Source organism: Microbacterium sp. Marseille-Q6648 (assembly GCF_943181415.1).
Lineage (GTDB): Bacteria > Actinomycetota > Actinomycetes > Actinomycetales > Microbacteriaceae > Microbacterium.
Genome location: NZ_CALPBZ010000002.1, coordinates 170,697 through 286,039 on the forward strand (window position 1 = coordinate 170,697; position 115,343 = coordinate 286,039).

94 protein-coding genes (2 of these 94 cut by a window edge) are annotated in these 115,343 nt (G+C 70.8%); 50 read left to right on the top strand and 44 right to left on the bottom strand.

The features are described 5' to 3' along the window. Positions 1-155, bottom strand: the beginning of a protein-coding gene (locus NFR93_RS08420; RefSeq protein WP_251452993.1) for a carbohydrate ABC transporter permease. The gene continues 757 nt to the left of window position 1, outside the view; 155 of the gene's 912 nt are visible here — the first part of the coding sequence; it begins with the start codon at positions 153-155; its stop codon lies off the left edge, out of view. A gap of 41 nt (positions 156-196) precedes the next feature. Continuing rightward, complete coding sequence (locus NFR93_RS08425) at positions 197-1,207, bottom strand: ABC transporter permease (RefSeq protein ID WP_251451950.1); 1,011 nt, start codon at positions 1,205-1,207, stop codon at positions 197-199. Between the two features lie 182 nt (positions 1,208-1,389). On the opposite strand from NFR93_RS08425, the gene NFR93_RS08430 reads away from it, so the two are divergent. The 4 genes from NFR93_RS08430 to NFR93_RS08445 all read left to right on the top strand — a co-directional run bounded on the left by NFR93_RS08430 (position 1,390) and on the right by NFR93_RS08445 (position 6,138). Further along, on the top strand, positions 1,390-2,394 hold the full coding sequence (locus NFR93_RS08430; protein ID WP_251451953.1) for an acetylxylan esterase: 1,005 nt from the start codon (positions 1,390-1,392) through the stop codon (positions 2,392-2,394). Then, the gene (locus tag NFR93_RS08435; protein WP_251451956.1) at positions 2,391-3,395 is read left to right on the top strand and encodes a LacI family DNA-binding transcriptional regulator; all 1,005 of its coding nucleotides are present in this window, start codon (positions 2,391-2,393) and stop codon (positions 3,393-3,395) included. The genes NFR93_RS08430 and NFR93_RS08435 overlap by 4 nt, the downstream gene beginning before the upstream one ends. A gap of 106 nt (positions 3,396-3,501) precedes the next feature. Then, on the top strand, positions 3,502-4,863 hold the full coding sequence (locus NFR93_RS08440) for a cryptochrome/photolyase family protein (protein WP_251451959.1): 1,362 nt from the start codon (positions 3,502-3,504) through the stop codon (positions 4,861-4,863). Positions 4,864-5,106: 243 nt separating this feature from the next. Further along, a complete protein-coding gene (locus tag NFR93_RS08445) occupies positions 5,107-6,138 on the top strand; it encodes an LLM class flavin-dependent oxidoreductase (RefSeq protein ID WP_251451961.1) in 1,032 nt (343 codons plus the stop codon). Positions 6,139-6,264: 126 nt separating this feature from the next. Here the strand turns inward: NFR93_RS08445 and pheA are convergent, their stop codons facing one another. After that, the gene (gene pheA / locus NFR93_RS08450) at positions 6,265-7,224 is read right to left on the bottom strand and encodes a prephenate dehydratase (RefSeq protein ID WP_251451963.1); all 960 of its coding nucleotides are present in this window, start codon (positions 7,222-7,224) and stop codon (positions 6,265-6,267) included. 82 nt (positions 7,225-7,306) lie between these two features. Here pheA and pgm point away from each other — a divergent pair, with 82 nt between their 5' ends. Continuing rightward, positions 7,307-8,950, top strand: coding sequence for a phosphoglucomutase (alpha-D-glucose-1,6-bisphosphate-dependent) (gene pgm, locus NFR93_RS08455; RefSeq protein WP_251451966.1), 1,644 nt, complete (start codon positions 7,307-7,309; stop codon positions 8,948-8,950). Between the two features lie 48 nt (positions 8,951-8,998). Here pgm and NFR93_RS08460 read toward each other — a convergent pair whose 3' ends face one another. Then, on the bottom strand, positions 8,999-10,057 hold the full coding sequence (locus NFR93_RS08460) for a LacI family DNA-binding transcriptional regulator (RefSeq protein WP_285814571.1): 1,059 nt from the start codon (positions 10,055-10,057) through the stop codon (positions 8,999-9,001). A 155-nt stretch (positions 10,058-10,212) separates the two neighbouring features. Here NFR93_RS08460 and NFR93_RS08465 point away from each other — a divergent pair, with 155 nt between their 5' ends. The 3 genes from NFR93_RS08465 to NFR93_RS08475 are packed head-to-tail and all read left to right on the top strand — an operon-like array spanning position 10,213 to position 12,990. Continuing rightward, on the top strand, positions 10,213-11,334 hold the full coding sequence (locus NFR93_RS08465) for a Gfo/Idh/MocA family protein (protein WP_251451971.1): 1,122 nt from the start codon (positions 10,213-10,215) through the stop codon (positions 11,332-11,334). After that, positions 11,327-12,256, top strand: coding sequence for a DUF6807 domain-containing protein (locus NFR93_RS08470; RefSeq protein ID WP_251451974.1), 930 nt, complete (start codon positions 11,327-11,329; stop codon positions 12,254-12,256). The genes NFR93_RS08465 and NFR93_RS08470 overlap by 8 nt, the downstream gene beginning before the upstream one ends. After that, positions 12,253-12,990, top strand: coding sequence for a cupin domain-containing protein (locus tag NFR93_RS08475; RefSeq protein ID WP_251451977.1), 738 nt, complete (start codon positions 12,253-12,255; stop codon positions 12,988-12,990). The genes NFR93_RS08470 and NFR93_RS08475 overlap by 4 nt, the downstream gene beginning before the upstream one ends. Before the next feature lie 25 nt (positions 12,991-13,015). Here the strand turns inward: NFR93_RS08475 and NFR93_RS08480 are convergent, their stop codons facing one another. The 4 genes from NFR93_RS08480 to NFR93_RS08495 are packed head-to-tail and all read right to left on the bottom strand — an operon-like array spanning position 13,016 to position 18,297. Continuing rightward, positions 13,016-14,356, bottom strand: a complete 1,341-nt coding sequence (locus NFR93_RS08480; RefSeq protein ID WP_251451980.1) for an ABC transporter substrate-binding protein — start codon at positions 14,354-14,356, stop codon at positions 13,016-13,018. Positions 14,357-14,403: 47 nt separating this feature from the next. Beyond that, positions 14,404-15,321: a carbohydrate ABC transporter permease gene (locus tag NFR93_RS08485; RefSeq protein WP_502846279.1), complete on the bottom strand. Its 918-nt coding sequence runs from the start codon at positions 15,319-15,321 to the stop codon at positions 14,404-14,406. A 2-nt stretch (positions 15,322-15,323) separates the two neighbouring features. After that, positions 15,324-16,250: a carbohydrate ABC transporter permease gene (locus NFR93_RS08490; protein WP_251451983.1), complete on the bottom strand. Its 927-nt coding sequence runs from the start codon at positions 16,248-16,250 to the stop codon at positions 15,324-15,326. Beyond that, positions 16,240-18,297: a beta-galactosidase gene (locus NFR93_RS08495; protein WP_251452999.1), complete on the bottom strand. Its 2,058-nt coding sequence runs from the start codon at positions 18,295-18,297 to the stop codon at positions 16,240-16,242. Before NFR93_RS08495 ends, NFR93_RS08490 begins: the two co-directional genes overlap by 11 nt. 157 nt (positions 18,298-18,454) lie before the next feature. Between NFR93_RS08495 and NFR93_RS08500 the strand changes: the two genes are divergently transcribed. After that, positions 18,455-19,477 (top strand): LacI family DNA-binding transcriptional regulator, encoded by a 1,023-nt coding sequence (locus NFR93_RS08500; protein ID WP_251451986.1) that lies wholly within the window; start codon positions 18,455-18,457, stop codon positions 19,475-19,477. Between the two features lie 7 nt (positions 19,478-19,484). Here NFR93_RS08500 and NFR93_RS08505 read toward each other — a convergent pair whose 3' ends face one another. From NFR93_RS08505 to NFR93_RS08520, 4 genes are read right to left on the bottom strand one after another with little or no spacing between them, the layout of a single operon-like run. Continuing rightward, positions 19,485-20,384 (bottom strand): carbohydrate ABC transporter permease, encoded by a 900-nt coding sequence (locus NFR93_RS08505; protein ID WP_251451989.1) that lies wholly within the window; start codon positions 20,382-20,384, stop codon positions 19,485-19,487. Next, positions 20,381-21,502 (bottom strand): carbohydrate ABC transporter permease, encoded by a 1,122-nt coding sequence (locus NFR93_RS08510; protein ID WP_251451992.1) that lies wholly within the window; start codon positions 21,500-21,502, stop codon positions 20,381-20,383. Before NFR93_RS08510 ends, NFR93_RS08505 begins: the two co-directional genes overlap by 4 nt. Positions 21,503-21,506: 4 nt before the next feature. After that, positions 21,507-22,748, bottom strand: coding sequence for a sugar ABC transporter substrate-binding protein (locus tag NFR93_RS08515; RefSeq protein ID WP_251451995.1), 1,242 nt, complete (start codon positions 22,746-22,748; stop codon positions 21,507-21,509). Next, the gene (locus NFR93_RS08520; protein ID WP_251451998.1) at positions 22,745-23,896 is read right to left on the bottom strand and encodes a LacI family DNA-binding transcriptional regulator; all 1,152 of its coding nucleotides are present in this window, start codon (positions 23,894-23,896) and stop codon (positions 22,745-22,747) included. The genes NFR93_RS08515 and NFR93_RS08520 overlap by 4 nt, the downstream gene beginning before the upstream one ends. A gap of 73 nt (positions 23,897-23,969) precedes the next feature. Between NFR93_RS08520 and NFR93_RS08525 the strand changes: the two genes are divergently transcribed. After that, entirely contained in the window at positions 23,970-25,937 is a 1,968-nt protein-coding gene (locus tag NFR93_RS08525) for an MGH1-like glycoside hydrolase domain-containing protein (RefSeq protein WP_251452001.1), read from the top strand. Between the two features lie 93 nt (positions 25,938-26,030). On the opposite strand, the gene NFR93_RS16060 is transcribed toward NFR93_RS08525, so the two are convergent. Further along, complete coding sequence (locus tag NFR93_RS16060) at positions 26,031-32,063, bottom strand: rhamnogalacturonan lyase family protein (protein WP_353049906.1); 6,033 nt, start codon at positions 32,061-32,063, stop codon at positions 26,031-26,033. A gap of 422 nt (positions 32,064-32,485) precedes the next feature. Here NFR93_RS16060 and NFR93_RS08540 point away from each other — a divergent pair, with 422 nt between their 5' ends. Then, positions 32,486-33,526 carry a LacI family DNA-binding transcriptional regulator gene (locus NFR93_RS08540; protein WP_251452004.1) on the top strand — a complete coding sequence of 347 codons (1,041 nt, stop codon included), beginning with the start codon at positions 32,486-32,488 and terminating at the stop codon, positions 33,524-33,526. Here NFR93_RS08540 and NFR93_RS08545 read toward each other — a convergent pair whose 3' ends face one another. Continuing rightward, positions 33,527-34,210 carry a rhamnogalacturonan acetylesterase gene (locus NFR93_RS08545; protein WP_251452006.1) on the bottom strand — a complete coding sequence of 228 codons (684 nt, stop codon included), beginning with the start codon at positions 34,208-34,210 and terminating at the stop codon, positions 33,527-33,529. 66 nt (positions 34,211-34,276) lie between these two features. Between NFR93_RS08545 and NFR93_RS08550 the strand changes: the two genes are divergently transcribed. From NFR93_RS08550 to NFR93_RS08565, 4 genes are all read left to right on the top strand, one after another. Beyond that, positions 34,277-36,052 carry an ABC transporter ATP-binding protein gene (locus NFR93_RS08550; RefSeq protein ID WP_251452008.1) on the top strand — a complete coding sequence of 592 codons (1,776 nt, stop codon included), beginning with the start codon at positions 34,277-34,279 and terminating at the stop codon, positions 36,050-36,052. 115 nt (positions 36,053-36,167) lie between these two features. Continuing rightward, positions 36,168-37,253, top strand: coding sequence for a Gfo/Idh/MocA family protein (locus tag NFR93_RS08555; RefSeq protein WP_251452010.1), 1,086 nt, complete (start codon positions 36,168-36,170; stop codon positions 37,251-37,253). A gap of 1 nt (position 37,254) precedes the next feature. Continuing rightward, complete coding sequence (locus tag NFR93_RS08560) at positions 37,255-37,833, top strand: glycoside hydrolase family protein (protein ID WP_251452012.1); 579 nt, start codon at positions 37,255-37,257, stop codon at positions 37,831-37,833. Continuing rightward, positions 37,811-38,224 carry a glycoside hydrolase family protein gene (locus tag NFR93_RS08565; protein WP_251452014.1) on the top strand — a complete coding sequence of 138 codons (414 nt, stop codon included), beginning with the start codon at positions 37,811-37,813 and terminating at the stop codon, positions 38,222-38,224. The genes NFR93_RS08560 and NFR93_RS08565 overlap by 23 nt, the downstream gene beginning before the upstream one ends. Positions 38,225-38,235: 11 nt before the next feature. Here the strand turns inward: NFR93_RS08565 and NFR93_RS08570 are convergent, their stop codons facing one another. The 6 genes from NFR93_RS08570 to NFR93_RS08595 are packed head-to-tail and all read right to left on the bottom strand — an operon-like array spanning position 38,236 to position 45,659. Next, on the bottom strand, positions 38,236-40,881 hold the full coding sequence (locus NFR93_RS08570) for an exo-rhamnogalacturonan lyase family protein (RefSeq protein WP_251452027.1): 2,646 nt from the start codon (positions 40,879-40,881) through the stop codon (positions 38,236-38,238). Further along, complete coding sequence (locus NFR93_RS08575; RefSeq protein ID WP_251452030.1) at positions 40,878-41,525, bottom strand: DUF1961 family protein; 648 nt, start codon at positions 41,523-41,525, stop codon at positions 40,878-40,880. The genes NFR93_RS08570 and NFR93_RS08575 overlap by 4 nt, the downstream gene beginning before the upstream one ends. Then, on the bottom strand, positions 41,522-42,403 hold the full coding sequence (locus NFR93_RS08580; RefSeq protein WP_251452032.1) for a carbohydrate ABC transporter permease: 882 nt from the start codon (positions 42,401-42,403) through the stop codon (positions 41,522-41,524). The genes NFR93_RS08575 and NFR93_RS08580 overlap by 4 nt, the downstream gene beginning before the upstream one ends. Continuing rightward, complete coding sequence (locus tag NFR93_RS08585) at positions 42,403-43,377, bottom strand: ABC transporter permease (protein ID WP_251452034.1); 975 nt, start codon at positions 43,375-43,377, stop codon at positions 42,403-42,405. The genes NFR93_RS08580 and NFR93_RS08585 overlap by 1 nt, the downstream gene beginning before the upstream one ends. A 58-nt stretch (positions 43,378-43,435) precedes the next feature. Then, complete coding sequence (locus tag NFR93_RS08590) at positions 43,436-44,962, bottom strand: extracellular solute-binding protein (protein WP_251452037.1); 1,527 nt, start codon at positions 44,960-44,962, stop codon at positions 43,436-43,438. A gap of 31 nt (positions 44,963-44,993) precedes the next feature. Next, on the bottom strand, positions 44,994-45,659 hold the full coding sequence (locus tag NFR93_RS08595) for a YesL family protein (RefSeq protein ID WP_251452039.1): 666 nt from the start codon (positions 45,657-45,659) through the stop codon (positions 44,994-44,996). Between the two features lie 337 nt (positions 45,660-45,996). Between NFR93_RS08595 and NFR93_RS08600 the strand changes: the two genes are divergently transcribed. From NFR93_RS08600 to NFR93_RS08625, 6 genes are all read left to right on the top strand, one after another. After that, positions 45,997-47,289: an ABC transporter substrate-binding protein gene (locus NFR93_RS08600; protein WP_251452043.1), complete on the top strand. Its 1,293-nt coding sequence runs from the start codon at positions 45,997-45,999 to the stop codon at positions 47,287-47,289. A 93-nt stretch (positions 47,290-47,382) separates the two neighbouring features. Then, positions 47,383-48,381, top strand: a complete 999-nt coding sequence (locus NFR93_RS08605; protein WP_251452046.1) for a carbohydrate ABC transporter permease — start codon at positions 47,383-47,385, stop codon at positions 48,379-48,381. After that, the gene (locus NFR93_RS08610) at positions 48,378-49,313 is read left to right on the top strand and encodes a carbohydrate ABC transporter permease (RefSeq protein WP_251452047.1); all 936 of its coding nucleotides are present in this window, start codon (positions 48,378-48,380) and stop codon (positions 49,311-49,313) included. The genes NFR93_RS08605 and NFR93_RS08610 overlap by 4 nt, the downstream gene beginning before the upstream one ends. A 24-nt stretch (positions 49,314-49,337) precedes the next feature. Further along, the gene (locus tag NFR93_RS08615; RefSeq protein ID WP_251452049.1) at positions 49,338-49,991 is read left to right on the top strand and encodes a DUF624 domain-containing protein; all 654 of its coding nucleotides are present in this window, start codon (positions 49,338-49,340) and stop codon (positions 49,989-49,991) included. Between the two features lie 57 nt (positions 49,992-50,048). Beyond that, entirely contained in the window at positions 50,049-52,136 is a 2,088-nt protein-coding gene (locus tag NFR93_RS08620; RefSeq protein ID WP_251452051.1) for a beta-galactosidase, read from the top strand. Next, positions 52,133-54,700 (top strand): glycosyl hydrolase, encoded by a 2,568-nt coding sequence (locus NFR93_RS08625; protein ID WP_251452053.1) that lies wholly within the window; start codon positions 52,133-52,135, stop codon positions 54,698-54,700. Before NFR93_RS08620 ends, NFR93_RS08625 begins: the two co-directional genes overlap by 4 nt. A 49-nt stretch (positions 54,701-54,749) precedes the next feature. Here the strand turns inward: NFR93_RS08625 and NFR93_RS08630 are convergent, their stop codons facing one another. The 10 genes from NFR93_RS08630 to NFR93_RS08675 form a co-directional block, all read right to left on the bottom strand. Continuing rightward, on the bottom strand, positions 54,750-55,742 hold the full coding sequence (locus NFR93_RS08630) for a LacI family DNA-binding transcriptional regulator (RefSeq protein WP_353049907.1): 993 nt from the start codon (positions 55,740-55,742) through the stop codon (positions 54,750-54,752). A 3-nt stretch (positions 55,743-55,745) separates the two neighbouring features. After that, complete coding sequence (locus NFR93_RS08635; protein ID WP_251452064.1) at positions 55,746-57,152, bottom strand: glycoside hydrolase family 5 protein; 1,407 nt, start codon at positions 57,150-57,152, stop codon at positions 55,746-55,748. After that, positions 57,149-58,660, bottom strand: a complete 1,512-nt coding sequence (arfA, locus tag NFR93_RS08640; RefSeq protein ID WP_251452066.1) for an arabinosylfuranosidase ArfA — start codon at positions 58,658-58,660, stop codon at positions 57,149-57,151. The genes NFR93_RS08635 and arfA (NFR93_RS08640) overlap by 4 nt, the downstream gene beginning before the upstream one ends. Positions 58,661-58,746: 86 nt before the next feature. Then, positions 58,747-59,631 (bottom strand): carbohydrate ABC transporter permease, encoded by an 885-nt coding sequence (locus NFR93_RS08645; RefSeq protein ID WP_251452068.1) that lies wholly within the window; start codon positions 59,629-59,631, stop codon positions 58,747-58,749. Continuing rightward, the gene (locus NFR93_RS08650) at positions 59,628-60,578 is read right to left on the bottom strand and encodes a carbohydrate ABC transporter permease (protein WP_251452070.1); all 951 of its coding nucleotides are present in this window, start codon (positions 60,576-60,578) and stop codon (positions 59,628-59,630) included. The genes NFR93_RS08645 and NFR93_RS08650 overlap by 4 nt, the downstream gene beginning before the upstream one ends. 107 nt (positions 60,579-60,685) lie before the next feature. Continuing rightward, positions 60,686-62,038: an ABC transporter substrate-binding protein gene (locus NFR93_RS08655; protein ID WP_251452073.1), complete on the bottom strand. Its 1,353-nt coding sequence runs from the start codon at positions 62,036-62,038 to the stop codon at positions 60,686-60,688. Positions 62,039-62,238: 200 nt separating this feature from the next. Beyond that, positions 62,239-63,192, bottom strand: coding sequence for a 3-hydroxyacyl-CoA dehydrogenase family protein (locus tag NFR93_RS08660; RefSeq protein WP_251452076.1), 954 nt, complete (start codon positions 63,190-63,192; stop codon positions 62,239-62,241). Continuing rightward, positions 63,189-64,997, bottom strand: a complete 1,809-nt coding sequence (locus NFR93_RS08665; RefSeq protein WP_251452079.1) for a dihydroxyacetone kinase family protein — start codon at positions 64,995-64,997, stop codon at positions 63,189-63,191. The genes NFR93_RS08660 and NFR93_RS08665 overlap by 4 nt, the downstream gene beginning before the upstream one ends. Then, positions 64,994-65,980 carry a sugar phosphate isomerase/epimerase family protein gene (locus NFR93_RS08670; RefSeq protein WP_251452082.1) on the bottom strand — a complete coding sequence of 329 codons (987 nt, stop codon included), beginning with the start codon at positions 65,978-65,980 and terminating at the stop codon, positions 64,994-64,996. The genes NFR93_RS08665 and NFR93_RS08670 overlap by 4 nt, the downstream gene beginning before the upstream one ends. A 138-nt stretch (positions 65,981-66,118) precedes the next feature. Continuing rightward, complete coding sequence (locus tag NFR93_RS08675) at positions 66,119-66,814, bottom strand: GntR family transcriptional regulator (RefSeq protein ID WP_251452085.1); 696 nt, start codon at positions 66,812-66,814, stop codon at positions 66,119-66,121. Positions 66,815-66,923: 109 nt separating this feature from the next. Here NFR93_RS08675 and NFR93_RS08680 point away from each other — a divergent pair, with 109 nt between their 5' ends. Both NFR93_RS08680 and arfA (NFR93_RS08685) read left to right on the top strand, forming a co-directional pair. Beyond that, positions 66,924-68,024 carry a LacI family DNA-binding transcriptional regulator gene (locus tag NFR93_RS08680; protein ID WP_251452100.1) on the top strand — a complete coding sequence of 367 codons (1,101 nt, stop codon included), beginning with the start codon at positions 66,924-66,926 and terminating at the stop codon, positions 68,022-68,024. A 56-nt stretch (positions 68,025-68,080) separates the two neighbouring features. After that, the gene (gene arfA / locus NFR93_RS08685; RefSeq protein WP_251452103.1) at positions 68,081-69,607 is read left to right on the top strand and encodes an arabinosylfuranosidase ArfA; all 1,527 of its coding nucleotides are present in this window, start codon (positions 68,081-68,083) and stop codon (positions 69,605-69,607) included. A gap of 86 nt (positions 69,608-69,693) precedes the next feature. Here the strand turns inward: arfA (NFR93_RS08685) and NFR93_RS08690 are convergent, their stop codons facing one another. Further along, positions 69,694-71,937 carry an alpha/beta hydrolase-fold protein gene (locus tag NFR93_RS08690; RefSeq protein ID WP_251452105.1) on the bottom strand — a complete coding sequence of 748 codons (2,244 nt, stop codon included), beginning with the start codon at positions 71,935-71,937 and terminating at the stop codon, positions 69,694-69,696. Between the two features lie 378 nt (positions 71,938-72,315). On the opposite strand from NFR93_RS08690, the gene NFR93_RS08695 reads away from it, so the two are divergent. The 3 genes from NFR93_RS08695 to NFR93_RS08705 are packed head-to-tail and all read left to right on the top strand — an operon-like array spanning position 72,316 to position 75,640. After that, positions 72,316-73,527 (top strand): Gfo/Idh/MocA family protein, encoded by a 1,212-nt coding sequence (locus NFR93_RS08695; RefSeq protein ID WP_502846275.1) that lies wholly within the window; start codon positions 72,316-72,318, stop codon positions 73,525-73,527. Between the two features lie 5 nt (positions 73,528-73,532). Further along, positions 73,533-74,750, top strand: a complete 1,218-nt coding sequence (locus NFR93_RS08700; RefSeq protein WP_251452107.1) for a dihydrodipicolinate synthase family protein — start codon at positions 73,533-73,535, stop codon at positions 74,748-74,750. After that, positions 74,747-75,640 (top strand): sugar phosphate isomerase/epimerase family protein, encoded by an 894-nt coding sequence (locus tag NFR93_RS08705; protein ID WP_251452108.1) that lies wholly within the window; start codon positions 74,747-74,749, stop codon positions 75,638-75,640. The genes NFR93_RS08700 and NFR93_RS08705 overlap by 4 nt, the downstream gene beginning before the upstream one ends. 66 nt (positions 75,641-75,706) lie before the next feature. Here NFR93_RS08705 and NFR93_RS08710 read toward each other — a convergent pair whose 3' ends face one another. Both NFR93_RS08710 and NFR93_RS08715 read right to left on the bottom strand, forming a co-directional pair. Next, the gene (locus NFR93_RS08710) at positions 75,707-76,744 is read right to left on the bottom strand and encodes an aldo/keto reductase (RefSeq protein ID WP_251452109.1); all 1,038 of its coding nucleotides are present in this window, start codon (positions 76,742-76,744) and stop codon (positions 75,707-75,709) included. 60 nt (positions 76,745-76,804) lie between these two features. Next, a complete protein-coding gene (locus NFR93_RS08715) occupies positions 76,805-79,141 on the bottom strand; it encodes a beta-L-arabinofuranosidase domain-containing protein (protein ID WP_251452110.1) in 2,337 nt (778 codons plus the stop codon). A gap of 71 nt (positions 79,142-79,212) precedes the next feature. Here NFR93_RS08715 and NFR93_RS08720 point away from each other — a divergent pair, with 71 nt between their 5' ends. From NFR93_RS08720 to NFR93_RS08755, 8 genes are all read left to right on the top strand, one after another. Then, entirely contained in the window at positions 79,213-80,247 is a 1,035-nt protein-coding gene (locus tag NFR93_RS08720; RefSeq protein ID WP_251452111.1) for a LacI family DNA-binding transcriptional regulator, read from the top strand. A 14-nt stretch (positions 80,248-80,261) separates the two neighbouring features. After that, complete coding sequence (locus NFR93_RS08725) at positions 80,262-81,332, top strand: LacI family DNA-binding transcriptional regulator (RefSeq protein ID WP_251452112.1); 1,071 nt, start codon at positions 80,262-80,264, stop codon at positions 81,330-81,332. 1 nt (position 81,333) lies between these two features. After that, positions 81,334-82,713 (top strand): Gfo/Idh/MocA family protein, encoded by a 1,380-nt coding sequence (locus tag NFR93_RS08730; protein WP_251452113.1) that lies wholly within the window; start codon positions 81,334-81,336, stop codon positions 82,711-82,713. Beyond that, positions 82,710-83,651, top strand: coding sequence for an NAD-dependent epimerase/dehydratase family protein (locus tag NFR93_RS08735; protein ID WP_251452114.1), 942 nt, complete (start codon positions 82,710-82,712; stop codon positions 83,649-83,651). The genes NFR93_RS08730 and NFR93_RS08735 overlap by 4 nt, the downstream gene beginning before the upstream one ends. Continuing rightward, a complete protein-coding gene (locus NFR93_RS08740) occupies positions 83,648-84,547 on the top strand; it encodes a 5-dehydro-4-deoxyglucarate dehydratase (protein WP_251452115.1) in 900 nt (299 codons plus the stop codon). Before NFR93_RS08735 ends, NFR93_RS08740 begins: the two co-directional genes overlap by 4 nt. Beyond that, complete coding sequence (locus NFR93_RS08745; protein WP_251452117.1) at positions 84,544-85,632, top strand: mandelate racemase/muconate lactonizing enzyme family protein; 1,089 nt, start codon at positions 84,544-84,546, stop codon at positions 85,630-85,632. The genes NFR93_RS08740 and NFR93_RS08745 overlap by 4 nt, the downstream gene beginning before the upstream one ends. Before the next feature lie 100 nt (positions 85,633-85,732). Continuing rightward, a complete protein-coding gene (locus NFR93_RS08750) occupies positions 85,733-87,178 on the top strand; it encodes an aldehyde dehydrogenase (NADP(+)) (RefSeq protein ID WP_251452119.1) in 1,446 nt (481 codons plus the stop codon). Between the two features lie 96 nt (positions 87,179-87,274). Then, on the top strand, positions 87,275-87,856 hold the full coding sequence (locus NFR93_RS08755; RefSeq protein ID WP_251452121.1) for a fasciclin domain-containing protein: 582 nt from the start codon (positions 87,275-87,277) through the stop codon (positions 87,854-87,856). A gap of 233 nt (positions 87,857-88,089) precedes the next feature. Here the strand turns inward: NFR93_RS08755 and NFR93_RS08760 are convergent, their stop codons facing one another. Then, on the bottom strand, positions 88,090-89,211 hold the full coding sequence (locus NFR93_RS08760; protein ID WP_251452123.1) for a glycerate kinase: 1,122 nt from the start codon (positions 89,209-89,211) through the stop codon (positions 88,090-88,092). Between the two features lie 59 nt (positions 89,212-89,270). On the opposite strand from NFR93_RS08760, the gene NFR93_RS08765 reads away from it, so the two are divergent. After that, positions 89,271-89,948 carry a ThuA domain-containing protein gene (locus tag NFR93_RS08765; RefSeq protein ID WP_251452125.1) on the top strand — a complete coding sequence of 226 codons (678 nt, stop codon included), beginning with the start codon at positions 89,271-89,273 and terminating at the stop codon, positions 89,946-89,948. Positions 89,949-89,993: 45 nt separating this feature from the next. After that, positions 89,994-90,971 (top strand): UDP-glucose 4-epimerase GalE, encoded by a 978-nt coding sequence (galE, locus tag NFR93_RS08770; protein ID WP_251452126.1) that lies wholly within the window; start codon positions 89,994-89,996, stop codon positions 90,969-90,971. 213 nt (positions 90,972-91,184) lie between these two features. Here the strand turns inward: galE and NFR93_RS08775 are convergent, their stop codons facing one another. Further along, entirely contained in the window at positions 91,185-92,171 is a 987-nt protein-coding gene (locus NFR93_RS08775; RefSeq protein ID WP_251452128.1) for a LacI family DNA-binding transcriptional regulator, read from the bottom strand. A gap of 121 nt (positions 92,172-92,292) precedes the next feature. Between NFR93_RS08775 and galT the strand changes: the two genes are divergently transcribed. The 12 genes from galT (at position 92,293) to NFR93_RS08835 (ending at position 104,686) form a co-directional block, all read left to right on the top strand. Continuing rightward, a complete protein-coding gene (gene galT, locus NFR93_RS08780) occupies positions 92,293-93,594 on the top strand; it encodes a galactose-1-phosphate uridylyltransferase (RefSeq protein WP_251452129.1) in 1,302 nt (433 codons plus the stop codon). Then, on the top strand, positions 93,591-94,802 hold the full coding sequence (gene galK / locus NFR93_RS08785) for a galactokinase (RefSeq protein WP_251452130.1): 1,212 nt from the start codon (positions 93,591-93,593) through the stop codon (positions 94,800-94,802). The genes galT and galK overlap by 4 nt, the downstream gene beginning before the upstream one ends. 132 nt (positions 94,803-94,934) lie before the next feature. Continuing rightward, positions 94,935-95,771: an alpha/beta fold hydrolase gene (locus NFR93_RS08790; protein ID WP_251452132.1), complete on the top strand. Its 837-nt coding sequence runs from the start codon at positions 94,935-94,937 to the stop codon at positions 95,769-95,771. A 65-nt stretch (positions 95,772-95,836) separates the two neighbouring features. Beyond that, complete coding sequence (locus tag NFR93_RS08795; protein ID WP_251452134.1) at positions 95,837-96,484, top strand: TetR/AcrR family transcriptional regulator; 648 nt, start codon at positions 95,837-95,839, stop codon at positions 96,482-96,484. After that, positions 96,481-97,977 (top strand): carboxylesterase/lipase family protein, encoded by a 1,497-nt coding sequence (locus NFR93_RS08800; protein WP_251452143.1) that lies wholly within the window; start codon positions 96,481-96,483, stop codon positions 97,975-97,977. Before NFR93_RS08795 ends, NFR93_RS08800 begins: the two co-directional genes overlap by 4 nt. A 181-nt stretch (positions 97,978-98,158) precedes the next feature. Further along, the gene (locus NFR93_RS08805) at positions 98,159-99,133 is read left to right on the top strand and encodes an ABC transporter permease (protein WP_285814561.1); all 975 of its coding nucleotides are present in this window, start codon (positions 98,159-98,161) and stop codon (positions 99,131-99,133) included. Then, complete coding sequence (locus NFR93_RS08810) at positions 99,133-99,792, top strand: YesL family protein (protein ID WP_251452145.1); 660 nt, start codon at positions 99,133-99,135, stop codon at positions 99,790-99,792. Before NFR93_RS08805 ends, NFR93_RS08810 begins: the two co-directional genes overlap by 1 nt. A 10-nt stretch (positions 99,793-99,802) precedes the next feature. Beyond that, a complete protein-coding gene (locus NFR93_RS08815; protein ID WP_251452150.1) occupies positions 99,803-101,302 on the top strand; it encodes an extracellular solute-binding protein in 1,500 nt (499 codons plus the stop codon). A 10-nt stretch (positions 101,303-101,312) separates the two neighbouring features. Next, positions 101,313-102,596 (top strand): glycoside hydrolase family 28 protein, encoded by a 1,284-nt coding sequence (locus tag NFR93_RS08820; RefSeq protein ID WP_251452152.1) that lies wholly within the window; start codon positions 101,313-101,315, stop codon positions 102,594-102,596. Beyond that, complete coding sequence (locus NFR93_RS08825) at positions 102,593-103,060, top strand: hypothetical protein (protein ID WP_251452154.1); 468 nt, start codon at positions 102,593-102,595, stop codon at positions 103,058-103,060. The genes NFR93_RS08820 and NFR93_RS08825 overlap by 4 nt, the downstream gene beginning before the upstream one ends. Continuing rightward, positions 103,057-103,998 (top strand): carbohydrate ABC transporter permease, encoded by a 942-nt coding sequence (locus tag NFR93_RS08830; RefSeq protein ID WP_251452156.1) that lies wholly within the window; start codon positions 103,057-103,059, stop codon positions 103,996-103,998. Before NFR93_RS08825 ends, NFR93_RS08830 begins: the two co-directional genes overlap by 4 nt. 4 nt (positions 103,999-104,002) lie before the next feature. Further along, complete coding sequence (locus NFR93_RS08835; protein WP_251452157.1) at positions 104,003-104,686, top strand: rhamnogalacturonan acetylesterase; 684 nt, start codon at positions 104,003-104,005, stop codon at positions 104,684-104,686. Here NFR93_RS08835 and NFR93_RS08840 read toward each other — a convergent pair. The 9 genes from NFR93_RS08840 to NFR93_RS08880 all read right to left on the bottom strand — a co-directional run bounded on the left by NFR93_RS08840 (position 104,619) and on the right by NFR93_RS08880 (position 114,450). After that, the gene (locus tag NFR93_RS08840; protein WP_251452158.1) at positions 104,619-105,986 is read right to left on the bottom strand and encodes a serine hydrolase domain-containing protein; all 1,368 of its coding nucleotides are present in this window, start codon (positions 105,984-105,986) and stop codon (positions 104,619-104,621) included. The genes NFR93_RS08835 and NFR93_RS08840 overlap by 68 nt on opposite strands. Then, positions 105,983-107,122, bottom strand: a complete 1,140-nt coding sequence (locus NFR93_RS08845) for a Gfo/Idh/MocA family protein (RefSeq protein WP_251452160.1) — start codon at positions 107,120-107,122, stop codon at positions 105,983-105,985. The genes NFR93_RS08840 and NFR93_RS08845 overlap by 4 nt, the downstream gene beginning before the upstream one ends. Beyond that, complete coding sequence (locus NFR93_RS08850) at positions 107,119-107,928, bottom strand: DUF6807 family protein (RefSeq protein WP_251452161.1); 810 nt, start codon at positions 107,926-107,928, stop codon at positions 107,119-107,121. Before NFR93_RS08850 ends, NFR93_RS08845 begins: the two co-directional genes overlap by 4 nt. Further along, positions 107,925-108,941, bottom strand: coding sequence for a LacI family DNA-binding transcriptional regulator (locus NFR93_RS08855; RefSeq protein WP_251452163.1), 1,017 nt, complete (start codon positions 108,939-108,941; stop codon positions 107,925-107,927). The genes NFR93_RS08850 and NFR93_RS08855 overlap by 4 nt, the downstream gene beginning before the upstream one ends. Positions 108,942-108,943: 2 nt before the next feature. Then, positions 108,944-110,476, bottom strand: coding sequence for a glycoside hydrolase family 43 protein (locus tag NFR93_RS08860; protein ID WP_251452165.1), 1,533 nt, complete (start codon positions 110,474-110,476; stop codon positions 108,944-108,946). 117 nt (positions 110,477-110,593) lie between these two features. Then, positions 110,594-111,580, bottom strand: a complete 987-nt coding sequence (locus NFR93_RS08865) for an LLM class F420-dependent oxidoreductase (protein ID WP_251452167.1) — start codon at positions 111,578-111,580, stop codon at positions 110,594-110,596. A 38-nt stretch (positions 111,581-111,618) separates the two neighbouring features. Then, positions 111,619-112,494, bottom strand: coding sequence for a DNA-methyltransferase (locus NFR93_RS08870; RefSeq protein WP_251452169.1), 876 nt, complete (start codon positions 112,492-112,494; stop codon positions 111,619-111,621). Further along, a complete protein-coding gene (gene lplAB / locus NFR93_RS08875; RefSeq protein WP_251452171.1) occupies positions 112,473-113,522 on the bottom strand; it encodes a lipoate-protein ligase LplAB in 1,050 nt (349 codons plus the stop codon). Before lplAB ends, NFR93_RS08870 begins: the two co-directional genes overlap by 22 nt. A 10-nt stretch (positions 113,523-113,532) precedes the next feature. Then, positions 113,533-114,450, bottom strand: coding sequence for an alpha/beta fold hydrolase (locus NFR93_RS08880; protein WP_251452173.1), 918 nt, complete (start codon positions 114,448-114,450; stop codon positions 113,533-113,535). Positions 114,451-114,543: 93 nt separating this feature from the next. On the opposite strand from NFR93_RS08880, the gene NFR93_RS08885 reads away from it, so the two are divergent. Further along, positions 114,544-115,008 (top strand): MarR family winged helix-turn-helix transcriptional regulator, encoded by a 465-nt coding sequence (locus NFR93_RS08885; protein ID WP_251452175.1) that lies wholly within the window; start codon positions 114,544-114,546, stop codon positions 115,006-115,008. Between the two features lie 65 nt (positions 115,009-115,073). Then, positions 115,074-115,343: the 5' portion of an MFS transporter gene (locus tag NFR93_RS08890; RefSeq protein ID WP_251452183.1), read on the top strand. 1,056 nt of this gene lie beyond the right edge of the window; the window shows 270 of its 1,326 coding nt (coding positions 1-270); its start codon is at positions 115,074-115,076; its stop codon lies beyond the right edge, outside the window.

Sequence of the window (115,343 nt, forward strand, 5' to 3'; positions counted from 1 at the left end):
GAGCTGAACGCCTGTGCGACCACGTTGAGGAACGGGTAGAGCGTGACGAAGCAGATCGCGACGATCAGGGCGGCGTTGATGTAGCGGAAGACGGTGTAGCTGCGCGAGTCCTTGATGCCGCCCTGGGTCTGAGGGCGGAACAGGCGCTCGGACATCCGGCGCGGAACGGTGCGCAGGCTCGAGGTCGCATCGGTGGTCACCACAGGCTCGTCCCCACGGTTCGGCGCGAAATGGCATTCGCGGACAGGATCAAGGTCAGGCCGATCAGCGCTTCGAACAGGCCGATGGCGGTGGCGTACGAGAAGTTGCTCGAGATGATGCCGACCCGGTACAGGTAGGTCGAGATGACGTCCGCCGTCGGGAACAGCAGGGGGTTGTACAGCAGCAGCACCTTCTCGAAGCCGACGGCCATGAAGGTCCCGATGTTCAGGATCAAGAGAACGACCATCGTGGGCCGGATGCCCGGCAGCGTGACGTGCCAGATCTGCCGCCATCGGCTGGCACCGTCGATGCGGGCCGCCTCATACAGCTGCGGGTCGATCGTGGTCAGCGCGGCCAGGTAGAGGATCGTGCCCCACCCGACGGTCTGCCAGATCTCGGAGCTGACATAGATCGTCCGGAACCACTCCGGCAGCTGCATGAACGGGATCGCCTCGCCGCCGAAGAACTCGATCCCCTGGTTGATGGAACCGCGAAGCGCCGTCAGCTGGAGGACCATGCCGGCCACGATCACGATCGACATGAAGTGCGGCAGGTACGAGATGGACTGCGCGATCCGCTTGAACCGCCGCGAGCGCAGCTCGTTGAACATCAGCGCCAGGATGATCGGGAGCGGGAAGACGATGAGCAGGGTCAGCCCGCCGAGCATCGCGGTGTTCCAGAACGCGCGCCAGAATGTGGGGTCGTTGATGAAGAGCTCGATGTAGCGGAACCCGACCCACTCGTCGCCGAACATGCTGCCGCCGGGACGGAAGCGTCGGAACGCGATGATGTTCCCGGCCATCGGCACGTAGCGGAAGATGAGGAGGAAGACGAGCGGCAGGATGAGCAGCGTATAGAGCCGCCAGTCGCGGGTCAGCGCCTTGCGCCACGTGGTGGTGTTCCGGGAGCGCGGCGGCTTCTGCCGGCGGCCCTCGGCCTTCGTGTCGTCCTTCTCGGATCGAAGCTCGACGGCTTCGGCCTCGACGACGCTGTTGTTGATCGACATCCGCTTCCTTGCGCTTGTCCGAGCTCTCCGACCCGGGTCGAAAGTTTCGGCATCACCTGCGATACGAGTCGAACTTAACCCGCACCACGACGAATGTCAACGTTTTCATTGTATTGTTATCGACAGGGAAGCCACCGTGCGAAGCTGCCGTGAAATCGCTTCTCAGAGGGGTGGATGGTGCGATGGCGCGCTTCGACATGGCGGAGCCCGATCTCCGCAAGTATCGGCCGGAGGTTCCCCGGCCCGACGATTTCGAGGCCTTCTGGACCTCGTCGATCAGCGAGGCTCGCGCGGTCGATCGACCTGCGGAGCGGCATCCTTTCGACGCGGGCCTCGCGCTCGTCGATGTCGCGGACGTCACCTTCCCGGGCTTCGCAGGCGACCCGGTGCGCGCCTGGCTGGTGATGCCCCGCCACCGCCCTGATCCGCTGCCCGCGGTCGTCGAGTTCGTCGGCTACGGCCGTGGCCGAGGGCTCCCCCACGAGCGCCTGCACTGGCCGGCGGCGGGCTTCGCGCAGCTCATCGTCGACACCCGCGGCCAGGGCAGCACGTGGGGGGCGGGCGGCGAAACCCCCGATCCGCACGGTTCGGGACCGGCAGCGGCCGGCTTCCTCACCCGCGGCATCCTCGACCCCGAGACGTACTACTACCGACGCGTCTTCGTCGACGCCGTGCGGGCCGTCGACGCCGTGCGGGGATTCGACGACGTCGACCCCGCCCGCGTGGCGGTCACCGGCAACAGCCAGGGCGGCGCCATCGCCATCGCCGCGGCAGGACTCAGCGGCGGCCTGGTGGGGGCGCTGCCGACCGCGCCGATCCTGTGCGATCTGCCGCGCGCCGTCGGCCTCACGGATGCCGATCCCCACGCCGAGATCACGCGATACCTCTCGGTGCATCGCACGCGCACCGCACAGGTCATGCAGACGCTGTCGTACTTCGACGGCGTCAACTTCGCGCGTCGGGCCGGCTCCCCCGCCCTGTTCGGCTCGGGACACATGGACACGATCTCGCCGCCGTCGACCGTCTACGCGGCGGCGAACTGGTGGCGAGGGGGCGCCGAGGTGGTGGCCTATCCGTGGAACGGCCACGAGGGCGGCGAGGGCGCGCACTGGGTCGCGCAGGCCGCGTGGCTGCGCCGCGCCCTCTCGGCCGCCCCCGCCGCGGCGGACTCTAGGATCAACGCATGACCGACACGCAGCGCGTGACGCTCGCCGAGATCGCCGCCGAAGCGGGCGTGTCTCTGGCCACGATGTCGAAGGTGCTCAACGGCCGGTCGGACGTCGCTCCGGCCACCCGAACCCGCCTCGAGGAGCATCTCGCGCGCCACGGCTACACGCGGCGTGCGGGCGCGCAGCGCAGCGACTACATCGAGCTGGTGTTCCACGAGCTCGAGTCCAGCTGGTCGATGGAGGTCATCGAAGGCGTCGAGGAGGTCGCGCACGCCGCCGGACTGTCAGTGGTCCTCACCGTGAGCGGCGACCGTCACGCTCCGTCGGCGGACTGGATCGACGGCGTGCTGCGCCGGCGTCCGCTCGGCGTCGTGCTGGTGTTCTCGGACATCGCTCCGCACCGCCGCGAGAAGCTCCGCTCGCGCGGCATCCCCTTCGTCATCGTCGATCCCGCCGGCGATCCGGCGCCCGACGTGCCGTCGGTCGGCTCGGCCAACTGGTCGGGCGGACTCATGGCCACGCGCCACCTCATCGAGCTCGGGCACCGGCGCATCGCCGCGATCTCGGGACCGGAGGACATGATGTGCTCGCTGGCGAGGCTGGACGGCTACCGTTCGGCGATGAACGCCGCGGGCATCCCGATCGACCCCGCGCTCGTGCGGTTCGGCGACTTCCACCCCGCCGGCGGCGAGGCGATCGCCCGCGAGCTGCTGTCGCTCCCCGAGCGGCCGACCGCGATCTTCGCCGGCAGCGACCTGCAGTCGCTCGGCGTCATCTCCGCCGCCTCGGCCGCGGGACTGCAGGTGCCGCGCGACCTGTCGATCGTCGGCTACGACGACATCCCGCTCTCGCAATGGCTCTCGCCGCAGCTGACGACGGTGCACCAGCCGCTGCGGCGCATGGGCGAAGAGGCGACGCGCCTGGCCCTGCGGCTCGCCGACGGCGCCCCGGTCGAGACGCTGCGGATGGACCTGGCCACCCACCTCGTGGTGCGCGAGAGCACGGCCCCGCCCGCCTGAGCGGGGCACGCGACCCGTCGGCGTCCGCTCCGCGGATGCCGCGCCCACCGGCATCCGGGATGTCAAGCCCGCCCTCGGCTCCCGCGGGGGCGACAGGATGGAGGGCATGACGAGCCCCTCGATCGTGTGGTTCCGCGACGACCTGCGACTGGCGGATCACCCCGCGCTGCGGGCGGCCCTGGACCGCGGCGAACCCGTCGTGTGCCTGTACGTGCTGGACGAGGAGTCCGACGGCGTCCGACCCCTCGGCGGCGCCGCCCGCTGGTGGCTGCACCACAGTCTCGCCTCGCTCGGCGAGCGGCTCGCCGAGCGAGGCGCGGCCCTCCTCCTCCGGCGCGGGCCGGCCGCCGAGGTCGTGCCGGCCGTCGTGGCCGAGACGGACGCCGGGGCCGTGTTCTGGAACCGCCGGTACAGCCTGCCCGAGCGTGACATCGATGCCGGGATCAAGTCCGATCTGCGCGACGCCGGCGTCGAGGTGGCGTCGTTCGCGGCATCCCTGCTCTTCGAGCCCTGGACGGTGCGGACCGGCGCCGACAAGCCGTACTCGGTGTTCACCCCCTTCTGGAAAGCGTGCCGCGACCTGCCTGCGCCCCGCGCGCCGCTGCCGGAGCCGCGCGACATCTCCGGACCGCGCTCGCAACCCGACGGCGACGACCTCGAGGACTGGGGCCTGCTGCCGACGACGCCGGACTGGGCGGGCGGGCTGCGCGAGACGTGGGAGCCCGGCGAGCCCGCCGCGCGCCGGCGGCTGCGCGCGTTCCTCGACGACGACCTCGCTGACTACGACCGCTCGCGCGACGAGCCGGCGGCCGGCGTGACGTCGGGACTGTCGCCGCGGCTGCGGTGGGGCGAGCTGAGCCCGTACCAGGTGTGGCACGAGACGATCCACTCCGCCGCGGCGGACGGTCATCCCGGGCCGACGCAGCGGTTCCTGTCCGAGCTCGGCTGGCGCGAGTTCGCCTGGCACACCCTCTTCCACTTCCCCGACCTCGCGACCCGCAACTGGCGCTCCCAGTTCGACGCCTTCGCCTGGCCCCGCCTGACGCCCTCGCACCTCGAGGCATGGCAGAAGGGGCGGACCGGCGTTCCGCTCGTGGACGCCGGAATGCGGGAGCTGTGGCACACCGGTGTCATGCACAACCGGGTGCGCATGGTGACCGCGTCGTATCTGGTGAAGAACCTGCTGATCGACTGGCGGCGCGGCGAAGAGTGGTTCTGGGACACCCTGGTGGACGCGGATGCCGCCTCCAACCCCTTCAACTGGCAGTGGGTCGCGGGGTCGGGAGCCGACGCCGCCCCGTACTTCCGCGTGTTCAACCCCGAGCTGCAGGCCGAGAAGTTCGACAAGCACGGCGAGTACGTGCGGCAGTGGGCCCCGGACAGCGCGGGTCTGGAGCAGCTGGTCGACCTCAAGCGGTCCCGCCAGGCCGCCCTCGACGCCTACGAGGCGGTGAAGCGGGCCCGGTAGGACCGGGTGCCGGCGCAGCATCCGGATTCTGCCGTCGGCGCCGCATCCGGATTCCGGAGTCCCCGGTCGGGCCGGATCCGGATTCCGGAGCCCGCGGTCGCGGCCGCATCCGGATTCCGGTGTCTCGCCGGCTCGAGAGGATCACAACTCCTGCAGCCAGCGGCCCTGAGCCGCGGGCTGCAATCCTGGATCCGCGGGATTCCGCGGCGGGGGCAGGCCCGGGCGCGGGGAGGTGCAGGAGTTATGATCCTCGACCTCGTGCCGGTGCGCACCGGCCAGTCCAGCGCACAGGCGATCGCGTCGTCGCTGGACCTGGTCGCCGCCGCCGACCGTCTGGGGTTCCGCCGGTACTGGTTCGCCGAGCACCACAACATGCCCGCGGTGGCCTCGACCACGCCGCCGGTGCTGGTCGCGGCCGCCGCCGCCCGCACCCCGCGCATCCGCGTCGGGTCGGGCGGGGTCATGCTCCCCAACCACAGCCCTCTGGTGGTGGCCGAGCAGTTCGCCGCCCTCGAGGCCCTCGCGCCGGGACGCGTCGACCTCGGTCTCGGCCGCGCTCCCGGCAGCGACCCGGTCATCACCCAGCTGCTGCGCCAGTCCGGAACGACGAGCGACGTCGAGCGGTTCCCCGACCATGTCCGCGACATCCTGTCGCTGGTCTCGCCCGAGGGCGCGACCGTGCGCTACACCTCCGGCGGAACGTACGACGTCCGCGCGACGCCGGCCGCATCGGGGGTGCCGGAGGTGTGGCTCCTCGGATCCAGCGACTACTCCGCGCAGCTGGCCGCCTCGCTGTCGTTGCCGTACGTGTTCGCGAATCACTTCTCGGGTCAGGGCCTCGAGCGCGCGCTCGAGCTGTACCGGACGCAGTTCCAGCCGAGCGAGTCCCTCCCCCGGCCGCGTACGTTCCTCACCGTGAATGCCGTCGCCGCGCCCACTCGCGAAGAAGCCGAGGCCCGGTCGCTGCCGAATCAGCGCATGATGGCGAGACTGCGCATGAACCGGCCGCTCGTGCCGTCCGAGACCGTGGAGCACGTGCTCGCCACCGCGGACGAGTTCGACGGTCTCGGCACGCAGATCATGGCCGCCGCGCGGGCAACGTGGTTCGTCGGCACGGGCGACGAGGTCGCCGCCGAGCTCACCGCCTTCGCCGCCCGCCATGGTGTCGACGAGGTCATGATCTCGCCGATCGCGGGCGCCTACGAGGGCGAGCCGATGGATGCCGCCCCCGGCCGCACCCGCACGCTCGAGCTCCTCGCGGCGGCACTCGCCTGAGCCGCGCTCAGATCTCGGGCGCCCGGCCGCGGGTCTCGGACTCGGGCCGGCCGCGGGTCTCGGACTCCGCCTGGCCGCGGGTCTCGGACTCCGGCCGCCGGTCGCGGACCGAGACCTCTGCCCGGCTCAGACCTCGGGCTCGCCGCTGATGAGTCCGCGCAGCCAGTCGCGGGCCTCGACGAACACGTCGTCGGCGTACCGTTCGGGGTAGTGCACGACGGCGCGGTCGGCCCGCGGGTACGACCCCAGGAAGATCACCTTCGGGCTGAAGCGGCGAAGTCCCAGCAGCGCATCGGCCATGCGCTCGTTCTCGATGTGCCCGTCGGCGTCGATGACGAACCGGTAGCGGCCCAGCTCGTCGCCGATCGGGCGGGACGCCAGCAGCGACAGGTTGATGCCGCGGGTGGCGAACTGCTCGAGCATCTCCAGCAGGGCACCCGGGTGGTCATCGGGCAGCTCGACGATGAGCGAGGTCTTGTCGGCCCCGGTGGGCGGCGGCGGCGTGACGGGCCGGCTCACCAGCACGAACCGGGTCACCGCGTTGGGGTTGTCGCCGATGCCCGAGGCGAGCAGTTCGAGCTCATGGTGGTCGAGGATGCCCGGGGCCGCGATGGCGGCATCCGCATCGCTCGTGCCGTCGAGGAGTCCCATCGCGCTGGCGACGTTGCTCGCGGCGGGGATGTGCGCGTGCGCGGGGAGGGTGCGCGTGAGCCACTGCAGGCACTGCGCGTAGGCCACCGGGTGCCCCGCGACCAGCGAGACGTCGGCGAGCGTGGTGCCGGGGCGGCCCACCAGGACGAAGTCGACGGGGACGAGGTACTCCCCCACGATGCGCAGACCCGGCATCGTGGCCAGGGCGTCCTGCGCGGTCGAGACACCGCCGTCGACGGAGTTCTCGATGGCGATGACGGCGGCGTGCGCGCGTCCTTCGACGACGTCGGCGAGGGCCTCGCCGACGTTGCGGACCGACCGCCACTGCTGGCCGCGCGCCTCGGGAACCTGCGCCAGAGCCGCCTCGGTGAAGGTGCCCGCCGGACCCAGATAGCTGTACGTGCGTCGGGTCGTCGCGGGGGGCACGTCTGTCACGCGGTCCAGCCTAAACGGTGCAGTTGCCGCCATCCGCGTCACAGTGGGCGCGGATCGGCGCGATCCGGGGCAGACTGGTGCCATGAGTCGCGCAGGACAGCCCGCCGAAGCCTCGGACCTCATCGACATCGATGAGCTGATCTCCGCCTACTACGACCGCAGACCCGATCCGTCGGTTCCCGAGCAGCGGGTGGCCTTCGGCACGAGCGGCCACCGCGGCTCGTCGCTGTCGACGAGCTTCAACGAGACGCACATCCTCGCCACGACGCAAGCGATCGTCGACTACCGGCGCGAGCAGGGCATCACGGGGCCGCTGTTCCTCGGCCGCGACACACACGGCCTGTCGCTGCCGGCCGAGCGCACCGCCATCGAGGTGCTGGTCGCCGGCGGCGTCGACGTCCGCGTCGACGCGCGCGACTCGTGGGTGCCCACTCCCGCGCTCAGTCACGCGATCCTGGCCTACAACAAGGGCCGGGATGCCGATGATGCCGGTCGCGCCGACGGCATCGTCGTGACGCCCAGCCACAACCCGCCGCGCGACGGCGGATTCAAGTACAACCCGCCGCACGGCGGACCGGCCGACACCGACGCGACCGGCTGGATCGCCGACCGCGCCAACGCGCTCATCGCCGCGGGGCTCGAGGGCGTCGCCCGCACCCTCTACAAGGACATCGACGCCGACGCGCTCGGCCAGTACGACTTCCGCGAGGCGTACGTCCGCGACCTCGAGAACATCATCGACGTCGACGCGATCCGCGCCGCGGGCGTGCGCATCGGCGCCGACCCGCTCGGCGGGGCCTCGGTGGATTACTGGGCGCTCATCGGCGAGATGTACGACCTCGATCTGACGGTGGTCAACCCCGAGGTCGATCCGACGTGGCGGTTCATGACGCTGGACTGGGACGAGAAGATCCGCATGGACCCGTCATCGCCGTCGGCGATGGCCTCGCTCGTCGCGCAGCGCGAGGGATACGACATCCTCACCGGTAACGACGCCGACGCCGACCGGCACGGGATCGTCACCCCCGACGCCGGGCTGATGAACCCGAACCACTACCTCGCCGTCGCGATCGACTACCTCTACTCGCATCGCGAGGGATGGCCGCAGGACGCCGCGGTCGGCAAGACGCTGGTGAGCTCGATGATCATCGACCGGGTCGTGGCCTCTCTCGGCCGGACGCTGCTGGAAGTGCCTGTCGGCTTCAAGTGGTTCGTCCCCGGGCTGCTCGACGGATCGGTCGCCTTCGGCGGCGAGGAGTCCGCGGGAGCCTCGTTCCTGCGCAAGGACGGCACCGTCTGGACGACCGACAAAGACGGCATCCTGCTCTGCCTCCTGGCAGCCGAGATCCTCGCCGTCACCGGCAAGACGCCGTCGCAGCGGTACGGCGAGCTCGAGGCCGAGTACGGCGCGTCGGCCTACCAGCGCGTGGACGCCCCGGCATCCCCCGCGCAGAAGGCGGCGCTCGGAAAGCTCTCGCCCGAAGCCGTGACGGCGACCGAGCTCGCCGGCGAGCCCATCGTCGCCAAGCTGTCGCACGCACCCGGCAACGGCGCGGCTATCGGCGGGCTGAAGGTCGTCACCGAGCACGCGTGGTTCGCCGCGCGCCCCTCCGGCACCGAGGACGTCTACAAGCTCTACGCCGAGTCGCTGCGCGGCCCCGAGCACCTCGCGCAGGTGCAGGAGGAGGCGCGCGCCGTCGTCTCGGCGGCCCTCGGCGACGCCTGACGTTGTCCGCGGCGCTGGCCCGGACCGGGGCGGTCAGCAGGGGCGCGGCTACGGGGCCGGGGCGGGGCCGGTGGACTCGCGCCAGATGACGCGGTGCACGGGGGCGCCGGCGGTGGCAGGGGGTTCGTCGCCGCGGACAGCCGCGATCAGACGGGCCACGGCGTCGGCGCCGATCCTCTCGTAGTCGGCGTCGACGGTCGTCAGCGCCGGTGAGAGCAGGGCACCCACGACGTGGTCGTCCCACCCGGTGATGCTGAGGTCGTCCGGAACGCGCCAGCCCCGCTCCGAAGCCGCCCGGATCGCCGCCGCCGCGACGACGTCATTGGCGGCGACGACAGCCGTAGCCCGCGGCGCGCGGGGCGACAGCCGCGCCAGGGCCTCGATGGCCTCCCGTCCGGATGCCGGGGTCCAATCCCCCTCGTGGACGAGAACGACCTCGAGACCGAGCCGCTCGACGGTCTGCACGAACACCTCGCGCCGGGAGCGCGCGGAGGCGTACGACAGGCGGCCGGTGACATGGGCGAAGCGCCGGTGGCCGAGCTCCGCCAGCCGCGTCACCAGCTGCTCCACCGGAGCGCCGTCGGCGAGTCCCCCGATCGTGCGCATGCGGTCGTCGTAGTCGGCCGAGGCGAAGATCTGGGTGCCCGCGTACGCGCCGAGCAGGTCGGCCGGAAGCGGGGTGAAGGCCAGGATGCCCTCGACCTGCCCCGAGGCGGCGAGCTCGCGGGCGCGGTCGGCGCGGGCGTCCTGGCCACCCTCGACGCTCAGCACCTCGACCGTGAACCCCGCCTCGTGCGCGGCGCGCACGGCTGCGCCGATGAGGCGTCCGGGGTTCCAGTCCGCCGCACCCGGCAGCAGGATGGCGAGGCGCCCGGAGCGGCGGGTGCGCATGGAGCGGGCGATGAGGTTCGGCCGGTAGTCGAGCTGCTCGATGGCGGCGGCGATGGCGGCGACGGTCGCGGGCTTCAGCCCGCCGTTGTGCCGCAGGTACCGCGACACGGTCTGGTGGGAGACACCGGCGACCCGGGCGACGTCGCGGAGGGTCGCGGCCCGCGCCCCCGACCCAGCCGCCCCGGCCCGACCGCCCCGGACCCCGCCGCGCCCGATCCCGCCGCGCCAGAACCGTTCACGCCGACACCCGTCGCGTCGGATCCGCTCGCCATGGCCCTCCGCCTTCCGCAGCGGCTTGACCCGGGCCGAGCCGCGCGACTACCGTAGCAGACAGAAAGTGAACGATCACTAAATCGAGGAGTCCCTCCCCCATGCCTTCCACCCACCTCCGCGCCGCCGTCGTCGGCACCGGCGGCATCGCCCGCGGCATCCACCTGCCGGCCCTGGCCGGTCTCGCCGACGAGATCGACATCGTCGCCGTGGTCGACATCGACGCCGCCCGTGCCCGTGAGGTCGCCGACGAGTTCGGCGTGCCCGACGTCTACACCGACGTCGACGCGATGCTGGCGGCATCCCGGCCCGACCTGGTCGTCGTCGCCACACCGCCCGGCGCGCATAAGGACGCCACGATCGCCGCACTCGATGCCGGTGCGTGGGTGTGGTGCGAGAAGCCGCCAGCGCTGTCGCTGGCCGACTACGACGAGATGGCCGCCCACGAGGGCGACGCCGGCCCGTACGCGTCGTACGTCTTCCAGCACCGATTCGGCTCAGCCGCCCGGCGCCTGCGCCGCCACGTCGAGGAAGACACCCTCGGCGCCATGCGCGTGGCCCAGTGCCACACGCTGTGGTACCGCAACGACGCCTACTTCGAGGTGCCGTGGCGCGCCAAGTGGGCCACCGAAGGCGGCGGCCCCACGATGGGTCACGGCATCCACCAGATGGACCTGGCCCTGTCGATCCTCGGCGACTGGAGCGAAGTGACCGCCATGATGGGCACGCTCGCCCGCCGCACCGAGACCGAGGACGTCTCGGCCGCCATCGTGCGGATGGCCTCGGGCGCGATGTGCGTCATGACCAACAGCCTGCTCTCGCCGCGCGAGTCCAGCCTGCTGCGCTTCGACTTCGACGACGCCACCGTCGAACTCGAGCACGTGTACGGCTACGACAACTCCCACTGGCGCTGGACGTCCGCCGACCACGTCGACCCCGCGGCCGCGGCCGACTGGCAGCCCGACACCGACGAGGCCAGCTCGCACGCCGCACAGCTGCGCGTGCTCGTGGACGCCTTCCGTCGCGGTGAGCGTCCGCCCGCGAGCGGGGCCGACGGCCGCCGCAGCCTGGAGCTCATCGCCGGCATGTACAAGTCGGCGATCCTCGGCCGACCGGTGCGCCGCGACGAACTGACGGCCGACGACCCGTTCGCCCAGGCGATGCACGGGGGTGATCCGGATGCCGCGACCCGCGCCTTCCGGAAGGGGGCGGTCCTTGTCTGAGTCCACCGCACCCGACTTCACCCTGCGGATCGGCGACACCGACGCGATCGTCACGGCCGCCGGCACCGATATCGCCCGCTACGCCTTCGACCCGGGCGGGGCGGATTCGGAGGGGCCCAAGCCCTTCCTCCACCCGCTGCGGACGCTCGCCGGAGCCCCGCTGACGGCCTTCCGCCCGTGGGACCACCGGTGGCACAAGGGCCTGCAGATGACGTGGACGCACGTGTCCGGCCAGAACTTCTGGGGCGGACCCACGTTCCGCCGCGACGAGGGGTACCGGCAGCTCGACAACGTCGGCCGCATGCGCCACGAGCGCTTCACGAGCGTGGCCGAGTCCGGCACCCAGGTGGGCTTCACCGAGGAGCTCACCTGGATCACGCAGGCGGGCCAGGAGTGGCTGCGCGAGACCCGCACGCACCGCTTCCACGGCCTCGACCTCTCGCGGGGCTTCTGGCAGCTCGACTTCAGCACGACGCTGCGGAACATCTCGGGTCGCGACCTCGAACTCGGCAGCCCCACGACCGAGGGACGCCCCGCGGCCGGGTACACCGGCTTCGTGATCCGGATGCCGCGCGCGTGGACGGGCGGTCGCGTGCTGTCCCCCCAGGGCGAAGGCGCGGAGGCGCTGATGGGCACCGAGGCGGAGTGGGTGGCGTTCTCGGGCGAGCACGACGAGTTCGACGGCGGCGGCACGATCCTCGCCTTCGCGGGGGCGTCGACCGGTGCGCCGGCCATCAAGTGGTTCGTCCGCAGCGAGCCGTTCCCGGTCCTCAGCCCCTCACCGTCCTTCGACGAGGTGATCGCGCTCGCCCCCGACGCCGAGGTCTCGCTCGCCCACCGCCACGTGTTCGGCGACCGGGTGTGGACGCCGGACGAGGTGCGGGACCGCGCTGCCGGACTCGCCCCCGCGGCTACGCCGTGACCACTCCCCTCTTCCCCGGCGGCGTGGCCGTCAGCGGGCTGAAGGTCTACGACTGGGAGGCCGCCGACGGGCGGTGCGGCGGATCGCCGCACCTGCACACCGCCTCGAGCGAGGGGTACATCGTCACCGGCGGCAGCGGGGAGGTCCACACCGTCTCGAGCGCCGGGCGCGGCATCCATCCCCTCGCCCCGGGCGAGATCGTGTGGTTCTCGCCCGGCACCGTGCATCGCTTGGTCAACCACGGCGATCTGGAGCTGGTCGTGGTGATGCAGAACGCCGGCCTGCCCGAGGCGGGCGACGCCGTCCTGACCTTCCCCGCCGCGGTTCTCGACGACCCCGTCGCGTACGCGACGGCAGCCGCGCTGCCCGAGGGCGACGACGTGACCCGCGCCGAGGCGGCCCGCGCGCGACGCGACCTGGCGATGCGCGGCTACCTGCAGCTGCTCGACGACCTCGAGGCGCGCGGCGACGCGGCACTGGCCGACCTGCACGCCCGCGCGGCACGCCTGGTGCAGCCCAAGGCGGCGCACTGGCAGCGCCTGTGGCGCGAGACGGTCGGCGCCGAGACGGACCGCACCCGCGATCAGCTGGAGCGGCTGGCCGAGGGGATGCCGGGGCTCCTCGCCGAGGCGTCCGTCGCCCGCGGCGAGCGCACCCCGGGGCCCCGCGGGTTCGGCATGTGCGGGCGCCTGCAGACATGGCGATGGCCCGAGTCCTCAGCCGAAGGGGACTGAGGACTCGAGCCGATCGGCCGGAGCGTTACTCGGCGACGGGGATGGATGCCGCCTGGAACGCCTCGATGGTGGACTGCTCACCCGACTCGAGCGCCTCGGGGATCGTGCTGCTGCCCGAGACCGCGGCCTTGAAGCCGTCCGAGACGTCGGCGTAGGTCTGCGTCATGGTCGGACCCCACACGAAGTCGGGGCTGACCTGGGTCGCCGCCTCGGCGAAGACGTCGTAGATGGCCTGGCCGCCGTAGAACTCGACGCCCTCCTTCAGCACCGGCAGCTCCAGTCCCGCCTCGGTGGCGGGGTAGATCTGGGCGGTGGTGTTCAGCGACGTGAGCGCCTCTTCGGACGTGTTGAGCCACAGGGCGAACTTCGCCGCCTCGTAGAGGTGATCGGTGCCCTTGAAGACCGCGATCGACGAGCCGCCCCAGTTGCCGGCCGCGTTGCCGCCGGCCTCCCACTGCGGGGCGAGCGCCACCGACCAGTTGCCCGACGTGTCGGGAGCACCGCTCAGGATCGAGTTCGCACCCCACACGGCGGAGTTCCAGGTCCAGACCTCACCGGAGTTGTAGGCGTTGTTCCACTCATCGGTCCATGCGGGGTACGTCGCGACCAGGTCATCCTCGATGAGGCCCTGCCAGTACTCGGCGACCTCCATCGACGCGTCCGAGGTCAGGTCGACCGTCCACTGGTCCCCGTCGTTGGCGAACCACTGGCCGCCGGCCTGCCAGACGAAACCGGCGAACTGGTTGATGTCGGTCTGCGAGAAGTTGGTGATGTAGCCGCCCAGCTCGCGGATCTCCTCCGCCGCGGTGCGGTACTCCTCCCACGTCGTCGGCACCTCGATGCCGTTCTCCTCGAAGAGGTCGGAACGGTAGAACAGGCCCATGGGACCCTGATCCTGGGGAACCCCGTAGACCTCGTCCTCGGTGCCGAGGGTGACCTGACCCCACGTCCAGTCGAGGAACTGGTCCTGGGCGGCGAGCACGTCCTCGCACGCCGCCAGGTTCTCCAGCCCGTCCTGCACACGGAAGTTCGGCAGGGCGTCGTACTCGATCTGACCGAGGTCGGGAGCGTTGCCCGCCTCGAGCTGGTTGAAGAAGTTCTGGTACGTGCCGGCGTTGCCCGACGGACCCGTCTGCACCTCGACCTGGATGTCGGGGTTCTCTTCGTTCCACATGGCCACGGCGTCCTCGATGCCGGGGATCCACGAGGTGAAGGTGAGCGTGACGTCCTCGCCGGACGGCTCGCAGGATGCCGCGTCGGCGCTTCCGCCGCCGTCGCCGCCGTTGCCTCCGGCGGCGCAGCCGGCGACGGTGAGGGCTGCGGTGGCGAGCAGGGCTGCAGTGACCGCTCTGGTGTTCTTTCGCATGTTCTCTTCCTTGGTGGGGGGTGGACCGTCCGCGGGTGCGGGCGGAGTCATTTGAGCGCGCCGGAGCCGAGGCCCGTGCGCCAGTACCGCTGCAGGAGCAGGAACGTGATGATCAGCGGGATGATCGAGATCAGCGACCCGATCAGCACGTAGGTGCGCAGTTCGGGGAACTGGTTGATGGTGGAGTTCCAGGCGTACAGGCCGTAGGTCACCGGGAACAGCTCTTCACTGCGCAGCATGATGAGCGGCAGGAAGAAGTTGTTCCAGATCGAGACGAACTGGAACAGGAACACGGTGATGAGGGCGGGGAACATCAGCCGGATCGACACCGTGAAGAAGGTGCGCACCTCGCCCGCCCCGTCCAGGCGGCTGGCCTCGAGCAGCTCTTCGGGCACGGACGCTTCGGCGAACACGCGCGCGAGGTAGACCCCGAACGGGCTCACGACGCTGGGCAGGAACACCGACCAGAACGTGTTGGTGAGCTCGACCTGGCTGAACAGCAGGAACAGGGGCAGCGCCAGCGCGGTCGCCGGCACCAGCACGCCGCCGAGGACCACGTTGAAGATCGCCTCGCGTCCGCGGAAGCGGTACTTCGCCAGGGCGTACCCGCACATTCCGGCGAGGACGGTGGCGACGACCGCGCCGAGTCCGGCGTACCCGGCGCTGTTGATCAGCCACCGGACGTAGACGCCGTCGCGATAGCTGAACAGGCCTGCCAGGTTCTCGAACAGGTTGAACTCTGCGAACCAGAGCGGGTTGGTCGAGAAGAGGTCGCCTCGCGACTTCGTCGAGGCGACCAGGAGCCACCAGATCGGCGTGAGGAAGTACAGCGTGAAGACCGTCATCACCAGGAATGCGGCGGTGCGGGGCACGACGCCCTCGCGGGGTCCTCGTGCCCGGTCGCCACGGCCACGGCCGCGGCCCGTCACGACGGCGCGGGTGTCGGCGTCGGGGCTGGTCAGGATGCTCACGATTGGGCCTTCCGTCGGGTGATCCGCAGGAATGTGAAGGACAGCACGAACGTCGCCAGCGCGAGGACCACCGACATCGCCGCCGCCAGCGGCACGTTCGGGATCGAGCTGGTGGCGTAGATGGTCATGTTCGGCGTGTAGGTGCTCGTGACCGCGCCGCTGAAGGCGCGGAAGGTCTGCGGCTCGGCCAGCAGCTGCAGGGTTCCGATGATCGACAGCACCGCCGTCAGCACGAGCGACGGACGGACGAGGGGGATCTTGATCGACCAGGCGATGCGCAACTGCCCCGCCCCGTCCAGCCGGGCCGCCTCGTACAGCTCACCCGGGATGGCCAGCAGGGTGGAGTAGATGATGAGCATGTTGTAGCCGACGAACACCCACGTGACGACGTTGGCGATCGACCACAGCACGAAGTCCGCCGACAGGAGGTCGACCTGCTGGGTGACCGCGGTGAAGGGCGACAGCCGCGGGCTGTAGAGGAACCCCCACATGATCGCGGCGATCACGCCCGGGACGGCGTACGGGACGAAGAAGGCCAGGCGGAAGAACTTCTTGCCGCGCAGGAGGGGCGAGTCCAGCAGCAGGGCGAACAACAGCGCCAGGGCCAGCATCACCGGGACCTGCACGACGCCGAACAGCAGCACGCGGCCGACGGACTCCCAGAAGACGTCGTTCTCGAAGACGCGGATGTACTGCGTCAGACCGCCGAAGACCTCACGGGCCTCACCGAAGGTGCCCTCGCGCTCGACGACGAGCATCGACTTCCAGATGGCGTAGCCGATGGGCACCAGGTAGAACGCCACGAAGAGGGCGGCGAAGGGGGCGACGAACACCGCGATCGCCCCGGCGTGGGGCGTGGGTCTGCGCCGCGGCTTCTCGCGGGTGCCGCGGGGTCCCGCGGTCACGATGGCCTCAGTTGCCATGGGTGGACTCCTCTCTGAGCACACGGACCGCTCCGGCGGGCACGGTGAGCGATCGCTCGACCACCGCTCCCGTCACGAGCTCCCGACCGTCGCCGGAGATGACGACCGGCTCGGCCGCGTGGTTGATGACGAAACGCCAGGTGGTGCGGGCGTCGGCGCTGCGACGTCGCACGATCTCCACCTGGGGCCCGGCGCCGGGCTCCGGCGTCACCCCGGCGGCGGTGGCGATCCGATCGATGAGCGCGCGGTAGCCGGCACGGTCGGGAAGGGTGGCCAGGTACCACGCGTCGCCGGATCCGTCGTCACCGCGACGCCGCGTGAGCGCGGGGCCGGTCCCGACGACGCCGCCGGCGAACCGGTCGAGGACGTCGGCGTCGTGGGCCGTCACCCGCTCGGTCCACAGGGACGCCCCCGTGCCCGACTGCAGCGTGACGACCTCGTCCGCCGCGAGCGGGGCGAACTCCTCGACGCGGATCCCGAGCAGCTCGCGCCAGGCACCGGGATATCCGCCGGGCCGCACCCGGTCGTGCTCGTCGACGATGCCGCTGTAGAAGGTGACGAGCGTGTGTGCGCCGGTGCGGACGGCGTCGTCGAGGGCGCTCGCGGCGGTGTCGTCGACGAGGTGGAGCCCCGGCACCACCACGAGGCGGTAGCCCGACAGATCCGCCCCCGGTCGCACCACGTCCGCGGTGATGCCGGCATCGCGGAGCGCACCGTGGGCCGCGTGCACCTGGGTGAGATAGTCCACCGCGGTGGACGGGCGGTTCTCCGCGTCGAAGGCCCACCACGCCTCCCAGCTGAACAGCACGGCGACCTCGGCGGTGACGGTGCTGCCCTGGACGCCGTCGAGGGCGTGGACGATCCGGCCGAGCTCCTGCACCTCGCGCCAGGCACCGCTGTCGGTGCCGGCGTGGGGAACGAGCGCGGAGTGGAACTTCTCCGCCCCCTGCAGCGACGCACGCCATTGGAAGAACGACACCCCGTCCGCTCCGCGCGCGACGTGCGTGAGGGTGTTGCGCAGCATCTCGCCCGGAGCCTTCGCGAGATTGACCGGCTGCCAGTTCACCGCGCCGGTGGAATGCTCCATCAGCAGCCACGGCGAGCCGCCGGCGAGTCCGCGGGTGAGATCCGCGGCGAACGACAGCTCGGCCGTGGGATCCGCCAGCCGCGCATCGAGGTAGTGGTCGTTGGCGACGACGTCCATCGCCGGTGCCCACGACCAGTAGTCGAGGTCGCGGATGTGGGCGGTCACCATGAAGTTGGTCGTGATCGGGACGGCGCTGTGGCGGCGGATCACCGCCGCCTCGGCGCGGTAGTGGTCCAGGAGCGCATCCGAGGAGAACCGGCGGTAGTCGAGCGTCTGCCCCGGGTTGACGGTCGAGAGCGTCGCGCGCGGGGTGAGGATCTCGGACCAGTCCGTGTAACGCTGACTCCAGAAGCTCGTACCCCACGCGGCGTTGAGCGCATCGATGTCGCCATAGCGCTCGGCGAGCCACACGCGGAAGGCCTGCGTCGAGACCCCGCAGTGGCAGTGGGCGTTGTGGCAGCCCAGCTCGTTCGACACGTGCCACAGCGCCACGGCCGGGTGATGCCCGTAGCGCTCGGCGACCGCCGCGACGAGGTCGAGTGCGGCCTCGCGGAAGACCGGAGAACTCGGGCACCAGGCCTGCCTGCCGCCGGGGTACCGGGTCGTGCCGTCGGCGACGACCGGCAGGATCTCGGGGTGCCGCGTGGTGAGCCACGGAGGGGGCGAGGACGTGCCGGTGCCGAGGTTGATGCGGATCCCCGCGTCGTGCAGCAGGCCGATGACCTCATCGAGCGCGTCGAAGCGGAATCCGCCGTCGGGACGCTGCACATCGGCCCAGCCGAAGATGTTGATCGCGACGAGGTCCACGCCGATCTCGCGCATGAGCGCGACGTCTTCGCGCCAGGTCTCAGGCGACCACTGCTCGGGGTTGTAGTCGCATCCGAAGGCCAGGCCGCGATGCACGAAGCGGGCGGAGGCGGTGTCGCGGGCAACGGCCGGGGCCGCGAACGCCTGCGTCATCGGTCGGCTCACGATTCTCCTTCGATCGGCGGTGATCAGTTGCTGTGTGCACGTGCACAGTTCTGAGCCCACGAGATGGGCTCGAACTTTCTGTGAACGTACACAGAGTGGCACGTCCATGCCGATCTGTCAACGACTCGGCCGATATGGTGGGTGCGTGCACACACCGCCCAAGCGGAAGAAGCGCGCGACCGTCCACGATGTCGCGAGCGTCGCAGGGGTGTCCCGCGGCACGGTGAGCCGCTACATCAACGGCGAGCGCTATGTCTCCTCCGCCGCGCGGGAGGCGATCGAGCAGGCCATCCGCGAGGTCGGCTACGTGCCGAACACGGCCGCCCGGAACCTGGTCATGCAGCGCAGCCAATCGGTCGGCCTCATCGTCCACGAGCCGAGCTCGCTGTTCATCGAGGATCCGAACATCGGCGAGATCCTCCTCGGTGCGAACGAGACCCTCTCCGCCGCAGATCATCAGATGGCCGTCCTCATCGTCGACTCCGAGCGCGACACCGACCGCGTCGCCCGCTATCTCTCCGGCGGGTTCGTCGAGGGGGTCGTGGTGGTGTCGGCCCGCGCCGCCGACCCGATCTCGCGCGTCATCGACCGGCTCGAGCTGCCCGCCGCGTACGTCGGGCATCCTGCAGGAGCGCCGGCCTCGGCATCCTTCGTCGTCATCGACAACCGCAGCGCCGCCCAGGCGATCACCGAGCGGCTCGTCGCCGTCGGGCGCCGCCGAATCGGCATGATCGCCGCAGCGCTGGACCGCGACTCCGGGGCCGACCGGCTCGCGGGTTTCCGCGACGCGGCCGGCGCCCTGTTCGACCCCGACCTCATCGAGCCCATCCCGCTGTACTCCTACTCGGCGGGTCGCGACGCCACGCGGCTTCTTCTCGAGCGCGCGCCGGACCTCGACGGGCTCTTCGCCGCCTCGGATGCCGTCGCCGCCGGCGCGCTGGAATCGCTGCGTGCGGCCGGGCGCCGTGTGCCCGAGGACGTGTCGGTCGTGGGGTTCGACGACAGCACGTGGGCACGGCGCACGGTGCCGGAGCTGTCCACAGTGCGCCAGCCCGCGCGCCTGCTGGGAGCGCGGGCGGCGCAGCTCGTCCTCGACCGGGTGCAGGCGGACGCCGCGCCCGAGACGGTCGAGCTCGCATGCGAGATCGTCTGGCGCGACTCCGCCTGACCGGCCGTCAGCCCTTCTCCGCTCCGGCCGTGGTGTTCATGATCCTCCGCTGGAAGATGAAGAACAGCACGGCGACGGGGATCGTCATGAGCACGGCGGCCGCCAGCTGCAACGGGAACTGGTTGCCCGAGCCCAGCTGACCCGACACGAGCGATGCCACACCCGTCGTCAGCGTGTTGAGCTCGGGGCTCTGCCGCGACACGATGAAGTGGCCGAGCTCGTTCCACGACCCCTGGAAGCTCAGGATGAAGATCGTCACGAGCGCCGGCCGGGCCATCGGGAGCACGACGCTCCAGAAGGTCCGGAACGTGCCCGCGCCGTCGATCCGCGCCGCCTCCTCGACGCTGCCGGGCAGCGAATCGAAGAACTGCTTCATGATGAACACCCCTGCCGCCGTCGACAGCAGCGGCACGATCATGCCCGCGTACGAGTCGTACATCCCGAGCTGCTGCAGGATGAGGAACCGCGGGATGAGGAGCACGACACCGGGGACGGCCAGCACGCCGATGAACGCCACGAAGACGACGGTGCGCCCGCGGAACTGGAGGCGGGACAGCGCGTAGCCGGCCATCGAGTCGAACAGCACGCGGCCGATCGTCACGCACACCGTGATGAGCAGGGTGTTGCCCGCCCACATCGTGAACGGCACGTCGGTGAACAGGCGTTCGTATGCGGCGAACGTGACCGTCTCGGGGACGAGCCCGAGGGGGTTCCGTGTCGCTTCGGCGTCGGTCTTCAACGATGCCGAGATCGAGACGATGAACGGGTAGATGTAGATCAGGGCGAGGCCGATGAGGATGAGGTAGCTCAGCCACAGCCCGCTCCTGACCTTCAGCGGCGCACGGCGGCGTCGCCGCGGGATCGCGGCCTGCGCCTCGGCTCGGGGAGCCCTGACGTCGACGCTCATGACGCGCCTCCCTTCGTCGTGGCCGAGGCCGCGACGAAGGGCTTCTCAGCGTCACCCTTGGTGGAGGGTGCCTTGAAAGCGCGCGGCTCGCGCTCCTTGAGAGCCCAGCGCTGCAACAGGGTCAGCAGGATGATGAACGCGAACAGGATGAAGGCGATCGCCGCGCCCTGTCCCCACTGCAGCTCGTTGAACGACGTCGAGTACGCCAGGAAGGCCGGGGTCGCGATCGTGCCGCCCGCGCTCGAGCCGCCGAGGACGTAGATCTGGTCGAACACCTGCCACGATCCGATGAGTCCGAGGGTCAGGACCGTGAACAGCGTCGGGCGGAGCATCGGCAGGGTGATCGAGAAGAACTTGCGCGTCGCACCCGCCCCGTCCATGAGCGCGGCTTCGTCGATCTCGGCGCCGATGTTCTGCAGGGCCGCGAGGAAGAGCAGCATGAACGTGCCCGACGTGGTGAACACGGCCAGCGTGATCAGCGACGTCATCGCCACCGACGGCCCGGCGAGCCAGTCCCACCAGCTGACGCCGAGGAGCGCCGGATCGGTCATCCCCGCCGGGGCGCCGATCCCGAGCGCGCCCGCCGCGATATGGAAGACGCCGCGCGGATCGTTGAACCAGTTGGGCCCGTTGATGCCGAAGAAGCCCAGCACCGCGTTGACCGCGCCGGACGCGGTGAACAGGAACTGGAAGACGATCACGATCGCCACCGTCGAGGTCACCGACGGGAAGTAGAACGCCGTGCGGAAGAACCCGCGTCCGCGCAGCACCGCGCGGTTGACCTGCACGGCCAGCAGCAGCGCGATCGCCGTCTGCAGCGGCACCACGAAGATCACGTAGTAGAGGTTGTTGCGCACGGCCGTGCCGAACGAGCTCTGGTCGAGCCCCGGCTCGGTCGTGATCGCGGCGTAGTTGTCGAGCCCGACGAAGTTCACGCGCGGGTTCAGGGGCGACTGGAATCCGTTCCAATCGCTCACGCTCACCCACAGCGCCAGCCCGATCGGGACGACCAGGAAGACGCTGGTGATGAGGACGGCGGGCAGGACGAAGAGCCAGCCCGCCCGGGCCTCGCCGCGACGGATGCCGCCACGGCGAGGCCTGGACAGTGCCGTACTCATCGGCTCAATCGCCCGCCTCGTCGAGCGCGGCCTGCAGGTTCTGCTGCAGCGGGCCGAGCACGGCGGAGGGGTCGGACAGTCCCGAGGTCTCGAGCGATGCGTTGAAGTCGGTGATCGCGGGCGCGCCGCCCTCGATGGCCACCGGGCTCTGCGCGTACTCCACACCCGCGACGAACGCGGCGTTGTCGGGGAACTGCTCGGCGTAGGCGGCCGATCCCGACTCGGTGGACGGGATGACCCCGAACGCCTCGGCGAACGCGATCTGCTGCTCGTCCGAGGTGAGGAACTCGATCAGGTCGATCGTGGCGTCCCGCGTCTCGGATCCGACCGGCATCCCCCAGCAGTTGCTGAAGGCGAAGGTCGCCTCGCCCGCGGGGCCCGCCGGCAGCTCGACCGTGATGTACTCGCGGTCGGGGTAGTCGTTCTCGAGCGCGCCGTTGATCCACGGTCCCTCGATGACCATCGCCGCCTTGCCGAGGCCGAAGGCCTCGCCCGCCCAGCCGGCCTCGAGGTCCTGCGGGAACTTCAGGGTGCCCGCGTCGATCATGCCCTGCACGAACTCCAGGGCCTCGGCGTTCTCGGGCGAATCGGCCACGGCCTGGTCGCCGTCCACGAGCGAGCCGCCGGCCTGCGCCATGAAGACGCCGAGCCGGGCGTACTCCCGCCCGAAGGACAGCCCGACGGTGTCGTCGTCGGTGAGCGCCTCTGCTGCCGCCGCGAGCGAGTCCCAATCGGTGGGGACGTCGGCGTCGGTGAGCCCGGCGGCCTCCCACGCCTGCGTGTCGATCTGCAGACCGAGGGTCGAGAAGTCCTTCGGCGCGCAGTAGAAGGAGCCGTCGTAGCTGAACTGCTCCTGCAGCGCGGGGAGGAACTCGCCGGTGTTGGCGAGGTCCCCGGCGTACGGCTCGATGAAGCCCTGGGCGGCATAGGTCTGGAACTGATCCCACGGCATGTAGAAGATGTCGGGCGGGTTGTTGCCCGAGAATCCCTGTCCCAGCTGCTGCACCAGGTCATTGGCGGCGATGACCTCGACGGTGTTCCCCGTCTCTTCACCCCACGCGTCCACCGCGGTCTGCACGGCCGTCGTCTCAGCGTCGCCGGACGACCCGATGAGCATGGTCAGCTCCTGACCGGACGTCTCGCCGCCGCCGCCGTCTCCTCCGCCGCCGGAGCAAGCCGATAGAGTGACCGCGAGACCGGTCGCTGCAACGACCGCGATCCATTGTGATGTCCTCACGATGTTCATCCCTTCATGTGATTGCCGGCGTCCACCGCCGGTGTCGCGTCGAACGTCAGCTGTCCCGGCGTCCGTTCGACGAGTTGGGGCACGAGGAGCCGATGCGTCGGCTCCTCGTTGCTGTCCGGGTTCGGGAGCACGTCGTCTCCCTCGGGCCCGAACAGAAGTTCCAGTGCCGCGGCGACCACGCCGTCCAGCGGCTGCTCGATGCTCGACAGGCCCACTGCGGCGGCGACGGGCGTGTCGTCGAAACCGACCACGCAGGTCTCGGGCCGTGCGGTGCCCTGCACCGCGATCAGCGCCCCGAGGGCGAGCGAGTCGCTGGCGCACACGATCGCGTCGGGCGGATCCGCCAGGCGGAGCAGCTCGGCGGCGCAGCGCGTGCCCGCGGCGACCCCGTCCTCGGCGGAGCGCGAGAGCAGCTGCGCCTCGCGATCATCCAGTCCGCTGGCGGAGCGCCAGCCGGCCGCGCGCTCGTCGCCCGTCCCTGATCCCTGCGGCCAGCCGATCCACGCGATGCGCCGCGCACCCCCCTCGCGCAGCCGCCGCACCGCCTCGGCGACTCCGCTGCGCCCGTCGACGTCGATCCAGCGATGCGGCGTGCGCCCGGCCGCGGCGCCCCATGGACGCCCGAACGCCACGAACGGCACTCCCATCTGCGACAGGGCGCCGATGCGGGGATCGTCGTGCGTGGTGGCGGTGAGCATGAAGGCGTCGACATCGGAGCCTTCGCGCAGGCGCCGGATCACCTCGACCTCGTGAGCGTGATCCTCGGCGGAGAAGACCATCACGCGCATCCCGCGGCTCTCGGCACGCTCGGTGAGCTTGTGGAGCAGGCGGTCGAGCACCGCGCCCGAGATGCCGTCGCGCCACGGGTCGATGCGCATGCCGATCGTGCCCGCCTTGCGCGTACGCAGCCGCCGCGCCGAGGCGTGGGGCCGGTAGCCCAGGTCGCGGATCGCGACCTCGACGCGGTGCCTCGTGGCCTCGCGCACGATGGCCGGCGTGTTGAGCACGTTCGAGACAGTCTGACGCGAGACGCCGGCGAGACGCGCCACGTCTTCGACCGTCGGCATCCGGCTCATCGTCGACTCCTCGTTGCCCGTCTGCGGCGACGGGTTCGGCTGATCCAGGAAGATCTTGATTTGATCGATCAAATCTGAGGTAATAGTGCCCACACATCCTCGTGGCTGTCAAGACCGCAGCCGTGGAATCCGGAAGGCGAGAACCGTGACCACCCCGCTCCAACCCCTGCTGCACGACGCGGTCGTCGTGCTGCGCGCCCCTGTCCAGGTCTGGTCGGATCGCACCGGCACCCTCGGCGACGGCGCCATCGACGGCGTCTACGCCGGTGACTGCCGCCTGGTCCGCGCGGCCCGCATCGAGGTCGGCGGACGCACCCCCGAGCACATCGCCACCGGTCTGCCCGGCAGCGATCGCGCGCGCTTCGACCACCTGCTGCGAGAGCTCGACGACGCCACCCCCGACCCCGGCGTGCGCCTGGTGGTGCATCGCGAGGTCGACGGCACGGGATGGAGCGAGAGCCTCGTCCTCGACAACCGCCGCCCCATCACCCTCACCACGACGGTGGCGGTGCGGATCACCCCCGAGCAGACACCCATGGACGTGGTCAAGCTCGGCCGGCGCGGGGTTGCGGCATCCGCTCGCATGGACGGCGACGCAGCGACGTGGTCGTCCCCCGACCTCGACGCCGCGCTGTCGGCGACGGGGCTCGAGATCGCGCTCGACGGCGGCGACATCGTCCTGCGCGCCGACGTCGCCGTCCCCGCGGACGCGTCGATCACGCTGGGCTGGCGGCTCGACGTGGTCGATCGCGCTCCCGTCGTCGGTCCCGCGACGGGAGTCGCCCCCTGGGCTCTCCCGGTCGTCGACGGTCCCGACGACCGACTCGCCCGCTGGGTCTCGCGCGCGCTCGACGACCTCGATGCACTGCGCATGACGGCGCAGGGGGGCGCCGAGCAGTTCATCGCCGCGGGCGCACCCTGGTTCTTCACGCTGTTCGGTCGCGATTCGCTCTGGACGGCCCGCTTCCTGCTGCCGCTGGGCACCGATCTCGCGCGCGACACGCTGCGGGTTCTCGCGGGCCTGCAGGGCACACGCATGGACGACCTGACCGCGCAGGAGCCGGGCAAGATCATGCACGAACTGCGCCGCGCGGGCGTCTCGCTCGACGAGGACGGGGCCGAGCTGCCCCCGCTGTACTACGGGACCGTCGACGCGACGCCGCTGTGGATCCTGCTGCTGCACGACGCGTGGGAGTGGGGCCTGGCCGACGACGACGTGCGCGCGCTGGTGCCGACCCTCCGCGGCACCCTGGCGTGGATGCGCGACCACGGCGACGCCGACGGCGACGGCCTGCTCGAGTACATCGACCGCGCCGGCACGGGCCTGGCCAACCAGGGGTGGAAGGATTCCGGCGACTCCATCCAGTGGAAGGACGGCACCCTCGCCGAGGGACCGGTCGCCCTCGCCGAGGTGCAGGGGTACGCGTACGAGGCGGCGATGGCCGGCGCGCGGCTGCTCGACGCGTTCGGTGACGACCCCGCCGAGGCCGAGACCTGGCGCGCGTGGGCGGAGGCTCTGCGCGGACGCTTCCACGAGGCCTTCTGGGTGCAGGACGAGCGCGGGGCATACCCGGCCATCGCCCTCGACGGCGGCAAGCGTCCCGTCGACACCGTCACGTCCAACATCGGGCACCTGCTGGGCACGGGACTGCTCGACGACGCACAGGTGGACGAGGTCGTCGCGCGACTCACCGACCCGACGATGGACAGCGGCTACGGTCTGCGCACCATGTCGACCGCCTCCGCGCGCTACTGGCCGCTGAGCTACCACGGCGGATCGGTGTGGACCCACGACACGGCGATCGTGATCCGCGGCATGGTGCGCGCGGGGCGCGCGGCGGCGGCCGCACCGCTCGTGCAGGGCCTGCTGCGGGCGGCGACAGCCTTCGAGTTCCGGATGCCGGAGCTGCACTCCGGGGACGGCGTGGACGACACCGCGACACCTGTCCCCTATCCCGCCGCGTGCCGCCCGCAGGCCTGGTCGGCGGCGGCCGCCGTCGAGGTGCTCGCCGCGGTCACCGGGCTGCGGCCCGGGGCCGACGGCGTGCGCACCGCCCCCATGCCCGGCTTCGAGGGCATCCGGGTGACGGGGCTGCCGCGCGCGGAGCGCTGACGCCGCAGTCCCACACGGAGTGCGTGAGGCCCGGCATCCGATGGGGATGCCGGGCCTCACGGTCTCACGGGACGTCCTATGTCACGGGACCCCTCACTTCACCTTGACCTTCACCTGGGCGGTGGTCGTCGCGGAGGTTCCCGCGGCGTTGACCAGTTCGCCCGTGTAGACGTAGGTGCCGTTGTCGCGTCCGGCGATCTCGACGGTCGCGACCTGCGCGTTCGGCGAGTCCGGCGAGAGCAGCTGCGTCGAGATGAGCTCGCCGTTCTCGTACAGACGGAACACCGACGCGTTGGTGCCGCGGTGCACGTCCATCGAGACGGTGTAGAACCCGTCCTTCCGGCCGTCGTGGATGGTGAGGACGCCGCGCGCCGGGGCCTGGTCGGCACCCTCGTCCTCGTACACCAGCAACTGCACCGTCTTGACGGCGACGAGACCGTCGTGGTTGACCGCCCGCACCGTGTAGGTGTGGGTGCCGGCGAGTCCGGCCAGGTCGATCATGTCACCGGGCGCGACGGGTTCGCCGTCGAACGCGATGTCGAGGTTGCGGATGCCGGACTCCGGGTCCTCGGCGACGGCCGCCACGGTGAGCGACCCGCTGTCGGCCAGCAGGGTCCCGTCGGCGGGCATCCCCGAGATCACCGGAGCGGTGTCGTCCGAGCCGCCGGCCGGAGCGCCGGTGACGGCGATGGACGGCAGCGGGGCCGCATCCATCCCCTCCCCGATGAAGAAGCTCGGGTGCGGCGGCTGGTTGTACCCGGTGTTCTGCCACGCCACGGCGACCCGGTACTGCAGGTCGTGCATGAGCGTGGGGATCCGGATGCCGGTTTCGGCGGTGGTGGAGTAGATCCGCAGCTCCGACGAATCCGCCGAGCGCCACGCGATCTCTTCGCGCCAGTCGCCGAAGAGGTCGCCCTGGACGTTCGGAGTGCCCTTCGTGCCGTTGTTGGAGCGCGCTCCCTCGTCGGCAAGGATCACCTCTTCCGTCCCGGTCTCCCAGTTCCACTTCGAGATCGTGGGATACCCCTGGTAGGCGGCCTCGTCGAAGCTGTGATCGACGATCTCGCGGAGCGGGTCGCCGTCGAACCAGGCGAGGAAGTTGGCGGCAGGGATGCTGCTGCCGATCCGCTCGCCCGAGGCCGACATCAGGTAGCCCTCCCGGGTGTTCCAGGCGGCGTCGCCGCCGACGGCCCATCCCTCGGCGCCGTCGTGACGCGGGTCGATGTCGCCTGCGGCTGCGCGGCCCGTGTCGCGGTCGGCGGGGATGTCCCACAGGATCTCACCGGTGCGCGCGTCGCGCATGGTGGCGCCGCGGTTGCCGGACGCGGTCATGTTCTCGTGCGCGGAGAAGATCTCCAGGCCCGGGCGGGACGGATCGAGATCCGAGACGTGCTGCGCGTCGCCGTGGCCGAGGCCGGTGGCGTAGAGCAGTTCGCCGTCGTCGTCGATCGTGGCGGATCCGAAGACCACCTCGTCCTTGCTGTCGCCGTCGACGTCCGCGACCGACAGCGAGTGGTACCCCTCGCCGTACAGCCCCTCCATTCCCTCGTCGTTCGAGTCGGCGACCCAGCGCTCGCTGAGCTGCCGGCCGTCGAAGTCGTACGCGGCCACCACCGCGCGGGTGTAGTACCCGCGGCTGAAGATCGCGCTCGGCTTCTCGCCGTCGAGGTAGGCCACGCCCGCCAGGAACCGGTCAACCCGGTTGCCGTAGGTGTCGCCCCACGAGCCGACGTCGCCCCGCGCGGGGGTGTAGTCGATCGTGTCGAGGGCCGCTCCGGTCTCGCCGTCGAAGACGGTGAGGTACTCCGGGCCGGTGAGGACGTATCCCGAGCTGTTGCGGTGGTCGGCGCTGGCGTTGCCGATCGGCTGACCGACGCCGTCGATCGTGCCGTCGCCGGTCTTCACGATCATCTCGCTGGACCCGTCGCCGTCGAAGTCGTACACCATGTGGTGCGTGTAGTGCGCTCCGGCGCGGATGTTCACGCCCAGATCGACCCGCCACAGCCGCGTGCCGTCGAGGCGGTACGCGTCGAGGTACACGTTGCCGGTGTAGCCCGCCTGCGAGTTGTCCTTCGCGTTGGACGGGTACCACTTCACGATGTACTCGTACGTCCCGTCGCCGTCCACGTCGCCGACGCTGACGTCGTTCGCCGAGTACGAGTAGGGCTGGCCGTCCTTCGTGTACGCGTCCGCGGGCTTCTGCAGCGGAAGCGACAGGTAGGCCGAGGACTGCACGCCGAACGCGTCGGTCTCGGTGGTCTCGACGTCGTTCAGCACCTTCGTGATGAAGTAGGTCGAGTCCGCATCGCCGTCGGCGTCCCGCAGGTTCGTCGAGTCCGTGACGGGCTCGTCGGTGATCCGGTCGCCGTCGCGGTAGACGTGGAAGGCCACGGATGCCGGGTCGGTGCCCAGCAGTCGCCAGGTGACGAGGTTGCCCTCATCGGTGGCCATCGCGTGACCCGCGCGGTCGAGGTACTCCGCCTGCCGCTGCAGGACGGTGACCGCCTCGGTGGCCAGCTGATCGGATGCCGGTCCTGTGCCGCCCGCGTTCACCGCGATCACCGTGTAGTAGTACGGGATCGTGGTGAGCACATCGGCGGCGTCGACGAACCGGTTGGTCTCGGCGATGCCGACCAGGTCGCCCTGCTCGCCTTCCACCTCGGAGCGGAACACCAGGTAGGACAGGGCCGAGACCGGCTCCGCCCACGAGATCTCGATCTCGCGCTCCTCGATGCGCTCCACGCCCAGGTTGGTCGGTGCGGTGGGGGCTTCGACGTCGGGGTCGACGAACGACACCTCCACCTCGGGCGACGGCACCGACTCGAGGTCGGTCTGGTCGACCGCGGTGACGTAGTAGGTGTAGTCGAGTCCGACGCGTGCCGTGGTGTCGGCGTACTCCGGCTCGGTCGTCGATGCGACCTTCACCGGGTCGGCGTCGAACGGCGACTGGCGGTAGACGTTCCACGACAGGTCGGGTTCGGCATCCCACGCCAGCGACACGCTCGGCGCCGCCGGGTCGGTGTCCACCGACACCGCCTCGAGCCCGGTCGGGCCGAGGAGGATCGGCGTGACCTCGAGGCCGTTGAAACGTGTGCCCGACGCGGCGCCGTACGCCTCGACGTTGAGCTGCCCGTCGGTGACGAGGAACGGTCCGCGGAGGGTCTCGTTGACGCTGCCGCGGCCGGCGTTGCCGGAGCCCGCCTCCTTGCCCTCGATCCGGAAGCTGGTGCGGCTGCTGCCGATCCAGTCTCCGGAGTACGTCTTCACCGAGTACGTGCCGTTGGGCACATCCAGGCTGAACGTGCCGCCGTCGCCCGGCAGCAGGAAGTCGCGCACGAGGTCGTTGGCCGCTCCCCCGGCATCCCCGCGGTCACGACCGCCCCATCCGGCGCGGTCGACGCCGTAGCCGCGCTCGGCCGAGTACACCATCTGGTCGGTGACCTCGGTATAGCCGGGCATCAGCGGGTTGCCGGTCAGCTGGAGGTCGAACTTGTACAGCGCCTGCTTCGTGGTGAAGGTGACCACGTTGCTGGGCTCGGAGTCGCCCCGGCCGTTGACGGCCACCACCTGATACCGGTAACCGGTGCCCTCGGCCAGTCCCTGCACGATGGAGCTCGTCTGGGTGACCATGCCCACGAGCGCCCAGGCGGGGTCGGGGTCGGCGACGGCCTGACGGTAGATCTTGTAGATGTCCGCCGTGGGCGCGGCTTCCCACCGCAGGGTGGCGCCGCCGTTGCTGATCGCGCCGGCGACGAGGTTCTCGGGTGCCGGGGGCACCTCGGCGGGCGGTTCGATGTCGACGACGTCCTCGGCGAGCGGGTCGGCCAGGTCGGCGACGTCCTGCGCGATGAGGCGGGCCATCTGGATGGCGCCGTACTCCTGGAAGTGCGTGTCGTCGACGGTGCCCGCGGGACGGTTCGGGAACACGCCCGGATCCACGTGCAGGAAGACCGCCTTGGCCGCCTCGGGACCGATCTCGTTCAGGTACGCACGGGACGAGGCCGACAGGTCGACCAGGAGGACGTCCTCCTCGACGGCGAGCTCGGTCATCTTCGCCACGTACTCCGGGAAGCTGACGTTGAACTGGCCCGTCTCGGGGTCGAAGCTGCGACGTGAGACCGGGGTGACCAACACAGGGGTGCCGCCGCGCTGGCGGGTGCCCTCGACGTAGACCCGCAGGTACTCCTTGTAGTCCTCCGGGCTGGCGTAGCGATCGTCGACCCCCTGAGTGGCGTCGTTGTGGCCGAACTGGATGAACTGGTAGTCGCCCGGGCGGATCGCGCGCAGGATCTCGTCGAGCCGGCCCTGCGTGATGAAGTTCTTCGACGACCGCCCGCCGATCGCGTGGTTGGCGAAGGCGATGTCGTCGGCGAAGAACCGGTCGATCATCTGACCCCAGCCCGCCTGCGGGGCGTACGCGATCGGGTCGTAGGTCTGCACCGTCGAATCGCCCGAGATGTACACCGTCGGGATCGCTCCGGCCAGCCGCTGCGGCATCCGGGTGATCGTCAGCGCGTTGAGGGATGCCGCGTCTCCGCCGAACTGCAGCGTGAGACGGCCGTCCACCAGCGCGATCGGGAACGACATCTCGAGGTACGAGCCCGCAGCCTGCGGGTTGGCCTGCACCTTGGCGATCGACTCGGCCGTGACCGTGGTCGTGGTGGGGCTGATCTCGTCACCCGCGACGAGCTGGACCGAGTAGTCGCCCGCTCCCAGGTCGACCTCGAAGGTGGATCCCGCCACGGCGACGAAGTCGCTGCGGAGCGCGTCGTCGGTGCCGCGGTCGACGTCGGCGCCCTCGGCGGGCGCGGTCGTGAACCCGTAGCCCCATTCCTCGAGGTAGCCGGTCGCGGCGGTCACCGGCAGCGCGCCGTCGGTGACCGCGCCCGGACCGAAGTCGAACGTGACCGTATCGCCCTCGGGCAGCGGGTCGGGTGCGACGTAGACGGCCGAGTCGACGGTCGCCGCAGCCGAACCGGCGGCGTTGCTCGCCGTCACCCGGTAGGTCCACGCCTGGTCGGTGTCGACACCGCTGTCGGTGTAGCCGGGCACGTCGAGCGTCGCCAGGGGGACGAAGTCCTCGGTGCCGACGGCGGCGCGCGCGACGGCGTACGACTCGGCGTTCGCGACCGCCGACCACGTCAGCGACACGGAGTCGGTCGTGACGGCGGCCACGGCGAGGTCGGAGGGAGCCTCGGGACGCGCGAGTTCGGGGATCTCGCCGCTCAGCACGCTCGCGCTCTGAGCCGACGCGCGGTCGTATGCCGAGACGGCGACGACGGCGTAGGCGTACGAGCCGCCGACCGTCACGGTGGTGTCGGTGAACGCGGCGTCCGCGACGTCCGCGGCGATCGGGGCGAACTCGCCCACCGAATCGCCGGCGACGTCGGCGCGGAGCACGGTGTAGGTCGCGGCATCCGCCACCTGGTCCCACGTCAGCGCGACGCCGTTCCAGGCGACGCTCGTGATGGTGGTTCCGGTGGGCGCGTCGGGAACGACGGGCTCGACCTCGATGCCGTTGATGTAGGTGCCCAGACCCGTTCCGGTCAGGGTGATGTCGAGACGCCCGTCGGTCACCTCGGCGCGGAAGGTGCGCTCGGCGTTGCCGCCTCCGGGGCTGGTGAAGCGCGTGCCGTCGCCGTCCTCGAGGGCGACCGTGGCGTTGGTGGTCGACGTGCCGGGCAGGGCATCGCCGATCGAGACGGTGACGTCGTAGACGTCTGCGGGGACGTCGACGGCGAACTTCCATGCCGTCGAGGCGAGGAAGTCGCCGAGCATGGGATCGGGGTTGCTGCCGGTGCGGTCGCGCGAGAACAGCGCGCTGCCGGTCACCTCCACGATGCCGTATCCCGCCTCCTCGGTGTAGAGCGTGGTCGCGTCGACCTCGTTCCAGCCGTCGGCGACCGGGCTCGTTCCCGTGCCGAAGTCGAACAGGTACGCCCCGTTCTCGTCGGGCTCGAGAGCGGCGGCCGCACCGGCGGGCACGGCGGCCAGCAGTGCGCCGACGACAGCGGCGGCGGTGGCGGCGGCGGTGATCCGCCGGCCCTGGACGGTCGTGCGGCGGGGCGGCGCGAACGCCACGTGCTCGTGTCTGACGGCTTGCGGCCGCTCGGACGGATAGGGCACGGTTCCTCCTTGTGTCTGCATCGGCAAAGGAGCGACGACGTCGCTGCGGTGCGGCGTCTCTCGCGGTGAACCGGGCGCGTACGGACTCGAGCCCTGAGGTGTCGTTCCCGCCGGCGGCCCGGTGGGAGCAACTCGCCGGAAAACGCATTCCCAGCGAACGCTCAGAAGTCTCGCATGGACGGGTCGGGATTGGCAAGGGCTTTCCCGAAACGTTTTCCCCGCGGCGGCCGCCGGGTTGCGCAGGCGTGGACGCGTGGCCTAACCTCAGCCGCGAAACGTTTCTGTGTCCACGCCGGCGTGATTACGGACCTCGCCGGCAGGGGACGACCCGCGTCCGCGCGGGCGGCGGCCCGGGCCGCCGGCACCGGCCGTTCCGCGGTGCGCCGCGGGCGGCCACCGTACGATGAAGGCACCCGCAGCGGGTGAAGCGACGAAGCGAGGGCGAGGCGATGAAGCGAGTCGGCATCCGTGACGTCGCCGAGCACGCGGGGGTCTCGATCAGCACCGTCTCGAACGCGCTCAACCGCCCCGGCACCGTCAGCGAGCAGCTCGTGACCCGCGTGCGGTCGGCTGCGGACCAGCTCGGCTACGTCCCGCTCCAGGCGGCGCAGCAGCTGCGGGCCGGGCGCAGCGGCCTCCTCGGCATGACCGTCATCAACATCGCAAACCCGTTCTTCGCCGAGATGGTCGCCGGCGCCGAAGACGCCGCCTCGGCTGCCGGCATGCGGGTGCTCGTCGGCAACAGCAGCGACGACGCCGGCAAGGAGCGGGACCACCTCGAGCTGTTCGAGCGCGTGCAGGTCGAAGGCGCGCTGGTCAGCCCGTTCGGGCAGACCCGGCCGTGGCTGGACAGACTCCGCCGCCGCGGCATCCCCGTCGTCCTCGTCGACGCCGTCGACGACACCGGGCAATCGCCGTCGGTGTCGTTCGACGATGTCGCCGGCGGCCGGCTCGCCGCCGAGCATCTGCTGTCGACCGGACGTCGGCGCCTCGCGTTCGTCGGCGCCCGGGAAGAGGTGCGGCAGGTGCGGGAGCGGCTCGCCGGCGCCCGCGCGGCGGTCGCCGCCCATCCCGGCGCGACGATCGAGCCGATCTGGACCCGCCGGACCACGTCGGAGCTCGGCCGCGCCTTCGGCGAGCAGATCGCCGACCGCTCCCCCGGCGACCGACCCGACGGCATCGTGACCTCCAACGACCATCTCGCGATCGGCCTGCTGCACGGTCTGGTCACGCGCGGCGTGCGCGTGCCCGAGGACATCGCGGTCGTGGGATACGACGACATCGAGTTCGCAGCGATCGCCGCCGTCCCGCTCACCTCGGTCCGTCAGCCCGCGCGAGAGATGGGCCGCACCGCGGCGGAGATGCTCCTGGCCCGCGTGAACGGCGACGACCACCAACAGCTCGGAAGCGTCGTCTACCAGCCCGAGCTCATCGTGCGCGCCTCGACCGGCGGGCACGCCTGATCAGCTGACCAGCTGCGAGCCCTTCGCCGGGCGGTCGCCGTCGCGGCGTTCGATGGCCCGCAGCGAGCGGGCGACGAACGCGGCGATGCGTCGCGCGCCCCGCTCATGGAAGTGGGTGTCGTCGGCGACGCCGTCGGGCCAGGCCGGGTGCTCACCGGGCGCGAAGTGCGTGAGCAGATCCCGGGATGCCGCGGGTCCGAGATCCTCGTACAGCCACGTCGTGAATACGGTGAGATCGATGAGGGGCACGTCGAGCTCGTGCGCGAGGTCCCGCACCGCGTTGGGGTAGTCGCCATGAGTGGGCACGACCCGCTCCGGGTCGCCGTCGTGATCGAACCATCGCCGCTCGCACGACGTGCACAGCACCGGCAGGGCGCCGCGCTCGCGGACGTCCGCGACGAACCCGGCGAGCCGCTCGCGGTACCCGCCGCGCGCGTCGAGCGCAGGATCCTTCTGGTCGTTGTGGCCGAACTGGATGACGACGGTGTCTCCGGCGACGACCTCGGACAGCAGTGACGGCCACGACCCCGCCTCGACGAACGACGCCGTCGTCGCCCCGCCGAAGGCGAGGTTGCGCACCGGCGCGTCCACGTGATCCGCGAGGTACGAGCCCCAGCCGGTGAGCGGCAGCTCCGCCGGCTGGGGCGGTGCCACCGTCGAGTCGCCCGCCAGGTGATAGGTCATCGTGGTCTTCCCGTTCCTTCTCGGGGGATGGCGCGGGGTGCGGCATCCCGTCGTAGCATGTCAGCCATGCAGAAAGCGTTTACCGGCACGATACGCGTGATCGAGGGCCCGCGTCCCGCACGCTCCGTGCTGCGCCTTCTCGCACGACGTCCCGGCCGCATGACGGTGGCGATCCTGGCGTTCGCGATGAAGGAGGTGCCGCTGTGGTTCCTGCCGGTCGTGACCGCCGAGATCATCGACATCGTCGCCACCGGCGGGTCGGTGACGACCGTGCTCATCTGGTTCGGGATCGCGGCGATCCTGCTGCTGCAGAACTACCCGAACCACATCGTCTACACGCGCAACTTCATGACGGTGGTGCGCGACACCGGCGCCGATCTGCGCAACGCCCTCGCGGCGCGCCTGCAGAGCCTGTCGATCGGGTACCACACGCGGGTGAGCGCCTCGATCGTGCAGACCAAGGTCGTCCGCGACGTCGAGAACATCGAGCTCATGCTGCAGCAGGTGACCCACCCGCTGCTGTCGTCGATCATGGTGCTCATCGGCGCGATCGCGATGACGGCGATCGCCGTGCCGCAGTTCCTTCCGGTGTACGCCCTCGCCGTGCCGATCGCGCTCGTGCTGCGCTGGGCGCTCAGCCGCCGGTCGCGGGCGCGCAACGAGACCTTCCGGCGCGAGGTCGAGGGGTTCGCCGCGCGAGTGGGCGAGATGGCCTCGCTGATCCCGGTCACCCGCGCCCACGGGCTCGAGAGCACCGCGGTCTCGCGTGTGGCCACCGGCGCCGACGGGGTGCGCCGCGCGGGTCTTCACCTCGACATGCTGAACGGGCACGTGGCCTCGATCTCGTGGGTCACGATGCAGCTGCTCGGCGTCACGTGCCTCATGCTCGCCGCCGTGTTCTCGCTCACCGGCATCCTTCCGATCACCCCCGGCGAGGTCGTGCTGCTGTCGACGTACTTCGCGCTGCTGACGCAGGGGCTGACGTCGCTGCTCATGCTGATCCCGGTCGGCGCCCGCGGTCTGGAATCCATGCGCTCGATCTCTGAGGTGCTGCAGGAGCCCGACCTCGAGCAGAACGCCGGCAAGCGCGAGGTGGCCGCCGTGGGCGGTCATCTGCAGCTCGAGGCGGTCACGCACCGCTACGACGGCGCCGACCGCGACGCCGTCCGCGACGTCACCCTCGACATCCCGCCCGGCCGCACCGTCGCCTTCGTGGGGTCGTCCGGCTCGGGAAAGTCGACGATGCTCAATCTCGTGCTGGGGTTCGTGCGACCGACATCCGGCCGCATCCTGCTCGACGGCGACGACATGCAGGAACTCGACCTGCGCACCGTCCGTCGCTCCGTCTCGGTCGTGCCGCAGGAATCGGTGCTGTTCGAGGGGACGATCCGCGAGAACATCGCCTACGGCCTCGACGACCCCTCGGACGAGCGGCTGCGCGCCGCGCTCCAGGACGCCAACGCCCTGGAGTTCGTCGACAGCCTGCCCGACGGGTGGAACACCGTCGTGGGCGAGCGCGGAGCGCGACTGTCGGGCGGCCAGCGTCAGCGGCTGGCGATCGCCCGCGCTCTCGTGCGGGATCCCCGCATCCTGCTGCTGGACGAGGCGACGTCCGCCCTCGACCCGGAGTCCGAAGAGCTCGTGAAGGACGCCCTGACGCGGCTCATGCGCGGGCGCACGACGCTGGTGGTCGCCCACCGCCTGTCCACGATCCGCCAGGCCGACACGATCGTGGTGCTCGAGCACGGCTCGATCGTCGAGCAGGGCGGCCATGAGGAGCTTCTCGCCCGGCGCGGCCGCTACGCGCAGCTGCACGCGACGCAGGCGGGGCTGCCCCGGTAGACGCGGGCGCTACACGCAGCACGGCACGAGCCCGCAGGCGGGATAGCGCTTTCCAGCCTGAGCCCGTAGGCTGGATGCCGGCACCCTCCGGCCGCCTCGAAGGAGACACGACCGCATGATCCAGACCCTCCGCTGCGCCCTCGTCGGCACCGGGGCGGTGGCCAATCTGCATGCCCAGGCCGTCGCGGCCCATCCCCGCGCCGAACTCGTCGCCGTGACCGACATCTCGCCGGACGCCGCCCGCGACTTCGCCGCGCGCCACGGGATCGCCGCCGTGCACGACGACCTCGCGTCGCTGCTGGCCGCCGAGCGTCCCGACGTCGTGCTGATCTGCACACCCCCGGGGGTCCACCGCGAGCAGACGGTGGCCGCCTTCGCCGCCGGCGCCCACGTCGTCGTTGAGAAACCCCCCGCACCGAGCCTGGACGAGCTCGACAAGATGCGCGCGGCCGCCGACGCCGCGGGGAAGCAGCTCGCCGTGGTGTTCCAGCAGCGCACCGGCACCGCCGCGGCGCACGTCAAGCGCCTCCTCGACTCGGGCGCGCTCGGCCGCCCGCTCCTGGCCCAGTGCCAGACCCTATGGTTCCGCGACGCCGGCTACTTCGCCGTGCCGTGGCGCGGGAAGTGGGAGACCGAGGGCGGCGGGACGACGCTCGGTCACGGCATCCACCAGCTCGACCTGCTCGCATTCCTGCTCGGAGACTGGGCGCGCGTCGAGGCGCGCCTGTGGCGCCTCGACCGCGAGACCGAGACCGAGGACGCCTCGACCGCGACGGTCCTGTTCGAGCGGGGCGTGGTCGCCCAGGTGGTCGCCAGCGCGGTCTCGCCGCGTGAGACGAGCTCGCTCCGCATCGACACGCAGCGGGCGACGGTGACCGTCGACCATCTGTACGGCCACGGCCACGAGAACTGGTCGCTCACCCCCGCGCCGGGGTTCGAGACCGACGCCGCGGCGTGGGCCTTCCCCGAGGCCGAGGAGCGCAGCGATCACGGCCCGCTCCTGCGCGACGTGTTCGACGCGATCCTGGACGAGCAGCCGCTGCCGCCCACGGCCGACGCCCCCGCCCGTTCGCTCGAACTCGTCGCGGCGATCTACGCCTCGGCGGACGCCGATGGACGCCCCGTCACCCCCGCCGACCTCGCGACCCACCCCACGCACCGGCGCGGCTTCGCCAGCCCGGTCACCGACCTTCGTCCCTGACGTGATCGATCCGAGCCCCATCGCTCCTGCCGGCCCCGCTCCGGGCGAGATCTACCGCGACCCGATCTACGACGGCGCCACCGACCCGACGGTCGTCCACGACCCGGCGACCGGGTGGTGGATGTTCTACACCCAGCGCCGGGCCGATCATCCCGATCCCGGCCCCGGTGTGGCGTGGGTTCACGGCAGCCGTGTCGGAGTGGCCCAGAGTCCAGACGGCCTGCGCTGGGACTATGCGGGCACCCTCGAGCCCGACGCCGCCGGTCTGCGTCTCGACCCCGACGGCCCGCCGGTCACCGTCGCCGAGACCCACTGGGCGCCGGAGGTCGTGCACGACGGCAGCCGCTGGCGGATGTACCTGACCGAGATCGACGGCATCCCCTGGCAGTGGGCCGGGCATCCGCGCCGCATCGTCGAGTACTCCTCCGGCGACCTCATGTCCTGGACGCGGGGGGCGCCACTGACGCTCGACAGCGACCGCGTCATCGACGCCGCCGTCACCCGCTGCCCCGACGGGCTGGCGGCTCTGGTACAAGGACGAGGCCGCCGGTTCGGTGATGAAGGTCGCGGCATCCGATGATCTGGGCTCGTGGCGCGGCGAAGGCACCGCGATAGCGGGCAGACCCCACGAGGGCCCGCACGTGTTCTCGCTCGGCGGGGTGTGGTGGATGCTCACCGACGAGTGGCGCGGCATGGCCGTGTACCGCTCGACGGACACCGTCTCGTGGGAGCGTCAGGGCGGGCCCGATGCGGTGATCCTCGGTGAGAGCGGCCCCGCCGCCGAGGGGGTGCAGGTCGGACGCCACGGCATGGCGGTCGTGCGGGCCGACGCCGCACTGCTGTACTACTTCACCCACCCCTGGTGGGACGGCAGCGAGATCGAGGACGCCGATGCCGGCCTCGCCCGCCGCAGCGCCGTGCACGTGGCGAGGCTGCGCATCGTCGACGGCACGCTCGTCTGCGACCGCTGACCCCGCTCGGGCTACTCCTCGGGGAGGTGCGCGCCGATCAGGGCCAGGTTCTGGATCGCGGCGAGCCCGTACTGCGCGGCGTCGTTCGTCGACACACTCGGGGCCTCGTCGACGGGACGCAGCACCTCGGGGCCCTCGATCCGACGGATGACGAGGTCGCGCCGGTGCACCAGCCACTCGCCGATCCCCTCGAACGCCTCCCACGCGCGGGCGGCGAGCGCGTCGTCGCCCGTCGCGGCGGCGGCGTAGGCGGTCAGGCGGCTGTGCGCCTGCTCGAGATGGATGCCGGTGAGCGCAGCCCCGACGACGGCGGCCTGTTGCTCGGGGGTCGACAGATAGAGCCGGCAGTAGTGGACCCACGCGTCCCGGAACCCCGGGACGTCGACGAGCGAGATCAGCTCGCTGCACACCTCGACGAGCCCGAACACGGCGCTCAGGTGCGAGACGGAGATCTGGTCGCGCGCGGTGTCGAAGCGGCCGGCGTCGATGTCGTAGAGGGCCTCGCCGGTGAGGAAGCCGTGCGGGAGGGCCGCGATGTCGGCCATCGTCCCCAGCAGCCGGTCCCGGGACCGCTCGTTGCCGGTGCGCTCCCAGTCCGCGAGCCACGTCGCGGCCAGCGCGCCCCAGTCCGTTCCGAGCCCCACGGCCAGCGCGCCCCGGTCGGGGCGGTAGGTCGCGGCATCCGGCCGGACCTTGCGCGTGGGATCGGTGTCGAGGAACCGCTCGTCGCTGTCGCGGAGCTCGGTGAGGAGGTCGCCGATGCGCTCGTCTGCGGTGAGGTAGTGCAGGAACCGGCGGTAGATCGGGCTCGAGATCCGCAGCTGCTTCGCACTGCATCCCCAGTGCTGCACGTTGTGCCGTGACCCCAGCCCCTTCCACCGCCCGAGGTGGTAGACGTCGACCTCGCCGGTGTGGCGGGTCATCGCCTCGGCGAGACGGAAGACGTCCGCGCGACCGGTGCGCAGATAGGAGTACCACAGCCACAGGTCCGGCGAGAGCTCGCTGTTGTCCCAGGCGTAGCCGCCCACGTCGTAGCGCCATACGTGCCGGTCGGGATCGTAGGCGTGCATGACGTCGCCGTAGTTCCAGAATCCATACCACCGCCGCTGGTCGACCTGACCGAGATAGAAGCCCAGCAGCACGTCGATGCTGTCCTCGATCTCGGCGCGCACGGGAGTCGAGCGGTCGGCGGGTGCCCAGTCGCCGAACACACCCACGGCGTGCAGGTGCTCGGGGGTCGGCTGCAGCAGCGGGGGTCGCTGCAGCTGGGCGACCTCGTCGGCCGCCCGCTCGATCGACGGCGTCGCGTCGTACGCGAACAGGGTGAGCTCGTGCGTGCGGGCGATCCCGTGGGCGTCGCCGAACCCGGGCTCGTAGTCCTCGTACGTGATCTCGAGACCTTCGAGCTGGGTCGCGAAATCGTCCTGTCCGAGACCGTCGTGGTAGAACCGCACGTCCATCGGCTGGGCCTCGGGCGCGTACAGCCACGCGGTCACCTCGGCCGAGGTCCCCGCCATCCCCCTGACATCGAGCTGGCCGGGGTGCGACTGCCAGAACGATCGGATGCCGATGCCCAGGCCTCCCTCGGGGTCGGTGATCGCCGCATATCCTTCGGCTCGGGTGCCGGCGGCGGCGTCGATCCACGCGTGGCCGGGCGCGGTGCGCTTGCGGATGCCGAAGCCGTCGGCGCTGAGCTGGGTGAGCGTGACGTCGCCCCACGCGGGGATGAGGTCGAGCCGGCCGGACACCTCGGGGTTCCACCGGTCGAGCGGCGGGGTCCGCTCGCCGCGGATCTGCGCCGCCCGCACCTCGGGCCCCGGGTCGCGGCGGAGCCCCGTCAGGCCGCGCACCGCCTCGGCGAAGAACCCGCCGTCGGCGCCGGCGAGGCGCACGTGCCGGTCGTGCAGCGGGGCGCGCAGCGGGACGTCGGCCCGCAGGCCGTAGCCCGCGAGGAAGTCCGTGTCGGCATCGCCGTCCCAGACCATCGTGTGGACGAGCCGCACCGCGTGGGAACCGGCCATCGCGACCGCACGCACGGTGAAGGGCAGCCACTGCCGGTCGCCGGCCTCGGCACGGTGCACGCCGTCGATGCGGACGACCGCACGCACCGGTCCGCGCTGCTCCACCTCGACTGCGGTGACACGCGAGCGGAACGCGGCGCGCGTCAGTGTGCCGTCGCCCTCGGGCATCCCGTCCTGCAGCAGGCTCACCAAACGCACGTTCTCGGCGACGACACGCGCGCCGCGCGACAGCCGGCGGAGCAGCACGTCGACGTCGCGTCCGGCGCCGGGCAGCTCGAACTCCAGCCGCGCGGCACCGGTGTCGACGACCACCCCGTCGTCCGTCTCGTCGACGCGGACGCCCGGCTCGGGGACGGGAGCGTGGGATGCGGCATCCGCGACGATCTCGTAGTCACCGGGCGACGCGGTGGCGCCCAGGGCGGCTCCCGCCCATTTCAGCGTCCCGTCCGGCCAGGTGGCCAGCGGCCAGAACTGTCCCGCGGCCGCCGCGCCTCCGACCGGGCGCAGCCGCAGATCGGCGGCCGAGGTCACGGCGCCGCGCGGCAGGGGCACGCCCCACGTGGCACCGGCCGGCAGGTCGGCGGGCGGTGCGTCGTCGAGCCACCGGAGCGGAACGGTGACGGCGGGATCGGTCATAGCGAATGCACCTCGAGATTGCGGTAGGCGGCGGTCAGCGGAGACATCTGGCGGAACCCGAGGCGGCCGCCGCGGACGTGCGGGCCGGTCGACTCGTCGTCGGTCCAGGCGAACAGGGGCAGCCCGTCGATCGAGAAGGCGACGCGGGCGCCGTCCTTCACGACGTCGACGCGGTAGAACGCCTCGCGGGCATCGACGACCGGAGGCAGCGGGTCGGCGCCCTGGGCCACCAGGTGGAAGCCGGGCGACTTGCGCAGGTTGCAGGTGTGGAAGGCGCGTTCATCCTCCCAGCGACGGCGGAAGTACGACACGTGGAGCGTGCGGATGTCGCCCGAGTGGTACTGCGGGTACGCGCCCGTCCGCGGAGCCAGCCCGGGGTCGAAGATCCCCCCGCCGGAGGCCGCGGACGCCGCGAAGAAGAGCATCGCCAGGCCGGGCTCCTGCCGAGGTGAGAACTCCCACGAGATGCGGATGCCGTCGCCGAACTCCTCGGGACACCACAGCGTCCAATGGTCGTCGAACCCGCCCGCGCTCGAGAGCAGCAGCGCGTCCCCGGCGGCGCGGGCGGCCACCGGGCCCTCGGCGATCCAGTCGGAGATGTCGGCCGGGTCGCGCAGCAGGTTGCGGTACAGCAGGCTCGTCATCCCTTCACCGAGCCGATCAGCATCCCCTTCGCGAAGTGCTTCTGCAGGAAGGGGTAGAACAGCACGATCGGCAGGGTCGCGACGATGATCACGGCGAACTTGATGCCCTGCGCGGGCGGCAGCTGGGTCGGGTCCTGCTCGACCACCGACAGGTCGGTCGCGACCGTCACCTGGCGCAGGAACATCTGCAGCGTCCACATCGAGCTGTCGTTGAGATACAGCAGCGGCGACATGAAGTCGTTCCAGATGCCGACGGCGTAGAAGAGGGCGAACGTCGCCAGCACGGGCTTGGACAGCGGCAGGATGATGCTCCACAGCGTCTGCAGCTCGTTGGCGCCGTCGATCTTCGCGGACTCCTCCAGCTCGCCGGGCAGCTGCTGGAAGAAGTTCTTGATGATGATCAGGCTGAACGGGTTGATCGCCATCGGGAGGATGAGCGCCCAGTAGTTGTTCAGCAGGCCCAGGTCCTTCACGACCAGGAACGTCGGGATCATGCCACCGGAGAACACCATGGTGAACACGATGAGCGAGAGGATGATCCGTCCTCCCGGCAGGTTCGCCTTGCTCAGCGGGTAGGCCATCGTGGCCGTCAGCATGAGCTGCACCAGGGTCCCGACCGCCGTGACGGCGATCGTGGTGATCATGGCGCGGACGAACGCGGGGCTGGTGAAGATCGACTCGTACGCGCGCAGCGAGAACGTCTCGGGCCACAGGAAGAACGATCGCGTCGCCAGCTCCGCCTCGGTGGCGAACGAGCCCGCGAGGACGTAGACGAAGGGCACCAGCGCGACGACGGCGACCGCGATCATGAGCGCGACGTTGAAGACGTCGAAGACGCGTCCCGCCGGGGTGTTGAAGCGGTACTTCTCGCGAGCCATCAGAAGATTCCCGTCTGGTTGAACCGCCGCGCCAGCCAGTTGGCGCCGAAGATGAGCACGACGCCCACGACGGCCTTGAAGAGGCCGACGGCGGTGCTGTAGCTGTAGGAGCCCTGGGTGATGCCCATGAAGTAGACGTACGTGTCGAACACGTCGGCCACCGAGCGGTTGAGCGAGTTGGTCATGAGGTAGATCTGCTCGAAGCCGGTGTTGAGCACCTGCCCCATCTGCAGCACGAGCATGACGACGACGGTCGGCATGATCGAGGGAAGGGTGATGTGCCACACGCGCTGGAACCGGCCCGCCCCGTCGATGATGGCCGCCTCGTACTGGGCCTGGTCGACGCCGGCCAGGGCTGCGAGGAAGATGATCGTTCCCCAGCCGGTGTTCTTCCAGATGTCCTGCAGCACGATGATGGGCCGGAACCACGCGGGGTCGGCGAGGAAGTTCACGTCTGTGCCCAGCATCCCGTTGATCAGCTGGAACAGGGGCCCGACGTCGAGGGCGAACAGCAGGTAGGTGAGCGAGGCCACCACCGTCCACGACAGGAAGTGCGGGATGTAGATGAGCGTCTGGACGGTGCGCTTGAGCACCATGAGGCGCATCTCGTTCAGCAGCAGAGCCACGATGATCGTCAGCGGGAACGCGATGAGCAGGCTCAGCAGCGCGAGGATCAGCGTATTGGCCAGCAGCCGCGGGAAGTCGGGGCTGGCGAAGAAGTCCTCGAAGTGGCGGAAGCCCACCCACGGGCTCTCGGCGATGCCGAGGAAGGGGACGTAGTCCTTGAACGCGATCACTGCGCCGAACATCGGCCAGTAGCGGAACAGGACGAAGTAGATGATCCCCGGGATCAGCAGCAGGTACAGCCACTTGAACTGCGTGAAGTGCACGCGCACACCGCGTCGGCGGCGCGTCCGCTTCTCGACGGTGATCGTCTCGGTCGCCGTCACGGCGTTGTCGAGCGTGGTGGTCATGGGATGCCTCTCGATGAGACCGGGGCGACGATGACGTCACCGTCGCCCCGGTCGTCGATCAGGAGTCGGCGCCGGCCAGCTCGTTGATCTCGGTGATCACCTGGTCGCCGCCGCTGGAGCGCCACAGCTCCACGGCGTCCTGAAGCCCGGCGAGGTCGAGCTGTCCCGCGATGTACTGGATGCGGGCATCCGAGACGATCGTGTCGAGCTGCGCGCCCTTCGACACGTACGTGGGAGACACGTACGGGGCCGACGGGTCGAACTCGGCCGACTCCAGGTCGGACGCCTCGATCGCCTTGCGCTTGTCGTACATCTCCTGCTCGTACTCGGACGGCTGCTTGGGCAGGTAGCCCTGGAACCCGGTGACGTTCATCCCGAGCTGGGCGAAGCTCATGACCGTGTCCTTGAGGGTCTGCGGCGCGTCGTCGACGGCGACCGCGAGGTCGCCCTCGAGCGTGTAGGTCTCACCCTCGATGCCGTTGTTGAGCAGGGGCCCGACCTCTTCGGAGTTGAGGTCGTTGAGCACCTCGAGCACGGCCCGAAGCTCGGCCTCGGTGCGCACCTTGGCCTTGGGCACGGCGAGGAAGCCGCTGTAGCCGGTGGTGGGAAGCGCGTGGAGCTCACCGTCGGGGCCGATGAGGTTGCCGGTGACGTCGACGTAGTCCTGGAAGTTCTCGGGGTCGGACTCCTTGAACAGGCTCATCAGCACACCGGCGCGCGAGTGCACGTCGAGGATGATGCCGCCCTTGCCGTTGAGGAAGGGCTCGTTCCAGTTGGCCGAGTCGAACGTGGCGAAGTCGGCGTTCACGACGCCGTCCTCGACGAGCTGACGCTCGAACTGGACCGCCTCGAGCCACTCGTCGGTGGTGAAGTTCGGCACGAGCTCGCCGTCCCGCTCGGTCCAGCGGTTGCCGGCGCCGTACCAGGTCTCGATCGCGTCCCAGGGGCTGTTCGTCCCGATGGTGCCCGGCCACTTCGGCACGATGATGCCGTACGTGTCGTCCTGGCCGTTGCCGTCGGGGTCGTCCTCGGTGAAGGCGGTCGCGACCTCGCGCAGCTCTTCGGTCGTGGTCGGCATCTCGAGGCCGAGGTTCTGCAGCCAGTCCTTGCGGATGATGACCGCCTCGCGCATCACGTCGCGGGCGCGGAAGATCCCGTACACCTTGCCGTTGACGCTGGATGCCTGCTGCACCTCGGGGAAGGTGGTGTCGAGGTTCGGGTAGTCGCCGAGGTAGTCGGTGAGATCCCAGAACGCACCCGCTTCGGCGTTGCGCACGAAGCCCGGGTCCTTGCCCTGGATCACCATGACGTGGGGCAGGTCGTCGCCGGCCAGGGTGATGTTGACCTTGTCGCCGTAGGACGAGTTGGGCACCCACGTGATGTCGAGGTCGACCCCGATCTCCTCTTCGATGGCGACCTCGAGCTCGTTGCCTTCCTCGGGGGCGTTGGTCACGAGGTAGGGGGCCATGATCTCGACGCTGTCGAGTTCGGCGGCTTCCTCGCCGCCGCCCGCCGAACACCCCGCGAGGGCGAGGGCGGCGACGGTGGCCACGCCGATTCCGGTGATCTTCCTGCTGTGCTTCATGAGGAGCTCCTTCGTTCCGTGTGTCGTTCGATCAGGTGGTGGGTACGGGGGCGGCCGCCTCGGCGAGCCGTCGGTCGTTGGCGGCGAAGAACGCCACGCAGAGAGTCGTGCTCGCGGTGATCCAGGCACCGAGCGAGACGAACGGGATGAGGCCGGGCAGCAGCAGGCTCGCGGTGACGACCACGACGGCCGCGAGCACCAGCAGCGAGATGTGAGGGAGGTTGCCGAGGGTGAATCGACTGGCCGTCACGAGGTAGGCCGTCCGGGGCAGGTCGTAGTGGGCGAACATCGACACGGCGACGGTCGTGATCGCCGCGGCGAGACACGAGGCCCCGATCACCACCACGGCGATGGGCGTGCCGAGTGCGCCGGCCTGCGCCACGGAGAGGATGCCGAACCCCAGCATCCCGGTGATGGCGAAAGCGGGCCCCAGCGCGACATTGGCCGCGACGAACTCGCGGCGCCACGCACGCGCGAAGGTCCGCAGCGCCGGGAACGCCTCGCCGCGCAGGCGACGCCGGGTGAGCTCGGCCGCGGCGGCGGAGGCCGGTGCGACACCGAGGACGACGCCACCGAGAAGGGCGAACCCGTACCAGAGGGCGTTGACCGTGATGATCCACGTCACCCACTCGAAGGCGCCGTGAAGCCGAACGGCCCAGCCGGTGCCGGGCGCGCCCGCCGTCGTGCTCGTGCTCATTCGATCTCCGTCGATGGAACGTGTGGCACCGCCGTCGGTACCCAGGAATACGTTTTCCGGAGAACCGTAGCCCGAGTATTGAAACGAGTCAACCCGGGCCGTGCGGATCTCACCGGACCTTCACACGCCCCATCGGTGCCGTTATCGGATCGTGTCCGGGCAGGCCGAAGAAGTGGTTGCGAAACGTTTTTTCACCCGGTACGGTAGCGGGCAAGCGCTTTCCAGCACCCGGAGACTCATGCAGTCCCCTGTACACAGGACGCGCCTGCACCGCACCAACGGACAACGAACGTCGCGAGCGGAAGAATCGAACGCAGACGTTCAGGAGAGGACAAGGATGTTCAGCAAGAAGCGGACTTTCGCCGCCGTCGCACTCGCGACGGGCGCAGCCGTCGCTTTGGCCGGATGCGCCGGAGGCGGCGCTGAGCCGGCCGGCACGCTCGACCCCGAAGAGGAAGTCAGCCTGGATCTGGCGTTCTGGGGCAACGACGTGCGCGCCGAGCTCTACAACGAAGCCGTCGCGGCGTTCGAGGAGGAATACCCGAACATCTCGGTGAGCACCACCTTCCTGGGCTTCCCCGAGTTCTGGGAGAAGCGTCAGACCGAGGCGGCGGGCGGCAACCTGCCCGACGTCATGCAGTTCGACTACTCGTACCTGCGCCAGTACTCCGAGAACGGCCTGCTGCTCGAGCTCGACCCGTTCCTGGGCGGCATCATCGAGACCGACCCGCTGCCGCAGAACATCCTCGACATCGGCGTGGTCGCCGACGCCACCTATGGCATCGCGACCTCGACCAACGCATGGGGCCTGTTCACCAACCCCGTCCTGCTCGAAGAAGCAGGCGTCGAAGAGTTCGCCGGCGGGTCGTGGGAGGACTACACCGACTGGATGAGCGAGATCACCGACGCCGCGGGCGGCGAGTTCTGGGGCGGCGGCGACTACACCGGCCGCATCCAGAACTTCGAGCTCCAGCTGCGCTCCGAGGGCTCGTACCTCTTCAGCGAGGACGGCGAGCCCGGCTTCGACGAGGCGCGCCTCACCGAGTTCTGGGAGTCGGGCCAGCCCATCCGCGACGGCATCGGCATCCCGCAGCAGACCGCTGAGGAGCTCGCCCCGCTGGGCGCCTTCGACACGGCCAACACCGCCAGCGAGCTGACCTGGGACAACTTCGGCGCCGGCTACCTCGGCAACCTCGGCGAGGGCTACACCGAGCTCGGCCTGGTCGCCCCGCCCGTCACCGTCGAGGGCGCCCAGGACCTGTACCTGAAGCCGTCGATGCTGCACGCGATCGCCGCGAACACCGAGCACCCCGAGGCCGCCGCCACCCTGGTGAACTTCCTGGTGAACTCGCCCCAGTCCGGTGAGATCTTCGGCACGAACCGCGGCCTCCCGGCCTCGGAGACCGCGCTCGAGGCCGCCGAGCTCGACCCGCTCAGCCAGCAGGTGCGCGACTACGAGGCGTCGATCGCCGACCGTCTGGGCGACGCCCCGCCGGTGCCGATCGTCGGCTACGGCACGCTCGAGGAGAAGTTCCGTCAGCTCGGCGTCGAGCTGAACTTCGGGACGATCACGGTGGAAGAGGCTGTCTCGCAGTTCTTCACCGAGATGGACGTCGTCCTCAACTCGTAATCCCTTCCGGGGGCGCGGATGCTGCGGCTGCGCGCCCCCGGACCCCACGCCCCTCCGGGGTCGACCCGAGAACCTTCCGATCTGGAGAACAACGTGAGCACGACAGCCACGAGAGTGATCGTCACCGGCGAGAAGTCCTCGCGCGGAGGCCTGCTGCGCAAGTCCCGACCCGAGGCCGGCGGCGAGCGTCCGGGCCTCAAGCGGCGGGCGCGTCGGGAGACCCTCGCGGGGTACGGGTTCCTGGTGCCGTGGCTGGTGGGGTTCTTCGGGTTGACGATCATCCCGATGGTGTACTCGCTGTATCTGTCGTTCACCCGGTACAACATCTTCCAGCCGCCGCGGTGGGTGGGGTTGGACAACTATGTGCGGTTGTTCACGAACGACCCGAACTTCATCCAGTCCGCCCAGATCACCCTGGTGTACGTGCTGGTGGGTACCCCGATCACCCTGGCCGCTGCCCTCGGTGTGGCGATGCTGCTGAACTACCGCGACAAGGGTGCGGGGTTCTTCCGGTCGGCGTTCTACGCCCCGTCGCTGATCGGCGGGTCGGTGAGTGTGGCGATCGTGTGGCGGGCGATGTTCGCCGGCGACGGCCCCGTCGACACCTCGCTGTCCTTCTTCGGCATCGACTTGGGCGGGTGGATCGGCAACCCCGACCTGGTGCTGCCGGCGATGATCATCCTCGCGGTGTGGCAGTTCGGGGCGACCATGGTCATCTTCCTCGCCGGCCTGAAGCAGATCCCCAAGGAACTCTACGAAGCAGCCGAGATGGACGGCGCGAACGCGTTCCACCGGTTCCGTGCGGTGACCTTGCCGATGCTGTCCCCGGTGATCTTCTTCAACCTGCTGCTGGGCCTGATCGGCGCGTTCCAGGTCTTCGCGTCGGCATACATCATCAGCAACGGCTCGGGCGGCCCGGCCGGGATGACCAACTTCATCACCCTCTACCTCTACAAGCGCGGCTTCGCCGACGGTCAGATGGGCTACGCCGCCGCGATCGCGTGGGTGCTGCTGGTCGTGGTGGCCATCATCGCCTTCTTCCTCTTCCGCACCCAGCGCAACTGGGTGCACTACTCCGGAGACAACCGATGAGCACTTCCAACGCCGCGACGACCTCGGCCGCCGCATCGACCCCCGTGTTCGCCGCCCAGCAGACCACCCCGGTCCCGCCCACCAAGCGCAAGGTCAAGCGCAAGACCTGGCAGACCGCGATCTGGCTGGTCGCGCTGATGGCGATCACCGCGATCGTGCTCTACCCCCTGGTATGGCTGCTGTTCTCGACCTTCAAGCCCAACGCCGAGTTCGGGCAGAACCCCGGCATCCTCCCGGACAACCCCACCATCGACAACTACCTCAAAGTCGCCGAAGGCATCGCCGGGGTGCCGATGTGGAAGTTCTTCTGGAACAGCTTCGCCCTGGCCGCCCTCGCCGTCATCGGCACCGTGCTCTCCTCAGCCCTGGCCGCGTACGCCTTCGCCCGCATCCAGTTCAAGGGCCTGGCGATCTTCTTCGCCGCGATGATCGGCACCCTGCTGCTGCCCTTCCACGTCGTGATCATCCCCCAGTACATCCTGTTCAACAACCTCGGCCTCGTCGACACCTTCTGGCCCCTCGTCCTGCCGAAATTCCTCGCCACCGAAGCGTTCTTCGTGTTCCTCCTCGTCCAATTCATGCGGCAGATGCCCCGCGACATGGACGAAGCCGCCCGCATCGACGGCGCCGGACACATCCGCATCTTCTGGGCCATCATCCTGCCCCTGATCAAACCCGCCCTCATCACCTGCGCGATCTTCGCGTTCATCTGGTCCTGGAACGACTTCCTCGGCCCCCTCCTTTACCTCACCAGCCCCGAGAACTACCCCCTCCCCATCGCCCTCCGCCTCTACAACGACCAGACCTCCACCAGCGACTACGGCGCCACCGTCACCGCGTCCTTCGTCGCGCTCATCCCCGTCCTGCTCTTCTTCATCGTCTTCCAGCGCTTCCTGGTCGACGGTGTCGCCACCCAGGGCCTCAAGGGCTGACCCCGCCGAGAGCGAGGAACCACGATGGACCGCAAGGAGCACCGCGCCGCGAAGCGCGCCGACCGCGACGGGTCGGGACCGACACTGCAGGAGCGCCCTGCGGAGCGGTTCCCCGGCGCGACGGCGAAGTTCGCCCTCTTCGGCGAGGTGCTCCAGGTCGGTCTGCTGGTGACGCTGGTGTCACTGCCCCTGGTCACCCTGCCCGCGGCGCTGGTGGCCGGCATCCGTCACCTGCGCCGGTACGTGCACGCCGAGGGCTCGCCGCTCTCGGCGTTCTGGGCCGACCTCCGCCGTGCATTGCTCGGCGGCTCGCTGGTCGGTCTCGTGGCGGTCGTCCTCGCCGGCATCCTCGTCCTCGACATCGACCTCGCCCGATCCGGAGCCCTCCCCGGCGGCCCCGCGGTCGAGGTCGTCGGCTGGGTGGGGCTGACAGTCGTCGCCGTGGCGGTGCTCGCCGCGGCCGGCCGATGGGAGCCCGCCACCGGGTGGCGCGTCGCCGTACGGTCCGTCCCCCGCGCCGTCGCGGCAGATGTCCCCGGCGCGCTCTACCTCGCCGCCACAGCGGGCTTCGTCGTCGTGGTGACGTGGGTGCTGGTGCCCCTCGTGGTGCCGGCCCTGGGCTGCGCCGCCCTCGCGGTCGTGGCCATCCCGGAGCGTCCGCGTCGCGGCATCCGCTGACCGAGGCCCCTCCCCTTCGACCATCCGATCCTTCGCGACCCCTCAGGAGAAGACTCCGTGCTGTACGGCGCCGACTACAACCCCGACCAGTGGCCGGAGGAGGTGTGGGACGAGGACGTCCGCCTCATGCGCGAAGCCCGCGTCAACATCGTCAGCCTCGGCATCTTCGCGTGGTCGCGGATCCAGCCGCGCGAAGGCGTGTGGGACTTCGCCTGGCTCGACTCCGTGATCGACAAGCTGCACGCCGGCGGGATCGGCGTGAACCTCGCCACCGCGACGGCCTCGCCCCCGCCGTGGGTGAGCGCGAACTATCCCGAGACGCTGCCGGCCGACGAGAGCGGCGCGTCGTACTGGCCGGGAAGCCGCCAGCACTTCGCGCCGTCGTCGCCGACCTACCGACGCCTGGCGGGCGAGCTCGTGCGGCGTCTCGCCGAGCGGTACGTCGGCCACCCGGGCGTGGTGATGTGGCATGTCGGCAACGAGTACGGATGCCATCTGTGGATGGATTTCTCGGATGCCGCCCGCGACGCCTACCGGGACTGGCTGGCCCGCCGCTACGAGCGCATCGAGGTGCTCAACGACGCGTGGGGCACGAGCTTCTGGTCGCAGCGGTACGGATCGTTCGACGAGATCTTCCCGCCACGGCTCGCCCCCTACAGCCACAACCCGTCGTCGATGCTGGACTGGCGCCGCTTCACCAGCGACATGCTGCTGGAGTGCTACCTCATGGAGCGCGAGATCCTCCTCGCGGCCGGTGCGACCCAGCCCATCACCACCAACTTCATGGGGCCGTTCAAACCCGCCGACTACCGCCGGTGGGCGCCCTTCATGGACGTCATCGCCGACGACTGCTATCCCGATCCGACCAACCCGCACCGCGTGCGTGACGCCGCCTTCCAACGCGACCTCATCCGCTCGCTGAAGCCGGGCACCCCGTGGATCCTCATGGAGCAGGCGACGGATGCCGTGAACTGGCGTCCATCCAACCCCGGCAAGGCCGCCGGCATGCTGGCCGCCGAGACCGCGCAGTCGATCGGTCGCGGCGCCGACGGCATCATGTTCTTCCAGTGGCGGCAGTCCCGTGCGGGCAGCGAGAAGTTCCACTCGGCGATGCTCCCCCACGCCGGCACCCGGACGAAGACGTGGCAGGCGGTGACCGACCTCGGCGCCCAGCTGGCGGCGCTCGGCGAGTTGCCCGCACCCGGCCGCGACGCGCGGGCCGCCCTCGTCTTCGACTGGGAGAACTGGTGGGCCGTCGAAGAGCGGGACCACCCGGTGCAGCTGGACTATCTCGCGATGTCGCTGGAGTGGTACGGGGCACTGCACCGCCGCGGCATCATGGTCGACATCGTGGGCCCCGAAGAGGTGGACGACGGCTACGACCTCGTCCTCGCCCCCGCCCTGTATCTGCTGCCCGAGGCCGGCGCCGCCGCGCTCACCGCATTCGTCGAGGGCGGCGGAACGCTGCTCACCGGCCCCTTCACCGACATCGTCGACGAGCACGACCAGTTCCGGCCCGGAGGATTCGTCACCCAGCTGGGCGGCGCGCTCGGCATCCGCTTCGAGGACTTCGGCGCGCTCGGCGGCGCCTCGACCGGGGGCATGGGCGTCGGCGCGCAGTCCGCGGGCGTCACGTCCGGCACGGGCGAGACCATCGGCTTCACCGTGGACGGCATCGAGGTGCGGGGCACGCTCGTCGCCGAGGTCGTCGAGCCCGTGGGCGCCGAGGTTCTCGCCACGTTCGCCGAAGGCCGGTCGGCGGGGCACCCCGCCGTCACGCGCCATCGTCACGGCGCCGGCGAGGCCTGGTACGTCGCGACGATGCCCGATCCCGCCGGAGTGGATGCGCTCGTCGGGGCGGTGGTCGCAGCATCCGGAGTCGAGCCCGTCATCGCCGCGCTGCCCGCTCAGGTCGAGGTGGCTCGCCGGGGCGACCTGGTCACCGTCATCAACCACGGCGACCGCGCGGTCGACCTCGAGCTCGACGCCACCGACGTCGAATCCGGCGAGCGCGTGACGCGGCGGACCCTCGAGCCCCAGGGCGTGCTGTTCGCCCGTGTGGCGTCGCCGAGCGCGTCGGCGGGTGCGGACTCCGTCACCCGCCCGGGCGCTGCCGTTCCGGCTGACGCTCTCGCCGCGACGTGACGCGCGCCTCGGATCCGGGGGCGACCGCGGGTCGTTCCCTGATCGAGGCGATGGATGCCGCGGGCCGCAGCACGGCGCCGATGATGCGCTGGTGGTGGTTCGGGCCCGACGTCGTCGTGTCCGAGCTCGACCGGGAGTTGACCGCCATGGCGGATGCCGGGATCGGCGGCGTCGAGGTGGCGGCGGTGTACCCGCTCACGGCCACCTCGCCGCCCTTCCTGGGCGAGCAGCATCGCCGCGCGCTCCGTTTCGCCGCCGAGCGCGCGGGAGAACTGGGGCTGCGGTTCGATCTGACGCTCGGCAGCGGCTGGCCGTACGGCGGTCCGCACATCGACGCGACCGTCGCCGCCCGCCGGTTGGAGTGGGTCGAGCTGACGGTTCCGGCCGCGGGAGTCCGCACGGCGATCCCCGTCGAGCCGGGCGATGAGCCCGTCGCCGCCTTCGTCATGGACGAGGGCGGCACGCGCCAGCGCGTGCCGCTGGACGGCGGCGTGGTCGTGCTCGATCCGCACGGGTCCGCCCGGCGCGTCCGCGTCGCGGTCTCGAAGCTCACCGGCCAGCAGGTCAAGCGCGCCTCGGCCGGCGCCGAGGGTCCGGTGCTCGATCACTGCTCGCGCGACGCTCTCGAGCGGCACCTGCGGGCGGTGGGCGAACCTCTCGTCGAAGCCGCCGGTGCGGCCAGCATCCACTCGGTGTTCTGCGACAGCCTCGAGGCCTTCCACGCCGACTGGACGCCGGCCCTGCCGGAGGAGTTCCGCACCCGGCGGGGCTACGACCTGCTCGATGAGCTGTGGCTCCTCGACGAGGCGGGGCCGCGCGCCGAGCGGGTCCGCGCCGATCGCCTGCGGACCCTGACCGAACTGGTCGAGGAGAACTTCATCGCCCCGCTCGCGCAGTGGGCGGACGACCGCGGGCTCCGGCTGCGCATCCAGGCGTACGGCGAGCCTCCTGTCTCGGTGAGCAGCTACCGGCATGCGCACGAGTTCGAGGGCGAGAGCTGGGGATGGAACCGGGTCACGCCCGGCCGCTGGGCGTCGTCCGCGGCGAGCCTGCACCGTCGCCCCGTCGTCTCGGCCGAGACCTGGACGTGGGTGCACTCGCCGTCGTTCCGCGCCACGCCGTTGGACCTCGTCGCGGAGGCGCATGATCACCTGCTGTCGGGCGTCAACCAGTTCGTCGGTCACGGGTGGCCCTACTCGCCGCCGGACGCCGACGGCCTCGGGTGGTTCTTCTATGCCGCCGGATGCCTGGACGACCGCAACCCGTGGTGGCGCGCGATGCCCGAGCTCACCCGCTATCTGGCGAGGCTGTCGTGGCTGATGCGGCAGGGCCGCCCCTTCCGCCAGGTTGCGCTGTACCTCCCGACCGCCGATGCCGCCTTCGCCAGGACGCAGGACGCCGGCGGCATCGACCTGCTCCGCCGCTGCCGCGCGCACATCGGAGACGCGATCCCCGCGGCGATCCGCGCGGCCGGCGCCGACTTCGACCTGGTCGACGACACCGCGCTGAAGCGACTCGACCCATCGGCGTACCCCATCGTCGTCCTCCCGCATGTCGGCACTGTCGACGACGACACGGCGGCGTGGCTGCGCGCGGCGATCGCGGCGGGCGCGGATGTGGTTCGCGTGGGCGGCGGGGTCGAGCTGGGACGCGCGCTCGACCCGACCGGTCTCGGCTCCGAACTCGCGCGCCGGGCTCCGCTCGGCGAGCCGCCCGCCGGCGTCGGCGTCGCAGTGCGCGAGATGGGCGGCGTCCGCGTTCACCTCATCGTCAACACCACGCCCCAACGGCTCGACTGGACCCTCGGCGCGGGTCGCTCGCTGGAGGTGTGGCACGCGGCATCCGGAACGCTGCTGTCGCGGGCGGGAGCCGAGGGCACAACGCGGGTCGTGCTGGAGCCGTTCGACGCGGTGGTCGCGACGACGGTCAGCGGCGCATCCGGGTCGCCCGCCCCCGGGTCGCTCGAGCGCCGCGCGGCGGACGCCGGCGCCGACGCAGGCGGCCCCGCGGTGCCGACGACCACCGACCGGAAGCTCCTCGACGGCCACTGGACCGTCGCGGCCGGAACCGGGCCGGCGCGTGCGATCCGCCTGCCGCACCGCTGGGAGGAGGACGCCGCCCTGCGGAACCACTCCGGTACGGCGGTCTATCAGCGCACGATCGTGCTCGAGCACTCCGCGCGCGCGGTGATCGACTTCGGCGACGGGGTCGATCTGGGCGGCATCCCATGGGAGGCGTCGGGCCCGTCCTTCCGGGCGGCCTACGCCCCGCCGATCGGCGAGATCGCCGTCGTGGTGGTCGACGGGAACGAAGCGGGCGTCGCGTGGCGCCCGCCGTACCGCGTCGACCTCGGCGTCCTCGGCGCCGGCGCGCACACCCTGCGGATCGCCGTGTCGAACACCGCGGCGAGCGCCCTGGCCGCCGACCCGCACGTCGAGGGGCGCGCCCGCGAGGCCGCCCGGTCGTGGGGCGAGCGATTCGTGTTCCAGGACCTCGACATCGCCACCGCCGACACCTCATCCGGCATGCTCACCGTCCCCGTCCTCACGCTGCACCCGGCCTGACCGACGCACGGAGGCGGACGGTCACCCTCGTCCTCGAGATGCGGGCCTCTCACCCGCTCCGCACGACCAGCTCGGGCGCCACCGCCACAGCCGTCGTCGCCCGCGCTCCCTCCGTAAAAGGGGCGAGCGCCAGCCGCACGGCCTCGGCGCCGACCCGGCGGGCGGGCATCGCGACGGTCGTGACCCGGCCGAGCGACCGGGCCGCAACCGCATCGTCGAAGCCGATCACGGAGACTGCCCCGGTCACCCCCGGCGGTCGCTCCCGCAGCGCCCGGAGCACATCGAGCACGGCCGCGTCGGTCAGGCTGACGATCGCGGTCGGCGGGGAGCCGTCACGCAGCAGCCGCGCCGCCTGCTCGTGCGGGTCGGGCGCGGCGGCCGCCCCCGCCCACCCCTCGATGAGCTCGACCGGCGTCGCGGACCGCTGATCGGCCGCCACCGTGCACCCGGCCAGGCGGAGGCCGACGCGCACCGACTGCGCGAGGTCTGCGACGAGGCCGATGCGGACATGCCCGAGCGTGCGCAGGTGGTCGATCGCGAGGAAGCCGCCCGCAGCCTCGGCGGCACCCACCCGCGCGACCGCGTCGGCCGTGGGGCCACGGCCGACGCCCGCGTTCAGGGTGACGATGACCAGGCGGATGCCGCGCGCTCGCAGCACGGCCTGCGCGCGCGTGCCGGGATCCCCGAACACGATGACCGCCACCGGGGCGCGGCGGAGGCAGCCGCGCAGCCAGCGGACATCGCCGTCGGCGCCGGGCCCGCTGACGAGGATGGTCGTGCACGCGGCTGCGGACAGCGCCCGCTGGATCCCGTCGATCACCTCGACCGCCGAGGCGTCCCGGACCGCGCCACGGACGACCTCGACCACGTCGGCGCCGCGCGTCCGGGGCCCGCGAACGTATCCGCTCGTCTGCAGCGCGCGCTCCACACGCGCCCGCGTGCCCGGAGCGACGTCAGCGGCGCCGTTGAGGACCTTCGACGCCGTCGTGATCGACACCCCGACATCCTCCGCGATGCCGGCGAGCGTCACCCGGCGCGCCACACCTCACCGTCCGGCGCCGTCGACTCCGGTGGCACTGCGCAGCACCGCGGCGAGGGGTTCGCGAACGCGGCATCGCTCGAAGGCGAAGGCGTCCGGCAGCTCGCCGGCCCGTGCGGCATCGACCCCCTCGAAGGCCCGCGCGAAATCGCCGACCATCGCCTCGGCCAGCATGACGTGGCGGACGTGCCCGTGGATCCACCGCCGCGCGCCCCACGGGTAGGGCTGGAAGTCGGGGAACTCGGCTTCGAACAGCCGCTCGATCGGCTCCAGGATCGTGCGGACCCCGGCATCCGTCGAGCCCCAGGAATCCACCCCGAGTCGCGCCTTCTTCTCGAGCACCGGGGCCAGGCGGCGCAGGTACTCGGACTCGGGGTCCGCGGTGAGCACGCCCTGCAGCCCGATGTCCTTGAAGGTCCACAGCGCCCAGCTGGCCTCGTGCCGCGCGTAGATCTCCAGCTGGTCCGCCAGCAGCCTCGACCGCTCCTCGTCCCGCGCCGGGTCGCCGGTGTAGACCGGCCCGAACTCCCCGACCCAGATCGGCGTCCCCGTCTCGCGCATGTAGCGGGTGCGCTCGAGGAAGGTCTCCTCCACACGATCGCGGTCCACGTACTGGCCTCGGCTGATGCCGGGATAGGGGCCGCCGTCGGCGAATCCGGGCAGCGCGTAGTCGTGCGCGGTGTAGACGCAGTTGGGCATGGGGTCGCCCAGCTGATCGAACTGCGTGGAGTAGCGATTGCCGTCGAGGAACAGGATGTGGTCGGGGTCCACGGCCCGGATGGCAGCCTCGAGACGCTCGTAGAACGGGCGGATCGTGGCACCGACGGCATCCGCAGGCTCGTTCACCGGGTTGTAGCCGGCCACCCAGGGGTTGTCCCGGTAGTGGGCGGCCACATGCTCCCACAGGTTCACCACGCGATCCTGGAACTGGCGCTGACTCCAGAAGCTCGCCCACTGGGTGGGGTTGTCGCTGTGCCAATGCTGGTTCTGCGCCCCGGGCAGGGCGTGCAGGTCGAGGATCGTGTAGATGCCGTGCCGCGCGCATGCGTCGACGACGGAATCCAGCAGGCGGAAGCCCTCCTCCTTGATGACGAACGGGGCGTCGTCGTCCTCGAAGTGGCGGTAGTTGAACGGGATGCGCAGCGAGTTGAGGCCGAGTCCGCGCAGGAATGCCGCATCGGCGTCGGTGAAGAACGCCGACAGGAACCGATCGAAGAAGCGTGCGTAGCCGTCCTCGCCCAGCACCGCCTGCAGCGCCCGGCGCTGCTGGGACTCCGTTCCCGGGTAGCCGGTGATGAAGTTCTCCATGTTCATCCAGCCGCCGAGGCCGAAGCCGCGCAGCGTCACCGGCGTCGAGCCGTCGACGATCCGCGTCCCGTCCACCCGCAGCATCCCCGTGGCCGAGCCCGTCACGACAGCTCCAGCGCCGTCCATGACACGGGCGGCAGGGTGATGGTGACGGTGCCGTCGACGAGGCGGGCCGAGGTGTTGTCGCGGAGCCCGACCCGCTCCGGCTCCGCGAGCGTGTTGGCCGCGTGCATGTCGTCGTCGTACAGCGATCGGGCCGAGTCGATGGATGCCGCCGCAAGCAGTCCCGCGTCGATGTCGACGGTGATCTCGTCGGTCAGACTGCGGTTGACCAGGAACACCGCGGAGCGCGCGGACTCGGCGTCGTGCGTGGCGACCGCGTCCACCAGGGGCACTTCGCCGTACGCGGCGGTGTCGTAGGTCGGACTGTCGAGCTTGAGCTCGAGGCTCACGCCGCGGGCGAGCGCCGAGGTGACGGCGAACGGGAAGAAGGTCGTCTGCCGCCACGCCTGGCCACCGGGCTCGGTCATGATCGGCGCGATGACGTTGACCAGCTGCGCGAGCGAAGCTGCCGTCACGCGGTCGGCGTGGCGGACGAGCGAGATCAGGAGGTTGCCCAGGACGACGGCGTCGACGACGGTGTAGACGTCCTCGAGCAGACGAGGAGCCACGGGCCAGTGCTCGGCGTCGGTGATCTTGTCGACCTCGTTGAAGCGCGACTGGTACCAGACGTTCCACTCGTCGAACGAGATGTTCATCGTCTTGCTGCTGCCGCGCACCGCCTTCACGTGGTCGGCGGTCGCGATCACCGATTCGATGAACCGGTCCATGTTCACCGCCGAGGCGAGGAAGCTCCCGTAGTCCCCGTCCTTGGGTTCGTAGTAGGCGTGGCACGAGATGTAGTCGACGTCGTCGTAGGTCTCGTTCAGGACCACGCGCTCCCACGTCCCGAACGTCGGCATCTGCGCGCTCGAGCTGCCGCACACGACGAGCTCGAGATCGGGGTCGATCTGGCGCATCGCCCGCGCGGTCTTGCCCGCGAGCTGGGCGTAGTCCTCGGCTGTGCCGTGACCGAGCTGCCACGGACCGTCCATCTCGTTGCCGAGACACCACATCCGGATGCCGTGGGGCTCGGTCGTCCCGTTGCCGACGCGCTGATCCGACAGCGCCGTACCCGAACGCAGGTTGGCGTACTCGAGGACATCGAGGGCGTCCTGCACTCCACGGGTACCGAGGTTCACGGCGTACATCAGCTCGCCGCCGACCTTGTCCATCCACCGCGCGAACTCGTCCAGGCCGACCTCGTTGGTCTCGGTCGAGTGCCAGGCCAGGTCCAGGCGACGAGGGCGCTGCTCACGCGGACCCACCCCGTCCTCCCAGCGATACCCCGAGACGAAGTTGCCGCCGGGATAGCGGACGGTCGTCACGCCGAGTTCGCGGACGAGCTCGATGACGTCCGCGCGGAAGCCGTCCTCATCGGCGCGAGGATGCCCGGGTTCGTAGATGCCGTCGTAGACGCAGCGGCCGAGGTGTTCGACGAAGGAGCCGAACACCCGGCGGTCGACGCGTCCGACGACGAACGACGGATCGATGGTGAGGTGGGCGCGGGTCATGGATGTCTCTGATCTGGTAGGTGGGAAGGTCGGGGGCGGAGTCACCGAAGGCGCGGCCTGCGGAGTCGCATCGTCGGAAGCGGCCGTCACTTGAGGCTGCCGATGGACAGACCGCCCTGCCAGTACTTCTGGAGGGTGAGGAACGCGATCACCAGCGGGATCACCGAGACCAGCGAGCCGAGGATGATGATGCTCCACAGCGACGTGCCGCCGGCGTTGTTGGCCGAGGCGATCCCCTGCCACAGCCCGATGCCGACGGTGACCGGGTACAGCCGGTTGTCCGACAGCATCGCCAGCGGCAGGAAGTAGTTGTTCCACGACGCCACCGTCGACAGCAGCAGGACCGTGACGATGGCCGGGCGGAGCATGGGCAGAGCCACCTGCAGGAAGATCCGCAGCTCGCCCGCACCGTCGACGCGGCCGGCGTCCAGCAGCTCGTCGGGCACCGCCTCGCGCGCATAGACGTGCATGAGGTACACGCCGAAGGGGTTGAGCAGCGACGGCAGGATGACGGCCCAGATCGTGTTGGTGATGCCCAGCTGCGAGAACATGATGAAGGTCGGGATGACCAGCGCCGTGGTCGGGACCATGACCGATCCCAGCAGCACCGAGAAGGCCAGCCGGCGTCCGCCGAAGCGGTATTTGGCGAAGCCGTAGCCTGCGGCCACCGCCAGGACCGTCGCCCCGATGCCGCCGGTGACGGCGTAGAGGGCGGAGTTGAGCAGCCAGCGGGCGTAGATGCCGTCCTGGAAGCTGAAGAGCTGGGCCAGATTGCCCCAGTAGTCGATCTCTTCGGCGAACCAGAGGGCGCTCCCCCCGCCGAACAGCCCGGCGGCGTTCTTGGAGCCGTTGACGATGACCCACCAGAACGGGATCAGGAAGTAGACGAGCAGGAAGCCGAGGAGCACCTGCAGGGGAAGGTGGCGGTTGCGCCTGCGCGTGGCCGGGCGGATCGCGGTGGTGGTGGTCATGAGAGGAAGCCCCCGCGCTTTCGGGTGAGGAACATGAACAGGTACACGCACACGAACACGACCGCGCCGAGGGCGAACGAGATGGCCGAGCCGTAGTTGTAGTTGGCCAGCGCGAACGCCTGCTGGAACGCGTACATGTTGGGCGTGAAGTCGGCGCTGATGGCGCCCGCCGCCAGATACCGGAGGATCTGCGGCTCATTGAAGAACTGCAGCGTGCCGATGAGGGCGAAGACCAGGATCAGCACGAGCGCCGGCGCGATCAGCGGGATCTTGATGCGCAGCACCATCTGCCACTGGCTCGCGCCGTCGATGCGCGCCGCCTCGTAGAGGGTCGGGTCGATCCCCTGAAGTGCCGCGTAGAGGATGATCATGTAGTACCCGGCCCACTGCCACGTGACGATGTTGAGCAGGCCGAAGAAGATGAGATCGCGGCTGAGGAAGTCGGGGCCCACGGCGCCGAACATCCCGAACAGCTCGGCGAGCGGACCGAAGCTCTTGCTGTACAGGAATCCCCACATCAGTGCGCCGATGACGGCCGGGATCGCGTAGGGCAGGAAGATCATCAGCCTCGAGAAGCGCGCGAAACGGGTGGTGACGACGTCGAGGATGAGGGCGACCGCCAGCGAGACGGCCATCTGCAGCGGGATGAGGACGATCGAGAAGCGGACGACGAACCACACGCCGTCGAGGAAGTTCTGATCGGTGAACGCTTTGACGTAGTTGTCGAAGAGGACGAAGCGCGTACCTCCGATCAGCTGGTTCTGGAAGAGGCTGAGGTACAGCGCGTACAGCAGCGGCGCGACGAGGAACGCCAGGAACACCAGCGCGAAGGGCGAGACGAACGCCCATCCCACGGCGCTCTGCCGCGAGGGGCGTCGAGTGCGCCGGGAGGTGCGGGTCGGGCGGTCGATATCCGAGGGCGCGCCCTCGGCGAGGTCAACGGTCATGGGGGGATCTTTCGTTTCGGTGCCGAACGAGGCTCACGGGCCGAACGAGGCTCCTGAGCCGATCGAGGCTCGTGGGCCGGCCCGCCGGGGGCCGGCCCACGAGAGGGTCACTCGACGGTGAAGCCCTGCTCCTCGGCGTAGGCCACGACGTCCTCCTGCAGGCGGTCGGCCGCCTCGGAACCCGACACCGAGCCCTCGTTGATCGCCGCGAGCTGCTCGGTGAACGCGTCGTAGTAGTACTGCCCGAACGGGGTGTACGTCATACCGGTGTAGGCGTTGGCGGCCGGGACGTAGACCTCCTTGTTGGCCTGCTGCCCGTTGAAGAACGGCACTTCGTAGTCCACGAACTCCGGCGAGTTCAGCGCCTTCAGGTTCAGCGGGAAGATGACCTGGTTCTGCCAGCCGTCCAGCAGCGACTCGTCGTCGGCGTAGACGCCGAACGCGACCTTGGCGGCCAGCTCGGGGTCCGAGGCCTGGCTGGTGACCGAGAAGGCGGAGCCTCCCCAGTTGACCGACACCGGGTTGTCGGCGTCCCACTGCGGCAGCGGCGCGACAGCCCACACCCCGGCATCCTCACCCTCGCCGACGCCGGCGCCGGTGAGGTATCCGGGTGCCCACGCCGCCGAGATGTAGGTGGCGTAGTCCCCGCCGATCACACCGGAGATGTACTCCGGGGTGAACTGGTCCTGCGTGCCGACCAGCCCCTTCTCGACGAGCCCGGCCCAGTAGTCGAGGACCTCCTTCGAGGCGTCGTCCGCGAGATCGATGCCGATGGTCTCGGGCGAGGCGGGGTCGTACGTGAACGGCTGCGCGCCGTTCTGGTACTGCAGCGCCATCATGACCGCCGGCACGTTCGCGCCGAGGTCGCCGAAGAGCGGCCCGCCGGCGTCCTTCACCTTCTGGGCGGCCTCTTCGTACTCCGCCCACGTCGTCGGCGGCGTGATGTCGTACTCCTCGAAGACGTCGGCGCGGTAGATCATGCCCATGGGGCCGCCGTCGACCGGAGCGCCGTAGACGCCGTCGCCGACCGAGACGTCCTTCCAGGCACCCTCGCTGTAGTCGTCCTTGACGTCTTCGTAGCCCATGTCGCTGATGTCGACCAAGGCCTCCTGGATCTGGAACGTCGGGATGCGGTCGGCCTCGACCATGATCACGTCGGGAGCGCCCGTGCCGGCGGTGATCGCCGTCTGGAACTTGTCGTACTCGTCGCCGCCCTGGCCGACGTTGGTCCAGCACACCTGGACCTCGTCGTTCTGCTCGTTGAAGTTGTCGACGACGAGCTCCATGTTCGGGTACCACGCCCACATGGTCACGACGGGCAGGTCGGACTTGGGGATGGTGTTCGTGCAGTTCGTGGCGTCATTGCCGCCGTTGCCGCCACCGCCGCCTGCGGAGCACGAGGCGAGCGCGGCTGCGAGAACGAGCACGGCGGATGCGGCGAGGACTGGTTTCGTCTTCACGGGATCTTCCCTTTCGGAATGTCGGACATCTTTGTCGGTGCATCCAGCTCACCGGTGATCTCGGGATGCCGGTGAGGCTGCTGTGTACAACGTTGTACTTCAACGTTGTACAACTAAATCGCGCACTCTCGGACGCTGTCAAGAGGAAGGCTCGAAAATTTCCCGGACTGTTGCGGGAACTCGCCCGCGCAAGAACGAGGTCAGTAGTCGATGGGCGCGGGGCCCACGTCGCGCACCAGGTCGGCCATGGCGCGATACGCGGCGTCGCGGTACGCCACGAGCGCTGCCGCGCGCTCGGGCGGCGTCGCGGTGAACCCGCGTCCGCTCTTGACCCCGAGCTCCCCGCGCGAGACGCGCTCGGTGAGGGCGGCGGGCGCGGCGAACCGGTCGGGATAGGCCTCGGACAGCGAGGTGTAGCAGAAGTCGTAGACGTCCAGGCCCGCCATGTCGGCGATGGCGAACGGCCCGAAGAAGGGCAGCCGGAATCCGAAGGTGGTGCGGGCGATGAGATCGATCGACTGCGCATCCGCGACGCCCTCTTCGACCAGGCGCGAGGCCTCGGTGAACAGGGCGTACTGCAGGCGGTTGAGCACGAAGCCGGTCACGTCTGCGATCTCGACACCGGTCTTGCCGCACTCCGCGAGCAGAGCGATGACGTCGCCGGCCACGTCGGGCGCGGTGGCGGCGTGCGGGATCACCTCGACCCCGGGGATGAAGGGAGCCGGGTTGCTGAAGTGCACGCCGATGAAGCGGGAGGGCTCGGCGACCGCCTCGGCCAGACGCGAGATCGCGATCGTCGACGTGTTCGAGCCGATGATCGCGGCCGGCGGCGCCGCCGCGCTGATGCGTCGCAGGATGTCGTGCTTGATCGTGAGGATCTCGGGCACGGCCTCTTCGACGAAGTCCGCGCCCGAGACGGCATCCTCGATCGTGTCGGCGGCGGTGACGGCGGCGGCGACGATGTCGCCCGCGTCGGCGGGGAACAGCCCGCGCCCGGCGAAGTCGTGCGCTTCGGCGATGATGCGATCGCGGCTGCGCGCGGCGTGCTCGGCGGAGACATCCGCGAGACGCACCGCCCTGCCCGACAGCGCGAGGACCTGCGCGATCCCGCCTCCCATGTACCCCGATCCGACGACGGCGACGGTGGCGATCATGTTCTTTCCTCTTCCTCGTGCGTGACGGTGAGTGCGATCTTCGGAGCGGACGCGGACGACGTGCCCTCGGTTGCCGCGCCTGCGGGTCCTGTCGCGGCGGCGTCCGCCACGGCGCGTGCGATGATCGCGAACGAGACCGCACCGGGATCGGGGTGGCCGACGCTCCGCTCGGCGAGCGGTCGGGAGCGGCCGCGCCGCGGACGCAGCGCCGCCGTCGCCGATGCGGCGTGCTCGGCCGCGGCGGCCGCCTCGTCGAGCGCGCGGTCGAGCGCGGTGGCGCGGTCGACCGCCTGCCGCAGGGTCTCGGCGAAGGGGAGCATGGCATCGAGCATCGTCTTGTCGCCCGGCTCGGCGCCACCCAGCGCGGCGAGTCGCCCCACGGCCAGATCGACGATGTGCGCGAGATGCGGCGGCGATGCCTCATCGGCGTCGCCGAGCCCTTCGCCCAGCGCCACCAGCGCCGCCCCCCACAGCGCGCCGGAGGTGCCGCCCGCCTCGTCGGACCAGGCGTCGCCGGCGCGCACGAGCAGCGCGGCGGCTCCGGCGGCGGTGTCGGCGGAGGCCTCGAGCGCCGCGTGCAGGCCCCGGACCATCCCCGTGCCGTGGTCGCCGTCCCCGGCGACGGCGTCGAGGTCGCCCAGTTCGCCCGAGCGCTCCGCGACGGCGTCGTGGGCGACACGGATCAGCCGCGCGGCCTCGCGTGCATGGCGCTGCGACCGTTCGGACGCCGGCACCGCGCTCGCGGCATCCGCGACGGCGGCCGTTTCCTCATCCCGGGGTTCGGGAGCCGCGCCGGCGGATTCGCGCAGCGGTCCGCGACGGACGAAGGCAGGGGCATCGGCGGGCGCCGTCCACAGCTGCTCGAGCTCGTCATCGAGCCAGAGGAGGGTGAGCGAGACCCCTGCCATGTCGAGGCTCGTGACGAGTTCGCCGCACACCGGCGCGACGATCTCGAGCCCCGCCGCCGACAGCTCGCCGGCGATGTCCCGGAACAGCACGAAGAGCTCCTCGTACTTCACCGCGCCGAGCCCGTTCACGATCGCGCACACCCGCTCGCCCGCACCCGCGGGTCGCTCCGCGAGCAGCGGCTCGACCAGTGTGCGGGCCAGCCGGCTCGCGGACTGCAGGGGCACGTCCCGGATTCCCGGCTCACCGTGGATCCCCAGCCCGACCGACATCATGCCGTCGGGCACCGTGAACAGCTCGCTGTCCGCACCGGGCAGGGTGCAGCCGGCGAACCCGACGCCGAGCGACCGCGTGCGGTCGTTCGCCTTGCGGGCCAGGCGCTCGACCTCGTCGAGGTCGTCGCCGCGTTCGGCCGCCGCGCCCGCGATGCGGAACACGCAGAGGTCGCCGGCGATCCCCCGGCGCTTCTGCGCCTGGTCGGCGGGGGCGCTCGCGACGTCGTCGGTGACGAGGACGGTGCGCACGTCCATGCCCTCCGCCCGCAGTCGCCGCTCGGCCTCGCCGAAGTGGAGCACGTCGCCGGCGTAGTTGCCGTACGAGAAGAGGACGCCGCCACCGGTCTCGGCGGCGCGCGCCACCCGCATCGCCGCCGCGCTGGAGGGCGAGGTGAAGATGTTGCCGCACACGGCGGCGGTCGCGACACCCGGCCCGACCAGGCCGGCGAAGGCGGGGTAGTGCCCGGAGCCGCCGCCGATGACGACCGCTGCGTGTCCTCGGGCCGCCGCCGGATCGCGCACGACGCCCCCGTCTACGCGTCGCAGGCGACCGGGGTGGGCCAGGACGAGCCCCTCGAGCGCCTCGTCGACGAACCGGTCGGGGTCGTTGTGGATGCGGGTCATGCCTCCGCCCCCGCGGCCAGCTGCTGGCGGACGCGACTTCGCCCTTCACCGGTCACCGGGTCACGCGGGAGGATGCGCTCACGCAGGTACTCTCGGTTGGCCGCGCTCATGCTGAGCCCGTCGCCACCGTAATGCTCGGTGCAGATGACGCCCCGGAACCCGCTGTCCAGCGCCATGCGCATCGCGGTCCGGTAATCGATCACGCCGCTCTCGAGGTAGGTGGGAACGGTGCTCACGAAGCCCGCATCGGGGTCCTCGTCGCGGGTGTAGTTCTTCACATGCCAGTAGTTGGCGTACGGCAGCGTCGCGCGCAGCAGCTCCCGCCAGTCCTCGACCGGTTCGTGGAGGCGGACGATGTTGCCGACATCGGGGTTGAGGCCCACCACGTCCGAGCCGATCTCCTCCACCAGCCTCACCGCAGATTCTCCGGAGCCGAGGAACGTGTGCTCGTACATCTCGAGCGAGAGCAGGAGCCCCGCATCCTCGGCGTGGCGTCCGAGTTCGCTGAAGCGCCGAACGGCGAGGTCCCACGCGTCGGTGTCGTCGGATCGGTCACGATGCCCCTCCGCGGTCCAGAACCACAGCCGCCCGCGCTGGGCCGCGGTCAGGGGGCGGTGGAGCCCCACCGAGACGACTCCCACCCCCAGCTCGGCGGCCACGTCGATGCAGCGGTGGCTGTAGGCGAGGTGATCGTCGCCGTCTGCCTCGTCGATGACACTGCGACGGATGACCGACATCGACGGCGCGGACAGTCCTGCCTCCGACAGGGTGCTCGCCATCTCGGAGGTCTGCCGGCGGTCGAGATCTCCGAAGGGGAGCCATGTGTCGGTGAGATCGACGTGCTCGAAACCGGCCTCGGCGACCTCGCGGAAAGTACGGGCCCAACGGCCACGTTCCTCGTCCGGGCTCGATGCGCCGAGGCGCTCGGGCGCGAAGGGCAGCAGGGCTGCGGCGATGGGCCACGTGTGAGCGGTCAGCGGCATGAGTCCCCCTTGATCACGTATCGTGCACGATACACGATCCCACCCGGTTCGCGGCAGCGGCCAGCCGTCCACCCGGTGGGCCGCGATGCCGGCCGACGACACGTCGCGGCATCCGGACACGCGGGCGACGAGCGGGACTCAGCGGTCGGCGAGCTCGGCGAGAGCGCGCTCGCGCACGCCACGCAGGTGTGCGCGCATGGCCTCGGCCGCCCGGTCGGCGTCGCCGGCGGCGATCGCGTCGCGCACCGCGCCGTGCTCGGCCATGGTGGGCGCCGCGTCGGTGACCCCGGTGCCGGTGAAGAGCCGGAACCTCTGATACTGCCCGCCGAGCGCCTCGTACGCCTGTTCGATGAACGGATTCCCGCCCGCCGCGACGATCGTGCGATGGAAGCGCCGGTCCGCCTCGTAGTAGTCGCGGAAGGACTCGTAGCGAGCACCCTTGGGAGCCGTTCCCAACTCGGACACGCTCTCGTCCAGCGACCGGACGAGAAGCGCGTCGGCGCGCCCCGCGGCGAGCGCCGCCGCGCCCGGCTCGATCAGGAGGCGCGCATCGACCAGATCGGCGAGCTCCTCCCGCGTCAGCGCCGGCGCGACCCGCCATCCCCGCAGCGCCATACGCCGGATGAGTCCGGTGCCCTCCAGACGCGTGAGCGCTTCTCGCACCGGGCTGGTCGACACGCCGAGCTCGCGCGAGAGGGCATCGATGCTCAGCGCGCCCTCCGGGGGCACGTGCCCGTCCACGATGAGGCTCACGAGAGCGTCGTAGACGTCGTCCACCACGAGGCGCGGTGTGATCGCCCCCGGGCGGGAGCCTCGCCCCCCACTGGTCGACACCCCGACAGCATAGCGACGCGGCCCGGGACGCCGCCGCCCTCACCGCCGGGTCCGCCCGGCTAGAGTACAGAGATCGCGCGGGCCCGACCCGCCTCGAATGGAGGCATCGATGAGTCCCACGATGCATGACGTCGCGCGGGCGGCAGGTGTGTCGATCAAGACGGTGTCGAACGTGGTCAACGAGTATCCGCACGTGCGCGATTCCACGCGCCAGCGGGTGCTGCAGGCGATCGAGGAGCTCGGCTACCGGCCGAACCTCTCAGCGCGCGGCCTGCGGTCGGGCCGCACCGGCGTCATCGGACTCGCCGTGCCGGCGCTCCGGGAGAACTACTTCGCCGAGCTCGCCGACGCCGTCATCCGCGCCGCCGAGCACCGCGGACTCACCGTGGTCATCGAGCAGACCAACGGCGACCGCGAGAAAGAGCTTCAATCCCTCACCGGCGGTCGTCTGCGATTGACGGACGGGATGCTGTTCAGCCCGGTCAGTCTCGGACCGAGCGACGTGGGCGCACTGGACGTCGGGTTCCCGCTCGTCCTGCTCGGAGAGCGCATCTTCGACGGCCCGACCGATCACGTGACGATGCACAACACCTCGTCCGCGCGGGCCGCCGTCGCCCACCTTCTCGAACTCGGTCGCCGCCGCGTCGCCGTGATCGGCGCCGCGGAGCACCCGAGTGACGACCCCAGCTCGGCGAACCTCCGGGTGCGGGGCTATCGCCAGGCGCTCGACGATGCAGGAGTGGCGTTCGACCCGCAGCTGGTGCGCGCCGCCGACCACTGGCACCGTGAGACCGGCGCGCAGGCCACCCGTCGCCTCATCGAGGAGGGCGTGGAGTTCGACGCGATCTTCGCCCTCAACGACACCCTCGGCCTCGGCGCGCTGCGCGCTCTCGGAGAGGCCGGGATCGGGGTCCCCGATGACGTCGCCGTCATCGGCTTCGACAACATCGACGAGTCGCGCTTCTCGGTGCCCTCGATGTCGAGCATCGATCCCGGGCGCGAGGAGATCGCGGCCACCGCCGTCGACCTGCTCCTGGATCGCATGAACGAGAAGGGCGACCGTCAGCCGCCGCGCCGCGTCGTGCCCGACTTCCGCCTCGTCGCGAGGGAATCCACCGGCGAGACCTCCCCCGCCGACCCTCCCTGCCCCCGCTGTCCTGAGCCGCCGCCGCCCCGCTGTTGCGTCGGCCACGACGAGCGGTCAAGCTAGGAAAGCGCTTGCCGACTCCGCGCCGGCACCGATCCCCCTCCCCGATTAGGAGCATCATGACCGACGCCCGCGCCCGACTCGACCCCCACAACGCGATCGCCGCCATCGACCGCCGCATCTTCGGCGGCTTCGTCGAGCACCTCGGTCGCCACATCTACGACGGCATCTTCGAGCCCGGCCACCCCGAGGCCGACGGCCACGGGTTCCGGCAGGACGTGGTGGCGCTCGTGAAAGAGCTCGGGGTCTCGACGATCCGCTATCCCGGCGGCAACTTCGTCTCGGGCTATCGGTGGGAGGACGGCGTGGGTCCGAAGGAGGAGCGCCCCCGGCGCCTCGATCTGGCGTGGCACTCGACCGAGACGAACGAGATCGGACTGCACGAGTTCGCCGACTGGCTCGAGCTCGTCGGCAGCGACCTCATGCTCGCGGTCAATCTCGGCACCCGCGGCACGCAGGAGGCGCTGGACCTGCTCGAGTACGCCAATGCGTCGGCCGACACCGCCTTCACCCGCCAGCGCACGGCGAACGGACGCCCGGATCCGTTCGGGGTGTCGATGTGGTGCCTCGGCAACGAGATGGACGGACCATGGCAGCTCGGACACCGCAACGCCGACGACTACGGCCGGATCGCCTCGCGCACGGCCAAGGCGATGCGGATGCTGGACCCCGGCGTCGAGCTGGTGGTGTGCGGCTCCTCGGCCAGCAGCATGCCCACGTTCGGCTCATGGGAGCGCACCGTGCTCGGCCACACCTTCGACGACGTCGACTTCATCTCGTGCCACTCCTACTACCAGGAGAGGGGCGGCGACGCGCAGGAGTTCCTCGCCTCGGGCGTCGACATGGCCCGCTTCATCGAATCGGTCGTCGCGATCGCCGACAGCGTCGCCGCCGAGAAGAAGAGCGACAAGCGCATCATGATCTCGTTCGACGAATGGAACGTCTGGTACCTGCACAACGAGGACGGCAGCGAGTCCGGTCACGAGTTCAAGGGCGGCGCGTGGCCGGTCGCCCCGCGCCTGCTCGAGGATCGCTACCACGCGCTCGACGCGGTCGTCTTCGGCGATCTGCTCATCACCCTGCTGCAGCACGCCGACCGGGTGCGCTCGGCATCCCTCGCTCAGCTCGTCAACGTGATCGCGCCGATCATGACCGAGCCGGGCGGACCCGCCTGGAAGCAGACGACGTTCTTCCCGTTCTCGATCACCTCGCGCCTGGCAGGCGACCGTGCCGTCCGGGTCCCGGTGGATGCCGGCACCGTGACCAGCGAGCGCTTCGGCGAGGTCGCCGCCGTCAACGCGGTCGCCACGATCGATGACGAGGGCGTGTCGCTGTTCCTGGTGAACCGCTCGACCGAGGCTGCGGCATCCCTCACCGTCGATCTCGCACCCCTGGTGCGCGAGCTGGGGCGCGAGGTCTCGCTCGTCGAATCGCACCTGCTGCACGAGGACGACATCTACGCCGCCAACTCCCTCGACGACCGTGAGCGCGTGGGCGTGCGGCCCCTCGCCGACGCGGCGGTCGATCCCACGGGCCTGCGCCTCACGCTGCCTCCGGTGTCGTGGGCGGCGCTCCGGCTCGCGTGACCCTGGGGTGCACCCACGAACAGCCGGCGTGAGTGACCGGGGGTCTCCCGGGTCACCCACGCCGGCTGCGGCGTCAGGCTGGCGTGTCAGCCCTGGAACAGCCTCGGCAGGAAGTCGATCAGCGACTTCTGCCACACATCCCAGCTGTGCGGACCGGCGATGATCGGAGCGAACTCATGCTCCACCCCGCGGTTCGTCATGCTGTCGATCAGGCTCAGCGTCGCTCCGTAGGTGAAGTCCTGCGTGTCGCCCGAGTAGATCCGGATGAGCTCGGTGCCCTCGTTGATCGCGTCGACGTCCGCACCCGCGGGAACGCTGCCGAACGCCGACATCCCGCCGATGTACGCGAACTCGCCCGGGTGCGCCCAGAGCGTCGTCAGCGTGTGACCCGAACCCATCGACAGGCCCGCGAGGGCCCGTTGCTCACCCTCGTCGCTGACGTTGTACTGCGCCTCGGCGGCCACGGTGATGCGCTGGGTGATCTCGTTGGGGAAGTTCACGCCGTTGCCGTTGGCCATCACGACCACCATCGGGACGATCTCGCCCTTGGCGTAGTGGTTGTCCAGGATCTGGGCGGCGAAGCCGACCTCGATCCAGTCCGTCCACGTCTGCCCTCCGCCGTGCTGGAGGTAGAACACCGGGTAGGGCTCTTCCCGCTCGGCGTCGTAGCCCGGGGGCGTCCACACGTAGGCGGAGCGCTCGGGGTTGCCGTTCGCACTGCTCGTGTAGTTCATGACCTCGACGTCGCCCCGCGCCTCGGGAGCGACCGGCGTCGTGTACTCGCCACGCAGCGTCTCGTCGCCGGGCACCTGGAACGTGCTCCAGTTGCGCTCGGAGAGCACCGTCGTGGGGTTGGCCTGGTCCTTGTGATCGACGCCCTCGACGACGAACTTGTAGTAGTACGAGCCCGACTCGACAGGCATCGTCAGACGCCAGCGCCCGTCGTCCTGCTTGGTCATCGGCGTGCGCGGCCAGCTGCCGGCGGGGCCGAAGTTGCCCCACACCGTCACGTTGTTGGCGTCGGCGAACTCGGTGCCGGTCTCGAAGGTGACGACGCCGTTCTCGTCGATCCACGGCGTGGGGGTCGTGCCGGGCGCCGGAAGCGCGTGCGGCTCGAGCGGGAGATGACCCTCACTCGGGCCCGTGTCGCCCGGGGCCTGGAACACGCGCTGCGCGAAGTCGTGCAGATTCTTCTGCCACGTGTCCCACGTGCCGCCGGTCTCGGGGTCGGAGCCGTCCGACTGGAACTCGACACCGGCGGCGTCGAGCTTGTCGGCGAGGTCGACCGTCGCGTTGTAGCTCGGGTCCGTGACATTGCCGACGTACAGACGGATGAGGTCAGTGGCGTCGTTGATCTGCTTCGCCTTGCCCTTGCTGATCTTCCCGCTGCCGTTGCCGAGATCGCCCTCGAGGTCGCCCGAGAACGAGCCGACGTTCGAGAACTCCTTCGTGGCGTCGACCAGAAGGCTGAGGGCCTGGTCGGCCCCGCGCCCGATACCGGCGATGGCGCGATCCTCGGCGTCGTCGGAGATGTGGAACGCGTCCTCGGCGGCCGGAACCAGATTCTTGACCACCTCGTCGCGGACGTCATCGACCTCGCCGTCACCCATGACCACGACCATCGGCTCGGCGTCGCCGTCGACGGTCAGATTGTCGAGGATCTGCGAGAGACGGCCGAGCTCCACCCATTCGCGGTAGCTCTGCCCCTCGTCCTGCAGGAGATAGAGCACCGGGTACGGCTCGGCACGGTCCTGGTCGTATCCGGGGGGCGTCCACACGAGCGCCGAACGCTCCTCGTCCGACACCGTGCTGGCGTAGGAGATCTCCTCGAGAGCCCCGCCCTCCGGTACGTCGGCGAGCCACTCGGCGCCCGGGCCGGGGACGAACAGCGTGTTCATCGCCGGGTTGGAGGTCACTTCCTGAGGGCTCGCGGGATTGCGGAACGGAACGGCGTCCTCACCCCATGAGGGGCGAGCGGAGTACTGGTAGTAGTAGAGGCCCGGCTCGAGAGGGCCGATCGTCGACGACCAGTTCCCCCCGCTGGAGCCCATGTTGAGGGTCGTCCAGGTCTTGCCCGGCGCGAAGTTGCCCTCCACCGCGACGACAGAGCCCGCCACACCCGTGGCCGGCTCGACCGCCGCGTTGGGCACGGTGAACCGGTACACATCGGCGATCGGATTGTTGAGCAGCTCGCCGACCCAGGGGTCTTCGGCGGCCGCTGCCGACTGTGTCGCAAGCAGCGAGGTCGCGCCCACCGCCGCCACGGTGGCCATAGCCACCCAGCTGCGACGGGAGCGCCTCCGGCTCGGCCGCGCGTGATCGTTGATCATCACCATCGATTCCTCTCATGATCGATCGCGCACATCGTCATGCGCGACTCCAGCACCCGGCACCGAACCTCGCGCTCGCCGCCGGACAGGTGATGAGATCCCGACATCTCGGTCGTGAGAACCATATTTACAACGTCGTAAATCCCCTCGACGCCCATCGTTGCGCACGATGCGCGAGCTGGTCAAGACTTTTTTACAACGTTGCACATCTCCGACCCCACGAGGGAACTCGAGCCCCCACTCCCGCGACGCCGCTACTCGTGGTTGCGGACCCGCATGTTGCATGGCACACTATTGGAAAGCGTTTACCCGCACCTGCGTGCGAAACAGCATCCGAGACCGCGACGTCCGGACGCATCCGACAGAGAGAAGGACCCCATGACCGACACGACGCTCGCACCGGTCGAGGCCCCCACCACCGACTCCGCCGCCACTCCGACGGTGCGCGAGGTCGGCATCATCATGAACGGCGTCTCGGGACGCATGGGCTACCGCCAGCACCTCGTGCGCTCGATCCTCGCGATCCGCGATCAGGGCGGGGTCGAACTGCCCGACGGGTCGAAGATCACCGTGAAGCCGCTCCTGGTCGGCCGCAGCGAGGCCAAGCTCGCCGACCTCGCCGCCAACCACGGCATCGAGGACTACACGACCGACCTCGACGCCGCCCTCGCCGACCCGCGCTGGGAGATCTACGCCGACTTCCTCGTCACGAAGGCCCGCGCCAGCGCCCTGCGCAAGGCGATCGCGGCCGGCAAGACGATCTACACCGAGAAGCCCACCGCCGAGACCGTCGACGAGGCGCTCGAGCTGGCCAAGCTCGCCGCCGACGCGGGCGTCAAGACCGGCGTCGTGCACGACAAGCTCTACCTCCCGGGCCTGCAGAAGCTCAAGCGCCTCATCGACTCCGGCTTCTTCGGTCGCATTCTCTCGGTGCGCGGCGAGTTCGGCTACTGGGTGTTCGAAGGCGATTGGCAGCCGGCGCAGCGTCCCAGCTGGAACTACCGCGCCGAGGACGGCGGCGGCATCATCGTCGACATGTTCCCGCACTGGAACTACGTGCTCGAGAACCTGTTCGGCGAGGTCAAGTCGGTCTACGCGAAGGCCGCCGTGCACATCGCCGACCGCTGGGACGAGAACGGCGAGCACTACACGGCCACCGCCGAGGACGCCGCCTACGGCATCTTCGAGCTCGAGGGCGACATCGTCGCTCAGATCAACTCCTCGTGGACCGTGCGCGTCAACCGCGACGAGCTCGTCGAGTTCCACGTCGACGGCACGCACGGCTCGGCCGTCGTGGGTCTGTTCGGCGCGAAGATCCAGCATCGCAACGCCACCCCCAAGCCGGTGTGGAACCCCGACCTCGCCGACAGCCACGACTACGACGCCGACTGGGCCGAAGTTCCGACGAACGACGTGTTCCAGAACGGCTTCAAGCAGCAGTGGGAGGAGTTCCTCGTCTCGTTCGCCGAGGGCACCGACTACGAGTTCGACCTGCTCTCGGGCGCGCGCGGCGTGCTGCTGGCCGAGGCGGGCCTGCAGTCCAGCCGCGAGGGCCGCCGGGTCGAGCTGCCCGCGCTGAGCCTGGACTGACCCCCATGAGCCACCTCACCCTGCTCGCCGGCGACGGCGCCCTCTCGCGGGTCGCCCTCGCCGAAGCCCCGGGATACACCCGGCCCGACGGCCCGCTGCGCAGCCGTGCCGCGTACGCCGCCGCGCACGTGGTGCCGAAGATCCACGCCGACAACACGCCGGGCCGGCCTGCGGACGTCGACTGGGACGCCACGCTCGACTTCCGCCGTGCAGTGTACGCGTGGGGTCTCGGCGTCGCCGACGCCATGGACACCGCCCAGCGGAACATGGGGCTGGATGCCGCGGCCACACGCGAGCTGATCTCCCGCTCGGCCGAAGTGGCCCGCGAAGAGGGCGGCTCGGTCGTGGTGGGCGTGAACACCGACCATCTCGAGGCCGAGCACGTCTCGGTGGACGAGGTCATCGACGCCTACAAGCAGCAGCTGCACTTCACCGAGGAGCAGGGTGCCGGGCCGGTGCTCATGGCCTCGCGCCACCTCGCCCGCGCTGCGGAGTCCGCCGACGACTACCGGCGCGTGTACCGCGAAGTGCTGAAGTCGGCGACGACCCCCGTCGTCCTGCACTGGCTGGGCACCGCGTTCGACCCGATCCTCGAGGGCTATTTCGGTTCGCCCGATTGGCGCGAGGCGTCGGCGGTGCTGCTCGAGATCATCGGCGAGCACGCCGACAAGATCGCCGGCGTCAAGATGAGCCTGCTGGATGCCGCGTCCGAAGTGTCGGTGCGCGAGCGCCTCCCCGAGGGCGTGCGCATGTTCACCGGCGACGACTTCAACTACGTCGGTCTCATCGGCGGCGCCGACGTACCCGACGCGGCACAGCCCGAGCGGGACCCGGCGGCATCCCGGCAGCACTCCGACGCACTGCTGGGCGCCTTCGCGGCGATCACGCCCGTCGCCTCGGCGGCGATCCAGGCGCTGGACGCCGGCGACCCCGCCCGCTACCTCGAGATCCTCGGTCCGACCGAGGAGCTCAGCCGCCAGGTGTTCGCCGCCCCCACGTTCTACTACAAGACGGGCGTGGCCTTCCTGTCGTGGCTCAACGGCCACCAGAGCGCGTTCCAGATGGTGGGCGGCCTGCACTCCGCCCGGAGTCTTCCCCACCTGTCGCGCATCGTGGAGCTCGCCAACGCGTCCGGCGCGCTGGAGCGTCCCGAGCTCGCCGCGGTGCGCTGGCACGGGATGCTGCGCGTGAACGGCATCGACGTGCCGGGAGTCATCTCGTGACCGGGGTCGGCGGCACCGTCGATCCTCGCCTGTCGATCAACCAGGGGACCGTCAAGCACGCGAGCCTGGCCGAGGCGCTGAGAGCCACGGTGGACGCGGGGATCCCCGCGATCGGCCTGTGGCGCGAGCCCGTCCAGGAGGTCGGACTCGCCACCGCCGCGAAGATGCTGGCCGACTCGGGGCTGCGCTTCTCGACGCACTGCCGTTCCGGCTTCTTCACGATGCCCGAGGGCCCCGAGCGTCGCGCCGCCATCGACGACAACCGCCTCGCGATCGAAGAGGCGGCCACCCTGGCCGCAGCGGCCGCCCCGGGCTCGCAGCCGGTGCTGGTGCTGGTCGCCGGCGCCCTTCCCGAGGGCTCGCGCGACCTCGCCGGCGCGCGGGAGCGCGTCCGCGACGCGATCGGCGAGCTGGCACCCGTCGCGCAAGCGGCGGGAGTCGAGCTGGCCATCGAGCCGCTGCATCCGATGTACGCCTCGGACCGCTGCGTCGTGTCCACTCTGGGGCAGGCGCTCGACATCGCCGCCGACTTCCCCTCGGGCGTCGTGGGTGTGACCGTCGACACCTTCCACATCTGGTGGGACCCCGACGTGCTGCCCCAGATCGAGCGCGCCGGCCGCGAAGGCCGGATCGCGACGTATCAGGTGTGCGACTGGAAGACGCCGCTGCCGGCGGACGTGCTGCTCAGCCGCCACTATCCGGGCGACGGGGTGATCGACTTCGGCACGCTCACCCGCGCCGTGGAGGCCACGGGCTACGACCGCGACATCGAGGTCGAGATCTTCAACGCCGACATCTGGTCGCGCGGCGCCGACACCATCGTCCGCGAGACCGCCGAGGCCTTCGGCCGGGCCGTCAGCCCGCACCTGCGCACGCGCGTCGCCGGCTGAGCACACGCACCACCCGAACCCGCCTGCACGTTGCCCCTCCGGCCGGCGTGCAGGCGGGTTCGCTCGTCACAGCGACGAGCCGGCGGGCGGTGCGAACTCCTCGAGCGCCTCGAGCACCGCGTCCTCGAGCGGCACCCGGCTGGCCGCGATGGCGTCGTCGATCTGGCCGGGGCGCGAGGCTCCGATGATCGCCGTCGTCACCGCCGGATGCCGCAGCACCCACGCGACGGCGAGGCCCGCCACCGGCAGGCCGACCTCGTCGGCGATGCGCTTGATGCCGCGGATGCGGGTCAGGTAGTCCTCGGTGATGGCCGACCCGTCGAGGTACCAGCTGTCGGCGGCGCGGGACCCCTCGGGCACCTCACCCCCGAGGTACTTGTCGGTGAGCAGCCCCTGCGCCAGCGGCGAGAACACCGCGCTGCCGATGCCGCGCTCCAGGAGGGTGTCGAACAGCGCACCCTCGGGCTCGCGCGCGAACAGCGAGTAGCGCGGCTGATGCAGCAGCAGCCGCACGTTCTGAGCGGCCAGGTAGTCGGCGGCCGCCGCGGTGAGGTCGGCGGGGTAGTTCGAGATGCCCGCATAGAGCGCCTTGCCGCTGCGGACGATGTCGACGAGAGCCTGCAGCGTCTCTTCGAGGGGCGTCTCGGTGTCGAGGCGGTGGGAGTAGAAGACGTCGACGTAGTCGGTGCCGAGCCGGGTGAGACTCTGCTCGAGCGAGCGGAAGAGGTACTTGCGCGAGCCGCCGTCGCCGTACGGACCCGGCCACATGTCGTAGCCGGCCTTGGTCGCCACGAACAGCTCATCACGATAGGGCGCCAGGTCGCGGGCGAGAATCCCGCCGAAGGTCCGCTCGGCCTCGCCGTACGGGGGTCCGTAGTTGTTGGCAAGGTCGAACTGGGTGATCCCGCGGTCGAACGCGTGCGTCACGATCTCGCGCTGGCGATCGGCGGAGCGGTTCCGTCCGAAGTTCTGCCAGAGCCCCAGCGAGATGGCCGGAAGGGGGATGCCGCTGCGCCCGGCGCGACGGTAGGACACATCGGAATAGCGGCCGGGCGCGGCCGTGTAGGCGGCGTCGAGACGGTGATCATCGGCGGCGATGGGCATGGTGCTCCTTGCGGGTGGGGACGGCGGGCGGTAAGGGCGGGTGGGAAGAGACGGAACGGTTCAGCGGTCGGCGACCGACGTGAGCAGCCGGACCCCGCGGAGGCGCGGAGTGCGCACCGCCCGGTCGTTTCTCGAACCGGCCGGTTCGATGATCATGCTCCACTCGAGGGCGCCGGGGGTCGCCGGCAGGTCGACCTCGCAGACGGTCTCGGTCGATCCGGGGGTCAGCGTGCGGTCGAGGACGACGGCGCCGCCGGCATGCACCCGGAGGCCCCCCGGCTCCTCGGCGGGGAACCATTCCACACGGAGCCGGTCGGCCGTGCCGGTCCAGTCGCGCAGAGTGAACCGGATCGCCCCGGCGGTCCGCCGCCATCGCACGTCGCCCACGATGCCCGTGTCCTCGTCGTCGGCGACGAGCGCGTGATCGGACTCCGGCTGCTGCTGCCCGAAGACGACGGCGTCGCACGTGCGCGCCTCGAGGTCTAGGGCCTCGGCGTCGATGCCGGCCAGCTCGACGCGACGGGCGGCCGCGGTCGCGGCATCCGCGAGCGGGAAGGCGACGGTGTACCGCGCGTCATGGATGCCGGCGAACGGCTCGAGGTCGATCGCGGCGCCCTCGAGAGCGGCGACGCGGACGCGGCCGTCGGCGAGCCGCTCGGCGGCGGCCACATCGGCGGGGTCGAGGATCGGCGCCTCTGCCAGGGGGCGCAGCGCCCCCAGCGCGATGTGGCCCATCCGCGCTCCGGTGCCGCGGTACGAGAGGGCATCGTCGGGAATGCGCTGCGCGAGCACCTCCGACCCGTCGACCACCCACCCCCACGCCGACCCGTCGGGCGCCGTCTCGACGCGCAGTCGTCGCGGCAGCTCGATCCGGTACGTCGTGCGCCCGGACCACGTGGTCCCGGCGGTCCATCGCGTCCCCGCGGCGACGTCGGCGACGACGCCCGGTGCGGTCTCGATGCGCGCGTGTTCGACACCGTCGGGGATGAGGATGCTGACCGCCCGCGCGAGGGGTCGATCCGCCGTCACCGTCACCCGCCACGCGTCGACGCCTGCCGCGGCTTCCGCCGGATCGATCTCGACGAGCAGGTCCCGCGTGCGCACCGACGAGGGGACCAGCGCGTTGATGCGCAACTCGCCGGGTGCCGCGTCGGTGCCGGCCGACTCGGCGTACACGAGCGCACCGTGGCGGGCCTGCGCCTCGAAACCGGACCCCATGCAGCACCAGAACCCCTCGGCCTCGGGCGAGTACACGCGGTAGTGCCCGGGGCGCTGCGAGGTGAAGTAGACCAGGCCGCCGTGAACCGGATGCTGCGCCGAACGCAGGTGGTTCAGACGTGCCCGCTCCGCCCAGCGCAGATACGCGTCGTCGCCGGTGAGGGCGTGGAGCTCGGCCGCGAGCTTGACCATGTTGTGGGTGTTGCAGGTCTCGGGCCCTTCGCGCGCCACGAACATCCTCGAGAAGTCCTCGGCGGCGTGGAAGTGCTCTGCGACGCTGTCACCGCCGAGGGGGATGCTGCGACGCCCGGCCACCGTGTCGAAGAAGGTCCGCGCAGCGGCACCCTCGCGCGCAGCGACGTCGGCGACGGCATCCGGGTCGACCTCGCGGGCGGCGCGTTCGATCGTGGCGAGACCGACGGCGACGGGGATGAGCGTGTTGGCGTGCAGCCCGTCGAGCTCGTCCCTGCCCGCGGCGAGCGGCTCGACGAGCGCGGGGCGGGCGAAGCGGCGCGCGAGCGCCAGCGGAGCGGGGTCGCGGCGGAGGATCGCCAGGCGGGCGAACGCCTCGGTGAACCCGCCGAACTCCGAGTCCAGCAGCGTGCCGAAGACGCTGCCGTCGAGGGCGGCAGCGGTGCGCAGCCACCAGTCCCCGAGGTCGGCGAGCGCCGCGTCGGCGACGGGGTGTCCGACGAGCTCGGTCGCATCGAGGAGGCCCGCGAGGGTCTTGTGCAGGTTGTACAGCGGCACCCACCGGCCGTTGAGAGAGAAGGCGCCGGCCTCGACTCTTCCGGAGAGCACCTCGTCCCAGAGGGCCACACCGTCGGGCACTCCTCCGACATAGCCGGTGCCGATCGCCTGCTGCGCGTCGCGCATGCCCCCGACGAGGTGCTCGACGAGCGCCGCGATCGGCGCGTCGTCGCCGCCCGCGGCGAGGGTGGACGCGGCCGAGAGCACGTGACCGGCGGTGTGGCCGTCGAGCCCGTCCGACTCCCAGCCGGGGTACGGCTCGGCCCGCGCGCTCAGTCCTGCCTCGCGGAGGTAGGGAGCCAGCAGCCGGTCGGGATCGAGGCGCAGCAGGGTCTCGCGCACCGTCCGCTGCGCCGCGAGGTCCGCTCCCTCCCTCAGCTGCACGGCGGCGGGAGGGAGGAATCGAACGAGCGTGCTCGTGGCGGGCATGATGCTCCTGGAGACGGAAAACGCTTCCCACCATAGTGTCGGATGCCGGGCCGGAGGCCTAGACTCGGGCTGTGAGCGAGATCGCGACGCATACCCGTGGTTCGGCGACTCTGCACGACGTCGCCCGTGAGGCGGGTGTGTCGCTGGCGACCGCGTCGCGCGTGCTGAACGGATCCACACGGAAGGTGGCCGAGAGCTATCGCGACCGCGTGCAGGCGGCCGCCGACAAGCTGGGCTACACCGCCAACCTGTCGGCGCAAGCTACCGCGCGCGGCACGGCGGCGATCGTGGCGCTGCTCGTGGCCGACATCGCCGACCCGTACTTCGGCCAGCTCGCGTCGGGCGTCGCCCGGGGCGCCGACGAGGCCGGGCTGGTCGTCACGATCGCCATCACCGAGCGCGACCCGCAGCGCGAGGCGAAGCTGGTGCGGGCGCTGCGCGGTCAGCGTCCGCGCGGGCTCATCCTCGCGGCATCCCGCACCGACGGCCCCGACGGGGCCGGCCTTCAGGCGGAGCTCGACGCCTTCCAGTCCATGGGCGGCCGGGTCGTCGCGCTCGGACCCGTCGGCGCCGACATCCGCTCGGTCACGGTCGACAACCTCGGCGGCTCGCGCGCGCTCGCGACGCGTCTGTCGCAGCTGGGCTACCGCGACGCGGTGATCGTCGGAGCCCGCGAGGGCGTGCGCACCTCGGACGACCGCGTGACCGGCTTCACGGAGGGCTTCACCGCCGGCGGCGGCGTCGTCCGAGATGTCATCCGCGCGGGCTTCACGCGCGACGCCGGCTACGAGGGGGCGCAGCGGATGCTCGCCGCCGGCGTGGCGGCGGGAACGGTGGTCTTCGGCATCAGCGACGTGGTCGCCATCGGCGCCATGTCCGCGATCCGCGACGCCGGGCGCGAGGTCGGGTCCGACCTCGCCGTCGCCGGCTTCGACGACATCCCGACCGGTCGCGACATCCGCCCGGGCCTGACGACCGTGCACGTCCCCCTCGAGGACTTCGGCTACCGGGCGCTTCACGCGGTGCTCGAGGAGGACTGGGATCCGTCGCTGCCGCCGCTGCCCCTCGACGTCGTGGTCCGCGGCTCCACGCCCGAGCGCGCCTGATCGTCCGGATTCCCATGCCCAGACCCCCTAAGGGCGTCACCATCAACGACGTCGCAGCGAAGGCCGGCGTGTCGCTGTCGACGGTCTCGCGCGCCCTCAACGGCAACCCGACCGTCGACCCGGCGCTCGTCGCGCGGGTGCAGGATGCCGCCGCGGAGCTGAACTACACCGCCAGTCCCGTGGCGCGTTCACTCGTGCTCGGCCGGACCCAGACCGTCGCCGTCGTCGTCCCCGACCTCGGCAACCCGACGTTCCAGGCCATCCTCCGCGGACTCAGCCGCGCTGCCGCCGCCGACGACTACCACGTCCTCGTCGCCGACTCGGCCGAGTCCGTCGACGAGGAGCGTGTGCTCGCCGCCGCCACCCGCCGCCGCACCGACGGCATCGTGCTGTGCGCTCCGCGACTGCCGCAGGAAGAGCTGGAGCGGCTCGTCGGCGGCCTGCGCCCCGTCGTGCTCGTCAACCGCTCGGCGGGGGCCACACCGGCCGTGCGCGCGGACTACCGCAGCGCACTGGCGGACGAGCTCGCCCACCTTCACGGCCTCGGCCACCGGCGCATCGTCTTCCTCGCCGGCGTCGCGCGCAGCGTCGCCAACGCCGCCCGTCTCGAGGCGATCGCGGACTTCCGCGCCGCGCATCCCGATGTCGTCGTCGATGAGCTGCCGTGCGGTGTCGACTTCGACGCGGGAGCCGCCTCCGCGGCCGCCGTGCTGGCCTCGGGGGCGACGGCCGCCGTCGCGTTCAACGACCTGGTGGCCATGGGCCTGCTGAGCGCCGCGCAGTCCGCCGGACGCCGTGTTCCCGACGACCTCTCCATCGTGGGCTTCGACGACATCCCCTTCGCCGCGTACACCACGCCCCCGCTGACGACCGCGGCCGTGCCTCCACAGAGCTGGGCTCTCAGGCATGGGAGCGCATGCGGGACCTGCTCGACGGCGCCGAGCCGCGGGAGCCGCTGTGGCTGCGTCCGCAGCTCGTCGCCCGAGGCTCGACCGGGCCCGCCCCCGCCTGACCGCATCCACCCGGCACCCGCCCGGCCGGTGGATCGTCGTGCTACCCTGAGAAAACGTTTCCTGGAGGAGTGAGATGAGTCATCGCCGTTACGCCGTCGTCGGAGCCGGACACCGCGCCCAGATGTACGTCGACGCGATCACCGGCACGTACGCCGACCGCGCGGTCCTGGCAGCGATCTGCGAGCCGAACCCGGTGCGCGCGGCGTTCCACGTCGATCGCGTCGTGGCGGCAGGTGCGGCGGCGCCCGCCGTCTACGGGCCCGACGACCTCGAGCGGATGATCCGCGACGAGAAGATCGACCGGGTGGTGATCTGCGCCCGCGACGACCTGCACGCGCCGCTCATCGTGCGATCCCTGGATGCCGGCGCCGACGTCGTGGTCGAGAAGCCGCTCACGATCGACGGCCCGAGCGCCGCGGCCATCGAGGACGCGATCGACCGCACCGGCCGCGAGGTCGTCATCACGTTCAACTACCGGTACTCGCCGCGCAACTCGGCCCTGCGCCAGGTCATCCAGGACGGCACGATCGGGCAGGTCACGTCGATCGACTTCTCGTGGATGCTCGACACCAAGCACGGCGCGGACTACTTCCGCCGCTGGCACCGCGACAAGGCGAACTCCGGCGGGCTGCTCGTCCACAAGTCCAGCCATCACTTCGACCTGGTCAACTGGTGGATCCGGTCCAGCCCGCGTCGGGTCTACGCCTCGGGCGGACTGCGGTTCTACGGCGCCGACAACGCCGCCGCGCGCGGCATCACCGGCCGCCCCGCACGCGGCACCCACGACGGGGCCGACGCGTTCGAACTCGACCTCCGCCAGGACGAGCGCCTCGCCGCCCTCTACCTCGACGCCGCTCAGCACGACGGCTACCACCGCGACCTCGACGTCTTCTCCGACGGCATCACGATCGAAGACAACCTGGCCCTCGTCGTGGACTACCTCTCGGGTGCGACGCTGAGCTACTCCCTCAACGCCCACGCGCCATGGGAGGGATACCGCGTCGCCGTCAACGGCACCGAGGGCCGGGCCGAGCTCGATGTCGTCGAGCGCGGCGCCGTCCTCGCCGACGAAGGCCTCCACCCCGTGCTCGATCCCAGCGCCGTCGACGCCGGCGGGTCCGGGTCGCTGCGCCCCGAGGGGGAGCGCCTCATCGTCCAGCGCCACTGGGAGGCGCCGTACGAGGTGCAGATCGAGAACCTCGCCGGAGGCCACGGCGGTGGCGACCGCCTGCTCCTGGCCGACGTGTTCGAAGGCCACGGCGACGACCCGCTCGCGCGCCCCGCCGACTGGCGCGACGGGGTGCGCTCCATCGCCGTCGGCATCGCCGGCAACCGCTCGCTCGCCACCGGCCTCCCCGTCGAGATCGCCGATCTCGGCATCCGCTTCCTCTGTGAGGATGCCGCACCCGCCGCTGCCGGCACCGCCGGCCCTTCCGCCGCGGCGCACTCGTGAGCCGCATCGTCGTCACCGGAGGTGCCGGTCGCCTCGGCCGCAGCCTCGTCGCGGGCCTCGCGGCGGTCGGCCACGAGATCGTCAGCCTCGACCGTGCGGTGTCGCAGGCCGCTGAGCTCGACGGGATCGAACAGGTGGCCGTCGACCTCACCGACGCCGAAGCCGCGTCACGCGCCGTGGCAGCGACCCGTGCGGACGCACTCGTCCACCTGGCGGCGATCGCGGTGCCCTTCAGCGCACCCGAGGACGTGATCCTGCGCACCAACGCGGCGCTCGCGCTCAACACCGTCGGCGCAGCGGTCGCGGCCGGCATCTCCCGCATCGTGACGGCGTCGAGCCCCACGGTCCTCGGCTACGGCGCCCCCGCCGGGTGGCTTCCCGACCGGTTCCCCCTGGACGAGGACATTGCACCGCGGCCGTGGAACGCGTACGCCCTGTCGAAGCTTCTGGCCGAGCAGACCATCGCGATGTTCGCGCGGCAGACCGGCGAGGCCACGCGCTTCGCCGCCTTCCGGCCCTGCTACGTCATCGCGCCGGAGGAATGGGCGGGAGCGCCGACGCAGCAGGGTCACACGGTGCGCGAACGTCTCGCCGACCCCGCCCTCTCGGCGCCGGCGCTGTTCAACTACGTCGACGCCCGCGACGTCGCCTCGTTCGTCGACACGCTGCTCGAGGCGCTCCCCCACATCCCGAACGCCGAGGTCTTCTTCGTCGGCGCCGACGACGCCCTCGCCCGCGAACCGCTCGCCGACCTGCTGCCGCGGTTCGTCCCCGGCAGCGCCGACCTCGCCGCCGGGCTGACCGGCACCGCACCTGCGTTCTCGAACGCCAAAGCCCGGCGGGTGCTCGGCTGGTCGCCCGCCCACACGTGGCGCACCGCCCTGGACGAGACGGCCGCCACGGCCGTGGACCCCGACCGAAAGGACGTGCTGGCGTGAACTTCGACGGCATCCTCTTCTTCCCCGTCACGCCCTTCGACGCCGCTGGCCGCGTCGACGACGAGCTGCTGCACACCCACGTCGCCACGACTCTCGAGCATGCCCCGGGCGGGGTGTTCCCCGCGTGCGGAACCGGCGAGTTCCACGCGCTGTCGGCTGACGAAGCCGCACATGTCGTGCGCGTGGCGGCCGAGACGGTGTCCGGCCGCGTACCGGTCGTCGCCGGCACCGGCGGCCCGCTCGGTCACGCCACGGCCCTCGCCCGCGCGGCGGCGGACGCGGGGGCCGATGCACTGCTCGTGCTGCCGCCCTACCTCGTCGGCGGTCCGCAGGCGGGGCTCGTGGCCTATGTCGAGGCTGTCGCCGCGGCATCCGATCTTCCCGTCGTCATCTACCACCGCGGCACCGCCCAGTACTCGGTCGAGTCGGTGCGCACCCTGGCGCGCAACCCGAAAGTGGTCGGCTTCAAGGACGGCGTCGGCGACGTCGGTCTCGCGCAGCAGATCGTGCGCGCGGTCGCCGCTGAAGGGCGCGAGGACTTCGCGTTCTTCAACGGTCTGCTCACCGCCGAGCTCACCCAGGGCGCGTACCGCGGCATCGGCATCCCGCTGTACTCGTCGGCCGCCTTCGCGATGATCCCCGCGGTGGCGAACGCCTACTACCGGGCGTACGTCGACGGCGACGAGACCCGCAGAGCCGCGCTCCTGGACGGGTTCTACTCGCCGCTCGTGCGCCTGCGCGACGAGACGCCCGGGTTCGGTGTGTCGCTCATCAAGGCCGGCCTGCGGCTGTCGGGCCTGCCGGTCGGTCCGGTGCGCGCCCCGCTGATGGACCCCACGCCGGCGCAGGAAGCCCGGCTGGCCGAGATCCTCGAGGCCGGGCGCGCGCTGCTGTGATCACGATCCGCTCCCTCGACGCCCGCCTCGTGCGCGTGCCGCTCACGCGTCCGTGGGCGGCGGATGTCACGTCGGTCGGCGTGATCGCCACGCACGTGGTGCGCTCGGACGGCGCCGAGGGCTGGGGCTTCTCGTGGACTCCCCAGATCGGCGCCGAGGCGGTGCTCGCGCTGCTGCAGCACGACATCCCGCGCTTCGCCGTCGGCGGACCGGGCGAACCGGGCGAGGGCTGGCTGCCCGCATGGCGGCACCTGCACGAGGCCGGGGGCGGCGGTCTCACGACGATCGCCCTCGCGGGACTCGACCTGGCGCTGTGGGATGCCGCGTGCCGCAGCGACGGCTCGTCCCTCACCGGCTTCCTCCGCGCACCCCGCACCCGCGCCCGCGCGTACGGCAGCGGGGTGAACCTGCACTACTCGGCCGACGAGCTCGTCGCGCAGACGCAGCGGTGGGTGGATGCGGGGTTCGATGCCGTCAAGGTCAAGGTCGGCAAGCCCGACGTGGCCGAGGACCTCGACCGGCTCCGCGCGGTCCGCGAGGTGCTCGGTCCCGACCGTGCGCTCATGATCGACGCCAACCAGCGCTGGGAACTCGATCGCGCGACCGCATCGCTCGAGGTGCTCGCCGAGGTGTCTCCGGCCTGGATCGAGGAGCCGCTGCGCGCGGACGATCTGTACGGACACACCGAACTGGCCCGGCGATTGACGTCGTCCAGCGGCATCCCGATCGCCCTCGGCGAGAACCTGCACACGGTCTACCGCTTCGACGAGTTCCTGCGCGCCGGCGCGGTGCAGATCGTGCAGCCGAACGTCGTGCGCGTCGGCGGCATCACCCCGTTCCTGGGCATCGCCGCGATCGCCGCCGAGTACGGCGCCGCGCTGCACCCCCATCTGCTGCCCGAGTTGTCGGGTCAGCTCGCGCTGAGCCTGCGGCCGGTCCCGGGCGTGGCCGAACCGATGGTCGAGGATGTCGAGGACGCCGGGTTCGGCGCGCTCGGGGCCCTCGCCGACCCGTCACCCGTGTCCATCTCCGACGGCGCACTGACCGAGGTGCCGCACGTCGGTCTCGGCATCCGATTCTCATGATGCGAGCCGTCACGCCCGTCGCCCTCTGCTCCACCGAGCCGACACAGCCGACGGCTCACCACCCTCCCCGCGTCCCGCCGACCTCCCGGAAGGAACCCGCATGACCACCACGACCGAGCAGCTCGACCAGTACGCCGCCGCGGCCGAGGCCGCCGCCCCGGTCTGGCGGGCGGCGAGCGCCGCCGAGCGCGCGACGTGGCTGCGCGCAGCGGCCGACGCCCTCGACGCCCACGCCGACGACCTCGTCGCGATCGCCGACGCCGAAACGCGGCTGGGCGGGACCCGACTGCGCGGCGAGGTCGGTCGCACGACCGGCCAGCTGCGCCTGTTCGCCACGGTCGTCGAGGAGGGCTCGTACCTCGAGCTCACCGTCGACGACGCGGATGCCGGCGCGACGCCCCCTCGACCCGAGCTGCGACGCATGCTCACCGGAGTCGGGCCGGTCGCGGTGTTCTCGGCGTCGAACTTCCCGTTCGCGTTCTCGGTGGCCGGGGGCGACACCGCCTCGGCCCTCGCCGCGGGGAACCCGGTCATCGTCAAGGCGCACTCCGGGCACCCGCGGCTCTCTGCGCGGACCGCCGAGATCGTCGCCGACGCGCTCGTGGCCGCCGGCGCGCCGGCGGGTTCGCTCGCACTGGTCGAAGGCCGCGAGGCCGGGAACGCCCTCGTGCAGCATCCGGTCATCCAGGCGGCCGGGTTCACCGGCTCGCTCGGCGGGGGACGCGCCCTGTTCGATCTGGCGTCGGGGCGCCCCGACCCGATCCCGTTCTACGGCGAGCTCGGAAGCGTCAATCCCGTCGTGGTGACCGCCGCGGCGGTCGCCGCTCGCGGCGACGCGCTCGCGCAGGGCCTCGTGGGCTCCTTCACCCTCGGCATCGGGCAGTTCTGCACCAAGCCCGGGGTCGTCTTCGTGCCGCGGGGCGCCGGCTTCGAGGACCTGGTCGCCACGCTCGTGCCGAGCACGGCCGGCGGACCGCTGCTGACCGACCGGATCACGGCCGCCTTCCCCGAGGGCATCGCACACCTCGAGGCCGACGCGTCGGTCGAGGTGCTCGCCCACGGCGCACCCGCCGAGGACGGATCGGCGCGGCCGATCGTGCTGACCACGGATGCCGCGGCTGTCGCGGCACGCCCCGAGACGCTTCTGGAGGAGTGCTTCGGGCCGGTCACCCTGCTCGTGCGCTACGACGGGGCCGACGATCTGCTCGCCGCCCTCCGCGCGGTGCCCGGCTCGCTCACCGCCACGATCCACAGCGAGGAGGAGGACGACGTCGCCGACGTGCTCGCGCTGCTGGAGCGCCGCGCGGGGCGCGTGCTGTTCGCCGGCTGGCCGACCGGTGTCGCGGTCACGTGGTCGCAGCACCACGGGGGCCCCTGGCCGGCGACGACCTCGCTGCACACCTCGGTCGGCGCCACCGCGATCCGCCGCTTCCTGCGCCCGGTGGTCTTCCAGGACGCGCCGCAGCGGCTCCTCCCCGCCGAGCTGCGCGACGACACCCTCAGCCGGCTCCCCCACCGCCGGAACGGTGAGCTGCGCGTGCCCTGATCGAGCAATTCGGCGCGAGGTGCATCCACCGGAGCCCGTCGAGCGGAACACATGGTGTCGGCATCAGCCGCACCCCCGCAACGAAGGAGCACTCCGATGAAGAAGTCACGTCTCGCCGTCGCCACCGCCGCCACCGCGGTCGCCGCCCTCGCATTCAGCGCCGCGCCCGCCTACGCGGACGACCACGACTCGATCGTCGACATCGCGATCGCCGCCTCCGGCGGTGGCGCACCGGATGACAACCCCAACGACTACGACCTGCTCGTACAGGCGGTCATCTACGCCGAGCTGGTCGAGGTTCTCGACGACCCGAACGCCTCGCTCACCGTGTTCGCTCCCACCGACGCCGCGTTCCTCAAGCTCGTGACCGACCTCACCGGCACGGCGCCGGCGAGCGAGGCCGACGCGCTGACCACGATCGCCACGGCGTTCTCGCCGGCCGAGGTCGGGAACATCCTGCTCTACCACGCCGTCGGCGGCGAGGTCACCTTCCCGGGCGCCGTCCGCGCCGGCACGATCGAGATGGCCAACGGCGGAGCGGTCACCGTGCGCGGCGTCAACCTCGTCGACGAGTCGCCCGCGCTCACCGACCCGAAGATCGTCGTGAAGGCCTCCAACATCCAGGCCTCGAACGGCGTCATCCACACGATCGACCGGGTGCTGGTCCCCGGCAGCTGACGCTCGCCACGGGGCGGGCGGCGAGTGCAAGGCGTCGCCCGCCCCGTCCGTGTGCCGGCCGCCTGACGGGCACGCACGTGGAGCGGTCGACCGGTCGGAAGACGGGCAGGCCGGGGTCGGGGCGGCCCGCGGTCGGCCGGGCCGGGTGACGGGCAGGCCGGGTCGGGGCGGCCCGTACCGCCGCCAGCCGCTCAGCCCGGGTCCCGGCCGGGTCGGGTCGGCTCAGGTGACGGTCAGGCCGGCTTCTGCGCGAGAAGCGCTCCGGCCTCCCGCAGCCAGCGTGCGGGATCGGCCATCGCGGCCTCGGCCGACCCGGCGAGCACGGTGAGCGAGACGGATGCCGCGAACCCCGCCGCGTCGGCATCGGGCGCGATCCGCCCCGCCACCAGCGCGACCGCCGTCGCCGAACGATCGGCGAGCTCCGCGATGCGAGCCGGGACCTTTCCGGCCGCCGACTGACCGTCGAACGAGCCCTCGCCGGTGACCACGAGATCCGCCTCCTCCAGCGCGGCGGGGAGCCCGATGAGATCGGCGACCGCGGTCGAGCCGGGGACCAGCTGCGCACCCCAGGCGAGCAGGCCGAAGCCGGTGCCGCCTGCGGCACCGGCGCCGGGAGTCTGAGGGTCTGCCGGCAGGAGGCGGGCGAGGTGGGCGAGCGCGCGGTCCGTCGCAGGGATGTCGGCGTCCGTCAGCCCCTTCTGCGGCCCGAAGACCGCGGCGGCTCCGCGCTCGCCGAGGAGCGGATTCGTCACGTCGCTGAGGACATGCGCGCCCCCGGCGGGCAGGGGTGCGAGGCATGAGAGGTCCGCGTGCACGACTGCGCCCATCCCGCGGGCGCCGGGCGCAAGGGGTTCGCCCGCGGCATCCGTGAATCGTGCGCCGAGCGCGGTCAGCATGCCGACACCGCCGTCGGTGGAGGCGCTCGAGCCGATCCCGAGCACCAGGCGCGAGACGCCGTGTGCGAGGGCCGCGGCGATCGCCTCGCCGAACCCGCGGGTGTCGGCGTCGAAGGGGCGGAGCCGCGGCGGTGTGCCGAGCAGTTCGATGCCGCTCGTGGACGCCAGCTCCACGACGGCGGTTCCGGCGGGGGTGTCGGCGGTCGGCGGCAACAGCAGCCACCATGCCGCGACCGGTGTCCCCTCGGGCCCGGTGACGGTCACCGGCATGCGGCGGGCCCCGGGAACGGCGGCGGCGAAAGCGTCGAGCGTGCCCTCGCCTCCGTCCGCCATGGGCAGAGCGCGCAGCCGGGCGGCGGGGTCGACCGAGCGCCAGCCCTCGGCGAGGGCGGCCGCCGCCGCTGCCGCACCGATCGTGCCCTTGAAGCTGTCGGGGGCGAGGACGATGGTGCGCGGCATCCCCCCATTGTCCCCGAAATGGCGGGAAAGCGCTATCCCGCCTGGGATAGGGTCGAGGCATGCCCCACGCCCTCATCGCCGTCGGCACCGGACAGTACGCCGACCCCTGGCACCCCTACGAGGCGACCGGCGCCGCGGTCGCCACGATCCTGCGCGACGACGGCTGGACCGTCGACATCGACGACGACGTCGACCGTGCCCTCACCCGGCTGGGCGATGTCGACCTCCTCGTGGTGTCGGCGGGCGACCCGTGGCGGAACCCCGGCGACGGACCGGACGCCGCGATCACTCCCCCGGCGGCCGCAACCGAGGGACTGCACGCCGCCCTGGAGCGCGGCATCGGCATCCTTGCCCTGCACAGCGCGACGGCCTCGCTGCGCGACTACCCCGCCTACCGCGCGGCCATCGGCGGTGAGTGGCGGCCCGGAACGTCGTGGCACCCCCCCCCCCGGCCGGCGCGGGTCGCCGTCGCGGCATCCCCCCCCCTCGTGGCCGGGCTCGACGAGATCGCGGCGACGGACGAGCTCTACAGCGACCTCATCGTGGACACCGACCTCGAGGTGCTCGTCGCGCACGAACTGGGGGGCACGCGGCATCCGCTCGTCTGGGTCCGCGAGGCGCCCGCCCGGGCGGTCGTCTCGGCCTTCGGACACGACGCCCGCGCATACGACTCGCCGGACGTGCAGCGCCTCATCCGGCAGTCCGCCGACTGGGCGGGCCGACGCGCGCGCGGCTGACCGGGCACAATGGATGCCGACCCCCACCGTGATCCGAGGAGACCCATGTCCTGGCTCGTCACCGGAGGCGCCGGCTACATCGGCGCCCACGTCGTCCGCGCACTCGCCGCCGCCGGCCTCCCGCCCGTCGTCCTGGACGACCTCTCGAGCGGACACGAGGGCTTCGTGCCCGAGGGCGTGCCGCTCGTGCGCGGCTCGATCCTGGACCGCGACCTCGTCGAGCGGACGCTGCGCGAGCACGAGGTCGAGGGGGTCATCCACGTCGCCGGCTTCAAGTACGCGGGGGTCTCGGTCACCCGCCCGCTGCACACGTACGAGCAGAACGTCGACGGCACGCGCGTCGTACTCGAGGCGATGGCCGCAGCCGGCGTGAGCAGGATCGTCTTCTCGTCCAGCGCCGCCGTCTACGGCACGCCCGACGTGGAGCTCGTCACCGAGGATCTGCCCAAGCGGCCCGCGTCGCCGTACGGCGAGTCCAAGCTGATCGGCGAGTGGCTGATCCGCGACCAGGCGGTCGCGACCGCCGGCACCGAGGCGCCGCTTCGCCACACGTCGCTGCGGTACTTCAACGTCGTCGGCTCCGGCGACCCGTCGGTCTACGACACCAGCCCCCACAACCTCTTCCCCCTCGTGTTCGAGGCTCTCGTCGCGGGGCGCACCCCGAAGATCTTCGGCGACGACTACGACACTCCCGACGGAACGAACGTGCGCGACTACGTGCACGTGGCCGACATCGCCGCCGCCCACGTGGTCGCCGCCCAGCGGATGGTCGCCGGCGAGCCCGTCGAGGCCGCCTACAACCTCGGTTCGCAGAACGGCCTGTCGGTCCGCGAGATCATGGACGCGATGGCCCGCGTCACCGGCATCGACTTCGTGCCCGAGATCGGTCCGCGCCGTGCCGGCGACCCCGACCGCATCGTGGCCACAGGCGACCTCGCGGCACGCGACCTCGACTGGGCGAACCGCTACTCCGTCGACGAGATGGTCCGCAGTGGCTGGGAGGCCCGCCGCACCGCCTCCTGACCCCCGCCGTTGCGGGGGCGCGTGCGCACGCCGCCCCCGCGTGCGTGAAACTCCCGCTCGGGTGTGACACGTGCGCACGCGGCACGGTAGGCGCTGGGCTCGGCGGGCCGTGGGGCGCCGGGGCGCGTGCGCACGCCGCCCCCGCGTGCGTGAAACTCCCGCTCGGGTGTGACACGTGCGCACGCGGCACGCCAGGGCCGGGCTCGGCGGCCGTCAGCGCGGGGCGGCGGTGCTCCCGCGCACGATGAGCGTCGTCGGCACCGTCTCGGCTCCGACGGCCCCGCCAGCCTCGATACCCGCCACCAGCGCCGCGACGGCCCGCTCGCCGAGCAGGTCGAAGTCCTGCCGCACCGTCGTCAGCGGCGGACGGTACTGCGCGGCATCCGCAACATCGTCGAAGCCGACCACGCTCACCGCACGGGGGGTGTCGCGCCCGGTCTCGGCGAGGGCACGCAGCATACCCAGCGCCATCTGGTCGTTCGCGACGAAGACCGCGGTGGCATCGGCGGGCAGGGCGAGCCCCGCGAGATAGCCCGACCCCGCAGTCCAATCACCGCGAAGAAGAGCGGATGCCGGGGCTCCGACCGCGGCGAGGGCCTCACGCCAGCCCCGCTCACGCTCGGCAGCAGCGAACGACGAGCCCGGTCCCGCCACGTGGTGCACCGTGCGGTGGCCGAGGGCGCTCAGGTGCTCGACCGCGAGGCGCGCTCCCCCGGCGTGGTCGGACTGGACGATCGAGAATCGCGGGTCGGGGGGCGAGTCGACGACGACGAGCTGCAGCCCGGCCGGCGCCTCGGCCCCGGTCGCCAGGGCCGTGGCCTCGTTGAGCACGATCGCGCCATCGGCACCCTGGTCGCGCAGGCGCTCGAACGCGTCGTCGAGGGCGTCGCGTCCGCCCGCGGTGACGACGGTCGTGGCGTACCCGCGCGCGGTCGCAGCATCGGCGACGGCCTGCAGCATCCGGGAGTTGCCCACGGTGGCGAGGGTCGAGACCACGAGCCCGAGGGTCTGCGACCGGCCGGTGCGCAGGGCGCGGGCGGCGCGATGCGGACGGTAGCCGAGCGCGGCCATCGCCGCTTCGACACGATCGCGAGTGGCGGGATCCACACGCGGGCTGCCGGTCACCACGCGCGGCACCGGCTGCCCCCAGACGCCCGCGCGCGCGGCGACATCGGCCATCGACACCCGCCGCTGCGTCATCCGCCCCACCCTCCCTGCCGGATCGCCCGTGGACCACCGCCGTCGCCGCGGCATGAGGATCACAACTCCTGCACCCCCGAGCATGTTGACGTTACCACGGTGCGCTTGCTACCGTGTTGACGTGAACATGCAGGAGTTGCGTTCCCCGGTGCCGACAACGACGCCCCGGCACGCCCGACCCCGCCCCCGGCACACCCGCCGTGACCCCCGGCAACCCCGCCCCCGGCACGCCAGACCCCACCGGGCCCGCACGCCACCCCCCCAGCCGGTCGAGCCCCTCCCCGCCGGCGTCGTCCGACGGGCCACGCGGCTGGCGGACGGCCGCGAGCTGATCTACTTCGACGACCCCGGCACCGCCCTCGGCCCGGACCGCAACGTCGACGCCCGCACCCTCGACGCCCGCCCGGCCACCGCCACGATGCGCCGCGACGTGCTCACCGGCGATTGGATCTCGGTCGCCGCGGCGCGGCAGAACCGGGCGTTCCTCCCGCCCGCCGAGCTCGACCCGCTGGCGCCGCAGACGCCGACGAATCCGTCCGAGATCCCGTCGCGGTACGACGTCGCGGTGTTCGAGAACAAGTCGCCGTCGTTCGGTCCAGCCCTCCGCGAGGCGCACGGCGATCACCCCGCCGCGGACGACGCGCCGCGCGACCTCGCCGACCTCGACGCGCCCGGCCTCGAGCGCACCCGCACCTCCGTCGGCCGCTGCGAGGTGGTGTGCTTCAGTCCTGAGCACTCCGGTTCGTTCGGCACCCAGTCCCCGACCCGCGCGCGCACGGTGATCGAGGCCTGGGCCGACCGCACCGCCGCCTTGTCGGCACTGCCCGGCATCGAGCAGGTGTTCCCGTTCGAGAACCGCGGCGAGGCGATCGGCGTGACGCTGCCGCATCCGCACGGCCAGATCTACGCCTACCCCTACATCACCCCGCGCACGCAGAGCCTGCTGCGCTCCCTCGACCGCGAGGGCGCCGACCTGTTCGCGCGCATCCTCGACGCCGAGCGCGCGTCCGAGCGGGTCATCCTCGCGGGCGAGCACTGGACGGCCTTCGTCCCGTTCGCCGCGCGTTGGCCGATCGAGGTGCACCTGATGCCCCATCGTCATGTCGCCGATCTGTCCGAGACGACGGATGCCGAGCGCGACGAACTCGCACCGCTCTACCTGCGCCTGCTCCGAGGCGTCGACGCCCTGTACGACACGCCGACGCCGTACATCGCCGCGTGGCACCAGGCCCCCGTCCACACCGGACGCGACGCGGTGCGCCTGCACCTGCAGCTGACCAGCCCGCGCCGAGCAGCCGACAAGCTGAAGTTCCTCGCCGGATCCGAGGCGGCCATGGGCGCCTGGATCGGCGACGTCCCGCCCGAGACCTCGGCCGCGCGCCTGCGCGAGGCCGTCGCATCCATCCCCGAGGTGACCGCATGACCGAGACCCCCCGCACCGCGGCCGCCGCGCCCCACGATGCCTCCCGCGATGCCTCCGACCTGTTCTCCGAGCTGACCGGCTCCGACCCGCGAGGTACCTGGTCGGCACCCGGACGCGTCAACCTCATCGGCGAGCACACCGACTACAACGACGGATTCGTTCTGCCGTTCGCCATCCAGCACCGCACCCACGTCGCCCTCGGCACGCGGGCGGACGCCGTCATCCGCGTCGTGTCGACCTTCGACCCGGTCCCGGTCGAGGTGGCGATCGCCGACCTGGGCACGCTCTTCCCCGCCCGTCGCGAAGAGGTCCCGGAGTGGGCGCGCTATCCGCTCGGCGTGGCCTGGGCGGCTCTCGAGGCAGCCGGCCGGGATGCGGCATCCGTCACCGGTGTCGATCTGGCCTTCGCGTCGAACGTGCCGGTCGGTGCGGGACTGTCATCCTCGGCCGCCATCGAGGGCGCCACCGCGGCCGCGCTCGATGACGTGTGGCAGCTGGGGCTGGACCCCGTCGCCCGCGCGCGCGTCGGGCGGACCGCCGAGAACGAGGCCGTCGGCGCCCCCACCGGGATCATGGACCAGATGGCCTCGAACCTCGGCCGCGCCGACGCCGGCATCTTCCTGGACTGCCGCTCGCTCGAGGCCGAGGTGGTCGATCTGGGGTTCACGGCCGCCGGCCTGGAACTGCTCGTGATGGACACCGGCGTCAAGCACTCCCACGCCACCGGCGGCTATGGCGAACGGCGGGCCGCGTGCGAGCGCGGCGCGGCGCTCATGGGCGTGGCCGCCCTGCGCGACCTGACACCGGCCGACCTCGATCGCGCGCGCGGTCTGATGGACGACGTGACCTTCCGGCGGGTCCGCCACGTCGTGACCGAGAACCACCGCGTGCTCGACACCGTCCGCGTGCTCGCGGAGTCGGGCGCGTCGGCGATCGGCGAGCTGCTCGTCGCCTCGCACGCCTCGATGCGCGACGACTTCGAGATCTCGGTGCCCGAGCTCGACACGGCCGTCGAGTCGGCACTTTCCGCGGGAGCCGTCGGCGCGCGCATGACCGGCGGCGGCTTCGGCGGCGCGGCGATCGCACTCGTCGCCCGCGAGCGTGTGGACCGGGTGCGGGATGCCGTCGCGGCGGCCTTCGCGGCATCCGGATTCGCCTCCCCCACCCAGTTCACGGTGAGCCCGTCGGCCGGCGCCGGCCGCGACTGACCCCCGCCTTGTCTCAGGGCGGTCACGCTGGCAGACGCGCCTCGCGAACGCAAGACCTCGCACCCGCGGATGCCGGGGCCTAACGTCGAGGACGGATCGGGTATCTGATCACCCGACCGGAAGGAGCACGCTGTGGCCTACATCACCGTCGGGACCGAGAACTCGGCTGACATCGACCTCTTCTACACCGACCAGGGCTTGGGGCAGCCGGTCGTCCTGATCCACGGCTTCCCCCTGGACGGCGAGTCGTGGGGACGCCAGCAGGCGGCGCTCCTGGACGCCGGTTACCGCGTCATCGCCTACGACCGTCGCGGGTTCGGCGCGTCGAGCAAGGCGGGCACCGGCTACGACTACGACACGTTCGCGGCCGACCTGCACGCCCTCATGGAGGACCTCGATCTGACGGATGCCGTCCTGATCGGCTTCTCGATGGGCACCGGCGAGATCGCCCGTTACCTCAGTCGCTACGGCAGCGCGCGCGTGGCCAAGGCGGCGTTCCTGGGGTCGCTCGAGCCGTTCCTGCTGATCACCGACGACAACCCCGACGGCGCCGGCCCCCAGGACTTCTTCGACGGCATCGCCGCGAAGGTCCACGAGGACCGCTACGGCTTCGTCGCGGAGTTCTTCGGCGACTTCTACAACCTCGACGACAACCTCGGGAAGCGCATCTCGCAGCCCGCGCTGGATGCCAGCATCCAGACCGCCAATCGCGCCGGCAACACCGCGATCGCCGCGGCGCCGCTGACGTGGCCGACCGACTTCCGGCAGGACATCCCGGCCGTGGATGTGCCCGCGCTCATCGTGCACGGCACCGCGGACAACATCCTGCCGATCGACGCCACCGCGCGCCGCTTCAAGGAACTGCTGCCCCAGGCGACGTACGTCGAGATCGAGGGCGCGCCGCACGGGATGCTGCTCACGCACGCCGACGAGGTCAACGAGGCGCTGCTGATGTTCCTGCGCGCCTGACCCGGCTTGGGACGACGCGGGCGCCGGTCGTGGAATAACAACCGTCATTCGGGTTTACTGGGCGCATGGCACAGCGGGGTTCCTACGCCAAGGGCGTGGCGAAGCGCGAGGAGATCCTCGGGCGCGCACTGGACGTCGTGGCCCGCGAGGGGCTGCGGGGCGCGTCGGTGAAGATGATCGCCGACGCGGTCGGTCTGAGCCAGGCGGGGCTGCTGCACTACTTCGACAGCAAGGAGGAGCTCTTCACCGCGATCCTCCGCAAGCGCGACGAACTGGATGCCGCCGCCTACGGCCCCTTCGACGATCCCCACGGCAGCCTCGACGACATCGCGGACGGGTTCCTCCACGTGGTGAGGCACAACGCTGAGGTTCCGGGGCTGGTCCAGCTGTTCGCTCAGCTGTCGGTCGACGCGGCGGACCACACCCACCCCGCGCACGACTGGTTCCTCGAGCGCAGCCGGCACATGCGCGAGGGCACCGCCGCGGCGTTCGCTGCGTCGCAGGAGCGCGGAGCGGCCACCCCCGCCCTTTCGCCCGAGGCGTTCGCGCGCATCCTGCAGGCGGTCTCGGACGGGCTGCAGATCCAGTGGATGCAGGAGCCCGATCTCGACATGGCGGGCGTCATCTCACAGCTGCTCGCCGCACTGGCCCCGTCCTCGGTCGACGCCGCCTCGTCGGACGCGGCCTCTTCCGACCAGGCGGCGTCGCGATGACGTCCCGCAGCGAGCCCCCGGTCGTCCGCACCGCGTCCGGGGAGGTGCGCGGGCGCTGGCGACCCGGCGCCTCCGCGGGGTCCCCGGGCTCGGCGGCGTTCCTCGGCATCCCCTTCGCGCAGGCCCCCGTGGGCGACCTTCGCTTCGCGGCACCGGTTCCGCCCCCGCCCTGGCCGGGGGTGCGGGATGCCGGGGCGTTCGGCGCCACGCCGCAGCGCGGCGACGCGGGCATCACCCTCATCCCCGAGCCGAGCGTCCCGGGCGAGTCCACGCTGAACGTCAACGTCTTCACCCCGCGCCCGGGCGAGGCGGATGCCGCGCTCCCGGTCCTCGTCTACATCCACGGCGGGGGCTTCGTCTCGGGCTCGCCGGCGAGCCCCTGGTACGACGGCGCCGCGTTCGCACGCGACGGCGTCGTCACCGTCACGGTGTCGTACCGGCTGGGGTTCGAGGGATTCGGCTACATCCCCGGCGCGCCCGCCAACCGCGGCGTGCGTGACTGGCTGGCCGCACTGGAGTGGGTGCAGCGGAACATCGCCGCCTTCGGAGGAGACCCCGGCTGCGTCACGATCGCGGGCCAGTCCGCCGGCGGCGGCGCCGTGCTGACGCTTCTCGGGATGCCTGCCGCGCAGCACCTCTTCCACCGCGCGTGGGCGCTGTCGGCGGCTCCCGCGGATGTCGCGCCTGATCGAGCTCGCGCGCTGTCGGCACGGCTCGCCGAGCTCGCGGGCGTCGAGGCCACGCTCGAGGGCTTCGGGTCGGTGTCGGACGAGGCTCTCGCCGCCCTGCAGCAGAAGGCGTCGGCCGCGGCATCGCCGGGTCCGCTCGGCGCCGCGCGCACGCTGCTGTCGCGCGGGCTCTCGTGGGGACCCATGGTCGACGGTGAGCTCGTCGTGCGCCCCGCGGTCGAGCAGATCGCTGCGGGGGTCGGCGCGGACAAGCCGCTCGTGCTGGGATCGACCGACGACGAGTTCACGATGGTGCTCGACGATGCGCCGCGAGCCATCCGGTTCATCCCGCCCGTCCTCGCCCTGCGGCGCCTGAGCCCCCACCGCCCGCGCCTGCGCGAGTACCTCGCCGCCAACGTCGACCGGCGGCGCGAGGGGACGGCGGCGGTGCTCGGCCGCTATATCAGCGACGCGGTGTTCCGATCCCTCGTCGTGCGGGTGGCCGACGCGCGCGGCACCGCGCCGACGTGGGTGTACCGATTCTCGTGGCGGTCGCCGGTGCGCCGGTGGGCGCTCCACTGCCTGGATGTGCCGTTCTGGTTCGACTGCCTCGACGCCGACGGCGTCACCGCGATCGCCGGTGACGAGCCGCCGCCGTCGCTCGCCGCTGCCCTGCACGGCGGCGCCGTCGCCCTGGTGCGTCACGGCGACCCGGGATGGCCGACGTGGACGACGCGGCCCGGCACCACCCGCGTGTTCGGAGGACCGGCATCCGCGCCCGAGGTGATCGAGGACGGATACGCGAGCGTCCGCGCCCTGATCTGAACCCGCGGTAGGCCCCGGGATACGTGCGGTACACACCCCCGAGAAAACGGTTGCTGACGAACGGGAGTCGTGTTAGGTTCTGGGAAACCGGTTACTGGAGCACCGCAGACTCCAAGTGCAGGGACTCGACGTGGAGTACAGGGAGACAGCCGATGGCGACCGATCTCATGACGAGGGTGCGATGACCGCGCTCGCAACGCCGACAGCGGACCACACACAGGCACCGCTCCGGGACCCGTCGCCTCGCACGAAGCGACCCTGGTGGCAATCGATCTGGCGCCACAAGGCGCTGTATCTCATGGCCCTGCCGGGCATCGCGTACTTCATCGTCTTCAAGTACGTGCCTATGGGCGGTCTCGTCATCGCGTTCCAGGACTACTCCCCGTTCCGCGGCATCGCGGGCAGCCCCTGGGTCGGGTTCGAGCACTTCATCCGCTTCTTCACCGAGGACACGTTCTTGTTGCTGCTGGGCAACACCATGACGATCTCGCTGCTGCTGCTCATCTTCGCGTTCCCGATTCCGATCATCCTGGCCCTGCTGCTCAACGAGGTGCGCACGAAGCTGTTCCAGCGCAGCGTGCAGACGGTCATCTACCTGCCGCACTTCATGTCATGGGTCATCGTGGTGTCGCTGTTCTACGTGCTGTTCACGACCGACGGCGGCGGCATCAACAACCTCCTCGAGGAGTGGGGGCTGGGTCCGATCCCCTTCCTGACCGATCCGGCGTGGCTGCGGCCGATGTACGTCGCACAGGAGATCTGGAAGACCGCCGGCTGGGGGACGATCATCTACCTCGCGGCCATGACCGCCGTCGACCTGCAGCTCTACGAAGCTGCCGAGATCGACGGCGCGGGACGCTGGCGCCAGACCTGGCACATCACTCTTCCCGCGATCCGCCCCACCATCATCGTGATGTTCATCCTCGCCATCGGCGACTTCCTCGAGCTCGGCTTCGAGCACATGTTCCTCGTGCTGAATTCGCTGAACCGGCACGTGGGCGAGATCTTCGACACCTACGTGTACACCGCCGGCATCCAGAACGGACAGCTGAGCTATGCCGCCGCGGTGGGGATGTTCAAGGGCGTCGTGGGCCTGATCCTCGTGGTCGCGGCGAACAAGCTGGCGAAGAAGCTCGGCGAGGAGGGCGTGTACTGATGTTCTCCGTCGAGGGGTTCCTCCGCATCAACGGCTTCCTCCAGGGTGTCTATCGCATCGCGTACCTGAACCTGCTGTGGATGGCGGCGACGGCGCTGGGACTCGTGCTTTTCGGCCTGGGCCCCGCTTCCTACGCTGTCGCCGCCTACATCGACCGGTGGTTCCGACAGGGTGAGACCCCACCGGTGACGCGCGCGTTCCTGGCCCACTTCCGGGCGCAGTACTGGCGGGCCGCCGCCGTCGGCTGGATCCTCGTGGCGGCGTCGGCCATCGTCATCACCAACGTCTTCAGCGTCACGGTGTGGCTGCTCCAATTCGCCAACGTCGCAGCGCTGATCGTGATCGCCGTCATCTGGGCGTACGTGTACCCGGTGATGGCCGCCACCGATGTGCGCGGCGTCGGGCGCCCCCTGGCGGCGGCGCTCATGATCGGCGTCGGATCACTGCACTGGACCATCGCCGGGGGCGCCGTCGCGGCCGGCGCCGTGTGGCTCGTGACCGTCTTCGCCCCGCCCCTGCTGCTTCTCTTCGGCTACGGCATCCCGGCAGCGGCCATCGGATTCGTCACTCGCATCGTCTTCGCACAGCTTGCGGCTGACCACCCGCAGCTCTCGTCCCCGGTTCGCGCGATGTCGCGCGAACTCCGCCCCGCCCCGTGAAAGGAACACAATGAGGAACCACACCCGGCTCGGACTCGCGATCGCCTCTGTGACAGCTGCCTCGCTGGCAATGACAGCGTGCGTCGGCTCGACAGGATCGTCTGACGAGCCCCTCGACAGCGTCACCTGGATGACGATGCTCCACACTCCGACCACGCCCGAATCCGGGGGGCCGATCGAGTCCGCGCTCGAGGAGCACACGGGCATCGACATCGACTTCCAGTGGGTGCCTGACGCGTCGAAGGATGAGAAGATCAACGCCGCACTCGCGTCCGACTCGCTCGCCGACATCACCTCGCTCACCAACATCGCCAACACCTCGGTGCGCCAGGCTCTGACATCGGGCCAGTTCTGGGACGTCGAGCCGTACCTCGAGGAGTTCCCCAACCTCGCCGACATCGACGAGCAGACCATCGATTCGGCGCGCGTGGACGGGCACCTCTACGGCGTCCCGTTCCAGAAGCCCAAGGCGCGCTACGGCGTCCTCGTTCGACAGGACTGGCTGGACAACCTCGGACTCGAGGTACCCCACACCCTCGACGAACTCGCCGAGGTCGCCCTCGCCTTCACCGAGGATGATCCGGACGGCAACGGTGTCGACGACACCACCGGTTTCATCGATCGTGCCGAGAGCGCCATCCTCGGTTTCCGTATGCTCTCCGGCTACTTCGGGGCGGGCAATGTGTTCGAGATCGATGACGACGACAACGTCGTCCCCTCGTTCACCACCGACGCTTTCACCGAGGCGATGGAGTGGTATCGCGGACTCTACGAGCGCGGCGCGGTCAACAGCGAGTTCGTGACGATGCAGAAGCAGAACCAGCAGGACGCCATCGCCCAGGGCAAGGGCGGCATCGTCGTCACGGGGCTGTTCGAGGCGAAGAACTACATGAACCTGGCTGTCAGCGCGGACCCGCAGACTCCCATGGCCTGGGCACTCGTCAACGACATGACCCACGAAGACGTACCGCGCCGCATCCTGTCCGACACCAACGGGGGCTTCGGCGGATGGATGGCGATCTCGAAGTCGCGGGTGGGCAGCGAAGAGGACCTCAAGGCGATCCTCGGCTTCATCGACAAGCTCCTCGAGGAGGATGCCTTCCGATTGATGACCTACGGCATCGAGGGCACGCACTACACGGTGGAGGACGATGTCGTGAGCGTCACCGACCAGAACCTCTGGCAGCAGGACGTTCAGCCGTATTCCTCATCGCGCCCCGCCGACGACCTCGTGCTTTTCAAGGACGACACCCCGTACGTCGACGAAGCCAACGAGAAGATGGCTGAGAACGCCGACTACACGATCGTCAACGTCGCATTGCCGCTCACCTCCGAGACGTACGACCGCAGCTGGTCGACCATCCAGCAGGGGGCGACCGATGCCTACAACAAGTACATGGTCGGGCAGCTCGACATGGACGGCTATCGAGCCGCGATCGACGCACTGGGGGGACAGGGCCTCGACGCCATCGTCGAGGAGTTCACGGCCTCGTACGCAGAGACCCGCTGAGAGAGGGGCGATGCAGGTGCAGAGCACGATGACCGAGGTCGAGACGGACGCTGTCCGGCGCACGACGCGCAGACTGCAGGACGCCATCGACCAGGCAGCGGACTCGGGCGGCGGGCGTGTCACCGTCACCGCCGGCGTGCACGAGACCGGTGCTCTGCGCCTGCGCTCACGCGTGGAACTCCACATCGAGGCGGGGGCGGTGCTGCGCTTCGTCGCCGACCCCTCGCTCTACCCCCCGGTCGCCGCCCGCTGGGAGGGCGCGTCGACGACGATCCACTCCCCGTGCGTCTACGCTCGCGGCGAGACCGACGTCTCGATCACGGGCTCCGGCGAGATCGATGGCGCTGGTGCCTGGTGGTGGGAGGCGTTCCGCGAGCGCACGCTCGCCTACCCCCGCCCCACGCTCCTCGGGTTCCACGATTGCACGCGCGTCGAAGTCTCGGACGTGACGCTGCGGAACTCCCCGGCATGGACGGTGCATCCACTGCTGTGCGATGACGTGCGGATCCGAGGGATCAGCATCCTCAATCCCGTGGACTCCCCCAACACGGACGGTATCGATCCGGAATCGTGTCGGGACGTCCGGATCGAGGATTGTGTCATCGATGTGGGTGATGACTGCATCGCGATCAAGGCGGGCAGTGAGCACTCCGCCGACCGCGTTCCATGCGAGCGGATCACCGTCAGAGGCTGCCGGATGCTGCACGGCCACGGTGGCGTGGTCATCGGCAGTGAGATGAGCGGCGGCGTGCGCGACGTCCTCATCGAGGACTGCGTGTTCCAAGGCACCGACCGCGGGATCCGGATCAAGACCCGCCGCGGGCGGGGCGGCACCGTCGAGCGGGTACACGTGTCCGGCATCGCGATGGATGGAGTCATGTGCCCCATCGTCGTCAACCCGTTCTACTTCTGCGGCCCGGAAGGCGACCTCCCCACGGTGTCCGACCGTCGGCCCCGTCCGATCGACGCCGGCACTCCGCACCTCCGCGACATACGCCTGACGGACATCACAGCCACGGACGTGCGGGCGTGTGCGGCCTTCATCTCGGGGTTGCCGGAGTCACCGCTGCGCGGACTCACGCTCGAGCGCATCGCCGTCTCGTTCGCCGCGGACCCGGAGCCGGCCGTTCCCGCCATGGCGGACGGGGTGCCGAGCATGGCGGCCGAGGGAGTACACCTGGCCTTCGCCGACGACATCGAGGTGAGCACGCTTCGATTCCATGGCCTGCGCGGCCCCGAGTTCGTCACCGATGGAACGCCCGCGATCGATACCCGCGAAGGGGCGTCGTCGTGACCCGCACAGCGTCGACGGCTGCCGTGCCCGACACCGACGGGGCACGGATCTCTCGTCGCATCGAGATGTGGATCGCGGGAATCGGCCTGGGGTCGGCGACCGTGCTGCAGGGCGGCTTCGCCGTCGCTGTCACGCGCAGCGACGGCGAAGCCCTCGAGGCGGCGATCCTTCCGGCGCTCCGCTCCGCCGGGTTCGCGCTCAGCCACACGACGGCATACGCGGCGGTCCATACTCTGGCCGCCTGGTTCGGGCTCTCGCTGATCGCGATGGCGTTGCTCTGCGCGGCGGGGTTCTTCGCCGCCTCGCGCCGCCCACGCCGCCGCTCGACGGGGTGGTGGTTCTTCGCCGCGGGCCTGGCCTGCCTCTTCGGGACGCAGCTTCTGCTGTATCCGGTCGCCTTCCTGTTCTTCCTCACCGCGGGCCTGTTCGCGGTGCGCACCCTCCACGTCGGGAGCCAGATATGACCCTCACCACAGCACGCCCCGTCAGCGATGAGACGATCCCCATCGAGCTGCGACGGGCGAGCCGGAAGAAGCGACCGTCGAGCCCCGGCAGACGGCTGTTCGTGGTCGTGAACGTCACGATCCTCACGTCCTTCTCGCTCATATGCCTCCTGCCGTTCGTCAATGTGCTGGCCAGCTCCCTCGCCACGCCCGGAGAGCTCGCCTCGCGGGCCTTCATACTCTGGCCGGAGACCTTCACCCTGGACGCGTACCGCTACATCCTCTCGACACCCACGATCTTCCGCGCGCTGGGCGTTTCGCTCCTCGTGACTGTCGGGGGCACGTTCGTGAGCCTCGTGATGACGGCCTTCATGGCGTACGCCCTGTCGAAACGGCACCTCAGGGGCAGACGCGTCATCAACTTCCTCGTGGTCTTCACGATGCTCTTCAGCGGCGGAATGATCCCCACGTTCATCGTCGTGAACAGCCTCGGGCTGATCGACTCGCTGTGGTCGCTGATCATTCCGGTGGCGATCAACGCCTTCAACTTCGTGATCATGCGCAGCTTCTTCCAAGCCATCCCCGACAGTCTCGAAGAGGCGGCGCGCATCGACGGCTGCTCCGAACTCGGGGTGTTCTTCCGGATCGTGCTGCCGCTGTCCCTCGCTTCGATCGCGACCATCGGCCTGTTCTATGCGGTCTTCTACTGGAACACCTACCAGAGCGCGATCCTCTACATCAACGACTCCGAGAAGTGGCCGATCCAGGTTCTGCTCCGCCAGATCGTGATCGTCGCCAGTGGCCTCAACGCCAACGAGTCCGCGGTCGACGTCGTGCCGCCCGCGCAGTCGATCCGAATGGCTGTCATCTTCGTCGCCACGCTTCCCATGCTCCTCGTGTACCCCTTCGTGCAGCGGTTCTTCGTCAAGGGCGCCCTCATCGGCTCCGTCAAGGGCTGACCCCGTGCGCGTCGTCATAGCCGGCGATTCCACAGCCAGCGACTATCCCCCGGACCGCGCACCTCGCACGGGGTGGGGACAGGCACTCGCCATGCGCGGTGGCTTCGACGTCCGCAACCATGCCCGTTCCGGAGCGAGCACCCGAAGCTTCATCGCCGCGGGTCTGCTCGACGCAGCTCTCGCCGACCTGGCGGAGGGCGAGTTGCTCCTCGTGTGCTTCGGGCACAACGACGCCAAGGCCGATGAGCGTTACAGCGACCCGTGGACCGAGTTCCCTTCGCATCTGCGCCGATTCGTCGTCGGCGCGCGCGACCGGGGCGCGACACCTGTGCTGCTCACCCCCGTCGAACGTCGACACTTCGTCCGCGCGCGCCTGCAGCCGACCCACGGCGCTTATCCCGCTCGTGTCAGGGCGGTCGCCCGCGAGGAAGACGTCGCACTGATCGACCTCACGCGGGGGACTGCCGCGCTCTGGCAGAGCCAAGGCATCGAGCAGAGCAAGGCGTCGTTCCTCTGGCTCGAGCCAGGAGAGTGGCCCGGCTACCCGGACGGCGAACAGGACGACACGCACTTGTCATCGTCCGGCGCGCGGCTCGTCGCCGACCTCGTCGCGACGCATCTCAGCGGCGATAGCTTCCGCGCCAGGTCCACGCCGGGTGGATCTCGGGCCCGAACCCCTGTGACATGACCGTGAGCACGCCGTCGTCACTCACGACGATCCGCATGCGAACGGACGCGATGTCATCGGCCGCAGCGGTGATCCTCACGTCGAGGCGGCCGGGCGCGAACCACCCTGCCGTGATCACCGCATCCCCCAAGCTCGATGCGGCCACGAGAGGCTGCAGAACGCAGAACGTCACACCCTCACCGAGCCCCCAGCGCAGCACTCCCCCTTCAGCGTCGACGTCGACCTCGAGCAGGTGCGGGGCGTTCTCGCCGGTGATCTGCGAGTAGGAACCGCGGAGGGCGGTCGCGTTTGCATCGTCGTGCTCGGGAGTCGGCGCGGCGAGATGGATGCCGGCACCGGCGTCCGAGCTGTCGAGGGCGAGCAGGAAGGCCTCCAGCAGTCGCTGATCACCGCTCGCGAGCATCGTGGTGTCGGCGGTCATGACAGCCGCCAGGTCGCGCTCGGGATGGCCGTAGACCAGCTGGCCGCCAAGACCGAACATCAGCCACGACTCCTCGTCGGGCAGCCACACCTGGCGGCCGTATCCCGCCCGGAGCGGGGCTCCCCACGTCTGCGTTCCGGGGTCACTGCGCCACTCGAGCAGTCCGTCGGCGACAGCGCCGGGGATCACCTGCGCGCCGCGCCATGCCCCGCGACGGTTGAGCACCTCGGCGATCCGGAGCAGATCGCCCGGCGCGGCCACGAGACCGGAACCGCCGTGACTGTGACCCTCGGGACCGGTGCGGAAACGCGCGCCGGCTCCGATGCCCAGCGGGTCGAGAAGACGTGGTCGCAGGAATTCGAGGAGCGCCTCTCCCGTCAGCCGCTCGACCAGCGACGCCAGGACGTACGACGCGCTCGTGTCATACGTGAAGACAGTCCCGGGTCGGTGGGTCGGTACGACTCGAAAGTACGACTCGAGCCAGCCGTCGCTCGCCGGGTCGTATGTGGTTCGACTGTGGGGGCCGGTCATCGCGAGCATGTCGTCGATGCTCGTCTCGGCCAGCCACGGGTGCACGGGCGACATCTCGGGGAAGTAGTCCACTATGCGGGCGTCGAGACGAAGCCGCCCTTCGTGGGCGAGCATGAGGACCGCGAGGCCGGTAATGGACTTCGACACCGAGTACAGCCGATGCGGTACGTCGACCCCGAAGGGCGCAACGCCCTCCCGCGCGACCGTCTCGCCGGCGACCGACACCTCGAGAGTGTGGATCGCGACATCAGCCTCGGTTGCGTACGCGATCAGCCCGCTCAGCCCGTGGCCGCGCCCGCGGTGCGGCCGAATGCGCGGGTGCGCCGCGTCGACGGATCGGCGGCTCAACGGGCGCTCGCCACGGCGAAGGGCGCGCCGGTTCCCGAGAAGGTGGACTCCATTCGGACCGCCTCGTCGATGGCAGTCTCAATGTCACGGACGACGAGGTGGACGCCGGCCTCATCGAGACGTCGTTCGACGAACTCGGCCGAGATCTCGGCGGGTGCGGGCGCCCGCACGACCGCGTCCACCAGCCTCATGAACGCGCCGGTCTGATCGATTCCCGCGTGGAGCGGGCCACCGCTCCGCCGTGCATCCAGGAGGTCTTCGAGAAGACCGGTGAAGCCGAAGATCTCCTCAGCCACGACTCCGCCGCCTTCGTCGAGCGTCTGCAGGACTCCGGTCTTGTAGTAGAGCCGGAACGTTCCGCACTCGCCGACCACCTCGACGTACGGCTCGAGAGAACGCGCCGCCGCGAGAGTGACGGCCGTCGTGAGCCGGCGTCCGTCGGTGAGGTGGAGGACCGCGACGGAGGTGTCATCGGCCTCGATCGGGTTCGCCCGGTAGAGGTCGAGTTCGATCCGGTCCACGTCGTCTCGTCCGCATGCCCTCGCGAGAGCGAGCGCCGTCGCCGACGCGTGCGCGAGCGGGTTGGTCAGCACACCGTCCGCGACGACGGCGCCGTCGAGCGTTCGCTTGCCCGCCCACCGCGCCCGAGCCCAATAACGCTCGTCGCGGACCCATGAGCCAGTCGCGGCGTACCGCCTCACCTCACCGATCGCGCCCTCGACCACCCGGGCACGAACGGCCGCGATCGCGTGGCAGCCGAGGCTCTGGAAGCCGACCTGGATGCGGCTCCCGTGCTGGTGCGCGAGAGCCACCAGTTCGTCGAACTCCGCCAGCGTCGCCGTCGTGGGTTTTTCGAGCAGGACATCGGCGCCCGCCCGCACCGCGGCGGCCGCGATGGAGAAGTGGGTGTGAATCGGGGTGGTCACGACGACGATGTCGACCGATTCCGCAGCGACGAGGCTCAGCCCATCGGGATGACACGGGATGCCCGCGGGGAGGAGTCCAGGAGCCGGGGGACGGGGGTCCGCCACCGCGACGAGCTCGAGCCGACCCTGCGCGTGCAGCCGCATCACGTGGGCAAGGTTCTTCGCGCCGTGCCCACCGATGCCGATCACTCCGACTCGTGGCGCCGTCACACCGGCTCCCCGATCGTGTCGAGGAGTCTCGCGCAGACCTCGTCCGGCGCCGCTCGATCCTGCACCGCGACGGCGAGGTCGAGGTGCAGCGCATCGCCGACAGCGAGCTCACGGGGTCCCGCCACCGCGACGGCCGGACCGAAGCCGACATATCCCTCGTTCCGGACGAACCAGGGCATCCCGGTCGAGGTCGCGGCGACGAGCGAGATCCCGCCCGCCTCGAGCGCGAGCCACGGCGACGTGGACCCGTGAGCGGCGTCGATCCCTTCGCCGTCGAGCGTGCGAACAAGGGCGCTGCCGAACGGAGTCCGCCAGAAGATCCCACCGTAGAACGCTCCGTCCCGTCCGTTCGTCTGCGGGCTGGCGATGGTCACATCCGCCGCGACGGCAGTCAGCGTCGTCCGCCACGAAAGCTCCCATCCGTCAGCCCGCTCGACAGCCTCGATCCGCCGTCGCTCCTCGAGCAGCGCGGCGCCGTGGTGGTCGCTCCACGTGAGCACCTCGCTGACTGCGCCCCCTGAGAAGTCTCGTGCCCGCACCCGCTGCGTTCCATGGTTCCGAAGAAGCGTCGACCCGCGGCGACGGCGGAACGTGCGGCCTCCCCAGAAGGAGGTGCCGTTGACGTCGGCGAGCGCCACACTCAGCCCCAGGTGATGGGGGTGGTCTGCGGGACCGACCTCCGTGACCGCCGCTCCGGTCTCTGTGGTGGCCGTCAGGAACGGCCGCGGCGAGAGCGCTCCGTCGAGGTCGTCGCCATCGTGGTATCGCACCCGGACGGCATCGTGGCGAAGCAGGTCGATCGTCACCTCAGCTCCTTCGTACTTCGTCTCACCGCGAGGGCGGGCGAGAACATCACGGGTTCTCGGATCGGGTCCGCGGTCATCTCCGCACGCAGCACCGTCCAGATCCGCTCCCCGATCTCCGACAGCCGTGACGTCATCGTCGTCAGAGAGGGAGACGAGTATCGCGAGAACGGGATGTCGTCGAATCCCGCGACCGACATCTGGTCGGGCACCACCACTTTCTCCTCGGCGAGCCGCCCCAGAAGGCCGAGCGCGACCACATCGTTGAAGGCGATGACGGCTGTCGCGCCGGTTTCGCGCAGCGCGGGCCACGCGTTGTAGCCGTCTTCGAACGAGTGGCCGCACGCCAGGTCGATGATCTCGACCTCGGGTTCGGTCTCTCGGAGGTCGGTCAGACCCTTTTCCCGCTCCCAGTTCGATCGGGAGTCGGCCGGCCCCGCGAGGAACACGATCCGCCGGTGCCCCAGCTCAATCAGATGGCGCGCCACCAGGATCACGCCCTCCCGGTAGTCGATGAGCACGGACCCCGCATTCTTCCCCGTCGTGCGATTGAACACCGCCACCGGGGCGACGCGAGGAAGGAGGGCCAGCAGAGAGATCCGGGTCATGCGGGGCGCGAACAGGGCGACGGCGTCGGTCCGGTCTCTGAGGTCCTGCGCGAGCTCGGCCTCACGCTCGGGGTCCTCGAAGGAGTCCGCGACGACGACGTGATACCCGTCCCGCGCAGCTGCGCGGTTGAAGCCGTTGAGCACCTGGTGGAACATCGGGTTGCCCAAGTCCGGGACGAGCACCCCGACCGTGCGGCTGATTCCGAGCGAGAGGGACCGCGCGGTCTGGCTGGGCGTGTAGCCGAGTTCGTCGATGACCTCGCGAACTCGACGCGCAAGCTCGTCGTTGACCGTCCCGACCCCGTTGAGCACCCGCGAGACGGTGGCCTTCGAGACGCCCGCGACCCGCGCGATGTCGGTGATCGTCGTAGGCCGGGTGGGAGTCGTTCGAGCGCGCTTGCCTGCCATGTTCAATGGTCCCGCACATCGACGGAGAACCCGGTGAAGCGGGCCACCGTCTGCACCGCACCATACGCGCCGGCGGCGAACAGCGAGACGGACGCGCCGACCCAACGACCCTCCACCGCCTCGAATCCGGGGTCGATGTCGACCGTCGTTTCCTGCGCGGCGAACGCGAACCCGACCCGGGCGTGCGCGTCGACCTCCACTCGCACGCGTGCACGGGGCTCGGACAGCGGGGCACGCGCGATGATGCGCTCGGCGAGGTCACCGGGATACCGCACGGCGACGACGGCTTCCGCCCTCTCCCCGATGCGACGGACGCCCGCCCACGCGTAGGCGTCTCCGAGGACGGCCAGGCCGGCGCGCGCCGCGGGTGCTCCGACGTCGATCTCGACGGCGACCTCCGCAACGCACGGCTGGCCGGGCAGCGGCTGCGAAAGCACCCGCGGCATGGCGCGGATGTTGCCGCCGTCGGGGCTGCCGCGCAACGCGAGTCCCGGCCCGGTTCCCACGACGGCGTCCCGGTCGGGGACGGCCTCCCACTGCCAATCGGGGCCCGGACGGCCCGTTGCGAAGTCGTCGGATCGGGCGAGGGTCCGGGTGCCCGGATGCGCGACGCGAGTACCGCCACGGGGCATCGCGTACTCGAGCACGGGCTGCGGTGCCCCGCCATGCACCGCCTCGCCGACCACGGGCCAGCCGTCATCGCCCCATGCCATGGGTTGCAGATGGAGCACCCGACCGTAGACACCGCGGTCCTGGAAGTGGAGGAACCAGTTCCCCCCTTCGCCGTCGTCGACCCAGGCACCCTGGTGCGGTCCGTTCACAGGCGTGTCGCCCTGCGCCAGCACGATGCGGTGCTCGTACGGCCCGTACGGGTTGTCGGCGCGGAAAACCGTCTGCCATCCGGTGGCGACGCCACCGGCGGGCGCGAAGATCCAGTAGGTGCCGTCTCGCTTGTAGAACTTGGGGCCCTCCAAGGTGGTGAAACCCGCCAGCCGGCCGCCGTCGACGACATCGACGGCAGGGCCCACGGGACTCTGCAGCGCAGCATCCACGGGCACCACCGTGAGGACGTTCTTGCGTCCCGAGCGCGAGTGTGCCCATCCGTGGACGAGGTAGGTGAGACCGTCGTCGTCCCACAACGGGCACGGATCGATCAGCCCCAGCCCGGGAAGCAGCAGGTGCGGTTCCGTCCACGGCCCGGCCGGGTCTTCCGCCGTGACGACGAAGATCCCCTGGTCCGGATCCGGATACACGACGATGAAGCGTCCGTCGTGGTGCCGGATCGATGGGGCCCAGACGCCGCCGCCGTGCCGGGGCACCGCGAACCACGAGGCGGGAACGCTGCCTTCGAGCGCGTACCCGATCCGTTCCCACGACACCAGATCCTCAGACGCGAACAGCGGCAGGCCGGGCGCGCGATGGAAGCTGGATGCGACCAGATAGAAGCGGTCACCGACGCGGATGGCGTCGGGGTCCGGCACATCGGCGTCGATGATCGGGTTGCGATACCTGCTCGCCTCGTTGCCGGGTTCCACGCTCTCAAGTTATGCGAGAAACCGGTTCCTGTCTACTGTCCGAATCCATCTCCGCGCCTCCGAGGGCGCGCGTCGGTGGGAGCCGCGGACGAACTCGCGGCTCCCACCATGGACGTGTCAGCTCAGCGCGGGAATGACCTCGCGCTCGAACAGCTGCACGCCGGAGCGGTCGTACGCGGACTCGGGGAAGTAGTGGATCGAGTAGCCGAGACCGTGGTTGCGGCGCTCGGCGAGTCGCTCGACGACCTGCTCCACCGTCCCGAACGCCGGCGAGCCGAGGTACTCGCGCTCGATCGCGTCGGCGCGCTCCTGGCCGACGTGCGGCAGCACGCGGGCCTTCACCGCGGCGAGACGGTCGTGCGCCTCGGCTTCGGTGGTGCCGACGATCGTGTTGAAGTTCGACGACAGGGTGATCTCGCCCGCGTCGCGGCCGATGGCCTCGCAGTGGCCGCGGAGCACGGCCGCCTTGTGGTCGAACTCCTCGATCGAGCCGGCGAAGTTGGTGTACTGCGCGTAGGTGGCGGCGATCTTCAGCGTGACCTTCTCGCCCCCGCCGGCGATCCACAGCGGCACCCCGCCGTCCTGCAGCGGCAGCGGGCGAACGATCGCCCCGTCGACCTGGTAGTGCTTGCCGTCGAGCGTCGCACGGCCGGTCGTCCACGCCTGGCGCATGATCTCGACGCCCTCGCGCAGCATCGACAGACGATCCGGGATGCCGGGGAAGCCGTAGCCGTATGCCTTCCACTCGTGCTCGTACCAGCCTCCGCCGATGCCCATCTCGGCGCGACCGCCCGAGATGAGGTCGACGGTCGCGGCCACCTTCGCCAGATACGCGGGGTTGCGGTATCCCATGCACGTGCACATCTGGCCGAGCCGGATGCGGGTGGTGGCGGCGGCGAACGCCGCCATGAGGGTCCACGCCTCGTGCGTGGCCTCTTCGGTGGGTACCGGCACGGTGTGGAAGTGGTCGTAGACCCAGAGGGACTCCCACGGGCCCTCGTCGGCCTGCTGGGCGAGTGTGGCCATGACGCGCCACTGGTCGGCCGGCTCGATGTCGACGAGGTCGAGGCGCCAGCCCTGGGGGATGAAGGTTCCGAAACGCATGGAGTACAGCCTAGGAGCGCGGACCCCGCCGCGTCAGATCAATCGGCGACGCGGGCGTGCGGCATCCGCTGGGTCATCACCGCGATCGCCTCGGGGTTGACGTCCACCAGGACGGCATGGCGGCCGAGCGCCGAGGCGACGGCGCCGGTGGTGCCGCTGCCGGCGAAGAAGTCCAGCACGCGGTCGCCGGGCCGGCTCGAGGCCTGGACGATGCGCCGGAGCACCCCCTCGGGCTTCTGCGTCGGGTATCCGGTCTTCTCGCGTCCGGTCGTCGGGACGATGGTGTGCCACCACACGTCGGTGGGCAGCTTGCCGCGCGCGGCCTTCTCGGGCGTCACGAGACCGGGGGCCATGTAGGGCTCGCGGTCGACGGCCTCGGAGTCGAACCAGTACGACGCCGGATCCTTGACGTACACCAGGATCGTGTCGTGCTTGGTGGGCCAGCGCTTGCGGGTCTTCGCACCGTAGTCGTACGCCCAGATCAGCTCGTTGAGGAACCGGTCGCGGCCGAACAGCGCGTCCATGAGCACCTTGGCGTAGTGAGCCTCGCGGTAGTCCAGGTGGACGTAGAGGGTGCCGTCGGGGGCGAGCAGGCGCCACGCCTCGACGAGCCGCGGCTCGAGGAAGCCCCAGTAGTCGTCGAAGCGGTCGTCGTATGCGCGCAGATCGCCGCGCAGCCGCTCGTACTCGCGCCCGTGGAAGCCGCGACGGACGAGGCCGGGGGTCTCACCCGGAGAGCGGGCCGTCTCCAGCGCCTTGGACTGCGCGCGCCCGGTGTTGAACGGCGGGTCGAGGTAGATGAGTGTGAAGCTGTCGTCGGCGAACCCGCGGACCACCTCGAGGTTGTCGCCGCGATGGATCTCGACGCTCCCCCGCTCATCGCCGAGTCCGCTCACGGCACGCGGTGAAGCCACGCCTCGGTGGCGAACTTCGACGCCACGAGCTCCTCCGCCTCGGCGTACTCGTCGGGGGTGATCGACCCGGGGACGGCGCCGTACAGGTGCGCGAAGGTCTGGGTGAAGCGCTCGATGATCTCGGCCCGCGACAGGCCGGTCTGGCGGCGGAGCGGGTCGACGCGCTTGGCAGCCGAGATGGTGCCCTTGTCGCTGAGCTTCTCGCGACCGATGCGCAGCACTTCGGTCATCATCTGACCGTCCATGTCGTAGCTCAGCGTGGCGTGGTGGAGGACGCCGCCGTTCGCGAGCCGTTTCTGGGCGGCGCCGCCGATCTTCCCCTGCGGCGACGCGATGTCGTTGAGCGGCTGATAGGTCGCCTCGACACCGACCGAGCGAAGCGCCTGCAGCACCCAGTCGTCGAGGAACGCGTACGAGTCCGCGAACGTCATGCCCGCGACCAGGGATGCCGGGACGTAGAGCGAGTACGTCACGATCGAGTTGGCGCCCATCATCATCGCCCCGCCGCCCGAGATGCGGCGGACGACGTCGAACCCGTGCCTCGCCGCCCCCTCGGGGTCGACCTCGTTGCGGTACGACTGGAACGACCCGATGACGACGGCGGACTCGTTCCACTCCCACATCCGCAGCGTCGGCCGGCGGCGGCCGTCGCCGACGCGGGCGGTGAGCACCTCGTCCAGCGCGAGGTTCATGCGCGGCGAGAGCGGCTCGTCGTGCACGATCTCCCAGTCGAAGTCGCGCCAGCCGGGCGCGGTGACCAGCGCACGGCGCACGGCGGTGCCCACGGCCTCGGGGGTGAAGCCGAGCAGCTGGGCGCCGTCGGGCAGCGCCGCGCGGACGGCGGACGCGATGGCCGCGACGTCCGACTCGACGGGGAGGCCGTTCACCGCGGCGTCGATGTCGTCGAGCGCACTGTCGGGCTCGAGGAAGAAATCGCCCGCGAGGTGGAAGTCGGCGATCCGGCCGTCGCGCTCCTCGAGGTCGACGACCACGAGCTTGCCGCCGGGGACCTTGTATTCGCCGTGCATGGACGCCAGCCTATTCGGCCGCGGGCGCCGCCTCGGCGTCGGCGACGGCGGGTGATCCGGCGGCATCCTCGCGCGGCGTGCCCCGCTCGGCGAAGCGTCGCCCGAGCCAGGCGAGCAGGTCGGCTCGCACCTCGGCCTGCACGCGCTCGTTGAAGATCTCGTGGCGGGCGTCCGGGTACACCAGGGTGGTCACGTCCGTGAAGCCCGAGCGCGTGCGGTACGCCTCGGCCAGGCGGTGGACACTCCGCGGGCCGCCGACGCTGTCGTCGCGGCCGACCATGAGGAGTGTCGGGATGTCACGCCCGAGATCTCGCCGCGGGCGGCCGATGAGCCGGAGCGTGTCAAGCGGGCCGAACAGCTTGAGCAGCGGAGTGGAGGTCGTCAGCGGGTCGTCGAGGAACGCCCGGCCGACCGCGGGATCCGACGACAGCCACTCGGTGCCGAGGGCGCCCGGGCGGTTCCAGCGCGCATTCAGATCACCGGAGTTGAGCGAGCCCGGCCAGCGCAGGGCGGAACCGCTCAGGACGACCGCGTCGAATGCGTCGGGATGCTTGTTGAGCAGCATCTGCGAGAGGAACGATCCCCAGGAGTGCCCGAGGAGGACGAGCGGCAGGCCGGGGTTCTCCTCGCGGATGAGCTGGGTGAGCTGCCAGACGGCAGCCTCGGCGGCGCGCAGACCACCGGGGCCGAGCGTGCCCAGGCGCGACGCGTCCCCGTCGTGCTGGGTCATGCCGGTGCGCCCGTGACCGCGGTGGTCGTCGGCGTAGACGGTGTAGCCGTCGGCGGTGAGCGCCTCGATGAGCGCCCCGTAGCGGCCCGCGTGCTCGCCGACGCCGTGCAGCAGCTGGACCACCGCCCGCGGCGTCGTCGTCGCGGGGTGGACGTCGTAGACGATCGCAACGCCGTGCGCATCGATGAACTCGGGCATGCCGATGAGTCTAGGGTGGCGGCGCTCGTCCGTCGCCGTCCATCCGGGGGCGCCTTTCTTTAGCATGACTAATGAGCTATGCTAAGGAATCGCATGAACGTCGAGACCCCCGCATCCGCCCCCGCTTCCGACGAGCACGCCCATCTCGCTCCCGCGGCCTCCGAGCTGCGCATGGCCGTCTTCCGCTTCGCGCGGCGCCTGCGCGCCGAGCGGGCCATCGACGGCATGAGCGACGGGCAGTTCGCCGTCCTCGCCGCCCTCAAGCTCCACGGACCCCACACGCTCGGCGAACTCGCCGAACGCGAGCGCGTCACGGCCCCGTCGATGAACCGCACCGTGAACTGCCTCGAGGAGTCGGGCTACCTCTCGCGCACGCCCGACGAGAGCGATCGCCGCAAGGTCGTCATCCAGATCGCGCCCGCCGGCCTCGACGTCGTCGAAGAGACGGTGCGGCGCCGCGACGCGTGGGTGGAGGGCTTCCTCGCCTCGCTCGACGACGGCGAACGGGCCACGCTCGCCTCGGCCGCCGAGATCCTGCAGCGGGCGGTGACGCGATGACCCCCTCGTCCCCTCCACGCGCCGCTGGCGTGCCGCGCGGAGCCTCCGGGCGTGGGGCCCCAGCGATGTTCCGTTCGTTCTCGGTCTTCAACTACCGCGTGTGGTTCATCGGCGCGCTCGTGTCTAACGTCGGCGCCTGGATGCAGGCCACCGCCATCAGCTGGGTCGTCCTCACCGAGCTGACCGACAACGACGCCGCGGCCATGGGCATCACGATGGCGCTGCAGTTCGCGCCGCCGCTGCTGCTGGTGGGGATCACCGGCTGGGTCGCCGACCGCTTCGACCGGCGCCGCCTGCTCGTGGTCACGCAGTCAGTGCTCCTCCTGCTGGGCATC

What these genes read in the sequence shown, in the direction of transcription:
- NFR93_RS08425 (WP_251451950.1), bottom strand. Translation starts at nt 1,207, where the DNA reads ATGTCGATCAACAACAGCGTCGTCGAGGCCGAAGCCGTCGAGCTTCGA.
- NFR93_RS08430 (WP_251451953.1), top strand. Translation starts at nt 1,390, where the DNA reads ATGGCGCGCTTCGACATGGCGGAGCCCGATCTCCGCAAGTATCGGCCG.
- NFR93_RS08435 (WP_251451956.1), top strand. Translation starts at nt 2,391, where the DNA reads ATGACCGACACGCAGCGCGTGACGCTCGCCGAGATCGCCGCCGAAGCG.
- NFR93_RS08440 (WP_251451959.1), top strand. Translation starts at nt 3,502, where the DNA reads ATGACGAGCCCCTCGATCGTGTGGTTCCGCGACGACCTGCGACTGGCG.
- NFR93_RS08445 (WP_251451961.1), top strand. Translation starts at nt 5,107, where the DNA reads ATGATCCTCGACCTCGTGCCGGTGCGCACCGGCCAGTCCAGCGCACAG.
- pgm (WP_251451966.1), top strand. Translation starts at nt 7,307, where the DNA reads ATGAGTCGCGCAGGACAGCCCGCCGAAGCCTCGGACCTCATCGACATC.
- NFR93_RS08465 (WP_251451971.1), top strand. Translation starts at nt 10,213, where the DNA reads ATGCCTTCCACCCACCTCCGCGCCGCCGTCGTCGGCACCGGCGGCATC.
- NFR93_RS08480 (WP_251451980.1), bottom strand. Translation starts at nt 14,356, where the DNA reads ATGCGAAAGAACACCAGAGCGGTCACTGCAGCCCTGCTCGCCACCGCA.
- NFR93_RS08490 (WP_251451983.1), bottom strand. Translation starts at nt 16,250, where the DNA reads ATGGCAACTGAGGCCATCGTGACCGCGGGACCCCGCGGCACCCGCGAG.
- NFR93_RS08495 (WP_251452999.1), bottom strand. Translation starts at nt 18,297, where the DNA reads ATGACGCAGGCGTTCGCGGCCCCGGCCGTTGCCCGCGACACCGCCTCC.
- NFR93_RS08505 (WP_251451989.1), bottom strand. Translation starts at nt 20,384, where the DNA reads ATGAGCGTCGACGTCAGGGCTCCCCGAGCCGAGGCGCAGGCCGCGATC.
- NFR93_RS08510 (WP_251451992.1), bottom strand. Translation starts at nt 21,502, where the DNA reads ATGAGTACGGCACTGTCCAGGCCTCGCCGTGGCGGCATCCGTCGCGGC.
- NFR93_RS08515 (WP_251451995.1), bottom strand. Translation starts at nt 22,748, where the DNA reads ATGAACATCGTGAGGACATCACAATGGATCGCGGTCGTTGCAGCGACC.
- NFR93_RS08545 (WP_251452006.1), bottom strand. Translation starts at nt 34,210, where the DNA reads ATGACCTATCACCTGGCGGGCGACTCGACGGTGGCACCGCCCCAGCCG.
- NFR93_RS08550 (WP_251452008.1), top strand. Translation starts at nt 34,277, where the DNA reads ATGCAGAAAGCGTTTACCGGCACGATACGCGTGATCGAGGGCCCGCGT.
- NFR93_RS08555 (WP_251452010.1), top strand. Translation starts at nt 36,168, where the DNA reads ATGATCCAGACCCTCCGCTGCGCCCTCGTCGGCACCGGGGCGGTGGCC.
- NFR93_RS08565 (WP_251452014.1), top strand. Translation starts at nt 37,811, where the DNA reads ATGAAGGTCGCGGCATCCGATGATCTGGGCTCGTGGCGCGGCGAAGGC.
- NFR93_RS08570 (WP_251452027.1), bottom strand. Translation starts at nt 40,881, where the DNA reads ATGACCGATCCCGCCGTCACCGTTCCGCTCCGGTGGCTCGACGACGCA.
- NFR93_RS08575 (WP_251452030.1), bottom strand. Translation starts at nt 41,525, where the DNA reads ATGACGAGCCTGCTGTACCGCAACCTGCTGCGCGACCCGGCCGACATC.
- NFR93_RS08580 (WP_251452032.1), bottom strand. Translation starts at nt 42,403, where the DNA reads ATGGCTCGCGAGAAGTACCGCTTCAACACCCCGGCGGGACGCGTCTTC.
- NFR93_RS08585 (WP_251452034.1), bottom strand. Translation starts at nt 43,377, where the DNA reads ATGACCACCACGCTCGACAACGCCGTGACGGCGACCGAGACGATCACC.
- NFR93_RS08590 (WP_251452037.1), bottom strand. Translation starts at nt 44,962, where the DNA reads ATGAAGCACAGCAGGAAGATCACCGGAATCGGCGTGGCCACCGTCGCC.
- NFR93_RS08595 (WP_251452039.1), bottom strand. Translation starts at nt 45,659, where the DNA reads ATGAGCACGAGCACGACGGCGGGCGCGCCCGGCACCGGCTGGGCCGTT.
- NFR93_RS08600 (WP_251452043.1), top strand. Translation starts at nt 45,997, where the DNA reads ATGTTCAGCAAGAAGCGGACTTTCGCCGCCGTCGCACTCGCGACGGGC.
- NFR93_RS08610 (WP_251452047.1), top strand. Translation starts at nt 48,378, where the DNA reads ATGAGCACTTCCAACGCCGCGACGACCTCGGCCGCCGCATCGACCCCC.
- NFR93_RS08615 (WP_251452049.1), top strand. Translation starts at nt 49,338, where the DNA reads ATGGACCGCAAGGAGCACCGCGCCGCGAAGCGCGCCGACCGCGACGGG.
- arfA (WP_251452066.1), bottom strand. Translation starts at nt 58,660, where the DNA reads ATGACCCGCGCCCACCTCACCATCGATCCGTCGTTCGTCGTCGGACGC.
- NFR93_RS08645 (WP_251452068.1), bottom strand. Translation starts at nt 59,631, where the DNA reads ATGACCACCACCACCGCGATCCGCCCGGCCACGCGCAGGCGCAACCGC.
- NFR93_RS08650 (WP_251452070.1), bottom strand. Translation starts at nt 60,578, where the DNA reads ATGACCGTTGACCTCGCCGAGGGCGCGCCCTCGGATATCGACCGCCCG.
- NFR93_RS08660 (WP_251452076.1), bottom strand. Translation starts at nt 63,192, where the DNA reads ATGATCGCCACCGTCGCCGTCGTCGGATCGGGGTACATGGGAGGCGGG.
- NFR93_RS08665 (WP_251452079.1), bottom strand. Translation starts at nt 64,997, where the DNA reads ATGACCCGCATCCACAACGACCCCGACCGGTTCGTCGACGAGGCGCTC.
- NFR93_RS08670 (WP_251452082.1), bottom strand. Translation starts at nt 65,980, where the DNA reads ATGCCGCTGACCGCTCACACGTGGCCCATCGCCGCAGCCCTGCTGCCC.
- NFR93_RS08680 (WP_251452100.1), top strand. Translation starts at nt 66,924, where the DNA reads ATGAGTCCCACGATGCATGACGTCGCGCGGGCGGCAGGTGTGTCGATC.
- arfA (WP_251452103.1), top strand. Translation starts at nt 68,081, where the DNA reads ATGACCGACGCCCGCGCCCGACTCGACCCCCACAACGCGATCGCCGCC.
- NFR93_RS08690 (WP_251452105.1), bottom strand. Translation starts at nt 71,937, where the DNA reads ATGATCAACGATCACGCGCGGCCGAGCCGGAGGCGCTCCCGTCGCAGC.
- NFR93_RS08695 (WP_502846275.1), top strand. Translation starts at nt 72,316, where the DNA reads ATGACCGACACGACGCTCGCACCGGTCGAGGCCCCCACCACCGACTCC.
- NFR93_RS08700 (WP_251452107.1), top strand. Translation starts at nt 73,533, where the DNA reads ATGAGCCACCTCACCCTGCTCGCCGGCGACGGCGCCCTCTCGCGGGTC.
- NFR93_RS08710 (WP_251452109.1), bottom strand. Translation starts at nt 76,744, where the DNA reads ATGCCCATCGCCGCCGATGATCACCGTCTCGACGCCGCCTACACGGCC.
- NFR93_RS08715 (WP_251452110.1), bottom strand. Translation starts at nt 79,141, where the DNA reads ATGCCCGCCACGAGCACGCTCGTTCGATTCCTCCCTCCCGCCGCCGTG.
- NFR93_RS08725 (WP_251452112.1), top strand. Translation starts at nt 80,262, where the DNA reads ATGCCCAGACCCCCTAAGGGCGTCACCATCAACGACGTCGCAGCGAAG.
- NFR93_RS08730 (WP_251452113.1), top strand. Translation starts at nt 81,334, where the DNA reads ATGAGTCATCGCCGTTACGCCGTCGTCGGAGCCGGACACCGCGCCCAG.
- NFR93_RS08750 (WP_251452119.1), top strand. Translation starts at nt 85,733, where the DNA reads ATGACCACCACGACCGAGCAGCTCGACCAGTACGCCGCCGCGGCCGAG.
- NFR93_RS08755 (WP_251452121.1), top strand. Translation starts at nt 87,275, where the DNA reads ATGAAGAAGTCACGTCTCGCCGTCGCCACCGCCGCCACCGCGGTCGCC.
- NFR93_RS08760 (WP_251452123.1), bottom strand. Translation starts at nt 89,211, where the DNA reads ATGCCGCGCACCATCGTCCTCGCCCCCGACAGCTTCAAGGGCACGATC.
- NFR93_RS08765 (WP_251452125.1), top strand. Translation starts at nt 89,271, where the DNA reads ATGCCCCACGCCCTCATCGCCGTCGGCACCGGACAGTACGCCGACCCC.
- galE (WP_251452126.1), top strand. Translation starts at nt 89,994, where the DNA reads ATGTCCTGGCTCGTCACCGGAGGCGCCGGCTACATCGGCGCCCACGTC.
- NFR93_RS08775 (WP_251452128.1), bottom strand. Translation starts at nt 92,171, where the DNA reads ATGACGCAGCGGCGGGTGTCGATGGCCGATGTCGCCGCGCGCGCGGGC.
- galK (WP_251452130.1), top strand. Translation starts at nt 93,591, where the DNA reads ATGACCGAGACCCCCCGCACCGCGGCCGCCGCGCCCCACGATGCCTCC.
- NFR93_RS08795 (WP_251452134.1), top strand. Translation starts at nt 95,837, where the DNA reads ATGGCACAGCGGGGTTCCTACGCCAAGGGCGTGGCGAAGCGCGAGGAG.
- NFR93_RS08800 (WP_251452143.1), top strand. Translation starts at nt 96,481, where the DNA reads ATGACGTCCCGCAGCGAGCCCCCGGTCGTCCGCACCGCGTCCGGGGAG.
- NFR93_RS08805 (WP_285814561.1), top strand. Translation starts at nt 98,159, where the DNA reads ATGACCGCGCTCGCAACGCCGACAGCGGACCACACACAGGCACCGCTC.
- NFR93_RS08810 (WP_251452145.1), top strand. Translation starts at nt 99,133, where the DNA reads ATGTTCTCCGTCGAGGGGTTCCTCCGCATCAACGGCTTCCTCCAGGGT.
- NFR93_RS08815 (WP_251452150.1), top strand. Translation starts at nt 99,803, where the DNA reads ATGAGGAACCACACCCGGCTCGGACTCGCGATCGCCTCTGTGACAGCT.
- NFR93_RS08820 (WP_251452152.1), top strand. Translation starts at nt 101,313, where the DNA reads ATGCAGGTGCAGAGCACGATGACCGAGGTCGAGACGGACGCTGTCCGG.
- NFR93_RS08830 (WP_251452156.1), top strand. Translation starts at nt 103,057, where the DNA reads ATGACCCTCACCACAGCACGCCCCGTCAGCGATGAGACGATCCCCATC.
- NFR93_RS08855 (WP_251452163.1), bottom strand. Translation starts at nt 108,941, where the DNA reads ATGGCAGGCAAGCGCGCTCGAACGACTCCCACCCGGCCTACGACGATC.
- NFR93_RS08865 (WP_251452167.1), bottom strand. Translation starts at nt 111,580, where the DNA reads ATGCGTTTCGGAACCTTCATCCCCCAGGGCTGGCGCCTCGACCTCGTC.
- lplAB (WP_251452171.1), bottom strand. Translation starts at nt 113,522, where the DNA reads ATGCACGGCGAATACAAGGTCCCCGGCGGCAAGCTCGTGGTCGTCGAC.
- NFR93_RS08880 (WP_251452173.1), bottom strand. Translation starts at nt 114,450, where the DNA reads ATGCCCGAGTTCATCGATGCGCACGGCGTTGCGATCGTCTACGACGTC.
- NFR93_RS08885 (WP_251452175.1), top strand. Translation starts at nt 114,544, where the DNA reads ATGAACGTCGAGACCCCCGCATCCGCCCCCGCTTCCGACGAGCACGCC.